Here is a 111,093-nt window from a genome sequence, read left to right on the forward strand (position 1 = left end):
CATAAGGTATCTGCCTTCTGACACCGATGCACAGGCCCACAGGGAGGCCCCACAGCGACACCCGATGTCGCATTCGAATAAGCGCGCCCACCCCACCCTTCCTACCATCGCAGACCTCAGCCCAGTCAGCCCGAGGTGCGCCCATGTCCGACGATCTCTCCGCCGTGACCCGCCCGATTTCGCAGGCCAATGGCCTGCCCAACGCGCATTACACCGATCCCGCCGTCTATGCCGAAGAACGCGAAGCGCTGCTCTTTTCGCAATGGGCGGGCCTCGCCACGGCCTCCGACGTGCCTGCGCCGGGCGACGCGAAACCGATGGACTTCCTCGGCACCCCGCTCCTGCTGCTGCGCGACCGCGACGGGCAGGTGCGCGTCTTTTACAACATCTGCCGCCATCGCGGGATGATCCTCGTCTCCGAACCCCGCCGGATCGAGGGCGCGATCCGTTGCCCCTACCATTCCTGGTGCTATTCCACGCAGGGCAAACTCGTCGCCACCCCCCATGTCGGCGGCCCCGGCATGAACACCCATGAAGGGATCGACCGCACCACCCTCGGATTGATCGAGGTGCCCAGCCATATCTGGCGCGATGTCGTCTTTATCAACATGGACGGCACCGCCGCCCCGTTCGCGGAGGTCCACGCCGATCTCATCGCCCGCTGGTCCGATTTCGACACGCCCCTGCACCACGGCGGCCCCGACAGCACCTTCACCCTGAACGTGAAGACCAACTGGAAGCTCGCCGTCGAGAACTACTGCGAAAGCTACCACCTGCCCTGGGTCCACCCCGGCCTGAACTCCTATTCCCGGCTGGAGGATCACTACAATATCGAGGCGCCCGGCCACTATTCCGGCCAGGGCTCCACCCTCTACCGCCAGATCAGGGGTGAGGACGGCACGACCTTCCCTGACTTCCCCGGCCTGCCCGCGAAATGGGAGACGGCGGCGGAATATGTGGCGGTCTACCCGAACGTCCTGCTCGGCGTGCAGCGCGACCATGCCTTTGCCATCATCCTGGAACCGCAGGGGATCGAGGAGACTGCGGAACACATCCACCTCTACTACGCGACCCCGCAGGTGGACGAGGCCCTGCGCGCCGCCAATGCCGTGCTCTGGAAGCAGGTCTTCGAGGAGGACATCTTTGTCGTCGAGGGCATGCAGAAGGGCCGTCATGCCCCCGGCTTCGACGGCGGCCGCTTTTCTCCGGCGATGGACGGGCCGACCCATTGCTTCCACGCCTGGGCGGCCGACCGCCTGCGCGCCCGTCGACCGCTGGCGGCGGAATGAGCGACCTCAACCACCGCCTCCTCGCGGCCCATGCCACGGGCAACCCCGCCGCGCTCGCCCGCCTCTACCGCGAGGCCGGGGAGGCCACGCAGGATACGGCCCGCGCCTTCTATCTCACCCATGCCTTCGTCTTCGCGCTGGAGGCTGGGCTGCCCGACGCGACCGAGATCGAGGCCGACCTGCAATCCATGGGCCGTGTCTGAACCTCAACTGAACCGCCGCCCCGGCGCATAGGCCGCGATATCCGCATTCGGCGCGCGCCCCTCGGCCAGATCGGCCACGATCCGCCCGGTGATCCCGCCCAGGGTCAGCCCCAGGTGCTGATGCCCGAAAGCATGGATCACGCGCTCCTTCCCCGGCGCCAGACCAATCACAGGCAGCGAATCCGGCATCGTCGGGCGATACCCCAGCCATTCCGATGCAGGCTCCGGCAGATCGCCCAGCATCTCCCGCCCCCGCCGTGCGATGTAGGCCAGCCTCCCCCGGTTCGCAGATTTGTCGAGCGCAGCAATCTCCACCGTCCCCGCCAGCCGCAATCCCGCCGCCATGGGCGTGGCGTAGAACCCGCCCTCGACCCAGCCGACGGGCCGGGTGACGCGCCCGGCCTCCCCCTCGAACATCAGGTGATACCCCCGCTCTGTCCCGAGCGGCAGCCGCTCCGCCCCGCTACCCGCAATCCGGCGCGAAAAGGCACCGGAGGCGATGACGGCCCGCTCCGCCCGGATCTCCCCGTCGGCAAAGACCGTCACGCCGCCGTCCCGTTCCTCGACCCGCTCCGCCCGCGCCCGGACGCTCACGCCCCCAAGGTCGACGAACCGGTCAAACATCCGCAGCACCAGCGCCTGCGGGTCCAGCACATGCCGCGCCCCCGGAAAATGCACCGCCCGTTCGATCGGCAGAACCAGCCCCGGCTCCATCTCCCGCGCCTCTGCGGGCGAGACCTCCCTGACCTCGACCCCAAGCGCCCGCCGCCGGTTCAACGACAGATCGGCCGCCGCCGCCTCGGCCCGAGTCGACCAGACCGTCAGTTGACCGCGCGACACCAGCAGATCCTCCGCCCCGGCCTCTGCCACCAGCGGGTTCAGCCCGGCATCCGCCTGCGTCAGCAGCATCGCCAGATGCCCCGCGATCTCATCCGACCGCCCGGTCCGGCAATTCGCCAGAAACCGCAGCATCCACAGCGGGTTGCGAAGGGCATGCCCCCAGTCCAGCGCCAGCGGGCTGTCGCCGCCAAAGACCAGCCCCGGAAGCCCCCGCAACACCGACGGATCATTCACCGGCAGGCAGGCATAGACGGCAATCGTCCCCGCGTTGCCGTAGGACGTCCCCGCCCCCGGCGCCTGCGGATCGATCAGCACGACCGACAGCCCCCGCATCCGCGCCCAGAGCGCGCAGCTCACCCCGACGACGCCCGCGCCGATCACCGCCAGATCATGATCCATTCCCGGTCCCCTTTTGCCGCCACTCTGCCCACAGGCGCCGCCAAGTACCAGAGCCCCTTCCCCCAAACCGCGCGACATGCGATAGGACCGCATGCTCGACGATCTCGACGATATCCACCCGCTCTTCCACGGTGCCCCCAAAAGCACCGAGTTCAAGAAGCTGCGCAAACGCATCGTGCAGAACGTGCGCGAGGCGGTGGATCAGTATGGGATGATCGAACCGGGCGCGCGGTGGTTGGTCTGCCTGTCGGGCGGCAAGGACAGCTATACCCTGCTGGCCATCCTCTATGAGTTGAAGTGGCGCGGTCTGCTACCCGTCGACCTTCTGGCCTGCAACCTCGATCAGGGGCAGCCGGGCTTTCCCGCGACGGTCCTGCCCGAGTTCCTGACGAAGATGGGCGTGGAACACCGCATCGAATACCAGGACACCTATTCCATCGTGGTCGACAAGGTGCCCGCGGGGCGGACCTACTGCGCCCTCTGTTCCCGCCTGCGGCGCGGCAACCTCTACCGCATCGCCCGCGAAGAGGGCTGTTCCGCCGTGGTTCTGGGCCATCACCGCGATGACATTCTTGAGACCTTTTTCATGAACCTCTTCCACGGCTCGCGCCTCGCCACGATGCCGCCGAAACTGGTGAACGAGGAAGGCGACCTCTTTGTCTACCGCCCCCTCGCCCATGTGGCCGAAGCGGATTGCGAGAAATTCGCCCGCGCGATGCAATATCCGATCATCCCCTGCGATCTCTGCGGCTCGCAGGACGGGCTGCAGCGCCAGCAGGTCAAGGCGATCCTGGATGGCTGGGAAAAGAACGCCCCGGGGCGGCGGCAAAAGATGTTCCGCGCCCTGATGAACATCCGCCCCTCGCACATGCTGGACCCGAAACTCTTTGATTTCGCGGGGCTGATGCGCGCGGCAGAGGCGGAGGAGACCGACGCCTCCGACATTCCGACCCTTCGTTAAGCCGCTGTTGATGAACCGGCGCTAGGGTGCCCCGAGTTGCCATTCGGGGACGCATGATGCACCGCCAGCTAAGCTACCGGATTCAGAACCTGCGCTATCAACTGCGGCGAATTCTGATCGGCCCGCAAAGCCTGGCCTTCCTGCCCGCCCTGGCCCTGGCGGCCTTCTGGCTGGGGGGCGAAGCCTGGCTGCTCGGCGTGGCGCTCGCCCTGCCGGTTCTGATCGGCACCCTGGGGGGGTTCACCGCCCCGCATCAGCCTGTCCGCCCCGTCGACGGGGTCACCGGGCTGCCCGCTCGCGACAGTCTCGAGGCCGCGCTGGATGCGGCTGTCTCGTCTTCCGATGCCGCGCGCCGGGCGTCCGGATGCTTCATGCTGGCCATTGATGATTTCGACGTCATCACCGACAGATACGGACAAAGCGCGGCGGACCACATCCTGAACCGCACCGCCGCACGCCTGCGCGCCTCATTGCGCGATGCGGACATCGCCTGCCGCATCGGCAGCGCCTCCTTCGGGGTCAGCCTCTCGCCCATCACCCATCTCGACATCGAAACCGCCATCCAGATGGCCAGCCGCATCCAGGCCGCGGTGGAGGAACCGATCATCCTCGACAATACCGTGATCTATGTCTCGGCCTCCATCGGGTTTTGCCTTGGCAGCCGCGCCCCCGACCCCTCGGGCGAAGCGCTGATGCAGGCGACCGCAACCGCCCTGGGCGAAGCCGTGCGCAACGCCCCCTCCGCCATCCGCAGCTATTCCGACGAAATGCGCCGGACCGAACGATCGCGCCACATCTTCGCGGATGAGGCCGCAGCTGCCCTGGAAAACGGCCAGATCCGCCCGCATTTTCAGCCCCAGGTCTCCACTGACACCGGCCGCGTGACGGGGTTCGAGGCGCTCGCCCGCTGGACCCATCCCGAACGCGGCGCCATCGCCCCGGCGGATTTCCTGCCAATCCTCGAAAATGCGGGCAAACTGGCCCGTCTGGGCGAGATCATGCTGACCCGCTCCCTCGGCGCCCTGCGGGCCTGGGACGACGCCGGGCTGGATATCCCCTGCGTCGCGGTCAACTTCGCCTCGGACGAGCTGCGCAATCCCAAACTGATCGACAAGGTGAAGTGGGAGCTGGACCGCTATGAGCTGGCCCCCGAACGCCTGGTGATCGAGGTGCTGGAAACCGTGGTCGCCGCCTCGCCGGAGGATGTCGTGACGCGTAACGTCAACGGGCTGGCCCAGCTTGGATGCCAGATCGATCTGGATGATTTCGGCACCGGGCATGCCTCCATCTCCTCCATTCGCCGCTTCGCCGTCCAGCGGATCAAGATCGACCGCAGCTTCGTCATGAAGGTGGACCGCGATCCGGAGCAGCAGCGCATGGTCGCCGCGATCCTGACCATGGCCGAACGACTCGGCCTCGAAACTCTGGCCGAAGGGGTGGAGACACCGGGCGAACACGAAATGTTGTCGCAACTCGGGTGCGATCACGTACAGGGATTCGGCATCGGCCACCCGATGCCCTTCGATGCCACCGAAACCTGGGTTCGCGACCACATGACAACCATGCCCGACCTGCCGAATATCTCCCGCGGAAGCGGCTGAACGCCCCAACGGCGCGCCCGTCGGGATCGCTCCCCGCAGGGCGAAGCCGCCTGTGCGAGGCGCCAGCGCCGACCGCGCGCCTGCCTCCTTCGCCGCTCTGCGTCGCCGCGTTTTCCCGATTCCTCCTTGACCTTTGACGCTGTCCTCTGTTGAACCCCCCTACTCTTCTTTTTCGGACGGAAACGGCGCGCGATGGACGACCAGAACAGAAACCTCATCCTGGCAACGGTGCTCAGCTTCATCGTGATCGTGGTCTGGTTCCTCCTTTTCCCGCCGCCCGAGCAGGATCAGCTCTCCGATCCCAATGCCCAGGCCGCCTCTGAAAGCAGCGAAACCAGCGCCGCCCCCATGGCCCCCACGGCCGAACCCGCGGCAAACAGCGGCAGCGCAACCGCGCCCTCCGCCACCGCCGCGGCGAGCGAACCCCGGGAGGCGCCCCGCCTGGAGATCGAAACCCCCCGCCTGTCCGGGTCGATCAACCTGCGCGGCGGCCGGATCGACGACCTGAAGCTCAAGGACTACCTGACCAGCCTGAACGCAGACGCCACGCGGGTGACCGTGCTGCGTCCCGAAGGCGCGCGGGATCCGTTCTACGCTCTTTACGGCTGGGTCCCCGTCTCGGGCGTCGACGCGGGCGCCGTGCCGACCGACGAAACGGAATGGACCGCCGCCGACAATGCGACCCTGACCGCCGACAGCCCCGTGACCCTGACCTGGGACAACGGCGCGGGCCTGATCTTCACCCGCATTATTTCGGTCGACGAAGACTACATGTTCACCGTTGAACAGGCGGTCCAGAACACCACGGACAGCGCGATTGCCATGCGCCCCTACGCCCTGCTGCGGCGCCACGGCGTGCCTTCGGACCTGAAGAAATTCTTCGTCCTGCACGAAGGCCTAGTCCGCCTCTCCGACGGCGAGTTGGAAGAAGCCAAATACAACAAGATGGAAGACTTCGACCGCGACGACCGCGAAGGCGCCCCCGCCGAGCGGATCGAGGTCGAGCAGAACGGATGGATCGGCTTTACCGACCACTACTGGATGGCCACCACCATCCCCGATGGCAGCTTCCGCTCCACCGCGAAATATTTCCCCTCCGCCAACATCTTCCAGACCGACGCCGTTCTGCCGACCATAGAGGTTGCCGCCGGGGCCACGGCCGGCACGCAAAGCCGCCTCTTCGCCGGGGCCAAGGAATGGGAAACCATCAAGAATTACCAGAACGACGAGGGCGTGACCCGTTTCCTCGACGCCATCGACTGGGGCTGGTTCTTCTTCCTGACCAAGCCGATCTTCGCCGTGCTGCACTGGCTGAATGTGCATATCAACAACATGGGCTGGTCGATCATCGCCCTGACCGTGCTGCTCAAGGCCGTGCTTTTCCCGCTCGCTTACAAATCCTACGCCTCCATGGCCAAGATGCGCGAGCTGCAGCCGGAGATGGAGAAGCTGAAGGAAGCGGCCGGCGACGACCGACAGAAGATGCAGAAAGGCATGATGGAGCTCTACAAGAAGGAAAAGGTGAACCCGGCCTCTGGCTGTCTGCCGATCCTTCTGCAGATCCCGATTTTCTTCAGCCTCTACAAGGTGATCTTCGTCACGCTCGAACTGCGCCACGCCCCCTGGGTCGGCTGGATCCGTGACCTGTCCGCGCCCGATCCCTCGTCGATCCTGAACCTCTTCGGCCTGCTGCCCTATGCCCCGCCCGATCCGGAAAGCCTGGTCGCGATCATCAGCCTCGGCGTGCTGCCGATCCTTCTCGGCGTCTCGATGTGGCTGCAGCAGAAGCTGAACCCGGCCCCCACGGACCCGACGCAGCAGATGATCTTTGCCTGGATGCCCTGGGTCTTCATGTTCATGCTGGGGAACTTCGCCTCCGGCCTGGTCCTCTACTGGATCACCAACAACACCATCACCTTCATCCAGCAGTATGCGATCATGCGCAGCCACGGGTTCAAACCGGATGTCTTCGGGAATATCCGCAGCAGCCTCAGTCGCAAGAAAGCCACTGAAGGGAAAAAGTGATGGCCACCGTTGCCGCCATCTATCGCCACCCGATCAAGGCCATTGGCCGCGAAGAGGTGGACGAGGTCGATCTGATCGCCGGGCAGACTCTGCCCGGCGACCGTCTTTGGGCCGTTGCGCATGAGGCGGCCAAGCTGACCGATGGCGAATGGAATCGCTGCATGAATTTCATCCGCGGCGCTTCATCGCCCAAGCTCATGGCGGTGACGGTTCAAAGCCGGGGGGAGCGTCTGCTGCTCAGCCACCCCGACCGGCCGGATATCGAGATCAACCCGGCGACGGATGGCCCTGCCCTGATCTCCTGGGTCCGCCCTCTGGTTGAGGAAGGCCGCGCCGCGCCCGACCGCCTGGTGCCCTCCCCTGCGGACCGCGGGTTGACCGATACCCCCATCCCCTCGATCTCGCTGGCCAGCATGGCCAGTCACGAGGCCGTCGCCGCCCGCGCGGATCGGCCCTTTGCCGTGCATCGCTGGCGCTGCAACATCTTCCTCGACGGGCTGCGCGCCTGGGAGGAGTTCGACTGGGTCGGTCGCACCCTGCGCCTGGGAGAGGCGGAGGCCCGCGTGGAGGCCCGGCTCGATCGCTGCATGGCCACCACCGTCGACACCGACACCGGCGAACGCAACGTACCCACGCTGGAGATCCTGAAGGACTTCGGCCATCAGGATTTCGCCGTTGCGCTGGTGATCACCAAGGGCGGCCGACTGCGCACCGGCGATATGGTGGAGGTCCTATGACCGCCCCCCTGCCCTTTCCCATCGCGGAGGAGCCGGACCACGAGGCGTCCGAAAAGGGCCGCATCCTCTTTGCCGGATCGACCCAGTTCGTCAAAGGCGTCGTCGCCATGAACGGCCTGCCCCCCGCCGACCGGATGGAAGTCTGTTTCGCGGGCCGCTCAAACGTAGGGAAATCCAGCCTGATCAATGCCCTCACCGGGCAAAACGGCCTGGCCCGCGCCTCAAACACCCCCGGGCGCACGCAGGAAATCAACTATTTCACCCTGGGCGAGAAAGGCTACCTCGTCGACCTGCCCGGCTATGGTTATGCCAATGCGCCGCTGCCGGTGGTCGAGAAATGGCAAAGGCTGCTGAAGCAGTACCTCAGCGGCCGTCAGACCCTGCGCCGTGCCTTTGTCCTGATCGACGCGCGCCACGGGGCCAAGAAGGTGGACGAGGAGATCATGACCCTCCTCGACAAGAGCGCGGTGACCTTTCAGGCCGTGCTGACCAAAGCCGACAAGGTCCGCAAATCCGACCTCGACAAGAGCCTCGACATCACTCGCAAGGTCCTGTCGAAACATCCCGCCGCCTTTCCCGAACTGGTTCTCACCTCGTCCGAAAAGGGCGACGGGATCGCGGCGTTGCGCAGCATCATCGCGGCGATCGACTGATCAGAAGCGCCAGCTTGCGCGTGCTTCGATCGTATTCCCGCTGAGGTCGCTGCCCCCGACGGTGCCGAAATCATTGTAGAGGTACTCGGCACCCAGGGTCACACCGTTGTTCAGCTGATAGTCCATGCCGATACCGGCCACGTAGCCATCTGTATCGCCTGCCCCGGTCTGCGCATGTCCATAACCGCCCACACCGTAGAGCAGCACCGGCCCGGCGTCGTACCCGGCGCGTGCCTTCACACGGGTCACACCGTCCAGAGACGTGCCCCCGATCGTGACGTCATTGCCCAGGTACTGAACCTCGCCACCCAGCACATAGGACCCGAAATCGTAGTCATACCCGGCAAAGGCCCCGAGGTTCGCACCATCGCCGGTCGCGGCACCAAGATCCCAGTTCCCGTAGCCGAGGCTGCCGCCGACATAGCCGCCGGTCCAGTCGCCGGTTGTCATCACAGGTGTGGCAGGTGGTGTGATGACGGGTTCCGCGGGCGCGGCCGTCGGGTTGCCTGCGAGGGCGGCGCTGCTGCCTGCAACGATCAGCGCGGTGCCGAAGAGGGCGGATTTCATGACAGTCATGAGGATTTCTCCTTTGGTCTTCTTGGTTTCGCTGGCGCCGTTCCGACGCTCATCCGCTCAACGCAGGTGACCCGCGACCGGGTTCCTCAATCGTCTGGTTGCTGTTGAAAACGGCGGGAAATCGCCAATTGCAGCCTTGGCAGGCGGCGGCGTGCAGCCTATCAAAGCAGAGACCCCGGGGGCTCTTATGATGAGAAAACAGACAATGAACCGCGACTGGATCGCCACCGCCCGCACCCTTTCCGAAGCGCTGCCCTATCTGCAGCGGTACGAAGGCGCGATCGTCGTCGTCAAATTCGGCGGCCATGCCATGGGCGATGACGAGGCGATGGAGGTCTTTGCGCGTGACATCGTCCTGATGCGCCAGGTCGGGGTGAACCCGGTGATCGTCCACGGCGGCGGCCCGATGATCAACGAGATGCTGGAGCGGCTGAAGATCGAATCGACCTTCGTCAACGGCAAGCGCGTCACTGACGAGGCCACCGTCGAGGTCGTGGAGATGGTCCTCTCCGGCCGCGTGAACAAGCGCATCGTGCAGGCTATCAACGACATGGGCGGCAAGGGCGTGGGCCTCTCTGGCAAGGACGCCAAGCTGATGATCTGCGAACCCGACAACCCCGATCTGGGGCTGGTCGGCACGCCGGTGGAACTGGACACCACAATCCTGCACGCCATGTTCAAGGCCGACATCATTCCGGTCATCGCACCCCTCGGGATGGGCCGCAATGGCGAGACCTACAATATCAATGGCGACACCGCCGCCGGCGCAATCGCGGGGGCGCTCCGGGCGGACCGGCTGCTGCTGTTGACCGATGTCGCCGGGGTCAAGAACGAGGACGGCGAGGTCGTGACCGAACTCAAGGCCGGGCAGATACGCCAGATGACGGCGGACGGCGTGATTGCGGGGGGCATGATCCCCAAGACGCAGACCGCCCTGGACGCCATCGACCGTGGTGTGCGGGCGGTCGTTATCCTGGATGGCCGCGCCCCGAATGCCACCCTGCTGGAACTCTTCACCGAACATGGTGCCGGGTCGCTGATCCGGGCCGACTGACCCTTGCCCGACGGTCATGAGATGGAGCAGGCCGCCAATGCCCGCCTGCTGACCATCACGGCCGGGCTGGACGCCGAAGCATGTGCCGCGCGGGATGACCTGCCCCCGGGCAGCCGCACCCTTCTGTTATTGTCACCGCATGAACCGGCCTTCTGGCCCGCCTTTCAGGCGACGCCCGAATTCCGCGACGGCGATCCCGACCCGATGGATCGCTGGTCCAGGCGCGTCATCACGCAATGGGCGGAGGAGGTAGGCGCCACACCTCTCTTCCCCTTTGGCAGCCCACCCTTTCATCCCTTCATCAAATGGGCCCTGGCCTCGGGGCGGGTCCATTCCTCGCCCATAGGGATGATGGTGCATCCGCACGCGGGGCTCTTTCTCTCCTTCCGCGGCGCCTTGGCCCTGCCGGAGGCGATACCGGCCCCACCCATTTGTGCACGCCCCTGCGACAATTGCCCCGATCAGCCCTGCCGGACCGCCTGCCCTGTCGACGCCTTCGCCACCGGGGCCTATGACGTGCCGCGCTGCAAGGCCTTCCTGGAAACCGATGCGGGTTTCGACTGCATGTCAAAGGGTTGCAAGGCACGTCGCGCTTGCCCGATCGGAAGGAACTATGGCAGGCTGCATGAGCACTCGGCATATCACATGTCGCGGTTTCTGTAGGAAGAGTGTTTCGGAACCATGGTCAAACGTCTCATCTTGCTGCGTCACGCCAAATCGAGCTGGTCCAATCCGGAATTGTCCGACCACGATCGCCCGCTGAACAAGCGCGGCAGGAAATCCGCCAAGGCCATCGGCAAATGGCTGCAGGACATAGGCATCACCCCGGACCTGACCCTCTGCTCCGACGCGGTGCGCGCCAGGGAAACCTGCAAACGCCTGAAACTGGGCGGGGAAATCCAGGTGCGGCCCGATCTCTACATGGCCAGCGCCGACAAAATGCTAGAGGCCATGCAGGAGGCAGAGGGCGCCTGCGTGCTGATGGTGGCGCATAACCCCGGCATCGCGGACTTTGCACAGCGCCTCGTCACCACCCCGCCCCCTCATGGCCGCTTTGCCGATTTCCCGACCGGGGCGACGCTGATCGTCGATATCCCCATGGTCGATTGGAAGGCCGGGCATTTCGGCACCTCCCGGGTGGTGAACTTCATCACTCCGCGCGAATTGATCGGCAAGGACGAGAAGAGCTGATCGAGAAACCGGTCATGCATTCGCATCCGCGTGACAGTTCCGCACGGCGCTGATACCGATCCTTCGTCAACACCGGAGGCCGACATGCCCTACATCTACCTGACCATCGCCATCGTCGGAGAGGTGATCGGCACATCGGCCCTCAAGGCGACCGAGGGCTTCACGCGCCTCTCCCCGTCCATCGTGGCCGTGCTGGGCTACGCGGTGGCCTTCTACTTCCTGTCGCTGACGCTGAAGTTCATCCCGATCGGCACGGCCTATGCGATGTGGTCCGGCTTGGGCATCGTGCTGGTCGCCGCCTCGGGCTGGCTGATCTTCGGTCAGAAGGTCGACCTCTGGGGGGCCATCGGCATGGCGCTGATTATTGCCGGGGTCGTGGTACTGAACTTCCTCTCCAAGACCGCCACACATTGATCGGCAAGGCGCTCTGAATGAAAAACCGGCGGGGACAGGCCCCGCCGGTCTTTTTGCCAAAGGCGCCCGTCCAAGGCACCGTAAGGCGTATCAATGCCCCAGGATCTGGCTCAGGAACAGCTTGGTCCGTTCGCTCTTCGGGTTGTTGAAGAACTCTTCGGGCTCGTTCTGCTCCACGATCTGGCCCTGATCCATGAAGATCACGCGGTTCGCGACCTGACGGGCAAAGCCCATCTCATGCGTGACGCAGAGCATGGTCATCCCCTCTTCGGCCAGCTCGATCATGGTATCGAGCACCTCCTTGATCATCTCGGGGTCGAGCGCGGAGGTCGGTTCGTCAAACAGCATGATCCGCGGCCGCATGCAGAGCGACCGGGCAATCGCCACCCGCTGCTGCTGGCCACCGGACAGCTGGCCGGGGTATTTGTCGGCCTGTTCCGGGATCTTCACCTTCTCCAGGAAATGCATCGCCGTTTCCTCGGCCTCGCGCTTGGGCACCTTGCGGACCCAGATCGGCGCGAGGGTACAGTTCTCGAGGATCGTCAGATGCGGGAAGAGGTTGAAGTGCTGGAAACACATGCCGACCTCCGACCGGATCTTGTCGATGTTCTTGAGATCCGACGTCAGCTCCGTCCCGTCGACGACGATCCGGCCCTGCTGGTGTTCCTCCAGCCGGTTGATGCAGCGGATCATGGTCGATTTGCCCGACCCGGACGGCCCCGCGATAACGATCCGCTCGCCCCGGTTCACCGTCAGGTTGATGTCGCGCAGCACATGGAAGGTTCCGTACCACTTGTTCATGTTGCTGATCTCGATGGCCACCTCGTCGGAGACCTTCAGATCGACAGCGGTGGTCTGTGTCGTTGCTTCATTCATTGCGGCCACTCCTTAGTGGTGGTCGGTTGCGAGCTGGCGCTCCAACCATTGCGAGTATTGTGAGATGCCGTAGCACACGACAAAGAACAGCAGCGCGGCAAAGCCGAACAGCTCCCAGTAGACGCCGCTCCATTCCGTCGAGGCCAGGATCGGACCCCGGATCATGCCGACGAGGTCGAACATCGAGATGACCGAGACCAGCGTCGTATCCTTGAACAGACCCACGGCGACGTTGACGATCCCCGGGATGGAGATCTTCAGCGCCTGCGGCAGAATGATCAGCCGCATCGCCTGCGCATAATCAAGACCCAGACTGTCGGCCGCCTCATACTGCCCGCGCGGCAGCGCGGCGAGGCCACCCCGGATCACCTCGGCGATATAGGCCGAGGCGAACATGGTGATCATGATCACGACCCGCAGGAACAGGTCGGTCGTCGTGCCCGGCGGGAAGAAGTAGGCCAGCATCACCGACGCCACGAACAGCAGCGTGATCAGCGGCACGCCGCGGATGAATTCGATGAAGATCACGCAGATCCACTTGATCAGCGGCATGGAGGACTGCCGACCAAGCGCCAGAACGATGCCAAGGGGCAGCGACAGGGACACACAGGTCACGCCCAGCATGAAGTTCAGCATGAAGCCGCCCAGATCGCGCGAAGGAACCGCCATCAGCAGGGCATTGTCGGACATGCTCTCGGGGATCAGCTTGCCACCGATCACCCAGACGATGAGCGCCACGGCCACACCCCCGAAGAAGCCCATGGCGAAACTGCCGGCCACCAGGCGCTGATAGACCGCAGCCCCCGCGACAAAGCCTGCCAGCGCCACCAGAGGGATCAGGATCGTGCCCCCCCAGATCAGCCAATAGGCCACGAAGGGAAACAGCGCCGTTCCCAGCAACAGCTTGCGCGGAAGCCGGTAGAACAGGATCGGCGCGACGGCAAAGACGAACAGCAGGAACGTCAGATTGGGGCGCCAGTATTCCGTGTAGGGATATTTGAACCCGTAAAGTAGCTGGTGCCAGCGTTCGCTCAGCACCGCGAAACAGGCGCCCGTGGCGCCCTCCAGGGCTTCGCGACACTCCGTCAGGCTGGACGAGGTCCATACGCCGTTCAGCATCCAGGGCAGCGTTTTGGCCAGGATCACGTAGATGACGTAAAGCGCGACCACCGTCAGGATCGTGTTGGGGATTGTCGCGAACAGGTTTTCGCGCATCCACTTGATCGGCCCCACCTCGGACGCTGGCGGCGGCGAGGGGGGGATCTGCGTATCACGCACGAAGGCGACGGATTGAGCATGGGTATCGGACATGGCTCAGCGCTCCTTCAGTTTGATCGAGGCGTTGTAGACGTTCATGAACGCGGCGATCAGCAGGGAAATCGTCAGGTAGAAGAGCATCAGAAGAAGCACGCATTCGATCGCGCGGCCGGTCTGGTTCAGCGTGATGCCGCCCAGGGTCGCCGTGATGTCCGCATAGCCAACAGCGATGGCCAGCGACGAGTTCTTGGTGATGTTCAGATATTGCGAGATCAGCGGCGGGATGATGACCCGCAGCGCCTGCGGCAGAACCACCAGGTTCATCACCCGGCCCGGGCGCAGACCCAGGGCGGAGGCCGCTTCGGACTGGCCCTTGCTGACGGCAAGGATGCCGGCCCGCACGTTTTCCGCGATGAAGGCACCGGTGTAGATCGACAGCGCGAACCACAGCGCGATCAGTGGCGCGCCGATCTGCAGTCCGCCGCGCAAGTTGAACCGGTTGGCCAGCGGATCCGGCCGGTCCAGCCCAATGGGCTGCCCCATCAGGAAATAGGCCAGCACCACCGGCACGAAGAGGATCAATAGCGAGGGCCAGCCCATGGGCAGCAAACGCCCCGTCGAATACAGCACCTTGGTCGCATAGCGGCGATAGGCAAAGACCCCCGCGATCGACAAAAGGAAGACCGCCACGACGACGCCCGAGCCCGGGTTCCAGATCGGAGCCGGCACATAGACGCCGCGGTTGGTGAAGGCGAAAAGCCCCAGCAGCATGTCCTTTTCCGGATCCTCGCCCAGATAGGCGCGGGCCCCCGGCATGACCGCGGTCATGATGGTGAAGATGATGATGATCCAGATGAGAACGGGAATGTTGCGGAAGATCTCGACATAGACGGCCATCAGCTTGCGGATGAGCCAGTTGTTCGAGAGGCGCAGAACCCCGGCGAGCACGCCGAATATGGTGGCGGTGACGCAGGCCAGAAAGGCGACGAGGATGGTATTGAGAATACCGACGATCGCGGCACGCCCGTGCGAGGACTGGTTGGAATAGTCGATAAGCGTCTGGTTGATGTCATACCCGGCCGGATTGCCGAGGAAATCAAAGGCGATGTTCAGCCCCGCGGCGCGCAGGTTCTTGATCAGGTTGTCCGCCAGATACCAGATCGCGAGGGCCAGCAGGATGGCCGTGATCGCCTGTAGCGTCAGCGAACGATACCGCGTGTCGTTCAGCAGCATAGAAAGCCGGAACGACGCCTGAGGAGGGTCGGTCAAGGTGGTCATGAAATTTCCCCGTTCTCCGGCCTGTTCTTCGGTGCGTCTGTTGCGCGGTTGGCCGGTGATTGAGCGCCGGGTTTCTCCCGGTCGCTGGAAGTGAGAAGGGCGCGACCTGCGCCGCGCCCTTCCCTGCTGTCCTTAGCGGAACGGCGGTGCGTAGAGCAGGCCACCGTTGGTCCACTGCGCGTTCAGGCCGCGCGACAGGCCGATTGCGGTCGATTCGCCGATGTTGTCCTCGAAGATCTCACCGTAGTTGCCGACGGCCATGATGATGTTCTTCGCCCATGCGGCGTCGAGGCCCAGCATCTCACCCAGGTTGCCCTCGGTGCCCAGCAGACGGTTGATCTCCGGGTTGTTGCCGGCCGATGCGCCCATCTCTTCGACGTTCTCGGAGGTGATGCCCAGCTCTTCGGCTGCGATCAGGGTGTTCAGCGACCAGCGAACGATATCGCCCCATTCGCTGTCGCCATGGCGAACCAGCGGGCCGAGCGGCTCTTTCGAGACGATCTCGGGCAGGATCACATGCGCCGATGGATCTTCGAAGGTGGCACGGGTTGCCGCCAGACCGGAGGCGTCCGTGGTGTAGGTGTCGCAGGCACCGGCAAGGTACTGCTGCTGCGCCTCGGCGTTGGTTTCGATCGGAACCGGCTCATAGCTGATGTTGTTCTTGCGGAAGAAGTCCGCAAGGTTCAGCTCGGTCGTGGTGCCGGTCTGAATACAGACGGTCGCGCCGTCCAGTTCCTTTGCCGAGGACACGCCCAGCTCTTTCGGGACCATGAAGCCCTGGCCGTCGTAGTAGTTCACGCCGACGAAGGTGAACTTCAGGTCCACATCGCGCGAGAAGGTCCACGTGGTGTTCCGGGCCAGCATGTCGATTTCGCCGGAGGCAAGCGCGGTGAAGCGGGTCTTGCCGGTGGTCGGAACGAATTCGACGGCGCTCGGATCGTTGAAGATCGCCGCGGCAACCGCACGGCAGACCGCAACGTCGAAGCCTTCCCATTCACCGTTGGCGTCCGGCGCTGCGAAACCGGCCAGGCCGGTGGTCACGCCGCAGTTCAGCTTGCCGCGCGCCTTGACATCGTCAAGCGTCGCAGCGGCGGCTGCACCGGCGGCCAGACCGGCAACGGTCAGCGCGCCCAAGAAAACGGATTTTTTCATATTAACCTCTTCCTGTTTGCCCACCCTTGAGTGCGGGCGGTTCATACGGTCCCCCTAAGGTACCGTTTGGATTACTGTTGGGTGTCCTCCCTTCAGCATGGCAGGAGTTTGGGGGGATTCATTCCAAACGGTCAAGCTTTTCATAAAGAAAACCGAACGATCCGCGGCTGACCTAGAGTCATTTGAAGCGGAAATGCGCTTCGCCCCCGGTCCCCCCGTTTTTTGTAGGCAAATCTGCCTATAGCCTGTGGGCCAACCCCCCGCCCCTCACGTCGAGGGATGCAACGCATCGTAGAATCGCTTGGCGTCCAGGAAGGACCGGCGCTTGATCTCCTCCGCCTCGGCGGCCTCGTCATCCACGCCCCATTGCTCCGCCTGCCAGTGCTCGTCAATCCGCGACAGGGCCCAGAGATCCTCGATCGGTTGCACATCGCAAGTCGCGGCAAGGCCGATCACCAGCGATCCCGAGAGGCTCACCAGATCATGGAAGGCCGCCAGTTCAAAGGCATCCATCCCGTGCACCTCGGCCCGCAACCGCGCCAGCGCGGCCTCGGACTGCGGCGCGGGCATGATCCCGGTGCGGGGGTCCAGCCGTACGCCGTAGTGCGCCGCCAGCCAGTCCAGCAGCGGGTCCCAGCCTGCCGCCTGCCGGGCAATCAATTCCGCCGGACTGTCGGCGCGATAGCACAGCAGATCGCTGTCGCCATAGGCGGCCAGCATATCGGCCACCTCGGCGTGCTGCACGGCCACCTTGTCGATCGCCGCATTCGCGCCCCGAGTCACCGGCATCCCGCGCGGATCGACCTTGTCCTCCTGCGCGTCCCATTCCGCCGCGATCATCTCGGCCAGGGCGCGGGTCGGCACGATCAGCGGGGCCTTGGCCGGGGTCCGCACTGGTCGCCCGTCCAGCGTCACGGCATAGCCGCCCGCCTCTTCGGAGACCTCGGTGATCTTCCAGAACCGTTTTGGCGCCCATTCGCTCATGAGTGTCCTCCGGTCGCCGCGTCTATGGCGGCAGGCAGGTCGGCGGCCCGGGCGACAATCCCGCGCGCGCCCGTCAGGACCGAGGGCGCGTGATAGCCCCAGGACACGCCCAGGAACGGCATGCCCGCCGATCCGGCCATCTCCATGTCATATGTCGTGTCCCCGATCATCACCGCCCGATCCACATCAACGCCCGTTTCGGCCAGCGCCGTCATCAGCATCGAGGGATGCGGTTTCGAGGGATGATCATCCGCGACCTGGAGGCTGACAAAGGTCTTCTGCCAGCCGTGGTTGTCGAGCAGCGCCAACAGGCCGCGCCGAGATTTGCCTGTGGCGATGGCCAGCAGGATTTCCTCTTCCAGTGCCAGGGCTTCCACCACCTCGCGAATGCCCGGATAGAGCGGGCTGGAGGCAGCACCACCCGCGACCCGCAGCTGGTGATAGGCGGCCTTGTAGGCCTCGACCATTTGCGTGCGGGTCCGCTCCGCCACCTCCGGCGCCAGCCGCGCCATGGCATGGGGCAGCGAGAGGCCGACAATGCTCAGGATCGCCTCGCGCGGCGGCACGACCAGCCCCGCCTCGCCAAAGGCCGAGGTCATGGAGGCCACGATATCACCCTGGCTGTCGACCAGCGTGCCATCCACGTCAAAGACCACCAGCCGCATCAGCGCAGCGCCTCGAACGGATCATCCGCCGCCAGGTCCTCGGTCCAGCCCAGGGTCTCCCAGCTGTCCGCCATATGGTCGGGCAGCGGGGCGGTCACCGTCACCGGCCGTTTCGTCACCGGATGCAGAAAGGTCATCGACCGCGCATGCAGGTGCAACTTCTTCGAGATCACCCCGCCCAGTTGCGCGCCCCAGCCATCGCCCAGGTTCTCCTGACCCGATCCACCGTATTTGCCATCGCCGATGATCGGATGCCCGATCTCGGCCATATGGGCGCGCAGCTGGTGTGTCCGCCCGGTCAGCGGCTCCATCGCCACCCAGGCGGCCCGGCTCGCCACGCGGTAGAGCGTGGCGTAAAGCGTATGCGCCCGCTTGGCGCCCGGGGTGTGGTCCATCTCACGCGGATGCACCGCGATCATCTTCTCCCCCTCGCCCGACTTGCCGTGCCCCGGCGCCTTGACCAGGCCGAAGCGGATCTCGCCCAGATAGGGGGTCGGCACGCCTGCAACGAGCGCCCAGTAGATCTTGCGCGTCTCGCGATGGCGCAGCGCCGCGGTCAGACCCTGCGCCGCCTCGCGCGTGCGGGCCAGCAGCAGCACCCCGGAGGTATCCTTGTCCAGCCGGTGCACCAGCCGCGGCTTCTGCTCCGACCCGAAGCGCAGCGCCTCCGACAGGCCGTCCACATGGCGCGTCTGCTTGCTGCCGCCCTGCGTCGGCAGGCCCGGCGGCTTGTTGAGCGCGATGATATGGTCGTCCTTCCACAGGACGCAGCTCTGGATCATCCGGCGGTCGGCCTCGGAGATCTCCGTCGCGGGCTTGGGCGGTTTCGCCTCGCCATCGGGGATCGGCGGCACACGCACGACCATGCCCGCAGCCAGTCGATGCGCGCTTTTGACCCGCCCCTTGTCGACCCGCAGATCGCCCTTGCGGCACATCTTCTCGATCCGGCCCTGGGTCACCTGGGGGAACAGACGCCGCAGCCAGCGGTCCAGCCGCTGCCCCTCGTCCTCTGCCGCCACCGTGATCATCTGCACACCGCTCATGTCAGCGACCTCGCCAGTAATAGCCCCGCCACCAGCGCCGCCAGCGACATCACCACCGACACCGCCACATAGCCAACGGCCTGCCCCGTCGCCCCGCGTTCCCAGAGCGTCACCGCATCCAGCGAAAAGGCCGAAAATGTCGTGAACCCGCCCAGTAGCCCGGTCATCAGGAACGGCGCGAACTTGTTGGCCGACAGATGCGCCAGCGTCACCACGAGCACCCCCATGACGAAGGAACCGAGGATATTCACCACCATGGTCGCCCAGGGGAAGCCCGGCCCCATCAGCCGCAGCCCCGCCACCCCGACGAGATACCGGCCCGATGCCCCGAGCGCGCCGCCGATGGCGACCTGGATTAGGTTCTGGATCATGGCGCGGTCATGGCCCCGGATCGGGGCGGAGTCAATGCAGGCGGCGTGGAGGGGGGGCTGGTCTGAGCTTTGTTTGCGGTGCGCTCGTTACGGGAGGCGGCAGCCGGGTGAGACATCGCCCCGTTTGTTCAGCGGAGGTGCAAATCGCGAAGGTCGACGGGGGCGCTGCCCCCGCGCGGCCGCGCCCTCCGGAGTATTTATGGAACGATGAAGGGCGGCTCAGTCGTCCTGCCGCTTGGCGCGGAGCTTGTTGAAATACTCGACCCGTTTCTTCAGGTCCCGCTCGAATCCGCGTTCCACCGGTTGATAGAGGTCGGGGCGTGTCACACCATCGGGGAAGTAGTTCTGCCCCGAAAACCCATCCTCTGCATCATGGTCATAGGCATAGCCCGCGCCGTAGCCCTGATCCTTCATCATGCCCGTCGGCGCGTTCAAGATATGTTTGGGCGGCATGGCGCTGCCGGTTTTGCGGGCCAGGGCCATCGCGCCCTTGTAGGCGACATAGGTGGCGTTGGATTTCGGCGCGAGCGCGATGTAGACGAGCGCCTGCGCCAGCGCCAGCTCCCCCTCCGGAGAGCCGAGCCGTTCATAGGTGTTCCAGCTGTCGAGACAGACCGCCTGCGCCTGCGGATCGGCCAGCCCGATGTCCTCCACCGCCATGCGGGTGATGCGCCGCGCCAGGAAGCGCGGATCCTCGCCCCCCGCCAGCATCCGCCCGAACCAGTAGAGCGCCGCATCCGGGTCCGAACCGCGCACCGATTTGTGCAGGGCGGAGATGAGGTTGTAGTGTTCCTCACCGGATTTGTCGTATTTCGCCGCCCGCCGCATCAGCCGCGCCGACAGGGCGTCGCGATCCAGCGGGGCGGACACCTTCCAGGCGGCGACCTGCTCCACCAGGTTCAGCAGCGCCCGGCCATCGCCATCCGCCATGTCCTTCAGCGCCGCGCGCGCCTCCGGTTGCAGCGGAAGGTCACGGCCGATCTCGGCCTCCGCCCGTTGTAGCAACAGCTCCATGTCGTCGGGGCCGAGTCGCTCCAGTACGAGCACCTGTGCGCGTGACAGCAGCGCGGCGTTCAATTCGAACGAGGGGTTCTCGGTCGTCGCCCCGACCAGCAGGATCGTCCCGTCCTCCATATACGGCAGGAAGCCGTCCTGCTGCGCCTTGTTGAAGCGGTGGATCTCGTCCACGAAAAGCAGGGTCCCCTGCCCCGCGCGGCGACGTTGCCGGGCGGCCTCGAACACTTTCTTCAGCTCAGCCACGCCGGAAAAGATCGCGGAGATCTGGACGAACTCCAGATCCGTCTCATCCGCCAGCAGCCGCGCGATGGTGGTCTTGCCCACGCCCGGCGGCCCCCAGAAGATCAGCGACGACAGAGAGCCGGAGGCCAGCATGACCCCAAGCGGCGCCTCCTCGCCCAGCACCTGCGGCTGGCCGATCACCTCGCCCAGGGTGCGCGGGCGCAGCCGGTCCGCCAGGGGGCGCGGCGCGGTGCTTTCCGCACCCGGTTGATCGAAGAGATCCGCCATCAGAGCCGCAGACGCAGCACCATCTGCCGTCCTTGCCGCAATAGCCCGATCTCCAGCCGCCGCGTCACCGACGACAGCACCTCCGCCAGAGCTTCGCTCCGCACCACCGGCACATCGTTGATCGCCTGAATCACATCCCCCGGCAGCAGTCCCACGCGGGCCCCGACCAGACCGGGATCGACGATCAGCACACCCGTCGCCTCTCCCGGCAGCCCGCGTTCTTCGGCGACCGCAGGGTTGATGGTTTCCAAACGCAAGCCCGGCAGCGCACTGTCGCGCCCCGTGGTGACGGGGTTGCGCGGCGGGGTTTCCGGCGCGCCGATCAGCTGCACCGTGACCTCCCGGTCCTTGCCATTGCGATAGAAGCCAACCCTGGCCTTGGCCCCGAGACCCGCGACCGACATGCGAAAGATCATCTCCGGCGGGGTGTTGACGGCCAGTCCGTCGACCTCGCGGATCACATCGCCCACGTCGATCCCGGCCTGTGCAAAGGGGCTTTCGGGGTGCAGATGCGCGACGATCACGCCGCCCGGCACGTCAAGCCCCAGGGTCTCGGCCATGGCGGCATCGACCTCCTGCCCGGAAATCCCGGCCCAGGGGCGTTCAAATCGGCTCTTGCCCTGCTTGGCCTGGGCCACGAACTGCGCCACCAGCGCGGCGGGGATGGCAAAGCCGATGCCGTTGGACCCGCCCGAGCGCGTCAGGATCGAGGTGTTCACCCCGATCAGATCGCCGTTCGTATCCACCAGCGCGCCGCCGGAATTGCCCGGGTTGATGGGCGCATCGGTCTGGATGAAATAGCCCCGCCCGTTGCCCATGGCCGCGCCCGACCGCGCGAGGCCAGAGACAATGCCGGAGCTGACGGTTTGCCCGACGCCGAAGGGATTGCCGATGGCCAGCACCAATTCGCCCACCTCGACATCATCGCTGTCGCGCAGGTCCAGATGGGCCATATCCCCCGGCGCATCCTCGATCTGCAGGATGGCGAGATCGGAGTCCGCGTCCGACAGCAGCACCCGGGCGGTGAATTCGCGGCGGTCGTTCAGCACGACGCGGATGTCTTCGGCCTGACCCACCACATGGTAGTTCGACACGACGATTCCATCCGCACTGAGCACCACGCCGGAGCCGAGCGAGTTCTGAACCTGCGGGCGGACTTGACCGAAATTCTGAAAGAAATCCCGGAAGAAGGGGTCATTGGCAAAGGGGGACTGCCGCGCGGCGACGACGCGTTTGGCGTAGATATTGACCACCGCAGGCGTCGCCGCCCGGACCACCGGCGCAAAGCTCAGCGCCATTTCAGCGCGGCTGCGCGGCACCAGCCCTTCGGCCCAGGCGGGAACCAGCGGGGCGACGCTCAGCATCGCGGCGAGGCAGAAAGTGGCAAAGCGTTTCATCACGCGAAGATATGCGGAGCGGTCGGGCAAAACGCAAGGACCGCGCAGAAGACTGCTGACACGAAAAAGGCCCCTGCCGGGCGACAGGAGCCTTAAATCTCTGAAAGAAGGGACGAATTACTCTTCGCCGGCTTCTTCTGCCGCGACGCGGGCCTTGTCGCCTGCGCCTTTGGCGTCGACGTCACGGTCGACGAATTCGATGATCGCCATCGGCGCCATATCGCCATAGCGGAAACCGGCTTTCATGATGCGGATGTAGCCGCCGGGACGGTCGGCATAGCGCGGGGCCAGAACGTCGAACAGCTTGGTGACAGAGGCATCCAGCTTGAGGCGGGAGGCCAGGACGCGGCGGGAATGCACGTCGCCTTTTTTCGCCATTGTGACCATCTTTTCGACGATCGGGCGCAGTTCTTTCGCCTTGGGCAGGGTGGTCTTGATCTGCTCATGTTCGATGAGCGAGTCGGCCATGTTCGCGAACAGCGCCTTGCGGTGTTCATGGGTGCGGTTCAGGCGGCGGTAGCCTTTTGCGTGACGCATTTTCTTTCTCCAATCAGGTGCCCTCTACGGGCGGTTTTGCTTTGTCCGGCCGGTGATGCGTGTCACCGGCTCTCCTTGGGGCAGGCGTTTCGCGAGGCGAAGCGCGGAGCCCGTTTTTGCACGTCGGTCATACGTGGGTATCACGTCGGTGCGACGTCGGTATTTTTACCGACGGTGGCAAGATGGGTGGGAACCACCCATCCTACCGGGTTGCGTAGGATGGGTGCTTGGCACCCATCACTTCAGGTACGAGACCCCGGATCAGGTCCGGGGTCGAAGACCAGTCAGAACTGGTCTTCGAACTTCTTGGCGAGGTCCTCGATATTGTCCGGCGGCCAGTCCTCAACATCCATGCCAAGGTGCAGACCCATGCCCGACAGAACCTCTTTGATCTCGTTCAGCGACTTGCGGCCGAAGTTCGGGGTGCGCAGCATCTCGGCTTCGGTCTTCTGGATCAGGTCGCCGATATAGACGATGTTGTCGTTCTTCAGGCAGTTGGCCGAGCGCACGGAAAGTTCCAGCTCGTCCACCTTCTTCAGCAGAAGCGGGTTGAATTCCAGCCCGTCGTCCTCGTCCTGGCGGCCTGCCGATTCCGGTTCGTCGAAGTTGACGAAGATCGACAGCTGGTCCTGCAGGATCCGCGCGGCATAGGCCACGGCGTCATCCGGCGTGATGGAGCCATCCGTCTCGATCTTCATGGTCAGCTTGTCATAATCCAGCACCTGGCCCTCACGGGTCGGCTGCACGTCATAGGACACCTTCTTGATCGGCGAATAGATCGCATCAATCGGGATCAGGCCGATCGGCGCATCCTCGGGCTTGTTCTTGTCCGCGGGGACATAGCCCTTGCCAGTGTTGACCGTCAGTTCCATGAACAGGCTCGCCCCCTCATCGAGGTGGCAGATCACATGATCCTTGTTCAGAACCTCGATGCCCGCGCTTTCGGAGATTTCCGCAGCGGTCACGACACCCGGGCCCTTGGCATTGACCGAAAGGCGCTTCGGCCCTTCGACGTCCATGCGCAGAGAGACGCCCTTGAGGTTCAGAACCACGTCGGTCACATCCTCGCGCACACCGGCGATGGAGGAGAATTCATGCAGAACATTGTCGATCTGAACCGAGGTGATGGCCGCGCCTTGCAGCGACGACATCAGAACGCGGCGCAGCGCGTTGCCAAGCGTCAGGCCGAAGCCCCGCTCCAGCGGTTCAGCGACGACGGTCGCCTGACGCGACGGGTCGAAGCCCGGCTTCACGTCCAGCTGCGTCGGCTTGATTAGTTCTGCCCAGTTTTTGTGGATCATGTACGTCCCTCCATGCTCGTTCCGCCCCCATGTCCCTAAGGACGAAACACCCGAGGTAAAAATGACGACAGGAGGCCGCGAGATACGCGGCCCCCTCAATGCTTGCCTGCGATCAGACGCGGCGACGCTTCGGCGGGCGGCAACCGTTGTGCGCGATCGGGGTCACATCACGGATCGAGGTGATGTTGAAACCGACGGCAGCCAGGGCGCGGAGCGCGGATTCACGACCCGAACCGGGGCCCTGAACTTCGACTTCCAGCGTCTTCACACCGTGTTCCTGGGCCTTCTTGCCCGCGTCTTCGGCAGCCATCTGGGCGGCGTAGGGCGTGGATTTCCGCGACCCCTTGAAGCCCATGGTCCCGGCCGAAGACCAGGAAATGGCGTTGCCCTGAACGTCGGAGATCAGGATCTTGGTGTTGTTGAACGAAGAGTTCACATGCGCAACGCCAGCGGCGATGTTCTTGGAAACCTTCTTCTTAACGCGGCGGGTATCACGTGCCATATCTGCGGTCTCCCCTTACTTCTTCTTGCCGGCAATGGCCTTTGCGGGGCCTTTGCGGGTGCGAGCGTTGGTGTGGGTCCGCTGACCGCGGACGGGGAGGTTGCGGCGATGGCGCAGGCCACGGTAGCAGCCAAGATCCATCAGGCGCTTGATGTTCATCTGCGTTTCACGGCGCAGGTCGCCTTCGACGGTGAAGTTCGCGTCGATATGTTCGCGGATGGCCAGCACTTCGGCATCCGAGAGTTCGTTGACCCGGCGGGTCAGGTCGATGTTGGTCGCCTCGCAGATCGCTTTCGCGGAGGAGGGGCCAATACCGGTGATGTAGGTGAGGGCGATCGGAACCCGCTTTGCAGTCGGGATGTTAACGCCGGCAATACGTGCCAATGGGTATCTTCCTTTTGTTGCGAGCCCGTAGTCCCAGGCCCTTTTTTCACAACACGGCGGCACGTTGCCGACCGCCGGTCATATGCAAACGCGACTCGGGGCCGGAATCGGCCCTGTCGCGAGATAGCGCGTGGTAGAAGTGAATGGGGGTCGGGTCAAGACCCGAAACGTGCTTTTTGCACGAAAACCGCGCGGTCGCGGTTTCGTGCTCATTGACGGCCCGCACCCGCGCGCCGTTTCGGGAATTTACCACAGCCCGGCCACACCGGAAAGGGGTTCGGTCAGGGCGTGACAGTTTTGGGCGCCCCGGTCGCCATGTCCGTCCCCATATAGGGCATCTTTGCCTCTTTCCACTTGCCGAACCCGCCCTGCAGATGCGCGACCGGCGCATAGCCCGCCGCCAGCGCCTTTTCCGCCATCTTTCCGGAGCGCATGGAGGAGCCGCAGTAGAAGACGATGCGCTTGCCCTCCTGGCTGGGCAGCCGGTCCGCGCGGAAGAAGGACATCGGCAGCAGAAGCGCACCTTCGATATGTTCGAACATGTATTCCTGCGGGGTGCGCACGTCGATCAGCGCGATCTCGCCGCGGTCGAGGGCGGCGTTCACCTCCTCCGGGGTCCAGACCTCGATCTCGCCTGCGTCGGTCGTCTGCATTTCCATCTCGGTCTCCTCAAAATGCGTTGGCGGGGATCTTGAAATAGCGTTTGCCGTCGGGCTCCGGTTCCGGCAGGCGGCCGCCGCGCAGGTTGACCTGCAGGGCGTGCAGCATCCGGTCTGGCAGCGGCAGGGTCGCGTCGCGCTCGTCCCGCAGCTTGCGGAACTCCGCCTCCGTCACGTCCCCGCCGATATGCTTGTTGTGGGCGCGATGGTCGGCCACCGTCGCCTCCCACGCCGGATCCTCGCGGTCATCGACGGGCGGGTAGTCGTGGCCGACGAAGAGCCGTGTGGCGTCCGGCAGGGACAGAATCGCTTGCAGCGATGTCCACAGAACCTCTGAACTGCCGCCGGGAAAGTCGGCGCGGGAGGTGCCGCTGTCCACATGCATGAACGTGTCATGCACGAAGGCCGCGTCCCCGATCACATAGGTGATGGAGCCGAGCGTATGGCCGGGCGTCAGCATCACCCTCACCTCCAGCGAGCCGAGGGGGAAGGTCTCGCCATCGGCAAAGAGCCGGTCGAAATCCCGGTCCGGGTCGAAGGTTTCGGGGAGGTTGTAGATCCCGGCCCAGAGGGTCGCGATCTCGCGCACCTTCTCGCCGATGGCGGCCGGTGCGCCGGTCTTCGCCTTCAGCCAGGCGGAGGCCATCAGATGGTCGGCATGGGGATGCGTGTCGAGGATCCAGGCAACCTCCAGCCCCTCGCCCTGCACGAAGTCGAGGATTTCCTGCGCGCTGTCGGTCCCGGTCGCGGCGGAGCGCGGGTCGAAATCCAGCACCACGTCGATCAGCGCGCAGGTCCTGGTCGCTTCGTCGATGGCCACGTATTGCACGCTGCCGGTCGCCTTTTCGTAGAACCCCACGACCCTCGGACTGCCGGGTCCGGTCGACGGGCTGTCACGTCTGAACATGCTCATCGTCTCGCCTCCTTCTCCGGGCAACATATATCTTAACGTGAATGTATCAATGGGGAACCGTGAAGAAACACCCGCGAAAAAGCAAATCCCCGCCGACACAGGCTGTGCGGCGGGGACCTGAAGATTCCACTTATGAGTCAGGATCAAGCGTCGAGCAGCGCCGCGATGGAGTTTTCCACAGCATCCATTTCCGCAAGACCGTCAACTGCCTGCAGCTTGCCCTTCGCGTAATAGTAGCCAAGAAGCGGCGAAGTCTTCTTGTAATATTCCATCAAACGGATCTTGAGGCTTTCCTCGTTGTCATCCGCGCGAACCGGCTGTCCGGCAGCGGCGGCATCCCGGGCGCGGCCGACGATGCGGTCCACCAGGACCTCGTCATTGACCTTCAGCTCGATCGCGCAATCCAGCGTCTTGCCCATCTCCGCCATCAGCGCCTCCAGCGCATCCGCCTGGGCCAGGGTGCGGGGGAATCCGTCGAAGATGAAGCCCCCCTTTTCCTCGCCTTCCAGCTTCTCGCGGATCAGCCCGATGACGATCTCGTCCGTCACCAACTCACCCCGGTCCATCACGCCGGCGACCAGCTTGCCCATCTCGGTGCCGGAGGTCCGGGCCGCCCGCAGCATGTCGCCCGTGGACAGCTGGATCATGTCCCGCTTTTCCACCAGCCGAGCCGCCTGAGTGCCTTTGCCCGCGCCCGGCGGTCCGAGGAGAATAATGTTGGTCATCGGCGCGCTGCCCCTTTCCGCTTGCCACGACGGCTGCCTTTGCCGCGCAGCTGAGATTTCTCGATCAGCCCTTCATACTGGTGCGCCAGGAGGTGCGACTGCGCCTGCTGGATCGTATCCATCGTCACCGAAACGACGATGAGGACCGAGGTGCCGCCAAAATAGAAAGGGATCGCCAGTTGGCTACGCAGAATCTCCGGAAGGAGACAAACTGCCGCAAGGTAACCCGAACCCAGCACGAGAATGCGGTTGGCCACATACTCCAGATATTCCGCCGTTTTCGTCCCCGGACGGATACCCGGAACAAAGCCGTTCTGGTTCTTCAGGTTGTCCGCCACATCGTCCGGCTTGAAGGCCACGTTGAACGTGTAGAAATACGCGAAGAAGACAATCATCCCCGTGAAGAACAGGAGATAAAGCGGCTGGCCAGGCCCGAAATAGGCAAGCACCGTCGACATGATCGGAGAGGTCGAATTCCCCGAGAAGGTCGAGATCGTGACCGGCAGCAGCAGCAGCGAGGAGGCGAAGATCGCCGGGATCACGCCCGCCGGGTTCACCTTGATCGGCAGGTGCGACGAGCCGCCGTCATAGACCTTCATGCCAACCTGGCGGCGCGGGTACTGTATGTGGATCTTGCGCAGCGCGCGTTCCATGAAGACGACGAAGGCAATGGTGGCCACCACCATCACGATCACGCCCACGATCACGGCCGGAGAGATTGCACCCGAGCGACCCGAGGCAAAGAACTGTGCCAGGGCTGCGGGAAGTTCCGCGATGATGCCGACGAAGATGATCAGCGAGATGCCGTTGCCGAGGCCCCGTGCGGTGATCTGTTCGCCCAGCCACATCAGGAACATGGTGCCCCCGATCAGCGTGGTCATGCAGGTCGCGATAAAGAACCAGTGCGGGATATCCGCCTGAACCAGATCCCCGCTCTGCAGGGACACGGCCAGACCATAGGACTGAAGCGTCGCCAGTGCCACCGTGCCGTAGCGCGTGTACTGGTTCATCTTCTTGCGGCCCTGCTCGCCCTCTTTCTTCAGTTGTTCCAGTGCCGGGACCATGGAGCCCAGCAACTGCACGATGATCGAGGCCGAGATATAGGGCATGATGCCCAGGGCGAAGATGCCCATACGGCCAAGCGCGCCGCCGGTGAACATCGACAGGATGCCGCCGATCCCCTGCCCCGCACCTTCCATGAACTCGCGCAGCGCCGCGCCGTCGATGCCCGGTACCGGGATCCACGTGCCCAGGCGGTACACGATCAAAAGCATGATGGTGAATAGAATGCGGTTGCGCAGGTCGGTCGCCTTGCCGAGCGCGGCCCAGCTGGTGTTGGCCGCCATCTGTTCTGCTGCAGATACCATGCGGGTCTCTCTTTCAGACAAACGCCGCCGGACCGGTCTTCCGGCACGGCGGCGCTATTGGAAAACTTGTGGTTATGTAAGCGGCCAATGCGCCGCCCACAACCACTTACTCGGCTGCGGCTGCAGCCGTGACCTTGAGCGAGCCGCCGGCCTTCTCGACAGCCTCGATGGCCGCCTTGGAGGCACCGGTGACCTCGATGGTCGCCTTGGTGGTCAGCTCACCCTTTGCCAGAACGCGAATACCGTCCAGCTTGCGGCGCACGGCACCGGAGGCAACGAGCGCATCCTCGGTGATGTTGCCCGCGTCCAGCTTGCCCGCCTCGATGAACTTGGCGATGATGCCCAGGTTGATGACGGCGAATTCCTTGCGGTTCGGCTTGTTGAAGCCGCGCTTGGGCAGACGCTGGTAGAGCGGCATCTGGCCGCCCTCGTAGCCCTTGATGGCCACACCCGACCGGGATTTCTGACCCTTGATACCACGGCCACCCATCTTGCCCTTGCCAGAGCCGGGGCCGCGACCGACGCGCATCCGCTTTTTGGTTGCGCCGGGATTGTCACGCAGTTCGTGCAGTTTCATATCGCTTCTCCTTGGCCGGAACACCCTCCCGAAGCGATGCGGAGGGGACACGGCATTTCTTGGTTTTCATGATGCGCACCGCAGACTCACGCCCACGGCCACCGGGCGCGTATATGCCCTTCGCCCCCCGGTTTCAAGCGCGCAATTCCCCCGCCGCAGCGCCCCGGGATCGCCTCCGGCGCGAACGTGAATTGATTTGCGGGCTGACCCATGGTCAACTTGGCCATGAGCCCGCTGAAATCCACCTGTCTGGCCGCCCTTCTGGCCTGCACCGCCCCGGCCCTGCATGCGACCGGCGACTGTGCCTCCGATGCCATGCTGGTCTTCGACGGCTCCGGCTCCATGGTCGAGTTCGGCTTTGATTTTCAGCAGGTCACCCGCATCGCCGAAGCCCGGCAGGCCATCGCCCGCGCCATGCCCCAGGTCGCCCCCTATCGCCGCGTCGGGCTGCTGATCTACGGCCCCAATACGGGCGACAGCTGCTCGGGCATCGACATCCGCTTCGGACCCCGGCCCGATGCCGCCCAGCCCATCATCGACGCGGTGGAGGCGCTCTCGCCCGGCGGGCTGACGCCCCTTGCCAATTCCGTGCGCTCCGCCGCAGAAGTTCTGGATCATCGCAACCGGCCCGGCGTGGTCGTTGTGGTGACCGATGGCAATGAAACCTGCGGCGGGCGGCCCTGCGAAACGGCGGCGGTGCTGGCGGGGGAAGCGCGGGACCTGACCATTCATGTCATCGGCTTTCGCGCCGTGGTGGATTTCTGGACCTGGAACAATCCCGAACAGGAGGCCGACCTGCGCGACGACACTGTCGCCCGCTGCCTCGCCGACATGTCCGGCGGCCTCTACGTTAAGGCCGACACGGTCGAGGAACTGGTCGAAGCCCTGAATGCGACGCTCGGCTGCCCGATCTACGGTCGGTTGTACGAGCCTGGGATCGGACTGCCGGGTTAAGTCCCCGACCGGCCGCCCTGACCCGCCGCCCTTTCCCGCTGGACATCCCTAAGCAGCGCCTGCAGAGCCGGATCGTCGACCTTCATCGCCTCAAACTGCGCCAGCATGTTTTCCAGGTATTCCAGGCTGGTGCCCAGAAACCCCTCGCCACGGGAGATATAGGTGACCTGCTGCTCATGGCTCAGCGCGGTGTCGATCATATCGGCTGCCGGATCCGCCACGAAGCAGAGCGCGCGGACCTGCCCCACGGCCGTCTCGGCCTGCGCGAAGTCGGGATAATAGGCATGGGCGATCATCTCCCGCCGCCAAAGCCGCTCCGTCTCCTGCTCCACCAGTTCTTCCGGGATCCGAAAGACCAGGCCGTCGCAGGTGCCGCCGGGGGCCAGCCCCGCCATCAGCCCCGGCGCCTCCGCCGATCCCCGGGCCCCGCGTCGATCGACCAGACACATGGAGCGGGAATAGCCGACGATCCGCGCATGGCGCACCTCGTCGAAGAGGATCGCCGGATCCCACATGAGCGAGCCATAGGCGAAGATCCAGACCGGCCCCTGATGCCCCTCGAGGAAGGTCCGCCGGTTGGCCTCCCGATCCTCATCCGTGCGCCGCCACGGCATCGGCACGCCGCGCTCGGCCATGCGGGCATCCACCTCGTCCAGGTTCAGATCCCGGAAGAAGCTCTGCTCCGGGTCGCGGATCAGGTCCTTCAGCTCTGGATGGTGGATAAAGGCCGTTTCGGGGATGGTCATCGCTTGTCCTTTTGCGGCCTCAGCCTCGCCCCGATGTCGGAGAAGGACAAGCCCCTGACGAAAAGGAAACACCCCGGCCGTTTCCGACCGGGGTGCTCAAATGCTTGCGAAGTACGGGTCTGCCCCGCCGACCCTCAGGCCTTTTCTTCGACGATCTCGACCAGATGCGGGATCTTGTTGATCATGCCGCGGACGGAGGGGGTATCCTCCAGCTCGCGGGTCTTGTGCATCTTGTTCAGGCCCAGACCGATCAGCGTCTTGCGCTGGATTTCGGGGCGGCGGATCGGGGAACCGATCTGTTTCACAACGATAGTAGCCATGGATCAGGCCTCCTCGGCGACGTGGGAGCTGTCCGCCGGCGCGTCGTCGCGCTTGGGCAGGATGTCAGCCACTTTCTTGCCACGACGCTGAGCCACCTGACGGGGCGAGGACTCTTTCTGGAGACCGTTCAGCGTTGCGCGGATCATGTTGTAGGGGTTCTGCGAGCCGATCGACTTGGCGACGACGTCCTGGATGCCCAGCATTTCGAACACGGCACGCATCGGACCACCGGCGATGATACCGGTACCGGTCGGGGCTGTGCGCATCACGACGCGGCCAGCGCCATGACGGCCTTCCATGTCGTGGTGCAGAGTGCGGCCTTCGCGCAGCGGAACGCGGATCATCTGGCGCTTCGCCTGCTCGGTGGCCTTGCGAATGGCCTCGGGGACCTCTTTCGCCTTGCCTTTGCCGAAACCGACGCGGCCCTTCTGGTCGCCCACGACGACGAGGGCTGCGAAGCCGAAGCGCTTACCACCCTTGACGGTCTTGGACACACGGTTGATCGCGACAAGGCGATCTGCAAATTCCGGGGCTTCGTCGCGGTCGCGGCGGTCCCGGCGGTTATCTTCACGAGCCATGGGCTCTCCTTTGTTCATCGTGGGCCCAAGAGGCCCGGGTTAGCCAATCCAGGTGAGGTCTTTGCGGAACGCTCCCGGATCATCGGGGCCAGTGGCCCTCAAGGGTAAGGTGCGTGCAAGCACGCACCCTACGGTGTCGTGGTAGGGTGCGTGCTTGCACGCACCACTAGCCTCAGATCTTCAGACCACCTTCGCGGGCAGCGTCGGCCAGAGCCTTGACGCGGCCGTGGAAGAGGAAGCCGCCGCGGTCGAAGTAAGCTTCGCTCACACCGGCCTTCTTGGCGCGCTCGGCAATCGCCGTGCCGACCTTGGTGGCCGCCTCGACGTTGTTCTTGCCGACAACACCCAGGTCTTTCTCCAGCGAGGAGGCGGAAGCCAGGGTGACGCCGTTGACGTCGTCGATCAGCTGAACAGAGATGTTCTTGTTCGAGCGGTGAACCGAAAGGCGAACGCGACCAGCGTTGACCTTGCGGAGTTTGCTCCGGACGCGCATGCGGCGCTTCTGGAACAGTTGTCTTTTGCTAAGAGCCATGTCCGTGCGTCCTTACTTCTTCTTGCCTTCCTTGCGGAAGATGTACTCGTCCTTGTACTTGATGCCCTTGCCTTTGTACGGCTCGGGACGGCGCCAGTCGCGGATGTTCGCCGCAACCTGACCCACAAGCTGGGGATCGGACCCTTCCACAATGATTTCGGTCTGCTTCGGGCAGGTGATGGTGACACCGGCCGGAATGTCGAAATCGACGTCGTGCGAATAGCCAAGGTTCAGCTTCAGGACGTTGCCCTGGATCGCGGCACGGTAGCCCACGCCGTTGATCTCGAGCTCTTTCTTGAAGCCGTCGGTGACGCCGGCAACCATGTTCGCGACGCGGGTGCGGGACATGCCCCACTGCTGGCGCGCGCGCTTGGACGAGCCACGCGGGGTCACCGTGATGGCGTTGTCTTCCTGCACGATGGTCACATCGTCGGTGGCGGTGAAGCTGTGGGTCCCTTTCGGGCCTTTCACTTCCACGGTCTGGCCCGAGATCGTCGCGGTGACGCCAGAGGGCAGCTCGACCGGTTTTTTACCAATACGAGACATTGATGGACCTCCTTAGAAGACGGTGCAGAGCACTTCGCCGCCAACATTCTGGCTGCGCGCTGCTGCATCCGACATCACGCCCTTGGACGTGGAGACAATCGACACACCCAGGCCCTGACGGACCTGCGGGACGTCCTTGACGCTCATGTAGACGCGACGGCCGGGCGTGGAGACCCGCTTGAGTTCGCGAATGACAGGGGCGCCTTCGTAGTATTTCAGGCTGATTTCCAGGGTCGGGTGACCGTTGGAATCGGTGCCTTTTTCATAGCCGCGGATGTAGCCTTCGTCCGCCAGCACATCCAGCACCCAGGCCCGCAGCTTGGACGCCGGGGTGGAGACGGTGGATTTGCCGCGCAGCTGGCTGTTGCGGATACGGGTGAGCATATCGCCGATAGGATCGTTCATATCTACCCCTCCCTTACCAGCTGGATTTCACGAGGCCGGGAACCTGGCCGTTGGAGCCAAGCTCGCGCAGCATGATCCGGGAGACCTTCAACTTACGGTAGTAAGCGTGCGGACGGCCGGTCAGCTGGCAGCGGTTGTGAAGACGGGTCGGGGACGAGTTGCGGGGCAGCTCGGCCAGCTTCAGGGTGGCGCGGAAACGCTCTTCCATCGGCTTCGACTGGTCGTTGATGATTTCTTTCAGCGCTTCGCGCTTCGCGGCATATTTCGCAACCAGCCGCTCGCGCTTTTTCTCGCGCTCGATCATGGATTTTTTAGCCATAACTCTCTCTCCCGCGTCAGCTGTTGAAGGGCATGTTGAAGTGCTTCAACAGCGCCTTTGCTTCCGCGTCGGTTTTCGCGGTGGTGGTGATGATGATGTCCATGCCCCAGACCTCGTCGACCTTGTCGAAGTTGATCTCGGGGAACACGATGTGTTCCTTCAGGCCCATGGCATAGTTCCCACGACCATCGAACGATTTGCCCGACACGCCGCGGAAGTCGCGGATACGGGGCATGGCGATGGTGATCAGGCGATCGAGGAATTCGTACATCCGGTCGGCGCGCAGGGTGACTTTGGCACCAAGCGGCATTTCCTCGCGGACGCGGAAACCGGCGATCGACTTCTTCGCGTTCGTGGTGACGGCTTTCTGGCCAGCGATCGCGGTCAGGTCTTCCTGTGCGCTCTTGGCTTTCTTGCTATCTTTCACGGCCTCGGACCCGCAGCCGATGTTCAGGACGATCTTGTCCAGGCGCGGGATCATCATGTCGTTGGTGTAGCCGAACTCTTCCTTCATGGCGGCACGGATGCTGTCACGATAGGCGGCCTTCAGACGCGGGGTGTAGTTTGCGGTATCAAGCATCGATCACGTCCCCCGTGGTCTTGGCGAAGCGCACTTTCTTGTCGCCGTCCATCTTGAATCCCACACGGGTCGGTTTGCCGTTGGCATCGACCAGAGCGAGGTTGGACAGCTGGATCGGAAGCGCCTTGGGCAGACGGCCACCCTGGGACGTCTGGGTCTGGCGGGTGTGGCGGATGGCGACGTTGATGCCGTCGACGATGGCCTTGCCTTCCTGGGGCAGAACCTGGGTGATTTCACCCGTCTTGCCCTTGTCCTTGCCGGCGATCACGATGACCTTGTCACCTTTGCGGAGTTTCGCAGCCATTACAGCACCTCCGGAGCAAGCGAGATGATCTTCATGAAGTTCTTGGCACGCAGTTCGCGCACGACCGGCCCGAAGATACGGGTGCCGACCGGCTCACCTGCGTTGTTCAGGATGACGGCGGCGTTGCGGTCGAAGCGGATGGAGGTGCCGTCTTCACGGCGAACTTCCTTGGCGGTGCGAACGACGACGGCCTTGCGGACGTCACCCTTTTTCACACGGCCGCGCGGAATGGCTTCTTTCACCGAAACAACGATGATGTCGCCAACCGACGCGTATCGACGGTGCGAACCGCCGAGGACCTTGATGCACTGAACCCGGCGAGCACCGGAGTTGTCAGCGACATCCAGATTGGTCTGCATCTGGATCATTTGGTTTCTCCCGACCTTTGGGGAGGGCTGCAGCGCCCTTGTCCCCCAGGGTTTCGATTAAGCTGAAAAGCCCCGCTTACGCGGTGATGACTTCCCAACGTTTGGTCTTCGATTTCGGCGCGCATTCCTGAATGCGGACCTCATCACCTTTCTTGAAGGTGTTGTTCTCATCGTGAGCCCGGTACTTCTTGGACTTACGGATGGTCTTTTTCAGAACCGGGTGTGTGAAGCGGCGTTCCACCGACACGGTGACGGTCTGGGCGTTGGCGTCAGAAGTCACGACACCTGCAAGGATACGTTTGGGCATCTGGATCTTCCCTTATTCGGCAGCCGAAGCGGCTTTTTCGTTCAGCACGGTCAGGACGCGGGCGGCCTCGCGGCGCGCGGTGCGCATACGTGCAGGGTTTTCCAGTTGGCCGGTGGCCTGCTGAAAGCGCAGGTTGAACTGCTCTTTCTTCAGCTCGGTCAGCTGCTCGCGCAGCTGGTCGGGCGTCTTTTCACGAAGGTCATTCGCGCTCATGTTTTCTTTCCTTTCAACATCACCGGAGGGCCCCTTGCCGCGCATGCGGCGGGTCACCCTGATTCCGGTGGAGTCATGATGAGGGGGCCATGTACGCCCGATAGCCTTGTGTGGCAAGCCCTTTCGGCAAAAAACTGTGCGGCGCTCCGGCGGCGTCAGGTCTGCGTGCAGCAGGCGGCTTCGTAGACGTGGTATTCGATGGCGTCCGCGAACCGGATGCCGACCCCGAAGATCTTGGCTTTGGCCAGCCACTCATACCCCGCGCCGCGCACTTCGAGGGAGGGTGTGACGCGGAAATGGTGGCCGCTCTGCGACAGGCGCGCGTCGGGCGGGAGAAGATCGCGCATCCCGTCCTCCATCGGCAGGATGCCTTCGTAGGCCATCAGCACGTCCACCCCGTCATCCGTGCGCAGCTGCACGCGGACATCCATGGTGACCTGTCCGTCCTTGATGCTGGCCCAGTCGCCGACCACCGGCAGAACCTGGCCGGACAGCCGGTCCCCGGTGAAGTGGCCGCCGTTCACGCGATAGATCATGCGCACTTCGCCGTTGTCGCCGCGAAGCTGCTGCGCCGGCCCCATGTCCAGGCGTATGAACATGAGGAGCCGGGGCGTCTCTTTTGTCATTCTAGTCCCACTTGTAGTTGAAGCTGACCGAGATCCTGTCGTCCTCGGACATGTTCATCGGCACCTCGTGCCGCAGCCAGCTTTCCCAAAGCAGCACCTCGCCCGGTTCCGGCGCGACGTAGATAAAGGGCCGAAGCTCTTCCCGTGCGCCCTTGATCCGGGTCGGGGCCGCCATCATCATCTGCAGCCGCGGGTCCTCCAGTTTCAAGGCTGACGCGCCGTCGGGCATCGCAACGTAAGTTGTGCCGGAGATCACCGAATGCGGGTGGATATGGCTGGAATGCGTGCCGCCCTCGGGCAGGATGTTGATCCACAGGTCTTCCAGCACCAGCCCCTTGTCGCCCAGATCGAACTGGCAATGTTCGGCAAAGGCCGCAACATGCTGATCCAGCGCCTTGACGACATCGGCAAAGATCGGGAAGCGCCAGGGCAGATCGGTCAGCGAGGCATAGGAGGTGTAGCCGGGATAGCCCTGCTCCTCGCACCAGGCCTGCCCCGCCTCGTCATCCTCGGCGATGGAATAGCAGGACACCTCCAGTTCGTCGTTGGAAATGGCCGGGCCGTAGTCAGACAGACGGGCACGGTAGAGCTGGGTGGCAAAGAGGGAACGTATCTCGGTCATGCGGCCCTCTTATCGCGCTTGCGGGGATTGCAACAGAGAGGTTTTTCACCGCCGGCGGAAATCATCCGCATGGATCAGCAGGTTACGGGGCATTGCGCGAACCTGTTGCGTTTCGGCGCGTTTGCGCGAACAATCGCGCCACAAACGAACATATTCGCAACAGGAGGAGCAAATGCGAAACATGACCGGGAGGGGGCTGCTTGCCGTGGCCATCGCCGTCGGCACAACAGCGGCCGTGGCGGAAAACAGGATCGACGGACAACGGCCCTATGCGCCGGAACTGTCGGCCTATGGGGAAATGGACATCGGCGTGCGCACGCTGGAACTGGTCAATGAGGATCAGATGAACGTCCTGGCCGTCGACCCCACGGCGGAGAAGCCGGAGACGCTGCCAACCTATGATCGCGAGCTGACGGTCGAGGTCTGGTATCCCGCCGCCGCCGGGGCGGACGGCGCCACCGAAATCTCGACCTACCTGCGCGACGGCAAGACCGAGATCGAGATCGCGGGCAAGGCACGCCGCGATGCCGCACCGGCCGAGGGGACCTATCCGCTGGTCCTGATTTCCCACGGCTGGCCGGGCAACCGGTTCCTGATGTCACACCTGGGCGAAAACCTGGCCTCCAAGGGCTATGTCGTCGCCGCGATAGACCACAACGAATCCACCTACCGGACCTTCCAGGTCTCCGACAGCTATTTCGCCACCTTCGGCTCGACACTCATCAACCGGTCCTATGACCAGCTCTTCGTGCTCGATCAGATCGCGGGGATGGCCGAGGAGGACGGGTCGTTCCTCAACGGTCTGGTCGACGCCTCGAACGCCGGTCTCATCGGGTATTCCATGGGCGGCTACGGCGCGCTGATCACCGCAGGCGGCGGCGTCAGCGAGGACGCGATCAAACTGCCCTTCGGCGCGGCGCATGGCCTGCTGGCCGTGCACAGGGCGGGCAGCGACACGCATGAGGCCCTGCCCGATCCCCGGATCAAGACCATCGTCGCCTTCGGCCCCTGGGGGCGGAACTGGAACATGTGGGATGCCGAGGGGCTCTCGGGTGTCCGTGTCCCTGCCCTCTTCATCGCGGGGTCGATGGACGAGGTATCCGGCTATGAAAACGGCGTGCGCAAGATTTGGGAGGAGACCACCGGCGTCGATCGGGCGCTGCTGACCTTTGATAGCGCGGGCCACAACGCCGGCGCGCCCATGCCCGTCCCCGCCGAGGCGCTGGAACCCGGTGTCAGCGGCAGCGACCATTATCTGGACGCGGTCTGGGATACCACGCGGATGAACAACATCTCGCAGCACTTCATCACCGCCTGGCTCGACACGCAGCTGAAGGCGGATGGCGAGAAGGAGGCCTATCTCGACCTCGTGCCGGTGGCGAACGAAGGCGTCTGGGCCGCCAATGACGACGGCAGCTTCAAGCCCGAGCACAGCTACTGGAAAGGGTTCGCCAAGGGGTGGGGCCGCGGTCTGCGCCTGGAATGGCTGGAGGCGGGCGAGTAACCCCGCCGCCACCCTCCGAGAACGAGAAAGCCCCCGCCGATCACTCGGCGGGGGCCTTTTCATGTCGCAAGCGCGCGGCTTACCAGTCTTCGCGAACCACGACGCGGGTCTTGACCGGAAGCTTCATCGCGGCCAGGCGCAGGGCCTCGCGAGCGACGTCCTCTGCCACGCCGTCCAGTTCGAACATGACCCGGCCAGGCTTCACTTTGCAGACCCAACGGTCCACGGAGCCTTTACCCTTACCCATCCGAACTTCGATCGGCTTGGCGGTGACGGGCACGTCGGGGAAGATCCGGATCCAGACCCGGCCCTGACGCTTCATGTGACGCGTCATGGCCCGGCGGGCGGCTTCGATCTGGCGGGCGCTGACGCGCTCGGGTTCGGTGGCCTTGAGGCCGTAGGTTCCGAAGTTCAGATCAGAGCCACCCTTGGCTTCGCCTTTGATGCGGCCCTTGAACTGCTTGCGGAATTTCGTGCGTTTCGGTTGAAGCATCTTCCTGTCTCCTTACCGGTCGCGGTCGCGGCGTCCGCCGCCGGCACCACGGGGTGCGGGACCATCCTGGAGCTCCTGGGCCTTGCGGTCGCGGGCCTGCGGATCGTGCTCCATGATCTCGCCTTTGAAGATCCACACCTTGATCCCGATGATCCCGTAGGGGGTCATCGCTTCGGACAGGGCGTAGTCGATGTCGGCACGCAGCGTGTGCAGCGGAACGCGACCCTCGCGGTACCATTCGGTACGCGCGATTTCCGCGCCGCCCAGACGGCCAGCCACGTTCACCCGGATACCCAGGGCGCCCATGCGCATGGCGTTCTGCACGGCCCGCTTCATCGCGCGGCGGAAGGAAACCCGGCGCTCCAGCTGCTGGGCGATGGACTCGCCGACCAGCTGTGCGTCCAGTTCCGGCTTCCGGACCTCGACGATGTTCAGGTGCAGTTCGCTGTCGGTCATCTTCGCCAGCTTCTGACGCAGGACTTCGATGTCCGCGCCTTTCTTGCCGATGATGACGCCCGGACGCGCGGTGTGAATGGTCACACGGCACTTCTTGTGCGGACGTTCGATGATGACGCGGGCCACACCGGCCTGCTTGCACTCTTCGTTGATGAACTCACGGATCCGGACGTCTTCGAGAAGAAGATCGCCGTAATCCTTGGTGTCGGCGTACCAGCGGCTGTCCCAGGTGCGGTTGACCTGCAGGCGCATGCCGATCGGATTGACTTTCTGACCCATTAGGCTTGCTCCTCGATCTGGCGGACCTTGATGGTCAGCTCCGAAAACGGCTTCATGATCCGGCCATAGCGGCCACGAGCCCGGGGACGCCCGCGCTTCATGATCAGGTTCTTGCCCACATAGGCCTCTGCGACGACAAGCTCATCGACGTCCAGGTTGTGGTTGTTTTCGGCGTTGGCGATCGCGGACTGAAGGCATTTCTTCACATCCTCTGCAATCCGCTTCTTGGAGAAGGTCAGGTCCGTGAGGGCCTTGTCCACCTTCTTGCCGCGGATCAGCTGAGCGACCAGGTTGAGTTTCTGCGGGGACGTACGGAGCATGCGGACTTTCGCCATTGCTTCGTTGTCGGCCACGCGGCGGGGGTTCTTTTCCTTGCCCATGACTTACTTCCGCTTCGCTTTCTTGTCGGCAGCATGCCCGTAGTAGGTACGGGTCGGCGAATATTCACCGAACTTCTGGCCGATCATGTCCTCGGTCACGTTCACCGGAACGTGCTTCTGGCCGTTGTAGACGCCGAACGTCAGGCCCACGAACTGGGGCAGGATCGTCGAGCGGCGGGACCAGATCTTGATGACTTCGTTCTTGCCCGACTCGCGTACCTTCTCGGCCTTTTTCAGGACGTAGGCATCGACGAACGGACCCTTCCAAACAGAGCGCGACATGGATTACCGCCCCTTCTTCTTGGCGTGACGCGACCGGATGATCAGTCGGCTGGACGCCTTGTTGCGGTTACGGGTCTTGGCACCTTTGGTCGGCTTGCCCCACGGGGTCACCGGGTGACGACCACCGGAGGTCCGGCCTTCACCACCACCGTGCGGGTGGTCGATCGGGTTCATCACGACGCCGCGGACAGACGGGCGAATGCCCTTGTGCCGCATGCGACCGGCCTTGCCGTAGTTCTGGTTGCTGTTGTCGGGGTTCGACACGGCACCGACGGTGGCCAGGCACTCCTGACGAACCATGCGCAGTTCACCCGAGCTGAGGCGGATCTGGGCATAGCCACCGTCACGGCCGACGAACTGGGCGTAGGTGCCCGCGGCGCGTGCGATTTGACCACCCTTGCCGGGCTTCAGTTCGATGTTGTGAACGATGGTACCGATCGGCATGCCGGAGAAGGGCATCGTGTTGCCCGGCTTGATATCGGCCTTCTGGGAGGCGAGGACGCTGTCACCGACGGCCAGACGCTGCGGTGCGAGGATATAGGCCTGTTCGCCGTCCTCATACTTGATCAGCGCGATGAAGGCGGTCCGGTTCGGGTCATACTCGATCCGTTCGACGGTGGCCGCCACATCGAATTTGTTACGTTTGAAATCGACGATCCGATAAAGGCGTTTCGCCCCGCCGCCCTTGCGGCGCATCGTAATCCGTCCGGTGTTGTTCCGGCCGCCGTTCTTCGTCAGACCCTGGGTCAGGGCCTTGACGGGGCGTCCTTTGTACAGCTCCGAACGGTCGATCAGCACCAGCCCGCGCTGGCCCGGCGTCGTCGGCTTATACGACTTGAGTGCCATGCTTTCTGTCTTCCGTTTAGCAGTGCCAGGCGTTTGCGCCCGGCTATGTTTGAGGCCCCCATGTACGTGACGGCCAGTGGTATAGGGCCCCGAAGGTCCCCGGTTCAGGTCGCGCGGGGCACATCAGGAAATGCACCACCACGCAAAACACAGAGCCACGGACGAATCCGGGGCTTTGCGGATGCGCCCGTTTAGAGCCCCTTCCCGCCATGGTCAACCCCGATCGCCCCGCAATCTGGCTTTCTTGCAAGGCACAGGGCGCGTGTCCTGGCCATCCCCCGCTGCGGACCGCGGCCACCCCCGCGCCGGGATCGAATGCAACATTCCGCATCTACTTGCACCGCAGCACGCACGCCGGACTTGACCCAAGGAGAACTTCATTGAACAGATGGTCAAAAAAAGTTCAAAAATGGGTAGCGCAACATGGAAAACCTTCTTTTCGCAGGTGTGGGGCTCGGCGCCCTCATCTCCTTCATCTGGCTCTGTGTCCTGTTTCCCGCCTCGCTGGCGGAAGAGCGGAACAGAAACCAGTTCGGTTGGGCTCTGGTCGCGATCTGCGGAACGCCGTTGCTGGCGGTGATCCTGCTTCTCTCCCTGGGGGAGAAGAAAGAGACGCTCGTGGCGAAGAAAGCCGTCCGAGCCTGAGGCCATCCACGTCAACATCCGTCTAACGAAAAGCCCCCCGCATTGCTGCGGGGGGCTTTCTCAATCTCTTGGGGTGGGGTGTGATCCCACTACGCTCAAAGGCCGGTCGTCACGTCGATCGTGTTGCCCTCTTCGAGGGTCACATAGGCCTTCTTGACGGTGTTGCGCTTGCCGAGGATGCCCCGGAACCGCTTGACCTTGCCCTTGGTGATGGTCGTGTTCACGGCCTTCACCTTCACACCAAAGAGCGCCTCGATGGCTTCCTTGATCTGCGGCTTGTTCGCATCCGGGGCCACTTCGAAGACAACCGCGTTGGCCTCGGAGGCCATGGTTGCTTTCTCGGTGATGACCGGCTTGCGGATCACGTCGTAATGTTCTGCCTTCGCGCTCATTTCAACCGAGCCTCCAGTGCTTCGACACCCGCCTTGGTGAGCACCAGGGTGTCACGCTTGAGGATGTCATAAACGTTGGCACCGATCGACGGCAGCACGTCCAGCCCCTCGATGTTCGAGGCGGCCTTGGCGAAGCCTTCGTTGACGGAACCGTCGATGACCAGCGCCCGCTTCCAGCCCAGGTTCTTGACCTGTTTGGCCAGGGTCGTGGTCTTGCCATCCGCCTCGGCGGTGTCGATGATGACCAGCGCGCCTTCCTTGGCCTTGGCCGAAAGCGCATGCATCAGACCCAGTTTGCGGAACTTCTTGGGCAGGTCGTGCGCATGGCTGCGCGGCACCGGGCCCTTGTAGATACCGCCCTTGCGGAAGATCGGCGCCTTGCGGGAGCCGTGGCGTGCGCCGCCGGTGCCCTTCTGGCGATAGATCTTCTTGGTCGAATAGCTGACCTCGGACCGGGTGAGAACCTTGTGGGTGCCCTGCTGCGCCTTGTTGCGCTGCCAGCGGACCACGCGGTGCAGGATGTCTGCACGCGGTTCCAGGCCGAAGATCTCGTCGCCGAGATCGACGGAACCGGCCTTGGAGCCGTCCAGTTTGATCACGTCGAGTTTCATTCGTCGCCTTCCTTCTTCTCAGCGGCGTCGCCCTGATCTTCGGCCTTGTCGGCCTCGATATCGGCTTCGGCCTCTTTCAGCGCTTCGGCTTCCTGGGCAGCCTGCTCTTCGGCCAGACGCTTGGCTTCTGCTTCGGCCTCTGCGGCGGCTGCGGCTGCAGCTTCCTCAGCGGCTTTCGCAGCTTCTTCAGCGGCGGATTTCAGAGCGGCGGGCAGGATCGCGTTCTCGGGGAACGGCTTCTTCACGGCGTCTTTCACCGTGACCCAGCCACCCTTGGTGCCGGGAACCGCGCCCTTGACCATGATCAGGCCACGCTCGCTGTCGGTCTTGACGACCTGCAGGTTCTGCGTGGTGACACGGACAGCGCCCATGTGACCGGCCATTTTCTTGCCCTTGAACACCTTGCCCGGGTCCTGACACTGACCGGTCGACCCATGCGACCGGTGAGAGATCGAGACACCGTGCGTCGCGCGCAGGCCGCCGAAGTTGTGCCGTTTCATGGCACCGGCGAAACCCTTACCGATCGAGGTGCCGCAGACATCCACGAACTGACCTTCGAAGTAGTGATCGGCAGTGATTTCCTCACCCACGGCGATCAGGTTCTCGGGGTCAACGCGGAATTCCGCAACCTTGCGCTTCGGTTCCACCTTCGCCGTGGCGAAGTGACCGCGCATGGCCTTGGAGGTCCGCTTGGCCTTGGCCGTGCCCGCGCCCAGCTGGACGGCGGTATAGCCATGGTCGTCAGCGGTACGCTGCGCAACAACCTGAAGCTTGTCGAGCTGAAGGACGGTCACAGGAATCTGCTTGCCGTCTTCCATGAACAGGCGGGTCATGCCCACCTTCTTGGCGATGATACCGGAACGGAGCATCTCGGATCCCTCCCTTACACCTTGATCTCGACATCCACGCCGGCGGCGAGGTCGAGCTTCATCAGCGCGTCCACCGTCTGCGGGGTCGGATCCACGATGTCGAGCAGACGCTTGTGCGTCCGGATCTCGAACTGATCGCGGGATTTCTTGTCAACGTGAGGGCCACGGAGAACCGTGAACTTCTCGATCTTGTTGGGCAGCGGGATCGGGCCACGGACCTGGGCGCCGGTGCGCTTTGCCGTGTTGACGATTTCCTGCGTGGACGAGTCCAGAACGCGGTAATCGAATGCCTTCAGCCGGATGCGAATGGTTTGACCAGTCATGTCACTTCAGCCTGTCTTGGCGTTGGAGTTGAGAGGAAGAAGCAGGACCACCCTGCCCCTTCGTCGAACCCGTTTCGAGCGGAAGATCGAAACGCCCCGGACATGATCCGGGGCCTTTCCGGTCTTTCGACCCTATGTCGTGCCCCGGAGATGATCCGGGGCCCCTGTGTCTGCGGTGTGCTCTCGCGGTTTGCAGGGAAACCGCTGTCGCACGGCCGACGGACCTTCGGTTCGCGGCTTAGTCGACGATCTTCGACACAACACCCGAACCGACGGTACGGCCGCCTTCACGGATGGCGAAACGCAGGCCGTCTTCCATCGCGATCGGGGCGATCAGCTCGACCGCGAACTTCAGGTTGTCGCCCGGCATCACCATCTCGGTGCCCTCGGGCAGCGTCACGGTGCCGGTCACGTCCGTCGTCCGGAAGTAGAACTGCGGACGGTAGTTCGCGAAGAACGGCGTGTGACGGCCACCTTCGTCCTTGGTCAGGATGTAGACCTCGGCTTCGAACTTGGTGTGCGGCTTCACCGAACCCGGCTTGCACAGAACCTGACCACGCTCGACGCCGTCACGGTCGATGCCGCGCAGCAGGGCGCCGATGTTGTCGCCGGCCTCGCCGCGGTCCAGCAGCTTGCGGAACATTTCCACGCCGGTGCAGGTCGTCTTGGTGGTGTCCTTGATGCCGACGATTTCAAGCTCGTCGCCGACGTTCACGACACCGCGCTCGACACGGCCAGTCACAACCGTACCACGGCCGGAGATCGAGAAGACGTCCTCGATCGGCATCAGGAACGGCTGGTCGATCGCGCGCTCGGGCTGCGGGATGTACTCGTCCACGGCCGCCATCAGTTCGCGGATCTTGTTCTCGCCGATGTCCGGGTTTTCACCGTTCATCGCCGCCAGCGCGGAGCCCGCGATGATCGGAATGTCGTCGCCCGGGAAGTCGTATTCGGACAGCAGCTCGCGGACTTCCATTTCCACCAGCTCCAGCAGCTCTTCGTCGTCGACCTGGTCGACCTTGTTCAGGAAGACGACCATGGCCGGGATGCCGACCTGACGGCCGAGCAGGATGTGCTCGCGCGTCTGCGGCATCGGGCCGTCGGCGGCGTTCACCACCAGGATCGCCCCGTCCATCTGGGCGGCACCGGTGATCATGTTCTTGACGTAGTCGGCGTGGCCGGGGCAGTCGACGTGGGCGTAGTGACGCGCGTCGGTTTCATACTCGACGTGGGCCGTCGAGATGGTGATCCCGCGGGCTTTCTCTTCCGGCGCGCCGTCGATCTGGTCGTAGGCCTTGAAGTCACCGAAATACTTGGTGATCGCCGCCGTCAGCGTCGTCTTGCCGTGGTCAACGTGACCAATGGTGCCGATGTTGCAGTGCGGTTTGCCGCGCTCAAACTTTTCCTTGCCCATGGTAGGCTCCCTTTTCTTTTTCGGATGGCGGGGAAGCCCCGCCCTACAGTGATGGGTAGGGCGGGGTTCCCCCCGCCACCCGGGTTATGCGTATTTCGACTGGATCTCGTCCGAGATGTTCTGCGGAACCGGATCGTAATGATCGAACTGCATCGTGAACTGCGCACGGCCCGAGGACATGGAGCGCAGGGTGTTGATGTAGCCGAACATGTTGGCCAGCGGCACGAAAGCGTCGATCGCGATGGCGTTGCCGCGCGGCTCCTGACCCGACACCTGCCCGCGACGGGAGGTGAGGTCGCCGATGATACCGCCGGTGTATTCTTCCGGGGTAACGACTTCGACCTTCATCATCGGTTCCAGCAGCTTGGCGCCCGCTTTGCGCATGCCTTCACGCATGCACATCCGTGCCGCGATTTCGAAGGCCAGAACGGAGGAGTCCACGTCGTGGAACTTGCCGTCGACCAGCGCGACCTTGAAGTCGATCACCGGGAAGCCGGCCAGCGGACCGCTGTCCATGACAGAGCGGATGCCCTTTTCGACACCGGGGATATATTCCTTCGGCACGGCACCACCGACGATGCGGGATTCGAAGGAGTAGCCTTCGCCCGGCTCTGTCGGGGAGATGATCAGCTTCACTTCGCCGAACTGACCCGAACCACCCGACTGTTTCTTGTGGGTGTAGGTATGCTCGACCTCGTGGGAGATCGTCTCGCGATAGGCCACCTGCGGCGCACCGATGTTCGCCTCGACCTTGAACTCACGCTTCAGGCGGTCGACGAGGATGTCGAGGTGAAGTTCGCCCATGCCCTTCATGATGGTCTGACCGGACTCGAGGTCGGTCTCCACACGGAAGGAGGGGTCTTCGGCGGCCAGACGGGCCAGACCCTGGGACATCTTCTCCTGGTCGCCCTTGGTCTTGGGCTCGACCGCGATCTCGATCACCGGATCGGGGAAGGTCATGGTTTCCAGAACGACGGGCTCTTTCGCGTCGCAGAGCGTGTCACCGGTGGTGGTCTCTTTCAGACCGGCCAGCGCGATGATGTCGCCTGCGAAAGCCTCTTCGATCTCTTCGCGGTTGTTGGAGTGCATCATCATCATACGACCGATGCGCTCTTTCTTGCCCTTGGTGGAGTTCAGGACCGAGTCACCCTTGTTCATCTTGCCGGAGTAGATTCGGGTAAAGGTCAGCGAACCGACAAAGGGGTCGTTCATGATTTTGAACGCCAGACCGGCGAACGGCATGTTGTCGTCCGCGCGACGCGCGATGTTCCGCTCTTCGGACTCGTCGTCCGGCGAGAAGCCCATGTAGTCGACAACGTCCAGCGGCGAGGGCAGGAAATCGACAACGGCGTTCAGCAGCGGCTGGACACCCTTGTTCTTGAACGCGGAGCCACAGAGAACCGGCACGAATTTCAGCGCCAGCGTCCCCTTGCGGATCAGCTTGCGCAGCGTCGGGATGTCGGGCTCGTTGCCTTCCAGGTATTCCATCATCGCGTCGTCGTCCATTTCGACGGCGTTCTCGATGAGCTTGCCACGCCACTCTTCGGCGGTGTCCTTCAGGCTGTCGCGGATCGGCTGACGGGTCCAGGACGCGCCCAGATCCTCACCCTTCCAGGTCCACTCTTCCATGGTGATCAGGTCGACGATGCCTTCCAGCTCGTTCTCGGCACCGATCGGAATCTGCACCGGGGCGGCAATCGCACCGGTCCGGTCCTCGATCATGCGAACGCAGTTGAAGAAGTCCGCGCCGATCTTGTCCATCTTGTTGACGAAGACGATCCGCGGAACCTTGTAGCGGTCGGCCTGACGCCAGACGGTTTCGGTCTGCGGCTCGACACCGGCGTTGGCGTCCAGCACCGCAACGGCACCGTCGAGCACGGCCAGCGAACGCTCGACTTCAATGGTGAAGTCGACGTGGCCGGGGGTGTCGATGATGTTCATGCGATACTTGGTATCGTAGGTGCCTTCGGCGGTCGGATCTTCCTGCCACTGCCAGAAGGTCGTGGTGGCAGCGGAGGTGATCGTGATGCCGCGCTCCTGCTCCTGCTCCATCCAGTCCATGGTGGCCGCACCATCGTGCACCTCACCGATGTTGTGGGATTTGCCGGTGTAGAAAAGGATCCGTTCCGAGCAGGTGGTCTTGCCGGCGTCAATATGCGCCATGATACCGAAGTTCCGGTACCGCTCGAGGGGATAATCGCGTGCCATGTTATGCAGCCTTTGGAGCAGAAGTGAAAAGGAGGATTACCAGCGGTAGTGGCTGAATGCCTTGTTCGCATCGGCCATCTTGTGCGTGTCTTCACGCTTCTTGACGGCGGATCCGCGCGAGTTCACGGCATCCAGAAGCTCACCTGCCAGGCGCTCTTCCATGGTGTTTTCGTTGCGCGACCGCGACGCGGTGATCAGCCAGCGGATCGCCAGGGCCTCACGACGCTCGGGGCGCACTTCGACCGGCACCTGATAGGTGGCACCACCAACCCGGCGGGAGCGAACCTCGACCGACGGTTTGATGTTGTCGAGCGCTTCGTGGAACAGCTCCACCGGGGCGCGCTTGACCTTGGCTTCGATGCGGTCGAGGGCGTTGTAGACGATACGCTCGGCAACAGCTTTCTTGCCGTCGATCATCAGGTTGTTCATGAACTTCGTCAGAACCCGATCGCCATATTTGGCGTCGGGCAGGACTTCGCGTTTTTCGGCGGCGTGACGGCGGGACATCTGGTAATCCTCTTACTTCGGACGCTTCGCGCCGTACTTCGAACGGCGTTGCTTACGATCTTTGACACCCTGGGTATCCAGGACACCACGCAGGATGTGGTAACGAACGCCGGGAAGGTCTTTCACACGGCCGCCACGGATCAGGACTACGGAGTGCTCCTGAAGGTTGTGGCTTTCACCCGGAATGTAGCTGATGACTTCGTAGCCATTGGTCAGACGCACCTTGGCCACCTTCCGCATGGCCGAGTTCGGCTTCTTCGGAGTCGTCGTATAGACCCGGGTACAGACGCCGCGTTTCTGCGGGCACTGTTCCAGGTGCTGGGATTTGGAGCGTTTAACTTTGGGCTGCCGGGGTTTCCGGATCAGCTGTTGGATCGTTGGCATCGGGCGTCGTTCCCCATCTCTCACATATGTGCGCACCTTGCGGGTGCTGTTTCTCTCTTCACGCTGCGCGCGTCCACGCAACGCATAAAAAACCGCATGCGTCCCCTCGTTCGCGGGGGAACGACGCGGCGGGTTTTTCAGAGGATCGGGGCGTTGCAACCCGGATCTTGACCACTTCGAATCTGATAGCCGGCGGGGAACCCCCGGGCCGATTGGCGCGCGTATACGCAGAGTCGCCCCCCTTGTCAACACGAGCCACCCCGGCGCTTGCCGCCCCGGAACGCCCCTGCAATACTCTGCCCAAAGCCGGGTCACAAGGCCGCATCGCCCCGATCTTCGGGCCATGCATCAGGGGGTCACTTGCAGGTAATCGGTCTCTGTCGCTTCTCCTACCCCGCCATCGGCGGCTTCCAGGTCGACCATGACACGCCCGAAGCGCGGGCGGCCTTCCTTTATGCCCCCGACCGGATGGAGGACCGCTTCCGCGTCTTCGAAAGCTTCACCCTGCCCTCGCTGCGCGCCCAGACCGACCCGGAGTTCACCTTCCTGATCGTAATCGGCGAAGACCTGCCCCCTGCCTACCGCGCCCGGCTGGAGGCCGTCACCGACGACCTGCCGCAGGTGGAGATCCAGGCCCACCCCCCAGGGCCGCACCGCGACGTGATGAAGAGGGCGATCAACTCCCTCCGCGACATCCGGGCGCCCGCCCTGCAATTCCGGCTGGACGATGACGACGCCCTGGGCTGCGATTTCATCGCCCGGGCGAAGGAGGAGGCCAGGGCCCGCGCCGGAATGCTGACCGGCAACCGCCATATCGCCCTGGATTTCCACAACGGCTATGTCGCCGCGCCCGGTCCTGACGGCCTGCACGCAAAGATCAGCACCGTGCCCCTGACCACCGCCGCCCTGGCCGTCGCCTTCGAGCCGCAGGTCCGGCTGACGGTGATGAATTTCAACCACACCCGCCTGCCCCGCTTCATGACGGTGGATCAGATCGACAGCCCGCCGATGTATGTCCGGGGCTACAGCCGGTGGAACGACAGCCGCACCGGGCAGAGCCCGCTGCCCGATGATCTGAGGCCGCTCTCCCCGCAGGAGGAGGCGCTCTTCCGTGACCGTTTCGGCATCGACTGCGCGGCCGTGCGCCAGAGGTTCAGCAACACGCCCTAGCCCCTGGGCAACGGCCCCGTTGCTTCGATCGCCGACCGCTGTCGCAGGCGCATCTCGCGGTAGAAGGAATAGAGGCCCGATCCCACGACGATGGCCGCACCCAGAAGGGTCAGATCGGTCGGCCAGTCGCCGAAGACCACGAAGCCCAGCATCAGACCCCAGAGCAGTGCGGTATAACGGAAGGGCGAGACGAAACTGACCTCCCCGACCCGCATCGCCTGCACCGACGCCAGATAGGCCCCCAGCACCATCAGCGCCGCCCCCCCGATCAACCCGCCGGACCGGCCGTCCAGCGGCGCCCAGCCCTCGATCAGGCTGAGCCCGCCGAAGACCACGAAGATCATCCCCGATGTCACCGCCGTAACCAGCAGCGTCGGCGCCTCCTTCGACAGTTTGCGCGTGGCGATGTCCCGCACGGTCAGGCAGCAGACCGCGATCAGGGTGTAGATCGCATAGATGTTGAACCCGTCAGGCCCCGGCCGCACGATAAGCAGCACCCCCGTGAACCCGACCAGGGCCGCGATGATCCGTCGCCAGCCGATCGGTTCGCCCAGCACCAGTGCCGCCGCCAGCATCACCATCAAGGGCGCCGATTGCAGCACTGCCGTGACATTGGCCAGCGGCATGTTGAACAACGCGTTGAGGAAGAAATAGGCCGTCGCCACCTCGGCCACGCCCCGCAGCAGCGACAGCTTCAGGTCGCGTCCGTGCAACCCGCGCCGCAACGCCCCGGATCGCCAGGCCAGCGCTAGGAAAACAAGCGTCACCGCCCCATTGCGCAGGGTGAGGATCTGGTAGAGCGGCACCTCGCCGGCCAGCAGTTTCATGAAGGTATCGTTCAGCGTGAACAGCGCCATCGACAGCGCCATGATCAGCGCGCCCTTCATATTGTCGGTCAGCATGGCTCCCCCCGCGAAACATCCGCCCCAAAGCCATGACATGCGCCCCGACCAAAAGGAAGTGCACAGCCTCCCTTGCGGAACTAAAGGGCACGGCCCCGAAAGCAATCAGGCCCCCGGATCGCTCCGGGGGCCTGACAGATCAGTCATGATCCGTGGATCAATCGCGGCTTTCCGGCGTTTCGACAAAGGTGTCGAACTCGTCGCCCCCGACCACATCGTCGGAGACCGGGGCGGCCAAGGCGGCGGCCTGTTCGGCCTCCTCGCGGCGCGCTTCCAGCACGATGTTGTCGCGGTCGGTCGCGATGCGGCGCACGCGCTGCGTGGCCCCGCCCGTGCCCGCCGGGATCAGACGACCCACGATGACGTTTTCCTTCAGGCCGACCAGCTTGTCGCGCTTGCCCTGCACCGATGCCTCGGTGAGGACCCGCGTGGTCTCCTGGAAGGAGGCCGCCGAGATGAAGGACCGCGTCTGCAGCGAGGCCTTGGTGATGCCGAGAAGGATCGGCTGACCCTCCGCCGGACGACCACCACGGGCGATGGCCTTTTCATTGGCCTCGTCGAACTCGATCTTGTCGACGGTTTCGCCCTTGAGCAGCACCGTATCGCCCGAGTCCGAGATCTCCCACTTCTGCAGCATCTGGCGAACGATCACCTCGATGTGCTTGTCGTTGATCTTCACACCCTGCAACCGGTAGACGTCCTGCACCTCGTTGATCATGTAGTCGGCGAGAGCCTCGACCCCCATGATCGCGAGGATGTCGTGCGGCGCCGGGTTGCCGTCCATGATGTAGTCACCCTTCTGCACGAAGTCGCCTTCCTGCACCGGGATGTGCTTGCCCTTGGGCACCATGTATTCGACGGCTTCCATCGACTCGTCGGCCGGCTGGATCGTGATGCGGCGCTTGTTCTTGTAGTCGCGGCCGAAGCGGACATAGCCATCGATCTCTGCGATGATGGCGTGATCCTTCGGACGACGCGCCTCGAACAGTTCCGCAACACGCGGCAGACCACCGGTGATGTCCTTGGTCTTGGCGCCTTCACGCGGGATCCGCGCGACGACGTCACCGGCCTGGATGTTGGCCCCGTCCTCGACGGACAGGATGGCATCCACGGACATCGGGTAGGTCACCGGGTTACCGGCTTCGTTGCGCACCGGCTCCCCATCTTCACCCACGATCAGCAGTTCGGGCTTCAGCTCGTTGCCTTTCGGCGAGCCGCGCCAGTCCGACACGATCCGCTGCGTCATGCCGGTCGCCTCGTCGGTGTCCTCGCGCACGGCGATACCGGTGACGAGGTCCACATAGCGCACCTGACCCGCCTTCTCGGCGATGATCGGCAGCGTGTAGGGGTCCCATTCGAAGAGCTTCGTGCCACGGGTGATCTTTTCGCCTTCCTTGACGAAGATCTTGGTGCCGTAGCCCAGCTTGTGGCTGGCCCGTTCGTCGCCGTTCTCGTCCATGATCCGCAGCTTCATGTTGCGGCCCATGACGAGCATTTCGCCCGCAGCGTTTTCCAGCAGGTTCGGGTATTCGAAGGCTACCGTGCCATCGACCGACGCCTCGAGGAAGGACTGCTGGCCACCCTGCGCAACACCGCCGATGTGGAAGGTCCGCATGGTCAGCTGCGTCCCCGGTTCACCGATCGACTGTGCCGCGATGATGCCCACGGCTTCGCCCTGGTTGACCATCGTACCGCGCGCCAGGTCGCGACCATAGCACATGGCGCAGACGCCATCTTCGGCCTCACAGGTCAGCGGCGAGCGGATGCGCATCGATTGGACGTTGGCCTCCTCGATCGAGTCCGCGATGCGTTCGTCGATCAGCGTGCCTTCGCTCACCAGCACCTCATCCGTGCCCGGCACCAGCACATCCTCGGCCGCGACACGGCCCAGAACACGCTCGCCGATGGTCGCAACCACCTCACCGTCATTGACGGCGGCTTCGGCGGTCACGGCACGGTCGGTGCCGCAGTCCACTTCGCGCACGATGCAGTCCTGAGCCACGTCGACGAGACGACGCGTCAGGTAACCGGAGTTTGCCGTCTTCAGGGCGGTATCCGACAGACCCTTACGAGCCCCGTGGGTGGAGTTGAAGTACTCCAGCACGGTCAGACCTTCCTTGAAGTTCGAGATGATCGGCGTTTCGATGATGTCGCCGTTCGGCTTTGCCATCAGGCCGCGCATCCCGCCCAGCTGTTTCATCTGGGTGACAGAGCCACGCGCACCGGAGTGGGCCATCATGTAGACCGAGTTCGGTTCCTGTTCGGCGCCTTCGATGGTCTCCACGGCGGAGATCGTCGACATCATGGCCTCGGTGACCTTGTCGTTACACTTCGACCAGGCGTCCACGACCTTGTTGTACTTTTCACCCTGGGTGATCAGGCCGTCCATGTACTGCTGTTCGAAGTCCGCCACCTGTTCGCGGGTTTCCTCGACCAGGGACCACTTGTTGTCGGGGATGACCATGTCGTCCTTGCCGAAGGAAATCCCGGCCTTGAAGGCTTCGCGGAAGCCCATGGTCATGATCTGGTCACAGAAGATGACCGACTCCTTTTGACCGCAATAGCGGTAGACGGTGTCGATGACCTGCTGCACTTCGCGTTTCCGCAGCAGACGGTTGACCAGGCTGAACGGCGCCTTGGCATTCATCGGCAGAAGCGCACCCAGGCGCACACGGCCCGGCGTGGTTTCGAACCGCATCATCACCTCGTTGCCTTCCTCGTCGATCTGGGGAAGACGCGCGGTGATCTTGGCGTGCAGGTGCACGGCGCCGGTATCCAGCGCGTACTGGACTTCCTCGATGGAGGAGAAGGTCATGCCTTCGCCCTTCATCCCGGCGCGTTCGATGGTCGTGTAGTAGAGACCAAGGATCATGTCCTGCGACGGCACAATGATCGGCGCGCCGTTGGCGGGCGACAGAACGTTGTTCGTCGACATCATCAGCACACGCGCTTCCAGCTGGGCTTCCAGCGAGAGCGGCACGTGAACGGCCATCTGGTCGCCGTCGAAGTCGGCGTTGAAGGCCGAACAGACCAGCGGGTGAAGCTGGATCGCCTTGCCTTCGATCAGCGTGGGTTCGAACGCCTGGATGCCCAGACGGTGCAGCGTAGGCGCGCGGTTCAACAGGACCGGGTGCTCGCGGATGACCTCGTCGAGGATGTCCCAGACCTCGGGACGCTCTTTTTCCACCAGCTTCTTCGCCTGCTTCACGGTGCTGGAAAGACCCTTGGCCTCCAGACGCGAGTAGATGAAGGGCTTGAACAGCTCGAGCGCCATCTTCTTGGGCAGGCCGCACTGGTGCAGCTTGAGCTCCGGACCGGTCACGATGACCGAACGGCCGGAGAAGTCGACGCGTTTCCCCAGAAGGTTCTGGCGGAAGCGGCCGTGCTTGCCCTTGAGCATGTCCGACAGCGACTTCAGCGGGCGCTTGTTCTGGCCCGTGATGACGCGGCCGCGACGGCCGTTGTCAAAGAGCGCATCGACGGATTCCTGCAGCATCCGCTTTTCGTTGCGGACGATGATGTCGGGCGCGCGCAGTTCGATCAGGCGCTTCAGACGGTTGTTCCGGTTGATCACGCGGCGATACAGGTCATTGAGGTCGGAGGTCGCAAAGCGGCCGCCGTCCAGCGGAACCAGCGGACGCAGTTCCGGCGGGATCACGGGGATCACGGTCAGGATCATCCATTCCGGACGGTTGCCGGATTCGATGAAGGATTCCACGACCTTGAGGCGCTTGATGATCTTCTTGGGCTTCAGTTCGCCGGTGGCTTCGGCCAGTTCCGCGCGCAGGTGCTCGGCCTCGGACTCGAGGTCGATCTTGGCCAGCATTTCGCGGATGGCTTCGGCGCCGATGTTCGCCTGGAACGCGTCGCCGCCATAGGCGTCCTGCGCATCCATGAACTCTTCTTCCGTCAGCATCTGACCTTCGGTGAGGTCGGTCAGACCCGGGTCGATCACGACGTAGTTTTCGAAATAGAGCACACGCTCCAGATCACGCAGGGTCATGTCCAGCAGAAGGCCGATCCGCGACGGAAGGGACTTCAGGAACCAGATATGCGCGACGGGTGCCGCCAGTTCGATGTGGCCCATACGCTCACGGCGGACCTTCTGCAGGGTGACTTCCACGCCGCATTTCTCGCAGACAACGCCGCGATACTTCATCCGCTTGTACTTGCCGCAGAGGCATTCGTAGTCCTTGATCGGCCCGAAGATACGGGCGCAGAACAGACCGTCACGCTCGGGCTTGTAGGTCCGGTAGTTGATGGTCTCGGGCTTCTTGATCTCGCCATAGGACCACGAGAGGATCCGCTCCGGCGATGCCAGCGACACCTTGATTTCGTCAAAGACCTTCTGGGGGGCCAGAGGGTTGAACGGGTTGTTGGTCAGTTCCTGGTTCATTTGATTTCCTCAGTTGAGGGGCGTGGAGGGGGGAAGATGGGTGGAAACCACCCATCCTACGTAGGATGGGTGCTAGGCACCCATCACTCCTCACCCTCCGCGTCCAGGAGTTCCATGTTCAGGCCGAGGCCGCGGACCTCTTTCACGAGAACGTTGAAGCTCTCGGGAACGCCCGCTTCGAAGTTGTCCTCGCCCTTGACGATCGATTCGTAGACCTTCGTCCGGCCGGCCACGTCATCCGACTTCACCGTCAGCATCTCCTGCAGGGTGTAGGCGGCGCCATAGGCTTCCAGGGCCCAGACTTCCATCTCACCGAAGCGCTGACCACCGAACTGCGCCTTACCACCAAGCGGCTGCTGAGTGACGAGCGAGTACGGCCCCGTGGACCGGGCGTGGATCTTGTCGTCGACAAGGTGGTGCAGCTTGAGCAGGTACTTCACACCCACGGTGACCTTGCGGGAGAACTGCTCGCCCGTGCGGCCATCGTAGAGCACCGACTGACCCGAGGTATCGAACCCGGCCCGTGCCAGCGCGTCGTTGACGTCATGCTCTTTTGCACCGTCGAAGACCGGCGTCGCGATCGGAACGCCGCGGGTCACATTGCCCGCCGCTTCGACCATCAGGTCCTCGTCCATGTTGGCGAAGCCTTCTTCATAGACGTCGTCGCCATAGACGATCTTCAGCGCGTCCTTGACCGGGGTCAGGTCGCCCGAGCGACGGTATTCACCCAGAGCGTCATCGACCTGGATACCCAGACCACGTGCGGCCCAGCCCATGTGCGTCTCCAGGATCTGACCGACGTTCATACGCGACGGCACGCCGAGCGGGTTGAGGCAGAAATCGACCGGGGTCCCGTCTTCGAGGAACGGCATGTCCTCCATCGGCACCACGCGCGAAATCACGCCCTTGTTCCCGTGACGGCCGGCCATCTTGTCGCCCGGCTGAAGCTTGCGCTTCACGGCGATGAAGACCTTGACCATCTTCATCACGCCCGGGGGCAGATCGTCACCGCGGCGCACCTTCTCGACCTTGTCCTCGAAGCGGGCGTCGAGGGCACGTTTCTGCGCCTCGTACTGCTCGTTCAGGGCCTCGACGATCTGGGCGTCCTGGTCTTCGGCCAGGGCCAGCTGCCACCAATGGGAACGCGGCAGAGTCGACAGCAGGTCCTCGGTGATCTCCGAGTTCGCCTTGACGCCTTTCGGCCCTTTGACAGCCACCTTGCCAAGGATCAGATCCTTCAGACGGGCGTAGATGTTGCGATCCAGGATCGCCAGCTCGTCGTCGCGGTCACGACCCAGACGCTGGATTTCCTCACGCTCGATCTGCAGCGCGCGTTCGTCTTTTTCCACACCGTGGCGGTTGAAGACGCGCACCTCGACGACGGTCCCGTAATCGCCCGGCTTCACGCGGAGCGAGGTGTCACGGACGTCCGATGCCTTTTCCCCGAAGATGGCGCGCAGAAGTTTTTCTTCCGGCGTCATCGGGCTTTCGCCCTTCGGAGTGATCTTGCCGACAAGGATATCGCCCGGCTCGACGTCGGCGCCGATGTAGACGATGCCCGCCTCGTCGAGGTTGCGCAGGGCTTCCTCGCCGACGTTCGGGATGTCGCGGGTGATCTCTTCCGGCCCGAGCTTCGTGTCACGCGCGGCAACTTCGAATTCCTCGATGTGGATCGAGGTGAAGACGTCGTCACGGGCGATCCGCTCGGAGATCAGGATGGAGTCCTCGTAGTTGTAGCCGTTCCACGGCATGAAGGCGACGACGACGTTCTTGCCGAGCGCCAGTTCCCCCATGTCGGTGGACGGACCATCTGCGATGACCTCGCCCTTCTCGACCATGTCGCCCACCTTCACCAGAGGCTTCTGGTTGATGGTGGTGTTCTGGTTCGAACGCTGGAACTTGCGCAGACGGTAGATGTCCACGCCAGCGTCGCCCAGTTCGAGGTCCTCGGTCGCCCGGATCACGATACGCTGTGCATCGACCTGGTCGATGATACCGGCGCGCGTGGCCTGGATGGCCGCGCCCGAGTCGATGGCGACCTTGCCCTCGATCCCGGTGCCGACCAACGGCGCCTCGGCCCGCAGAAGCGGAACCGCCTGACGCTGCATGTTCGAGCCCATCAGGGCGCGGTTGGCGTCGTCGTTTTCGAGGAACGGGATCAGCGAAGCGGCGACAGAGACCAACTGCTTCGGCGACACGTCGATCAGGTCCACGTTTTCACGCGGGGCCAGGGTGTATTCCCCCTGCTGACGGGTGTTCACCAACTCGTTCTCGAACTTGCCGTCTTCGTCCAGATGCGCGTTGGCCTGGGCCACCGTATGCCGCATCTCTTCGGTCGCGGACATGTATTTGACCTCGTCGGTCACCTGTCCGTTTTCCACCCGGCGGTACGGGGTTTCGATGAAGCCGTACTTGTTCACCCGGGCGAAAGTAGCCAGCGAGTTGATCAGACCAATGTTCGGCCCTTCCGGCGTTTCAATCGGGCACATCCGGCCGTAGTGCGTGGCGTGAACGTCGCGCACCTCAAAGCCAGCGCGCTCACGCGTCAGACCGCCCGGCCCAAGCGCCGAGAGGCGACGCTTGTGCGTCACTTCGGACAGCGGGTTGGTCTGGTCCATGAACTGCGACAGCTGCGAGGAGCCGAAGAATTCGCGGACAGCCGCGGCCGCCGGTTTCGCGTTGATCAGATCCTGCGGCATGACCGTGTCGATCTCGACCGAGGACATGCGTTCCTTGATCGCGCGCTCCATCCGCAGCAGGCCAACGCGGTACTGGTTTTCCATCAGTTCGCCAACGGAACGGACACGACGGTTGCCGAGGTGGTCAATGTCGTCGATGTCGCCACGGCCGTCACGCAGATCGACCAGCGCCTTGATACAGGCGACGATATCTTCCTTGCGCAGCGTCCGGTGCGTATCCGGCGCATCAAGAGCGAGACGCATGTTCATTTTCACGCGGCCCACGGCAGACAGGTCGTACCGTTCGCTGTCGAAGAACAGCTGATCGAAGAGCGCCGAAGCGGCCTCCACGGTCGGCGGTTCACCCGGGCGCATGACGCGGTAGATATCCATGAGCGCGGTGTCGCGGTTCATGTTCTTGTCCGCCGCCATGGTGTTGCGGATGTACGGGCCGACGCTGACGTTGTCGATATCGAGAACCGGGATATCGGTGATCCCCGCATCCAGCAGATCCTGCAGGGAGCCACCGGTGATCTCGCCGTCCTTGTCGTAGTCCAGCGTCAGTTCATCACCCGCCTCGACATAGATCGCGCCGGTTTCCTCGTTGATGATGTCCTTCGCGACAAACTTGCCGACGATCCGGTCGAAGGGGACCAGCAGGTTCTGGACCTTGCCCTCGTCGATCAGTTTCTTGACGGCGCGCGGGGTCACTTTCTTGCCCGCTTCGGCGATCACTTCGCCGGTATCCGCATCGATCAGGTCATAGGTCGGACGGGTGCCGCGCACGCGGTCGGGGAAGAACTTGGTGACCCAGCCCTGGCCCTTGCGCAGCGTGTAGTCGACCGTGGTGTAATAGGCATCCATGATGCCTTCCTGGTCGAGACCAAGCGCATAGAGCAGCGTCGTCACCGGCAGTTTCCGGCGGCGGTCGATACGGGCGAAGACGATGTCCTTGGCGTCAAATTCGAAGTCCAGCCAGGAGCCGCGGTACGGGATGATGCGGCAGGCGAAAAGCAGCTTGCCCGAAGAATGCGTCTTGCCCTTGTCGTGGTCGAAGAAAACGCCCGGGCTGCGGTGCATCTGGGACACGATCACACGCTCGGTGCCGTTCACGATGAACGTCCCGTTCGGGGTCATCAGGGGCATGTCGCCCATGAAGACGTCCTGTTCCTTGATGTCCTTGACGGACTTTGCGCCGGTATCCTCGTCGATATCGAACACGATCAGGCGCAGGGTGACCTTCAGCGGGGCCGCATAGGTCATGTCACGCTGCTGACATTCTTCGACATCGTACTTCGGCTTCTCCAGTTCGTACTTCACGAACTCGAGGATCGAGGTCTCGTTGAAATCCTTGATCGGAAAGACCGACTGGAAGACACCCATGATGCCTTCGCCATCGGCGGGATCGGGCTGGTCGCCGGATTTCAGAAAAAGATCGTAGGACGCTTTTTGAACCTCGATGAGGTTCGGCATTTCGAGGACTTCGCGGATTTTACCGTAATATTTCCGAAGACGTTTCTGACCGAGGAAGGTCTGAGCCATGACGTAAGTCACCTTTCGTTTCACACCAGAACACATGCACCGTCGGGCCCCGGCACTGCGCCCTTATCGAAACAGGGGGTCCGGATCCATGCCTGGCCACCTCCCGTATGGTGGCCTCCCGATCCGGCGAACCTCCCTTAGGCAGGTCCCGGACGTGATCCGGGGCCTCTCTGAGACAGGTTCGGCTGGACCCGGATTTTGCCGGGACCAGCCTTGTGTCGCGTGATCCGGCCCCGGACAGGATCCGGGGCCTCACCGTGTCGGCAGGAGATCCCGAGTCAGGCCCGGGATGATCCCGCCAACAGCGCGATCACTTGAGTTCGACCTCGGCGCCGGCTGCTTCCAGCTTCGCCTTGATCTCTTCGGCTTCCGCCTTCGGTGCGCCTTCCTTGACGGCTTTGCCACCGGCTTCGACCAGTTCCTTGGCTTCTTTCAGGCCAAGACCGGTGATGCCGCGGACTTCCTTGATCACGTTGATCTTGGAAGCGCCTGCGGATTTGAGGATGACGTCAAACTCGTCTTTTTCCTCTTCCGCTGCGCCGCCGGCGTCGCCGCCTGCGGGGCCGGCAACCATGACAGCGCCGCCAGCTGCGGGCTCGATGCCGTATTCGTCTTTCAGGATGGTTTTCAGTTCTTGTGCTTCGAGAAGCGTCAGACCAACGATCTCTTCTGCCAGTTTCTTCAGATCAGCCATTGTACTGTTTCCGTATCTAAGTGTGTTCTAACGTTGAGGCATTCAACCCCACGCCAAATCTCGGGTTGCTTACGCCGCCTTGTCCTCGATCGTGGACAGGATGGAGGCGATGTTCGAAGCAGGTGCGCCAATTGCGCCAGCGATGTTCGAAGCAGGTGCGCCGATGCAGCCCACGATGGAAGCGATAAGCTCATCACGGGACGGCATTTTCGACACGGCTTCAACGCCGGCACGGTCGAGAGCGTTCTCACCCATTGCGCCGCCGAGGATCTCAAACTTCTTGTTATCCTTGGCGAAGTCCTCGGCCACCTTGGCTGCTGCCACGGGGTCCTCGGAGAAGGTCAGAACGGTCATGCCCGTCAGGAGCGAGCCGATGCTTTCGCAGGGCTTTCCATCCAGGGCGATCTTGGCGAGCCTGTTCTTGGCGACGCGGACGCTTGCATCGGCTTCACGAGCCTTTGCGCGCAGTGTCTGCATCTCAGCAACCGTGAGACCGGTGTAGTGGGCAACCACAACAACGCCAGAGCTTTCGAAGATCTGGCCGAGTTCCTCGACCACTTTCTCTTTCTGGGCTCTATCCACAGTTTCACTCCAAGTAGTGGAGGGTCAGACCCTCCGGCTCAGTTCAGCCGGGACATAAAGCCCCGACTATTCGGGTCCTTACGGGTCCGTCCAATCTCGCCCCGGGTGCTCCTGCGAGCCTCCGAAGAAATCTGGTCTACCCGTCTCAGGCAGGAATTATGGTAGGGAAGACCCCGACCACCCGCCGTCTCGGACGAATCATCACGGCGGCTGCGCAGTCGCAACCGCCGAGACAAGAGCCGCTGTTAATCCGTTTCCGATGGAATGTGAAGGGGGGTCGCGGGATTTTTCGACCGATCGGCGGGATGCCGTCATTCCCCCCTAGCTCAGTTGTTCCGCCACAAGCTGATCAAAGTCCAGCCTCAGATCGAACCGCGCGCGACACTCCGCCAGAATGTCGAGGCGAGCCTGGTCAAAAACGAAGAACATATCGTACAGCCTGCGCAGGCCCGGGTCCGGATCAGGGCCGTCCAGAACTTCGACCAGCATGTCGCGGATCGGCCCCCGGAAACCGCGCGCCGACAGACGCCAGGGCAGCTTGTCGCGCCAGATCTCGTAACCCTGATCCACGAAATGCATCAGATAGGCCCCCTCGCCCACCCCGAGCGTGAGATCGGTAAGCGCCTCGCCGTCAGCCGTCTGCACCCAGTGCTGCCGGACCACCACGTCGCGCAGCCCGGCGCGCGTGACCGACTTGCCAAGTGTATGGCCCATCAGCCCCTGGCGCGGCTTCATCACCGGGGCGAGGTCGCCGTAGACCTTGCGCTGCATCCACGGACGCATCAGGCAGCGAAAGTGCATCCCGTCACTGTCGGGCGTGTTCAGATGCTCTACCGGTTCCACCCGGATGGCCCGAATATCCCGGCCCTGCCCCCCGACCTCCTCGGCAAGCGTCCGACCGTCGAGGTGGAGCAATTCGTCACTGTCCACATTCAGGAACCAGCCGTCGGCGATGGTCGCATAGACATAGCCCATGGCCCTGTTCTGACGCTTGGTGAACCGCGCCTCCGGGCTGATTCCCAGCCTTTCCCAGAACTCCGGCGTGCAGCGGATGCATTCGATCCTCTCGACATTGCCAAGCAGGTCGATCGCCGGGTCCTCGGGATCGTCGAAACACATCACCACCCGGTCGGCATCCTGGGCCAGATACCACGCCACGAAACGCATCACCGTCTCCACCGGCTCTCGCAGGATCGTCCCGACCGTCAGGCGGGATCGTGGCAACAGGCGAAGCGCGGGCTGTGACATGTTCGGCTGTCTGCTCTTGCGGAACGGCGTTCGGGACCTCCTTCATCGCTATTGGCAAATCCCAGCCACGGCAAGCGCCGCGCCGGATCCAGCAGACACGGGTGCCCCCGCAAAACGCAAAGGGGCGCGCCAAAGGCACGCCCCTGTCTAGGTCGCTGATCGGTCGGATCAGTTGCCGGTTGCGTTCTCGACGGAGATCGAGACACCCGGGCCCATGGTCGAAGAGATCGAAACCTTCTTCATGTAGGTGCCCTTCGCGCCGGTCGGCTTCGCCTTGGAGACGGCGTCGACAAAGGCGCGGATGTTTTCGACCAGCTTGGCTTCGTCGAACGACGCCTTGCCGACACCTGCGTGCACGACACCGGCCTTCTCGGCCTTGAACTGGACCTCACCGCCCTTGGCGGCCTTGACGGCGTCGGCGACATCCATGGTCACGGTGCCGACCTTGGGGTTCGGCATCAGGTTCCGCGGGCCGAGGATCTTACCCAGACGGCCGACGATCGGCATCATGTCCGGGGTTGCGATGCAGCGATCGAACTCGATGGTGCCGCCCTGGATGGTTTCCATCAGGTCTTCGGCGCCGACGATATCCGCACCGGCGGCCTGGGCTTCTTCAGCCTTCGGGCCACGGGCGAACACGGCCACGCGGACGTCCTTGCCGGTGCCGTTCGGCAGGCCGACAACACCACGGACCATCTGGTCCGCGTGACGCGGGTCGACGCCCAGGTTCATTGCGATCTCGATGGTCTCATCGAACTTGGCGGAGGCGCTGGATTTGACCAGGGCGACGGCCTCCTCAACAGAGAGCTCTTCCTTGCCGACGAAAGCTTCGCGGGCTGCGACAGTGCGCTTACCAATCTTTCCCATTACTTCACCTCGATGCCCATGGAGCGGGCGGAGCCCAGGATGATCTGCATGGCGCCGTCGATGTCGTTGGCGTTCAGATCCTTCATCTTCGCTTCGGCGATCTCTTTCACCTGGGCGACAGTGATGTGACCGGCAACCGATTTACCGGGCTCTTTCGAACCGGATTTCAGCTTGGCCGCCTTCTTGATGTAGTAGGACGCGGGCGGCGTCTTGATTTCCATCGTGAAGGATTTGTCCTGGTAGTAGGAAATCACGGTCGGGCACGGCGCGCCGGGCTCCATCTCCTGCGTCTTGGCGTTGAACGCCTTGCAGAATTCCATGATGTTGATGCCGCGCTGACCGAGCGCGGGACCGACGGGCGGGGACGGGTTTGCCTGCCCGGCGGGCACTTGCAGCTTGAGCTGCCCAATCAGTTTCTTGGCCATTGGCCTTCTCCTTTCCAACGCCCCCGAAACGCGTTCCCGGGGCTATGTGTTGTGTGGTCCGGTCCGGACAACGCGTTGCCCTCGCCTCCCACTAGTATCCGTCGCCCAGACTCAGCGCCTGTACGACAGGGCGGCCGGATACACCGCCCGTCCCGACATTGCAAGTCATCCCTGCCTGACTGGCATGTTCATTGCATCACCGGTTCAATCGGGTCCGATCCGGCGTCACCGTAAAAGCCCGGATCCGCCATCTGAGCGCCACATTAACCATTATTAACAGCGGCAACAGGCAGGCAATGGAACCGATCAGATCCGCTATGAGACAAATCGACGATGTTTTCCCCCGGCATCTGCTGGCTGCCGCCCCGGCCCCCGAGCGGTGCCACGAGTCCGCGGACTATATGGATCACCTGCTGGACGAACGCCCCGACCTGCTGAGCGCCGCCCTGCCCTACGCCAACCACGATGAACTTGCAGAGCTGGTGATGACCCGGCTCTGGTCCCGCACCCGGGTCACCGACCTGCAGGGGCTGGCGGATATTGCCGAACATGAGGAGTGCGATTTCTGGATCGCCCTGGCCATCCTGTTGCGCGTCTTCCCCGATCCGCAGTCCGACCACGCGCTGGTGGCCCTGGCGGAATTCCTGATCGACCGGATCAATTCCGGGATCCTGCGGCTGCGCTATTCCGATACGCCGATCATCTCGCCCCGTGGAGTCGAACTATACGCCAAACTCGCCGAGGGACGGCCCGAGCTGGCGCTGTCGACGCAGGTGATGCACCAGGCGATGACCCATGCCCAGTGGCTGGAGCGCGGCCAGGCCACCGCTCCGCGCTATGCCATGTTCAATGGGACGCCGATCTGGGCGGCCAACCGCGATATCGACTGACCGGACCAGGCGGAGGCGTTGCAGGCTTCGCAGGACCGTCCCCCTGACAAGCAGAACCGAACGACAGCCGTTTCACGCAATAAGAAAGGGCTGTCTCAGCGACAGCCCTGCCCCTCCGGGTGCGTCAACAGTCCGGCCCATGAGGCCGGACCGGACCTCAGCCCTGCTTGGTAACCTGGGTGTATTCCAGCTCGACCGGAGTTTCGCGGCCGAAGATCGACACCGACACCTTCAGGCGCTGGTTGTCGTCGTCCACTTCTTCGATCATGCCGGTGAAGTCCTCGAACGGGCCGTCGTTGACCTTCACCTTCTCGCCGACCTCGAAGTGGATCAGCGTGCGCGGCGCTTCCTCGCCCTCGGCAACACGGCCCAGGATCGCGGCGACCTCTGCATCGCGCATCGGCATCGGACGGCCCTGCGGACCCAGGAAGCCGGTGACGCGGTTGATCGAATTGATCAGGTGATAGCCCTTGTCCGACATCTCCATCCGCACCAGCACATAGCCTGGCATGAAGCGCCGTTCCGTGGTCACCTTTTTGCCGCGGCGAATTTCAATCACTTCTTCGGTCGGAACCAGAACTTCCTCGATCTCTTCCTCGAGGCCCTGTTCGGCAACCAGGGTTCGGATCTGCTCGGCGATTTTCTTTTCGAAATTCGACAGAACACTGACCGAGTACCACCGCTTCGCCATTTCGCTTCGATCCTTCTTGCCCCGGTCCGCGCCGGTTTCGTAAACTATGTCAGACCTCTAACGGTCCGTTCCCCCAAAACAAAGCGGCGCGCGTCTCGAATCGTCGCGCGCCATGTCAGGGGAATAGGCCGTGACCTACCCATTTCGCCCCGCCATGGCAAGGGCTTGGCACGTCGTCAGGCCGGGTCGGTCAGCCGAACAGGCTGAGAAGCCCCTGAAGCCCGCTGCGGATCAGCAGATCGACCAGGGCAAAGAAAACCGAAGTCAGCGCCGCCATGATGAAGACCATGACGGTGGTCAGCATCACTTCCCGCCGGGTCGGCCAGGTGATCTTGGAGATCTCGGAACGCGTCTGGTTGATGAACTGGATCGGGTTTGCCATTGGGTCTTCCGTCTGAGGGGCGATGCTGCCGTGGCCGGTCATGTAACGGCTGAAGCCCGTGAATTCAAGGCGAACCTGGCGCGGACTTCTGCTGTCGCGACGGAGGGCGCTGCCCTCCGGACCTCCCGGAGTATTTCCGGCAAGATGAAGCAGCGGATCAGCGCGGTTTTCGGATGTCAGGAAAGCGGCTGGCAGGGGCAGAGGGACTCGAACCCACGACCCTCGGTTTTGGAGACCGATGCTCTACCAACTGAGCTATACCCCTAGGCCGTGCCGTGGGATAGGGCAGCAGGCGGGTAAGATCAAGCGGGATTTCCGCGCCGCGTCGGAATTCGGCGTCACAGCCAGCGCGCGCGCCGCAGGATCCACAGTTGCAGCAGCACCACGACAGCCAGACCCCCGCAAACATACCAGAAGGCATGCGGGTTCTCTGCCCCCGGCATCCCGCCCACATTGATCCCCAGTAGCCCCGTCAGGAACCCGAGCGGCAGGAAGATCGCCGACAGGATCGACAGGATGTACATATGCCGGTTCAGCCGGTCCGAGAGCTGACCGGAAAGCTCCTCCCGCAGCACGGCGAGGCTGTCGCGCATCTCGTCCAGGTTCTCGACCAGTCGTGTCAGCTTGTCCCGGGCCTCCCGCAGGTGGCGGCGGTCCTGCGCGCGGGTGAAGGGAATGTCCTCCCCCTCCAGCCTCAGCAAGGCCTCGCGCTGCGGGGCGGCGTGGCGGCGCAATTCGATCACCTGCAGACGCATGGCCACGATCCGGTGCCGCAGTTCCTGATCCGGCTGCCCGATCACCTGCGCCTCCAGCGCATCCGTCTCGGTGTCGAGATCGGCAATCAGCGGCTCCATCCGTGCATTCAGCCGTTCCGCCAGCAGCGCCAGAAACGCCCCGGCCCCATGCGGCCCCTGCCCGTCGGATATTGCCTCCGCGATATCCTCCAGCGCCCGGACCCGTTGCCGCGACAGGGTGACGATCCTCTCGGCCTCGGCCCAGATCCGGATGGCGACCATGTCCTCCGGGTCCTTGCCATCGTTGAAATTCAGCCCCCGCAGCACCGCCAGCACCCCGGCCCCCACGCGGGACGCCCGCGCCCGGGTCGCAGGCGCGGTCAACGCCTGCGGCACGGTATCGTCGAGATAGGGCATCTGCTCTGCAATCCATCCCGGGGTCGCCGGATGATCGGCCTGCAGATGCACCCAACCCACGGTCGTATCGCGCAGGACCCGCGCGATATCCGTGCCATCCAGCTTCTGCCCGGCGTCCGGACCGGTGAGGGCATAGGCAAAGAGAACCGGGCTCGTTCGGTCGGTCATCACATCTCGTCCATTGATCTCGCGCCAGACTAGGCCCGGCCCCCGGCAATTGCACGACCTGAGTTGGGCGGAGCGGCCTCGGCTGCCGACAGGGGCCGACGGAGGCAGAGACAGGGCCGATGCAACCCCGCCCGCCACCGCGTCTCACAGCTGGTCCATCCTGGCCCTGAGCGCGGCCTCGTCTCCGCTGGCCAGCAGCGGCACCAGATCGCGCACCTCCTCCGGCGGGCGGTCCCACCAGGCCAGATGGTCCAGCAAGTCACAGACCTCGTCGGAAAACCGCCGCCGGATCACCCGTGCCGGGTTTCCGGCCACGAGGCTCCAGTCCGGGACATCGCGAGTGACGACGGACCCCGCCCCGACAATAACGCCATTGCCGATCGTCGCCCCCGGCAGGATCATCGCATTGTGCCCGATCCAGACATCATGCCCGATCCGCGTGTCCTTTCCCTTCGCGAATTCCTCCGCAAAGAGCGGCATCAGATCGTGATCGAAAACCGCGAAGGGATAGCTGGTGAACCACTCCAGCGGATGATTGGCCGAAGAGGTGATGAACCGCGTACCATGGGCAAACTGGCCATAGCGCCCGATATGCAGATGCTCCGGCCCGCCGGGATGCAGGTAGGGGGCGATCCTGGCGGCGTAGTCCGTGACCGGGTCGAAATCGTTGTAATAGGTGAAGGCGCCCACATGGATATTGGGATGGTCGATCACCGAGGCCAGCCAGACCGTGTTGGGGTAAATCTGCCCGTCGGGCAGTGTGATGGGATGCGTTCTTGACGCATCGAGAAAAGGCGGCGTGCTGTTGCGCGGCATACTGAACTCCTGTCGAAAAAGATCGAGATTGGGAAATTCAGTTACTGGTCCACGGCGCCCTCCATCGGTTGGTGAGAGGCCTATCCCGCACCGGGGGGCAGGGTCAAGTCAAAGGAAACGCCGCCCCCGAAGGGACGGCGTTGCGAATTTGAAGCGACATCACGCCCCGGAGATGATCCGGGGCTCCTGTGTCTCGGGCGGTCCCGGGGCAAGCCCGGGACATGGCCCTGCGTCGCGTGCCCCAGGTCAGGCCCGGGGCCCTGTGTCTGCGGTGCGCTCTCGCGGTTTGCTCACAAATCGCTGTTGCACGACCGACGAACCTTCGGTTCGCGGCTTAGTCGACGATCTTCGACACAACACCCGAACCGACGGTACGGCCGCCTTCACGGATGGCGAAACGCAGGCCGTCTTCCATCGCGATCGGGGCGATCAGCTCGACCGCGAACTTCAGGTTGTCGCCCGGCATCACCATCTCGGTGCCCTCGGGCAGCGTCACGGTGCCGGTCACGTCCGTCGTCCGGAAGTAGAACTGCGGACGGTAGTTCGCGAAGAACGGCGTGTGACGGCCACCTTCGTCCTTGGTCAGGATGTAGACCTCGGCTTCGAACTTGGTGTGCGGCTTCACCGAACCCGGCTTGCACAGAACCTGACCACGCTCGACGCCGTCACGGTCGATGCCGCGCAGCAGGGCGCCGATGTTGTCGCCGGCCTCGCCGCGGTCCAGCAGCTTGCGGAACATTTCCACGCCGGTGCAGGTCGTCTTGGTGGTGTCCTTGATGCCGACGATTTCAAGCTCGTCGCCGACGTTCACGACACCGCGCTCGACACGGCCAGTCACAACCGTACCACGGCCGGAGATCGAGAAGACGTCCTCGATCGGCATCAGGAACGGCTGGTCGATCGCGCGCTCGGGCTGCGGGATGTACTCGTCCACGGCCGCCATCAGTTCGCGGATCTTGTTCTCGCCGATGTCCGGGTTTTCACCGTTCATCGCCGCCAGCGCGGAGCCCGCGATGATCGGAATGTCGTCGCCCGGGAAGTCGTATTCGGACAGCAGCTCGCGGACTTCCATTTCCACCAGCTCCAGCAGCTCTTCGTCGTCGACCTGGTCGACCTTGTTCAGGAAGACGACCATGGCCGGGATGCCGACCTGACGGCCGAGCAGGATGTGCTCGCGCGTCTGCGGCATCGGGCCGTCGGCGGCGTTCACCACCAGGATCGCCCCGTCCATCTGGGCGGCACCGGTGATCATGTTCTTGACGTAGTCGGCGTGGCCGGGGCAGTCGACGTGGGCGTAGTGACGCGCGTCGGTTTCATACTCGACGTGGGCCGTCGAGATGGTGATCCCGCGGGCTTTCTCTTCCGGCGCGCCGTCGATCTGGTCGTAGGCCTTGAAGTCACCGAAATACTTGGTGATCGCCGCCGTCAGCGTCGTCTTGCCGTGGTCAACGTGACCAATGGTGCCGATGTTGCAGTGCGGTTTGCCGCGCTCAAACTTTTCCTTTGCCATCTTCCTCAGGCGCCTCGTGGTTTGGGGGGCCGCCAAAGCCCGGTTTTACTCCGGCGGCGATGTAAGGGGTTCGGAACGGATAATCAAGCCGGGAACGGCAGCTTAGCCCTCCGCGGCGACGGTATCCGGCTTCACCGCGGCCTCTGACGCGGCGGCGGCTGGGGTTTCTTCGCCCAGGCCGGGGAACCAGTCCGGGTTCTGCAGCATCCAGTTCTGGATGAGTTTCGCGGCATTGCGCGACAGATTTTCCATCTGCTCCTCCTTGGTCTGGGTCAGACCGGAGCCGACAAGCGTGTCCGCAGAGAGGGATTCGAAGACCGTGAACTGCTTGGCCTCTTTGTTGAGTTTCCGGCCCAATTGGTCATCCCAGAGCGTGACCCGGATGATCAGGACGCTTTTGGGCGAAACCACCAACGGGATACCGCCCGGGGCGATCGAGAACCCCTCGACGGAGATACCGATGTGATACAGCCGATCCCCCTCGTAGCGTCCGAACCGCTCGTCCACTGCCTTGGTCAGCGAGGCCACCCATTCCTCCTCGGTGGCGCCGCGCGACAGGGCCGCCTGCTTCATCTTGGAGGCGACGACGACATTGTGACCCAACTGGAAATTCCCCAGATCGGCCGGGGCCTCGTTCAGATCGGCAGAGCTGGTACAGGCGGCGGCAAGCGCCAAGAGCAGCAGGGCAGCGAAGCGGCGGATCATGCGGTGTGTCCTCCAGGAAAATCCGTTGATCCCGGATAGACGAAGCCCGCCCCGCTTGCAAACCCTTCGCACGGTTGCCGCCCCGCCGTGCCCGCCCTATCCTTGAACGATCCCGACCGCAGGACCTGTCCCATGGCGCTTCCCATTCCCGCTGACAGCGAGCCCGTGAAAGCCCCGCTTGTCACGCAGCCTCTGGGGTTTTTCGGCAGTCTCCGGGCGGCGCGCACCAACCTGCTGGGCATCCTGCCGGAGCTCGCGGTGCGTCAGCCCATGGTGTCGGGCAAGACCGGTGTCCGCTGGCACATGGTGATGGACCCGAAGGCACTGCGCCGTATCCTGCTTGAAAAGGTCGAGGATTACCCCAAATCCGTCGTCACCAAGAACCTGCTGCGTCCTGCCATCGGTGACAGCCTCTTCGTGGCCGAGGGCCAGCACTGGCGCTGGCAGCGCCGCGCCGCCGCCCCGGCCTTTTCGCCGCGCAACATCGCCAACCTCGCCCCAGTCATGACCGCCGCCGCCGAGGCCGCGGCAGAGCGGATCGCCCAGGCTGGCCCCCGCGCCGTGGATGTCTATGCCGAGATGGTGCGCACCACCTTCGACGTCATTTCCGACACCACCCTGTCCGGAGAGAAACGCTTTGATCGAAAGGCCATGCACCGCGCCATCGACAATTACATCGACATCGCCGGGCGAGTTTCGGTCTTTGACCTGATGGGATTGCCAGGATGGGTCCCCCGCCCCGGGCGGATTGTTTCCGGCAATGCGGTGGCGCGGATGAAGCAGGTGGCGGACGACGCCATCCGGGACCGGCGAGAGACCCAGGCCCATACCCCGCCCGATCTGCTGGATCTGCTGATCGCCGGAGAGGACCCCGAAACGCAGCGTCGCATGCGCACGCCGGAGATCCGGGACAACCTGCTGACCTTCATCGTCGCGGGTCACGAAACCACGGCCCTGACCCTTGGCTGGGCGCTCTACCTCTGCGCCTTCGCCCCCGACATCCAAAGCGACGTGGCGGAAGAGGCCAAGGCCGTGCTGGGCACCCGCGCCGCCACCGCCGCCGACATCCCCAACCTGCCCCGGACGCGCGAAATCGTCGACGAAGCCCTGCGCCTCTATCCGCCCGCCGGGCTTCTGTCGCGCACGGCGCTGGCCGAGGATGAACTGGGCGGCCGCCAGATCCGGCCCGGCGATACGGTCATGGTTCCGATCTATGCGCTGCACCGGAACCGCCTGCTGTGGGACAGGCCGGATGCCTTTGACCCCGCCCGGTTCCGCGAGGGCGTGCCCGTCGACCGCTATGCCTACCTGCCCTTTGGCGACGGCCCCCGGATATGTATCGGCGCGGGGTTCGCCCTGCAGGAGGCGGTGATCATCCTCGCCACGCTTCTGGCGCGCTTCCGGTTCAGGCCGGTTGCCGGGCGCACCCCGAAGCCCGTGATGATCATCACACTGCGTCCGGAAGGCGGTGTCTGGCTGACGGCAGAGCCAATCTGACGCCCATCGGCGCTCGCTGGATTAACCAATAATTAACCAAACTCACCGATTGCTGAAAGTTGGCGACCATTCGGTTACCATGTCCGGGATGATCCGACGAAAGCCACACTCCGATGACGGTTCCGCTGCCCCCTGACGGCACCTTTGAAACCGACGCTGCGACCAAGGCGCTGGAACTGCGCATGGCTGCCCTGCGCGACGCCGCCCTGGCGGCGACCTCCGCCTGCGCGGGGCTCATCCTGCTGACCACGGCGGAGAACGGGCCGGGGCACCCGCTGATCGCACTGTCCGCCGACGGGCCGGTCGACCGCGCGCTGCGCGACTTCTGTTTCGCAAAGGACGAAACCGGGACCGACCAGACTGGCGCCCCCCCCTGCAAGACGGGACAGATCACGGTGGAGGGCGTCGACTATCACCTCATGGCCCTGCCATTGGCCGGGCCGACGGCAGCGGCCCGCGGATGGTTCGCCCTTGCCATTGAAGCGCCGAGCAACGGCCTGCAGCAGATCATCGAGACCTGCAGCCACTTCGCCCGGGTCGCTGAATTGACCTGGGACACACACGACGGGATGGAGAACCTGGCCTACGAGGTCGTCACCCTGTCCAGCCGCGCCGCCCGGCTGCAACGCATCGCCGAGATCGACCCGCTGACACAGCTCGAAAACTCCGCCTCCTTCGAGGACAAGGTCCGCAGGCATCTGGAGGACACCCCCTCCGAAATGGCCTTCGTCGTGCTCGACATCGACCACTTCAAGCTGATCAATGACCTCTACGGTCACCAGTTCGGCGACATCTACCTCAAAACAATTGCCCGTTCCCTGCGCACCGCCTTTCCCGAAGGCAGCATCATCGGTCGCCTGGGCGGCGACGAGTTTGGCGTACTGACCCCGGTGCCTGCGGCCAGCCGCCCCTATCTCGAGGGGCTGCTGACCCGCTGCCGGTCCTCCATACAGCGTGCGACCGCGCTTCAAGGCAAACCGGACCTCGGCAAGGTCAGCATCGGGGCCAGCCAGTTCCCCGATCACGGCACCGATTACGCGGTACTCTATGAACACGCCGATGCGGCCCTCTATGCCGCCAAGGCGTCCGGTCGCAGCGTCAGCGCGGTGTTCGAGCCGCACCACCATGCCCGCTACAACGGCACGGAATTTGGCAACCGATTTCACGCCGCCGTCGAACGCGGCGACATCCGCCCGTATTTCCAGCCGCAGGTCGATGTCACGGATGGCAAATGCCTGGGATTCGAAATCCTCGCGCGCTGGCGGCGCAAATCCGGCCATCTGCTGGAGCCGGGTGATTTCGCCGCAATCTTTCGCGACCACGCCCTGGCCGAGAAAATGACGCGCACGGTCATGCACAGCGCCTTTCGCATCTACGCCCGCACCATCGCCCCGACCGGGCTGCCCCTGCGTCTGGCGCTCAACGTCACTTTCTTCGACCTGATGAACCCCGAGTTTGCCTTCGAGGTGCAGCAGGCCGTCGCCGACACCGGTTTCGACTGGTCTTTGCTGACCATCGAGGTAACGGAACAGACCATGCTGGGCGAGCCCAATGGCCAGGTGTTCCGATCGCTTAACGAGTTGCGCCGACGTGGGGCCCGGGTTGCGCTGGACGACTTCGGCACCGGCTATGGCGGATTGCGTCACCTGGCCGCCTGGCCGATAGATGCGATCAAGATCGACAAGTATTTCGTCGACGGCCTGACCAGCGGCCCGCGTGACCGCGCGGTGTTCGAGGCGCTCACCGGCATGTGTCACAGACTGGGATACAGCGTCGTGGCCGAGGGGATCGAGACATCGCAGCAGATCGCGGCCTTGCGCAAACATGGCTGTCGCTTCGCCCAAGGCTATTATTTCGACCGCCCCCTCGCCGAGGACGAACTGGGATCGTTCCGGCCCCGCTATGACCTGCCCTGACCGCGCGATGCCTCGCCCGCCAGCGCCTGCGAGAGGGCGCCCAGATTGACCGGTTTATAGAGCACGGGTCCCGGCAAGCCCTGACTTTTGGCCGACATGCCGCGATCGTAAGTCACGAAGACCACGCCAAGCTGCGGGTCGGCGGCGCGCGCCTGTTGCGCCAGGTCCGCCCCGGACAGGGGCCCCGCGAAACGGATCGCCGAAACCAGCACGTCGAACGGCCCACGCTGTGCCAGGACAGTGAGGGCCGCAGGGGCGGAATCGGCCCGCTCCACGTGGGCGTTCAGGGTGGTCAGGGCCGTGTAGAGCATATCCTTGAAAGCCGGATCGTCCTCTGCCAGCAGAACCCGCAGGCCGGTCAGATCTCGAACCTCGGGGCGCGCGGCCTCGGGATCCTCCGCCTCCTTCTCGTCCAGCGGCAGCACCACCGTCACCTGCAACCCCTCACCCGGCGTCGAAGCCAGTTCCAGCCGCCCGGAGGCGCGCATCGCGAAGGCGTCGATCAGGGCCAGCCCGAACCCAGTGCCGCCCTTGTCGGCGCGGGTGGTGAAGAACGGCTCCGTCACGCGGTCCAGCAGTTCCGGCTTCAGCCCCGGCCCGGTATCGCGGACAACCAGATGCACCTCGCTGCCCTTTGGTCGCAGGCTGACGTCGATCGTGCCCTCCTCCGCCCCGCTGTCCTGAATGGCGTTGCGCGCGTTCAGAACCAGGTTCAACACCGCCATTTCCAACTCCATCGGATCGCAGCACACCGGCAAGGGGCCCTCCGACAGGGTCCGCGTCAACTTGATCCCCCAGGGCAGGCCACGCGCGGCAAGATCGCAGGCCATGGCAACGGCCCCGGCCGCGTCGATGACCCGTTCCTCCCCGTCCGGGGTCACCGACAGGCGCTGCAACCGATCGGCCAGGTCCCCGCCGCGCCGACAGGCGGTGAGGATGGCCTGATACTGTTCCGGTGCGGCCTCCGGCGCCACCAGCTCTGCCGTGCCGGCGGCAAGCTTGATGATGCCGAAGATATTCGTGACCTCATGCGCAACCCCGCCCGCCAGATGCCCGACGGCGTTCAGCCTGTCTGTCATGGCCATGGCATCGCGCTGATGCCAGGCCAGGGTCACATCGCTGACCACCAGGACGCTATACCTGCGTGCCGCGCGGCCCCCGTCCACATCGAAGGCCGCGAACTGCAGGATCATCTCCTCGCCCGCTGTCGCCAGCGCCGCGATCTGCACCGTCCTGTCGGCAAGGGCCCGTCGCACCGGATGGCCCGGTCCGCGCATCGTTCGGTCGTTGGCCAGGTCATGGAACTGATCGGCGGCCAGCCAGTCCTCGACACTCTGATCCCCGATCAACTCCCGCAAGGCACGATTGACCAGAAGGGGCACATCATCGTCCCGTAGAACCACGACCCCGGCATCCAGACCCGACAGGACCCCCTCCATCATCGCCATGGCCTGCCTGTCCCGCTCCAGGACCATGTCCTGATACACAGCCACGCTCAGCACGAAACTGGCCGACAGGGCCGTCAGGGTCACGGCGAGCACGGCCAGGCGCACCTTCGGTCCGATCAGCCCCAATTCCGCGCCTATGTCCCCGGCCAGTGTGAGCACGATCGGCCCGAGCAGCGCATATGGCAGGAACCAGCGCGCCACCCGGCCGCCCGGTGTCGTCGCAAAGACGATCCCAACACCGCGCAGTGACGGATGACCGCAGATGACACCAAGGGCCAGGAGACAGGCCGCCAGCGACGTCGGAATGGAGAGCCCCTGCAACAGCCGGTAACGCTCGACCTCCTGCACGTCGAAAAGGAAGGACGCCAGGCCGCCCAACCCGATCAGCAGCGCCGCGACACTGCCGGTCGCAGCCCCGATCCGCGCGCCGCGCGTATCCCGGGCGCCCACTGCAATCGACAGGCCAAGCAGCGATATCAGCAGGACCGTCGTCTGCGACATCCGGTCGAACGCAGTCGGCCCGGGCGATGCCACGCCAACATAGATCCAAGCCGCCACCGGAGCCGCCAGAGCAAGCCCCAGCCCGACCCAGGGCACCGGTGCCCGGCCAACGCTGACGACCTGAGCCACACCAAGCGCCAGGAAGCAGAGCGCGGTGACCGGCACCATAGCGGGCAAGCCCCGGCCCGCCCGGGCGAACAGCTCCATCCCGCCGCCCCAGCCAAGAGCCAGATTGGACAGGGACATCACGACAACGCCACAGGCCAGCCCCCAAGACCAGACCAGGGCGCGCCTCATGGCGCGGTCATCATGTTTCGGCGGGGTCAATGCTTTCATATTGCACCCGATCACCCTTCACCCATTGTAACGTAGGGTCACCCGATAGTCGAATTCATGAAACGATATGTCTGATCGTATCATTTAATTCCGCCAGCGAAGACGTTTTTCTCATCACGGCCTTCGCTTTGCGCAAACCTTCGCGAAACAGCGGTGTGTCGTACAGATCTGCATGCCCTGAAATCACCACGATCGGGAGCTTCGGGTAAATGGTTGAAATCTCATGGACGAGCGTCACCGCGCCGCGCCCCGGCATGACGACATCCAGGAAAACGATGTCGAAGGGCTGACGCGCGAGATGGTCCAAAGCGCCTTGCCCTGTTGACGCTTCTGTGATCTCGTGGCCCAGAAGGACCAACCCGTTCCGGAACGCCGCCCTGTACTCTGCATCGTCATCCGCGATCAGGATTTGCACCATGAACCGCCCCCGTTTTTCTGGTCAGAATCGTTTTGCATGGGTAATGACAATATCATGATCACATTCCAATAATAATCGGCATCGGCACATGAATACCGAAGAAACAGGCAGTGGCGACATAATTCCGCTTATCGCCCTCGGCGCATCGGCAGGCGGGTTGGAACCCTTGGAAGAATTCTTCGACGCGGCGCCAGCCGACGCCGGTTGGTGTTTTGTCGTGATCCAGCATCTGTCGCCGGATTACCGGTCGATGATGAAGTCCATTCTCGAACGCAAATCGCACTTGCGAATTCAGCATGTTGCCGATGGCCTGCAGATCGAGCGGAACACGATCTACCTGAACAAACCCAGTGAATTCGTGCGCCTGGACGGCGACACTTTCCGCACCCGCGCCTATGACGATCCGGACGCGCTGCCGCATCTGCCGATCGACTATTTCGTGAACTCGATCCGTGGGCGGACACCCGCGCAGACCGTGGCGATCATCCTCTCCGGGTCCGGCTCCGACGGGGCGCGGGGATGCGCCGCCGTCCACGGCGAAGGGGCGGCGGTCTTTGTCCAGACCCCGGCCGAGGCCGACTTCGCCTCGATGCCGCAGGCCGCGCTCAAGACCGGGGCCGTGGATCGGATCCTTTCGGCCAAAGACATGCCGAAGGCCATCGCGGATTTCCTCAACCACGGTAAATCGGACCCGCCGGACAGAGCGTTCGACGCCACGAAGATGTCCGAGGAAATCCAGAGCCTACTAAAGCAGCACACCAACCTGGATTTCAGCGCCTACAAGCCCGACCTCGTGCAGCGCCGCATTTCCCGGCGGCAGGAGTTGCACGGCTTCCGTAACGTCGAGGAATACCGCCAGTTGCTTCTGGCCAACCCGGCAGCACTGGACGAGTTGTACGAAGACCTGCTGATCGGCGTCACACAGTTCTACCGCAACCCGGAAGCCATCGAGACACTGCGCACCTCAGTCCTCGATCGTCTGGTCCGGGAAAAGGACGATGACGTCCCGATCCGGGTCTGGGTCCCCGCCTGCGCCAGCGGCGAGGAAGCCTATACAATCGCCATCGAGCTCAGCGAGGCGATCCGCGCCGCCGGATCAGATCGCCGCTTTCGCATCATCGCCACCGATGTCCACCGCCGCTCCATCGACCGGGCGTCGACCGGGCTATATGACGAACAGTCCCTCTCCGGCATGGACCCGGACCTGCGCGCCCGGTACTTCCTCAAGCATCGGGACCAATACGTCGTCGAACCCACCCTGCGGCAAAAGCTGATCTTCTCGGTCCATGATGCGCTGGCCGACCCGCCCTTCATGCATCTGGACCTCATCTCCTGCCGCAACCTGCTGATCTACCTCAACAGTGAGCCCCGGACGCGCATGATCTCCATGTTCATGTTCGGGCTGCGCAAGGACGGGTTCCTGTTGCTGGGCCCGTCGGAAACCCTGGGGGCCTATGGCGATGAGTTCGCCACGGTGAATGCGCGGTGGCGGATATTCCAGAAGACCTCGCAGCGCCAAGGGGTAGAGCGGATGATGTTGACGGATCGTCACCGCACCATGCCCCGGCACGACACTCCCCCGCCGGCCGTCACCGCCCCGGCCCGGTTCAACCCATATGCCGCGACGGATCACACCGAACCGCGCAATCGCGACCTGTTGATCCGCAGCTACAACGCCCTGCTGAAACGCTATGCGCCCTCCTCGATCCTGATCTCCGCCGATGGACGCGTGCTGAACTGGTTCGGGGCCGCCAGCGCCTTCATCGACACGCTCAACAACCTCGCGGAATGGACAATCGAAGACATCGTCCACCCCTCGCTGCATTTCGCGATCAACGTCGGGATGGAGAAGCTGCGCCGCAACGCGATGGAGGGCTACACCCGTAAGGTGAAGGTGGAGTTTGGCGCGAACCAGACCAAATGGTGCAATCTGACGATCGAGCCGCTGGAGCAACAGGAAAATCCGCGCTTCCTGCTGATCAGCATCAAGCTGGACGAGCAGGTGCCCCCGACCCTCGCCAATGACAACGACGTGCCGCCCGCGGGTGCGGGCGACGATGCCGTCATCCTGTCACAGCGCATAACGGAGCTGGAGCGCGACCTTCGCCTGACCGAGGAAACCCTGCAGCAGGTCACCGAACGGCTGGAGGCCAGTGGCGAAGAGCTTCAGGCTTCCAACGAGGAACTGCAGGCCTCGAATGAAGAGTTGCAGGCCTCCAACGAAGAACTTCAGAGCTCCAACGAGGAATTGCATGCCGTCAACGAGGAACTGGTGACGGTCAGCGCCGAACACGAACTGAAGATCGAGGAACTGTCTGACCTCAACACGAACATGGATCTTGTCCTGAACCTGCTGCGGGTCGGCGTGATCTTTCTGGATCGCAAGGGGCGCATCCGGCGGTTCAGCGAATTGATCGGTCAGCGCTTCCAGATGCAGTCACATGACATCAACCGCACGCTGGACGTGGTCGGCCCCCGTTTCGACTTTGCCGATATCAAGCGAATGACGGACGAGAGCCTCACTTCAGGAGAGCCGCGCGAGGCCACCGGCACGCATGACGGCATGACATTGACCATCGAAAGTCATCCCGTTCCGGTGCTGGAAGACGGCGCCTCTCAGGGCGGTGTCGTGCTGATCATCCGCGGTTTCACCTGACCCGCCCCGCAGGGGCCGTGGTCAGGTAAACTTGTTGTCCCGCGGGAACCCGCGCGGGGCCATCCGGCCAGCGCTGGCGCGTTTGGCAATCCACTCTGCCAGATCCGCCTCGTGCCGCCGTCGACCGGCCGGGTCGAGCCAGGAAAGCCCCTCCGCCAGGGTCAGCGTCGTGACATCCGACAGGCCGCCATCCTTGTACTTCTGCAACCGGACGCCCTTGCCCCGCGCCATTTCCGGCAGTTCATCCATGCCGAAAACCAGCAGCTTGCGGTTTTCGCCGACCACCGCGACGGCATCGCCCTCGACTCGCTTGCAGACCAGCGCCGTGACGTCATCGCGGACGTTCAGCACCTGCTTGCCGCTGCGCGTCTGCGCCACAACCTCATCCTCCGCCACAACAAAACCGTCCCCGGCCGACGAGGCCACGATCAGCTTGCTGCCCGGACGGTGGATCAGGATATCAACAATGTCCGCCTCGTTCGGCAGGTCGACCATCAGGCGCAGCGGTTCGCCCATCCCGCGCCCCCCGGGCAGGTTGGCCGCCGACACGGTGTAGAACCGCCCGTTGGTGCCAAAGACAAGCAGCCGGTCGGTCGTTTCCGCGTGGAAGGCAAAACGCCCCTCGTCGCCGTCCTTGAACTTGAACGCCTGGCCCAGATCGACATGGCCCTTCATGCCACGCACCCAGCCCATCCTGGAACAGACAACGGTGATCGGCTCCCGCTCGATCATCGCTTCCAGCGGGACCTCCTCGACCTCCGTCGCCTCCTCGATCAGGGTGCGTCGGGCGCCGCCTTCGGATTTGGCGCCAAAGGTCTTGCGAACCTCGCGGATCTGCTCGGCGATGCTCGACCATTGCAGATCTTCGCTCTCCAGCAGGTCCTCCAGCCCGGCGCGTTCCTCCATCAGCGCGTCGCGCTCGCGGATCAGCTCCAGTTCCTCCAGCCGACGCAAGCTGCGCAGCCGCATGTTGAGGATCGCCTCGGCCTGCACCTCGGACAGCTCGCCCTCGGCATCCAGCCCGATCGGAGAGATATAGGAGGCCTCGTCCGCCGCCCGGCCCCGCTTGACCGACCAGTCCTCGGCCATGAGCGCCGCCTTGGGATCGTCGTCGTAGCGGATAATGTCGATCACGCGGTCGAGGTTGAGGAAGGCGATGATGAAGCCTTCCAGCACTTCCAACCGATGGTCGATCTTCTCCATCCGGTGCGTCGACCGGCGCAACAGCACCTCGCGCCGGTGGTCGAGGAAGGCGCGCAGCACCTCCTTCAACGAACAGACCTTGGGCGTGACCCCGTCGATCAGCACATTCATGTTCAGGCTGAACCGGACCTCAAGATCCGAGTTGCGGAACAGCATGTTCATCAGAACATCCGGATCGACCGCGCGCGACCTGGGTTCCAGCACCATGCGGATGTCGTCGGCGCTCTCGTCCCGGATATCGGCGAGGATCGGGATCTTCTTGGTCTGGATCAGATCGGCGATCCGCTCGATCAGCTTGGATTTCTGCACCTGATACGGGATCTCGGTGACCACGACCTGCCACTGGCCCCGGCCCAGGTCCTCGACCTCCCATTTCGCGCGCAGGCGGAACGACCCGCGCCCGGTGCGATAGGCCTCCGCAACGTTCTCGCGCGGTTCGACCATGATGCCGCCCGTCGGAAAATCAGGCCCCGGCACGTAGTTCAACAGCGTCTCGTCCCGCGCATCCGGCGTCTTGATCAGATGCAGCGCGGCGTTGCACAGCTCGTCAATATTATGCGGCGGGATGTTGGTCGCCATCCCCACGGCAATTCCCGACGCGCCGTTCGCCAGCAAGTTCGGGATCGCGGAGGGCAGCACGACCGGTTCGGTCAGCGTGCCGTCGTAGTTGTCGCGGAAGTCGACGGCGTTCTCGGCCAGACCCTCCATCATCGCCTCGGCGATGGCGGTCAGCCGGGCCTCGGTATAGCGGCTGGCGGCAGGGTTGTCGCCGTCGATGTTGCCAAAGTTTCCCTGCCCGTCGACCAACGGGTAGCGGACGTTGAAATCCTGCGCCAGACGGGCCATCGCGTCATAGATCGCCTGGTCTCCGTGCGGGTGGAAGTTGCCCATCACATCGCCGGAGATCTTCGACGATTTGCGGAACCGGCTGCCCGCGCCGAGCCGCAACTCGCGCATGGCGTAGAGTATGCGACGGTGTACAGGTTTCAGCCCATCCCGTGCATCCGGCAGGGCCCGATGCATGATCGTGGAAAGCGCATAGGTCAGGTACCGGTCACCGATCGCCCGCGACAAGGGCTCGGTCGTTTCGGCACCATCCATGTTGGGGTCATCGATCAGATCGCTCATAGATGATGTGTACCGTGATGGCCTGTCACCGTAAAGGCGACAGATACGATATACCGGTATTCCTTACTCACCCGGGAAAGCGAATCGAGGTATGATGCAACCAATTGGTTACATTCAGAGTTAACCCGATAGACATAGTTACGGATCGGACCATGCGCACATTCATTTTTCTGACGTTTGCTTTTCTGGCATGGGCTTTTTACGAGATGAGCGGCGGTTCGGATTTCACGCCCACGGCCCGAGTCACCGATACGCCGACCCAAGCTGAACCCGCGAAAACCCCTGCGAAACCGTCGGTTCAAACCGCCGCGGTCCGCGCGGCCCCGCGCCCGGATCCCGCCGCAACGGAAACGGTGGCGGAGGTGACCCGCGCCGCCTATACCCAGCCCAGATACGACCTGCGCGCGCCGGAAAAGGAAGAACTGGCCGCAGTCGACCCTGCGGTTCTGACCAGCTTCGCCAACGTCCTGAAAAAGGATGAACCCGTCGAAGCCGTCGCAACCGAGACGGAGGGGAGCAGCTATGTCGCGGCCTCCACCCCGACCGATCTGCGCGAGGTCACGGGCAATTCCGTCAACATGCGCGAGGGTCCCGGCACCCGCTTCTCCGTGGTCGATCAACTGCAGCGCGGCGACGCGGTCGAGGTGCTGGATGAGCCCGGCAACGGCTGGCTGAAACTGCGTGTCGCAGAAAGCGGGCAGGTCGGCTGGATGGCAGATTTCCTTGTCAGCTCCGCCGAATAAGGTCTTAAACGAGGCGTGACTGCCCGCTCGATTCTCATCACCGGCTGTTCTTCCGGCATCGGCCTCCACGCCGCGCGGCACCTGCATGGGCAGGGCTGGCGCGTCTTTGCCACCTGCCGCAAGCCCGAGGACGTGGCGCGCCTGCGCGAGGAAGGGCTGGAAAGCCTGCACCTCGACTATACCGACAGCGCCAGCCTGAACGCCGCCTTCGACGACGTCCTGACGGCCACTGGCGGCACCCTCGACGCACTGTTCAACAATGGCGCCATCGCCCTGCCCGGCGCGAGTGAGGACATCCCGCGCGAGGGCCTCTCCCTCATCTTCGAAACCAATCTCTTCGGCCCGCACGAACTGACCCGCCGCGCCATCGCGGTGATGCGCAAACAGGGGCACGGGCGGATCATCAACTGTTCGTCCGTCCTGGGGTTCGTCGCCGCGCCCTGGCGCTCCAGCTACATCGCGTCGAAATTCGCGCTGGAGGGGCTGACCGATACGCTGCGGATCGAGATGCGCGACACGCCGATCCACGTCGTCATGCTGGAACCCGGCCCGATCCAATCCGATTTTCGCAAGAACAGCGCCCGCTATTTCGAGCAATTCGTCGATTGGCAGGCCTCCGCCCGGGCGGAGCAATACCGGACCTCGCTGCTCACGCGGCTCTACGATGCCAAGGGCCGCGACCGGTTCGAACTCACGCCCGAGGCGACGACGGCGGCCCTGGTCGAGGCATTGAACGCCCCCCGCCCCCGCGCCCGCTATCGGATCACTACCCCGACCAAGGCAATGGAGGTGGCCCGGCGGCTGCTGCCCACGCGCGTGCTGGACTGGATCCTCGCCAAGGCGTGAGCCCTGCGCGCAAATGGCCGCTTCGCTTTTGACGCCGCCGCCGCTAGGGTCCGGGGACTGTAGAGGGGCTGGTGTTGAAGTCGCCACCGCGGTCTGCTTTGTCCCGCAAAGCGACGGGCCGCCGGACGTCGGTCGATACCGACGCGCACCGCCCTAGATCAGTCGCAGCAACGCCGGAGGCCCGCATGTTGAACGACCCACTCTTTATCCTCGTGGCGCTGGCCGTTGCCGGTGTGGCCGGCATCCTGCTGTTCGGCATCGGCGGCTTCGCTGTCGGCGCTGGTGGCAAACGCGCCAACAAGATCATGCGCTTGCGGATCATCGCGCAGTTTGTTGCCGTGCTCCTGATCCTGCTGTTCGTCTTCATTCGCGGAGGAAACTGACATGGTCGTCCTGTCCAAGATCTACACCCGCTCCGGCGATGCCGGGGACACCGCCCTGGGCGATGGCACCCGCGTGCCCAAACCTTCGCTGCGGGTGACGGCCTATGGCACCGCGGACGAGGCGAACGCAACCATCGGCCTCGCCCGGCTGCATGCCGAGGGCGAGATGGACGCGGCCCTGTCGCGCATCCAGAACGACCTCTTCGACCTTGGCGCCGATCTGTGTCGCCCCAATATGGCCGCCGACGCCGAGGCCGAATATCCCCCTCTGCGTATGGTCGCCTCCCAGGTCGATCGGCTTGAGGCCGAGATTGACGCGATGAACGCCGCGCTGACCCCGCTGCGTAGCTTCATCCTGCCCGGCGGCTCCGCCCTGGCCGCGCATCTGCACCTTTGCCGGACGGTATCGCGCCGCGCCGAACGCTGCGCTGTCGCCCTGATGGCGGAGGAAGACTGCAACCCCGTGGCGGTCAAATACCTCAACCGCCTGTCCGACTGGTTCTTTGTCGCCAGCCGCGTCGCCAACGACAATGGCGCGGCGGATGTCCTCTGGGTGCCGGGCGCGAACCGCTAGGCCCGTGCCCCGCCGCGTCGCTGTCGGGCGGCGGATTTTTCCGCATACATGCGCGCATCGGCCAGGTGGAGCAGGTCTTCCAGCCCGACGTGATCGTCGGGGTAGATCGCCGTCCCCAGGGCCGGGGTCACCGACAGGATCTGTGCAGGGTGTCCACCGCCGCGGGACACCGGAATGCGCCGGGTCATCGCCTTGCGCAGCCGGGCCACCACCTTCGACAACTCCTCCGCCGGGCAATCGGGCAGGAACACCGCGAACTCGTCCCCCCCGAGCCGCCCGGCAATATCACCGGCACGGATCGTCGCCTGAAGGGCCTGGCCGATATCCTGCAACAGGTCGTCTCCGGCAGAATGGCCAAGCGAGTCATTGACCATCTTGAAGCCGTTGAGATCCGCGTAAACCAGCACCCCGCACTCGTGGACAGGCAGTGCCGCCGACACCCGGTCCCGAAACCCCTGCGCGTTATGCAGCCCGGTCAGCCGGTCCGACATGGACATCATGCGCCAGTGGCTGGCTTCGGCCTTGTGGCGTTGTTCGGCGGCACGGGCGCGGTCCCGTTCGATCCGCGACCGCATCAGCCCTTCCTGCGCCGCAACGAATTTGGCCACGACGGCCTGGCGCCCCTCTTCGCGTATCAGGACATAGGTCCCCACCCCCTCGGGCGCGAGGATGCGTTGACAGGACACGCCGGTGCGCCGACCGGAGGGAAGCAGCAGCGAATGATAGGCAGGTTGATCCGTGCCCAGGGCGTCCTTCAGGACCGGCTCCGGCACTGTCGGCAACGCAGTGTCGGGGGTGCCATCCACAGTTCCCCCCTCTGCACGGTATCGCTCGTTGCCGAATACGATCTGGCCTCGCGCATCGCATAGCAAGGCGATCCCGGGCAAAAGGGCGAGCACGGACGCCACGCCCCGCACGAACTCGGGCAGATCAGCCGTAGAATTCCTTGCCATCCCCTGCGCCATCCCATTCCAGATCGACTGTCACGCGGCATCTGTGATCCCCCCGCGCCAGGGCCTCCTCCACATTGACGCGCGCATATCCGGTGGCATCCGCAGCCACCCGGCCAAAGACATTGGTTGTCATCATGCATAGCGATGGCCGACCGGAGGCCTGCCGGGCAAAGGGACATTTGCTGTTGGTGAAGGTGATGCGGGAGCCTTCGACACTCTCGATCACGAAATCACCGCCGATGTTAGCCTTGAACGCCTTCAGATGCTCCGCCACGCGCGCAGGGTCCGTGGTGCCCGCGCCGGGAATCCGCGCGGTTTCGGATTGCCCCATGCGGCGTCCGACAATCCCGATGAAGGCCTCCGCATCTTCGATGCCGACCACGTTTTCAATGGTTTCGGCCAAGGAGCCGACCAAGGTGTTCAGGAATTCCTCCCTTCCCGGGGCATCGCCGGGCGGCCCCGGGGCAACGCCATCCGCAACGGATCTATCCGACATGACTCATCCCTCCTGGCTGATGAAACCCGCACCAATCGGCACGGCGTCTGTCACCGCCAAGGGTCGCAGCAATTCGCCAACCAAACGTTAATGATAGACGTGGTGCTTCAAATTGTCAGAGCATTGTGGGAAAGACCTGGTCCGGCGGGCGGTGGCCATCGGCGAAGGTCTTGATATTGATGATGACCTTCTCGCCCATCTCGGCCCGCCCCTCGCGGGTGGCCGACCCCATGTGCGGCAGAAGCACCACGTTTGACAGGGACCGCAGCTCCGTCGCCGCGCTGCCGTCGTGGTCGTAGACGTCCAGCCCCGCCCCGGCCAAGTCCCCGGCCTTGAGCATCCGCGCCAGCGCGCTTTCGTCGATCACCTCACCCCGGGAGGTGTTCACGATCACCGCATCCGGTTTCATCAGCTTGAGCCGCCGGGCATTGAGCAGATGATAGGTCGACGGGGTATGCGGACAGTTGATCGACAGCACATCCATCCGCGCCACCATCTGGTCCAGACTTTCCCAATAGGTCGCGCCCAGCTCCTGCTCCGTCTCCTCGCGCAACCGGCGACGGTTGTGATAATGCACCTGCATGCCAAAGGCCGTGGCACGACGCGCCACCGCCTGACCGATCCGGCCCATGCCAAGGATTCCCAGACGTCGCCCGGCGATCCGGCCGCCCAGCAGGCTATTCGGGCTCCAGCCTTCGAACCGTTCACCCTGCATCATTGCCAGACCTTCGGGAATGCGCCGCGTCACCGCCAGAATGAGCGCCATGGTCATGTCTGCCGTATCGTCCGTCACCACCCCCGGCGTATTGGAGACAAGGATTCCACGTTGGCGGCAGGTCGCCACGTCGATATGGTCCACCCCGGCCCCGTAATTGGCAATCAGCCGCAGGTTCGGTCCGGCCTGAGCCAGCAACCCGGTGTCGATCCGGTCGCGCAAATTCGGCACCAGAACATCGGCCGTGCGAATGGCCTCGGTCAGTTCGCCCCGCGTCATCGGCCGGTCTTCGGGGCCGAGCGTCACGTCGAAAAGTTCTGCCATTCTCGCTTCGACCCGTTCGGGCAGGCGTCGCGTAACGACAACACTCAGACGTCGAGTTGACATTCAGGGCCTCCTCCGGCTTCCCATGGCTGCATGTTACGGGCAAAGTGACTTAAAGATACGGGCGGCACAAGAACCGCCGGACAGTTTGGGGCATATTTGGGCAGGGCCATGCAGCAGAAATGGTTGAGCGCGCTGGCGCTTTCTCTCGTGATAGCGATCGCACCCGCCATGGCGGCCGAAGATGCCGCCCCCGCCGAGCCCGGCCCCGCGCAGACCGAACCTCAGGCCGACGCCCAGGTCACACCGGTTGCCGAAACCATCCAGGATCAACCGGAGGAACCGCAGTTCGGCCCCGTCACACGGCTGCCCCTGCCCCGGTATGTCTCGATGAAGGCGACCAAGGGCTACGTCCGCCGCGGACCCAGCATGACGCACCGGATCGACTGGGTCTTCATGCGTCGCAACATGCCGCTGCAGATCACGGCCGAATTCGGCCATTGGCGCCGCGTCGTCGATCACGAAGGGGTCGGCGGCTGGATCCACCATTCCCTTCTGTCCGGCGTCCGCTCCGCCCTGGTTCAGAAGGACATGCTGGACATCCACCTGCGCCCGAACGGCAAGAGCCCGGTCGCGGCACAGCTGGAACTGGGCGTGGTGGCCCGGCTGCACCAGTGTACCGCCGACTGGTGCCGCGTCTCCGTCGCGGGCTACAAGGGCTGGGCCCCGAAATCCGCGCTCTGGGGGGTCGAAGCGGACGAGGTCAGGGACTGATCCCCTCAGCGAAGACACCGAACGCCGGCCCGTCTGTCAGGCACGACGCGTGTCAGTCGCAAATTGACGTCTTCCAGAACAAACTGAGCACGTGCAATTGACCCGGACCGCGCCTATGATCGTGGAATAGTTGATCAATTCGGCGTCGCCATGTTCCGCATTCTCCTCCTGCTCTGCCTGTTCCTCACCACGCCCGTCCTTGCCCAAAGTACCGATCAGCCGACCGGCACCATCTCTGTCGCGGACAGCGCGCAGCAGGATGCCGCGATCGCGACACGCATCCGGAACATTCTATGGGAGCTGGAGGGCTATGAGGATGTGACAGTCACCGTCTCCTCCGGCATCGTGACGCTGCGCGGCACGACGATCGACGCAACATTGGCCGCCAACCTGAACGATCTGGCCAGCCGGGTCGAAGGTGTGGTCGCCATCCGCAACCAGGTCACGGAAACCACCGATGTCGCCCGTCGCCTGAACCCCGCGCTGGAACGCTTCGAAAAGCGGATGTCCGACTTCATCGCCTGGCTGCCCCTCCTTGCCATCGCCTTTGCCGCATTCTGTATCGTTGTCCTTCTCGGCCTTCTGGTTACGCGTCTGCGGCATCCCTGGGACAGGCTGGCCCCGAACGCCTTCATCGCCGACATCCTGCGCCAGATCGTTCGCCTCGCCTTCGTCGTGGCGGGGATTGTCGTGGCGCTCGATATCCTGGGGGCGACGGCCCTGCTCTCCACCATTCTGGGCGCGGCTGGGATCATCGGCCTCGCCATCGGTTTCGCCGTCAAGGACACGGTGGAAAACTTCATCGCCTCGGTCATGCTCTCGATCCGCCAGCCCTTCCGCCCCAATGACGCGGTCGAGATCAACGGCGACGAGGGCAAGGTCATCCGCCTGACCTCCCGCGCCACGATCCTGCTCAGCTACGACGGCAATCACATCCGCATCCCCAACTCCACGGTCTTCAAAAGCCGCATCGTCAACTATTCGATGAACGCCGAACGCCGGTTCCTCTTCGATATCGGCATCGACCCCGGCGGCGACATGGCCCTGGCCGTCAAGGTCGCGCAGGACACGCTGGCCGCCCTGCCCTTCACCCTCGCGTCGCCCGCGCCGGACGCCTGGATCGACCATATCGGCGACAGCACGGTCACCCTGCGCCTGATCGGCTGGATCGACCAGCGCGCCACCTCGCTCGTCTCGGCCCGGGGGGAGGCGATCCGCCTCTCCATCAAGGCCCTGGCAGAGGCCGGGATCGACATGCCCGAACCCACCTACCGCCTGATCGGCCAACCTGCCGCCGAACCCTCCGCCCCCGACAAAGAGCCCAGGCAGCCTGTCACGCCCGTCAAACCCGCCCCCGTCCCTGCGGAAGAAGTCCTCAACACCGAGGCCACCGCCGAACAGGAGCTGGAAGCCATCGTCAACGAGGAGCGCCGCGACCGCGTGGCCGAAGACCTGCTGACCCGCGACGCCCCGACGGAATAGCCCGCCCCCGACGCCACGACAGCCGTCGGCGTTTTTTCCCGCGAAAGGGCTTGAACCCCATTCTCGTCCAGAGTAATCAGCGCGTCACGTTGGGGTGTAGCCAAGCGGTAAGGCAGCGGTTTTTGGTACCGTGTACCGTAGGTTCGAATCCTACCACCCCAGCCACTTTCTTCCGCGAGTTACCATACAGGCACCCGGAGCACCCGTCGGCTCAGGAATGCCCCCCGTTTGATGCCTCCAAACACCCCCGTCATTCGTCGAATTCTCCCACAGATGACGGGGATTATCAAAACTTTCCGAATAGAGCTGTCGAGTCTTTGCGGGTGGTCCGCCCCAGGTCCGCAGCGCATATTTCACATGATGAATGTACCGCCACGAGGACGATCCATGAGCACCAAGTACTTCGCGCCGCGTGGGGGACACCCGGGCCAGGACCAGCTTCTCACGGATCGCGCGATCTTTACCGAAGCCTATGCCGTGATCCCCAAGGGGACGATGCGGGATATCGTCACCAGCTACCTGCCCTTCTGGGATCAGACGCGGCTCTGGGTGATCGCCCGCCCGCTCAGCGGATTTGCCGAGACGTTTTCGCAATACATCATGGAGGTTCAACCCGGCGGCGGCTCGGACCGGGCGGAGCCGGACCCGGACGCCGAAGCCGTGCTCTTTGTCACCGGCGGCACCGCCAGCCTGAGCGTTAATGATCAGACCCATGAGCTGACCCCGGGCGGATATGCCTATCTGCCGCCTTCCTCCGGCTGGACGCTGCACAACCGCGGGGGCGAGCTTCTGACCTTCCACTGGATCCGCAAGGCCTATGAGCCGGTCGAGGGGCTGGACACCCCGGATGTGCTGGTCCTGAACGAGAACGATATCACCCCCACCCCCATGCCCGGCACGGAGGGACGTTGGGCCACGACCCGTTTCGTCGACCCCGCGGATCTGCGGCACGACATGCATGTGACCATCGTCACGTTCGAACCCGGCGGCGTGATCCCCTTCCTTGAAACCCATGTGATGGAACACGGGCTTTATGTGCTGGAGGGCAAGGCCGTCTACAACCTCAACAACGACTGGGTCGAGGTCGAGGCGGGCGATTACATGTGGTTGCGCGCCTTCTGTCCACAGGCCTGCTACGCGGGCGGGCCGGGCCGGTTCCGCTATCTCCTCTACAAGGACGTGAACCGGCACATGGCTCTGCCGCGTAGGGCCTAACGCCCGCCCCTCTGCCCTGAACAGGAAATCAGGTGAAAAGCGGCCCCGTCCCCAGGGCCGCTTTCTGTCACCGTCCATGGCGTACAAGCGCCGAAGTCCCCTCAGACGGGGTCGCCCTTGCCGAGCGAACCACGACCGTGCCCGGACATGCCGCCGGAGACCTCTTCCGTCGACTCGTTCGACAGCTCCTCCGGCAGGACAAGGTTCAGGACGATCGCGATGATCGCCGCCGGCAGGATACCAGAGGTCGCCAGGACCTTCAGCGTGCCCGGCAGATACTGCAACGCGCCCGGCTCCAGCTGCAGACCCAGACCAAGCGACAGGGCAATGGCAAAGATCACCATGTTGCGCCGGTTCCAGGTCACGTCCGACAGCATGGAGATACCCGCCGCGACCACCATGCCGAACATGACGATCACGCCACCGCCCAGCACTTCGATCGGGATCGAGGAAATCACCGCGCCGATCTTGGGCACGAGACCGCAGAGGATCAGAAAGAGCGCCCCGATCGTCACCACGGTCCGGCTCATTACGCCAGTCATGGCGATCAGGCCGACGTTCTGGCTGAAGGAGGTGTTGGGCAGCGCGCCGAACAAGCCGGAAATCGCCGTCCCGATCCCGTCGGCAAAGGTGGCGCCCTGAATTTCCTTGTCGGTCGCCTCGCGCCCCGCGCCGCCCTTGGTGATCCCGGAGACATCGCCCACGGTCTCGACCGCCGAAACGAAGGACATCGCGCAGAAGCCGATCACCGCCGCGACAGAGAATTCCAGCCCGAAATGCAGCGGGTTGGGCAGGGCAAAGGGCGCCGCGCGGCCCACATTGCCCAGGTTCACCTGACCCAGCATGAAGGCGATGACATAGCCCGCCAGCAGCCCGATCAGCACTGCCGAGACCGACAGCATGCCCCGGGCAAAGAACTTCAGCCCAAGCGTGACCACGATGACGGAGCCCGCCATGAACCAGTTGAGGCCGGATCCGTATTCCTCCGTCCCGATGGCGGGGACACCGCCCGCCGCATACTGAATGCCCACCTTGACCAGCGCCAGACCGATCATCGTCACGACCAGCCCGGTGACCAGCGGCGGCAGGGCGAACCGAAGCTTGCCGATGAAGAGGCCCAGAAACGCATGGAACAGCCCGCCGACCAGAATACCGCCCATGAGCACGGCAATCGCCTCGACGCCCTTGCCCGCCACCAGCGGGATCATGATCGGGATGAAGGCAAAGCTCGTGCCCTGAACGATCGGCAGACGCGCGCCGACCGGCCCGATGCCGATGGACTGAAACAGTGTCGCGATCCCGGCAAAGAACATCGACATCTGGATCATGTAGATCATCTGGGGGAAGTCGGCGCTGTTCGAGCCAAAGCCGAACCCCGCCGCACCGCAGACGATGATCGCCGGGGTCACGTTGGATACGAACATCGCCAGCACGTGCTGGATGCCAAGCGGCACCGCCTTGTGAAGCGGCGGGGTATAGTTGGGATCGCGGAGCTGTTCCGGCGTTCCGATGGATGCATCTGTCATGGTCACTGTCCCTCCATCATGATGCGTTGACCGGCGCCTTCACCGGCGAAATCAAGTCCCTCTTTCCACGAGATATGGCGTATCGAACCAATGCTCTTCGAGGTTCGGGCCAGCGGTAACCCGGTCGACTACCATGAAGAGACCGGGATCGGACAGCGGACACAGCACGCCGTGCCAGACATTGCGCCCGATGTTCACGCCCTGCCCCGCCCCGGCGATAAAGGCCTGCGGTGTCCCGGGCGCCCCGTCCCGATCCTCGGCCAGAACGACCAGATACTCGCCCTCCTGCAACGGCAGGAAGGCCTGGCTGCCCAGTGGATGACGCTCCATCATCTCCAGCCTGTAGGGCAGCGCGAAAGAGGCGGACTGGAAAACGCTGATCCCGGCGTCCCCGTCGATGTCGAGCGTGGCGCGGTCATGAAACCGCCCGCAATGCCCCTGGTTGATCAGCTTGTCCGGCGCCCCGCGCGCCTCGATCAGCTGCGCCAGGCCCGTAATGGCCTCCGCCGTGATGGCGCGTGCCGTCACGGCCGTTCTCATGTCGCGAACTTCTCTCGCAGCCGCAGCTCCGCGATCCGCTCGACCTGGCGACAGGCCTCGGCGAACTCGCTCTCCCGGTCGCTGTCCAGGCGACGGTGGAAGGCCTCCAGAATGCTGGCCTTGGTGTTGTCCTTCACGGCGATGATGAAAGGAAAGCCGAACTTGGACGTGTAGCTGTCATTTAATTGGGTAAAGGTCGCCCGTTCCTCATCGGTCAGCAGATCCAGACCCGCGCCCGCCTGCTCAGCCGTGCTCTCCGCCGTCAGTCGCCCCGCCGCCGCCAGCTTCCCCGCCAGATCCGGATGCGCGGTCAGAACGCCCAGGCGCTGGTCCTCGCTGGCTGAACGGAAGATGCGCGCCAGCGCGTTGTGCACCCCGGCCGCCGTATCGTGCGTCGGCCCCAGTTCCAGCTCATAGGCCGCTTCGGCAATCCAGGGGCTGTGTTCGAAAATGCCACCGAACTCCGCAACGAACTGCGCCTTGTCCATCTCCGACGGGGTCAGGCCCCTGACCCGGGGATGAACCCTGGCCCAATGGTCGGCGATCTGCTCGCGCGTCGCGAACCAGACGCCCTCATGCGCCATGAAATGCTCCATCGCGCGCTTGAACGCCATGGCGCGGCCCGGACGCCCGACAAGCCGGCAGTGCAACCCGATGGAGAGCATTTTGGGCGCGCCCGCCTCTCCCTCAGCATAGAGCATGTCGAAACTGTCCTTGAGATAGCTTTCGAACTGGTCGCCACTGGTGAACCCTGCCTGGATCGCAAAGCGCATGTCGTTGCAATCCATCGTATAAGGCACGATCAGCTGATCCTTGCCCCCCGCCGTCACCCAATAGGGCAGATCATCGGCATAGCTGTCGGCGATATAGGCCAGATCGCCCTCTTCAGCGGCCAGATCGACCGTGTTCATGGAACAGCGGCCGGTGTACCAGCCGCGCGGTGGCTGGCCGACGACCTCCGTATGCAGGCGCAGCGCCTCGCGGATCTGGGCCCGCTCCTCCTCCGCGCTCATGTCCTTGTGTTCGACCCATTTCAGCCCGTGGCTGGCAATCTCCCAGCCCGCCTTTTTCATCGCGGCCAGCTGCTCCGGCGCGCGGGCCAGCGCCGTGGCGACCCCGTAGACCGTAATCGGCACATCGCGCAACATCTCATGCACCCGCCAAAACCCGGCGCGGCTGCCGTATTCGTAGATCGTTTCCATGTTCCAGTGGCGCTGCCCCGGCCAGGGCGCGGCCCCGGTGATCTCGGACAGGAAGGCCTCCGAGGCGGCGTCCCCATGCAGGATGTTGTTTTCGCCGCCCTCTTCGTAGTTGAGAACGATCTGAACCGCGATCTTTGCACCGTTCGGCCACTGCGCCGACGGCGGCCGATCACCATAGCCTGTCATATCCCTGGGGTAGCGAGTCACGGGGTCTTCCTTCTGCTGGAGCCATGCTTAAACCAGAAAATCAAATATGTTTTTCAAAAAAAACCGATAGGAGCCTTTTGGCAGACCGGCTTTGTCTCCATCATCGCAATCAGCCTAGATATTGCTCAAGCACCAAGGAGACGCCCACCATGACCGGTTATCTCACGACGCATGTCCTGGACACCGCCCGGGGGTGCCCCGCCGAGGGGATCGAGATTCAGCTCTACAGGATCGACGGCGAGGCCCGCACGCATATGACGACCCTCCACACCAACAGCGACGGGCGTACGGACGAGCATATCCTGCCCGCGTCGGATTTTGCGACGGGCACCTACGAACTGATCTTCAACTGCGGCCCCTATCTGGAGCGTACGTCCGCCGACGCCGACGCGCCCCGGTTTCTCGACAGCATACCGATCCGCTTCGGCATGTCGGAACAGGCGCATTACCATGTGCCCCTGCTGCTGTCGCCCTACGGCTATTCGACCTATCGCGGCAGCTAGGCGTCCACCCCGCCACCCGTGGCCCGGATCGTTGCGGCGATCCGGTCGATCATGAACTCCATGAACAGCCGGGTCTTGGGGTCCTGCCTGCGGCGATGCGTGAACAGACAGGCCATCTGGATCGGCTGCGGCGGGGTCTTTGCGGCCACCGGGACCAGCGCGCCGGTGCGCAGATGCTCCGCGATCTCGAACACCGGTTTCATCACCACCCCATGCCCGGCCAGCGCCCAGTCGGTCAGCACATCCCCGTCATCGGACTCGTAGCGCCCCGACACGCGGAACCGCTTTGGCCCCTCGTCTGTTTGCAGCATCCAGCGAAATTCCGTCGCACCGGGAAACCGCAGGCTCAGGCATTCATGCCCCTTCGAGACCAGATCATCACCACTTTCCGGCAAGCCCCGCCGCGCGACATAGTCGGGCGAGGCGCAGAGCACCCGGTCGACATCGGCGATTTTGCGGATCCGCAGGTTGCTGTCCTCGGGCTGGCCCAGGAAAAAGGCCAGATCCAGCCCCTCCGTCGTCAGGTCCACCTTCCGGTCCGTCAGGCGCAGACGCACGTTGACCTCCGGGTATTGCTTCAGAAAATCAGGCACCTGCGGCGCGATCAGACGCCGACCTACGCCGAGCGGCGCCGCCACGTACAACGACCCTTTCAGGTTCTCGGTGATATTGACAATCTGCGCCTCGGCGCTTTCCACCGCCTCCAGGATCTCCGTCGCCCCCCGGTAAAAGGACTGCCCCTGCTCCGTCGGCGTCAGGCTGCGCGTCGTGCGCTGGAACAGCCGCACCCCAAGGTGTTCCTCCAGCTGCGAAATGCGCGAGGAGGTCACCGCCGGTGAAATACGCAGGTCGCGGCCCGCCGCCGACATGCTGCCCAATTCGTAGACACGGACAAAGGTGCGAATGTTGTCGAGGTAGGACATTATTCTGTTTTTTTTGATGCTGCTTGATCTTTCCCGGGAATACCAGAGTAATTGAACCTCGCCTAGAGTGGGGCCATCAACGCTTTTCGGAGGACGCCATGTATGATCTCGCCATCCTGTGGGACTGGATCGCCTTTTCGGTCCGGTGGCTGCATGTGATCACCGCGATGGCCTGGATCGGGGCCTCCTTCTATTTCATCGCGCTCGATCTGATGCTGAAGCCGAACGACGCCCTGCCGGAAGGCGCCCATGGCGAGGAATGGGAGGTCCACGGCGGCGGCTTCTACCACACCGTCAAATATATGGTCGCCCCCGCGCGAATGCCGGAGCATCTGACCTGGCACAAATGGCAAAGCTATTCGACCTGGCTGTCCGGCGCGGCGCTGATGATGATCGTCTACTGGGTGGGCGGCGAGCTTTACCTGCTCGACCCCGCCAAGGCGAACCTGTCGCTCTGGCAGGGGGTGCTGATCTCTGGCGGGTCGCTGACCATTGGCTGGGTGCTGTATGATCAGATGTGCAAATCCCGCCTCAGCGAACAGCCGACCCTGCTGATGCTGCTTCTCTTCGTGATCCTCGTCATCATGTCCTGGGGCTACAACCAGATCTTCACCGGCCGCGCCGCGCTGCTGCACCTTGGCGCCTTCACCGCGACAATCATGACGGCCAACGTCTTTTTCCAGATCATGCCGAACCAGCGCATCGTGGTCGAAGACCTCAAGGCCGGGCGCGCGCCGGATGCGAAATACGGCAAGATCGCCAAGGTCCGCTCGACCCACAACAACTACCTGACGCTGCCGGTCGTCTTCCTGATGCTGTCGAACCACTACCCGCTGGCCTTCGGCACCGAATACGCCTGGATCATCGCCAGCCTGATCTTCCTCACAGGGGTGACGATCCGCCATTACTTCAACACCATGCACCGCACCGGCGCGGGCCCGAACTGGACCTGGGTGGTGACCGTGCTGCTGATGATCGCGATTGCCTGGCTCTCCACCTTCTCCGGCACCGAGAGCGTGGAGGAGGCCGAGGCGCGGGCACTGACCCCGCATGAACAGGCCTATGTCGCCGCCGAGGGGTTCGAGGAGGCCTATTACGCCGTCGTCGGAAATTGCGCGATGTGCCACGCGCGCGAGCCGTCCTGGGACGGGCTGCACTGGGCGCCCAAGGGCGTAGTCCTGGAAACCGAGGCCGATGTGGCCCGCCACGCCGATCAGATCTATCTCCAGGCCGGACGGAGCCATGCCATGCCGCCGCCGAACGCAATCCAGATGGACCAGGAGGCGCGGCAGCTTATCGTCGCCTGGTACGATGCCGCGCGGAAGTGAGGCGCGGGTCAGGTCTGGTATTGCCCCCGCCCGCTGTCACCGTCGGGCTTGACCCGAGGGTCTCCCACCAATCCTACCACTCATTGCCGAGAGGCGTCGCCACGCCCCGCACCCCATGCTATGACCCTGCGCAGCCCTGCGACCGATCCATCCCGGACACCGCCGCAGGCCAAGGCGCTGAACGACAGGACCCATGGCGAAAGACCCCACATCGAAGCATGCAGCCCTCGTGCCCGACGGCGCCTTCAGCTACCCGATCGAGAAGGTCGGGCCGACGCGCTGGTTCGGCTTTCTCCTCCTGCACGACTTCACGCTGCTCGCCTTCAGCTCCGCCCTCGATCCGCTGAGGATCGCCAACCAGCTGGCGCAAAAGCCGCTCTATGGCTGGCACGTCCTCTCCGAAACCGGACAGCCCGTCACCTCCTCCTCCGGCCTCGACATAAGCGTTCACGATAGACTGGACCCGCTGGACCCCGCACTGCATCTCTTCGTCTGTTCCGGCAACAACGGTGTCCGGGCCGCCTCCGACCCGGTCCTGGGCACAATCCGGCGCCATGCCCGCTTTGGCGGCAAGGTCGGCGGCATCTGCACCGGGGCCAGCACCCTGGCCCGCGCCGGCCTGCTGGAGGGCAAGCGGTTTACCCTGCACTGGGAAAACCAGCCCGGTTTCATCGAAGCCTTTCCCAAGCTCGCCCCGACCCGGTCACGGGTGGAAAGGGACGGCGATCTGCTGACCTGCAGCGGCGGTTCCGCAGCGACCGAGATGATGCTGAAGATCATCGAGGAGGACTATGGCGAGGATTTTGCCATCGCCGTGGCCGACATGTGCCTGAACACCCCCGCAGGCACGAAGGATCGCTCGCAAAGGTCCTCCATCGCCATGGCCATCGATTCCCGCAACCCCAAGCTTCTGCATGTCCTTCGCGCGATGCACGCCAATATCGAGGACCCCCTGACGCTGGAGGAAATGGCCGATAACGCAGGCGTCTCCCGCCGTCACATGGAACGGATGTTCACGACGGTTCTGGGTGAAACCCCGGCGGCCACCTACCGCAATATCAAGCTCGACAAGGCCCGTGCGCTCTTGGCCGAAACCGACATGACGATCCTCGAGGTCGCGATGGCCACGGGGTTCAATTCCACAACGGTCCTGACCCGCCACTACAAGGCCCGCTTCGGCGAAACGCCCCACGGCAGAACGCGCCGGAAGTAGCTGCGCCCAGAGGGGCGACGGTCCCTTGCGAAACGCCGACGGGCATCCAATCCGGCAGCACCGATCCGGATCGACAAAAACGATACGCCAGAAGTAACGAAGCCGGTGCTTGGTGGGGACCTTAGCACCGGCTTCAACCTAAAGAATTGCTATAAGCGCCACTCACAAACGCCGAAAAAATTTATTTTTCAATAAGTCGCACCACGCATACACGGAAGGGGATGATGGCAGGCGCGGGTACTCGCCGATCAGACTGGCATAGATGCAGGCCCCACGAAATGCGCATGATTGCCTGGGCAATTTTGCCTACGACCCCGCCCGGCCGACATCCCCGGCAACAGTTGCGCGACACCCGGCTTTGTGAAATTCAGGACAGGTGCGCGACAGTGTCCCGCCGTGGAACAGGGGTAAGAGGCCATGAGAATCTCTCTCGGGGGCATGCTCGCCATCGGGCTGGCCGGGTTGCAGTTCATCGCCGTCCTGGCGGTTGTCTTTTCCTCCTACGTGACGTCGGAACGCGCCCTCCTCGATCACGCACGCGACCTGCTGCGCGACATCGGCACCAATGCCGTGGAACACTCCCGCGGATTTCTCAGTCCGGCCCGCGGCGCGGCCGAACTTTCCGCCCGCCTTGCCCAGGACAGGGTGATCACCAGCGACGTGCCGGAGCTGCTGGAACGGCTGCTGTTCCAGCAATTGCAGATCACCCCGCAGTTCGCTGGCGTCTATCACGGCACCGAAGCCGGGGAATTCGTCTATGTCATGCGCAGCGAAACCACCGGCCCCTTCCGGACCAAGATCATCCGGACCGCCGAAGGCGAGCGCAGCATCGAACTGATCTGGCGCGACAACGACTTCAACGTGATCGAACGCCGGATGGACCCGGACGACCCCTATGATCCGCGCACCCGCCCCTGGTACATCCGCGCCCGCGACGATCTGGGGACGATCTGGACCGATCCCTATATCTTCTTCTCCTCGCAGCGCCCCGGCATTACCCTCGCCTCACCTGTGATGAATGACGAGGCCAGTGTGCGCGGCATCGTCGGCGTGGATATCGAGATCGGCGATATCTCCGATTTCCTCGGTCGGCTGCGCATCGGCGAATCCGGCCGCGTTCTGATCATCCACCGCAACGGCGATGTGATCGCCCACCCCGACAAGACCCTGCTCAAGACCAAGGATGCCGACGGCAGCCTGCGCTTCGTCGATATCCAGAACTTCGACGATCCGATCGCCCGCGCCGCCTTTGGCCATCTGATGGACAACGGCACGATCTCGGTCGAGGAGGAGAAGCTGTCGCAATTCATCTATGGCGGCGAAACCTATGTCTCCGTCATCATGCCGCCGATCGACGAAAACCTGCCCTGGATCACCGCGGCCTATGCGCCGGAAAGCGACTTTACCCAGGTCATCAAGACCAACCGCCAGACCAACATCTGGATTGCCGTGGTGGTGGCCTTGATCACCGGCCTCTGCGGGCTGGGTCTGGCGAACTACATCCACAAACCCGTGCGGGCCTTTGCCGTCCGTTCCGCCCTGATTTCCCAGGGCGAACTAGACCCGGCCGACCCCCTGCCCAAGACCTACCGGGAATTGGAGAAGGCCAACCAGACGCTGATGCAGCAGATCGCGGCGCGGCGGGCGACGGAAATCGAATATGGCCAGACCTTCGAACTTTCCTCGCGCGGGATGGCGCAGATCGACGCGGCGACCGGCCACCTCATCCGCGTGAACGAAACCTTTTCCGAGATCACCGGCTATTCGCCCGAGGCCCTCAGCCAGATGGCCTTTTCCGATCTCGCCTATCCCGGCGACCCGCCTTTCCTGCTGTTCGACGCGGGCCAAGGCAATATCCCGCATGAGATCAACCACGAACTGCGCTGCCTGCGCCCGGATGGTGAGGTCATCTGGGTCGCGGTCAACGCCATCATGGTCTTCAACCACGACGGCAAGCCTCTGCACTACGTGCTGACCATGGACGATGTCACCCAGGCCAAGCAGACCGAGGATCAGATCTCCGAACTCAGCCGCGAACTCTCCAACCTGTCGCGCGACAAGACCATGGGCCAGGTCGCGGCGGGCCTTGCGCATGAGCTGAACCAGCCCCTCACCGCCATTGCCCAGAACGCCGACAGCGCCCTCTTTGCCGTCGATCAACTGGCCGGACCAGACAGCGAACTGCACGCGACGCTGGAAGAGATCGCCCAGCAATCCATGCGCGCCGGAGAGATCATCAAGGCCCTGCGCGCCTTCATTCGCCGCGACGAGGGCACCCGCAGCGACTTTGATCTCTCCGACCTGGTCGAACAGACCGAACGCCTGGTCATCGCGGAGGCCCGCGCCGCGCGGGTCACCATCACCACCGATCTCGACAACCTGCCGCTGGTCCACGCCAACCGCCTGCAGATCGCCCAGGTGCTGGTAAACCTGATCCGCAACGCGATCGAAGCCCTGGGCGAGAGCAACCATGCCGAACGCATCGTCCACATCTCTGCGCACAAGACGGGCAGACAGGTGATCGTCGTGGTCTCCGACACCGGGCCGGGGGTCGCCCCGTCGGTCAATCTCTTCGCCGATTTCGAATCGACGAAACCTGCAGGCATGGGCCTTGGCCTGTCGATCTGCCAGTCGATCATGCAGGCCAACGGCGGACGCCTTTGGCATGAAAGCCGTGACCCCACGGGCGCAAATTTCTATTTCACCGTTGATATTGCCAATGCATGATCTCTCCGGCATGACGCAACATGGCATCACATCGCGGCAACATCCGGGCGCGCCGCCGCCCGCGATTGCCCAGAACAGGACAACCGGCTAACCGACCCGCATGACCGACCAACCGCCCCTTGTATTCATCGTCGACGACGATCAGGACATCAGGACCTCGCTGACGCGGGCCCTGGGACAAAGAGGGTTCGAGGTCGAGGCCTACGAGTCCGCCGCGGATTTTCTGGATGCCTATAACGGAGATCGGGCCGCCTGCCTCGTGCTGGACTACGGCATGCCCGACATGAACGGGCTGGAGCTTCAGGCCGATCTGAACGGGCGCAACTGGCCTCTGGCGGTCGTCTTTGTCACCGGCCACGGCGGCGTGCCGGAATCGGTTCAGGCGATGAAGGGCGGCGCGGTGGATTTCCTGGAAAAACCCTTCCGCCAGCCGCATCTGGTCGAACGGATCGAGGCCGGGCTGGAGATCGCCAGATCCCGCCTCGTCACCAATGCCAGTCAGGAGGCGATCCGCACTCGCTTCTCCCGCCTGACCGACAGGGAACGCGAGATCGTGGAGCATGTGCTGGCCAATCCCGCCGAAGTCTCCAGCAAGGAAATCGGCGGCGCCCTGGGGATCAGTCCGCGCACCGTCGATCACCACCGCGCCCGGATCCTGGAAAAGATCGAGGTCCGCTCGCTGGTGGAACTGGTTCGGATCGCGACGACCCTGCGGGATGACGACCCCGGCCGCGGCTGATCCGCTGCCCTCCTACCGGCTCACGACGATCTGTCGTCCTGGTCCAACGCCTCCAGCGCGGCCTCGATCTCGTCCAGCAGCACCTGGATACGCTCCCGCCCGATCAGCCCCTCGATCCGGTCATAGACCGCCGCGCTCTTCGGCGTCATGACCCGGATATAGGCCTCCCCCTCCGGGGTCAGACGGATCAGGGTGCGGCGGGCATCGCCCGGGCTGCGCCCCATGGCGATATGCCCGCGTCCGTCCAGCGTCTTGAGGATCCGCGACAGCGACGGCGCCAGGATCGAGGCGCGTTCGGCCAGTTCGGTGGCGTCGATCTCCGCCACTTCCATCAGCACGCGCAGCACGCGCCACTGCTGCTCGGTCACGCCATGCTCCGACATGATCGGCCGGAACTCCGCCATCACCCGCTCGCGCAGACGCAGCAGCGCCATGGGCAGCGTACGCCGCGTGGCCGATAGCTCGAACCCGTCCCGGTCTGTCTGATCCGTCATGCGTCATCCTCCCGACAAGGTTAACTTGTTCATCACCCCGCCGTTGACAAGCCGCAATTTATTTAACATGTTCACTATTAGGAGGAGAATCATGCCACATCTCTCTATGGAGTATTCCGGCGGGCTGGATTCCCGCGCCGACCTGCCGACCGTGGCCCGGGCCGCGCACCGGGTGATGCTGGACATCGACATTTTCCCCGACGCTGGCATTCGGGTGCGCCTGCACCGCGCCGATATCGCGATCGTTGCAGACGGGCTGGAGGAGAACGACTTTCTCGCCATGACGCTCTCTGTCGGGGCGGGCCGCACGACCGAGGCGCTGCGCGACGCCGGAGACCGGATTTTCAAGGCCGTGCAGGCCGAACTGACCGGCCCGCTCTCCACCCCCCATTTCGCCCTGTCGCTCGAAATCCGCACGGTCGATCCGGAGTTGAGCTGGAAGGACACCCCCATTCACCGCCGCCTTTCGGGGCAAAAGACGGAGTAGGACATGAGCATTCTGGACACCAACATCGCCAAGGCCGACGGCTATCTCGCCCGCTTCCGCGAGGGCGGCGTGATGAACCACATCGACGGCCTGTCGACCCCGGCCCTCTCTGGCCGGACGCTGGCGACCCTCTCGCCCGTGGACGGCACCACGCTGGCCGATGTTGCCAACAGCGGGGCCGAGGATATCGACCGCGCCACCGCGGCCGCCAAGGCCGCCTTCCCCGCCTGGTCCCGCACGCCGGGGGCGGAGCGCCGCAAAATCCTCATCAAGGTGGCCGAGGCGATCGAGGCCCGGGCCGAGGAAATCGCCTTCACCGAGTGCATGGACACTGGCCAGGCCATCCGCTTCATGTCCAAGGCCGCGATCCGGGGCGCCGCCAACTTCCGCTATTACGCCGATCAGGCCCCCTATGCCGAGGATGGCGAGGTCACCCGCACCCCCACACAGATGAACACCACCTCGCGCCGCCCGATCGGGCCGGTCGGTGTCATCACCCCGTGGAACACGCCCTTCATGCTCTCCACCTGGAAGATTGCCCCGGCCCTCGCCGCAGGCTGCACCGTCGTTCACAAACCGGCGGAGTTCAGCCCGATGACCGCCAAGCTGCTGGTCGAGATCGCCGAGGAGGCCGGCCTGCCGCCGGGCGTGCTGAACGTGGTCAACGGGTTGGGCGAAACGGCCGGGAAACGCCTGACCGAACACCCGGATATCAAGGCCATAGCCTTTGTGGGGGAAAGCCGCACCGGGTCCATGATCATGGCCCAGGGCGCGCCGTCGTTGAAACGGGTGCATTTCGAACTGGGCGGCAAGAACCCGGTGATCGTCTTCGACGACGCAGATCTGGAACGCGCCGTGGATGCCGCCACATTCATGATCTACTCGCTGAACGGCGAACGCTGTACCTCCTCCTCCCGCCTGCTGGTGCAGGACAGCATCTATGAGGAGTTCACCGCGCAGGTCGCCGAGGTCGCCAAGCGCATCAAGGTCGGTCATCCGCTTGATCCCAACACGATCGTCGGCCCGCTGATCCACCCGGTGCATGAGGAAAAGGTCCTGTCCTATTTCGACACGGCCCGCGACGAAGGCGCCACCATCGCCGCAGGCGGGACCAAGCTGGGCGAGGCCGGCTGCTACGTCGCGCCCACGCTCTTCACCAATGCCACCAACGACATGGCCATCGCGCAGGAGGAAATCTTCGGCCCCGTCCTCACCGCGATCCCCTTCAAGGACGAGGCGGAGGCGCTGAGCCTTGCCAATGATGTGGACTATGGTCTCTCCGCCTACCTCTGGACCTCCGACCTGGATCGCGCGATCCGCATGACCGATGCGCTGGAGGCGGGTATGATGTGGGTGAATTCGGAAAACATCCGCCACCTGCCCACGCCCTTCGGCGGAGTCAAATCCAGCGGCATCGGCCGTGACGGCGGCGACTGGTCCTTTGACTTCTACATGGAAACCGTGAACGTCAGCTTCCCCCGCGCGCATCACAAGGTCCCCAAACTGGGCGGCTGAGCCCACCTGACGACATACCAAATGGGAGGAAAATCATGCCGATCCCCGATCCGAACCTGACCCCGCCTTTCAACATCCTGCGCCTGAGCCATGTCGAGTTCGGCGTCACCGACCTGGCCGCCAGCCGCAAGTTCTATGTCGACATCCTGGGCCTTCAGGTCACCGATGCGGACGATGAGACTGTCTACCTCCGCGCGATGGAGGAACGCGGCCACCATTGCCTGATCCTCAAGAAGAAACCCGAACCGGGGATCGACTACCTCTCCTACAAGCTCTGGTCGGAGGAGGACCTGGACAAGGCCGCCGCCTGGTTCTCCGCCCAGGGCCATCCGGTGGACTGGGTCGACCGCCCCTATCAAGGCCGCACCCTGCGCACCCAGGACCCTTTCGGCGCGCCGATGGAGTTCTATTTCAAGATGGACCGGCTCTCCCCGATCCACCAGAAATACGAGCTTTACAAGGGGGTCAAACCCCTGCGGATCGACCATTTCAACTGCTTTGTCCCGAACGTGGACGAGGCCGTCGCCTGGTACAATTCCATCGGCTTCCGCGTCACCGAATACACCGAGGATGAGGCTTCCGGCCATCTCTGGGCCGCCTGGATGCACCGCAAGGGCGGCGTGCATGACATCGCCTTCACCAACGGCCTCGGCCCCCGACTGCACCACACCGCCTTCTGGGTGCCGACCCCGCTCAACATCATCGACCTGCTCGATCTGATGGCGACGACCGGGTATGTCGGCAATATCGAGCGCGGCCCCGGGCGGCACGGGATTTCCAACGCCTTCTTCCTCTATATCCTTGACCCGGACGGCCACAGGATCGAAATCTATTGCTCCGATTATCAGACGGTTGACCCCGATCTGGAGCCGATCAAATGGGATCTGAAAGACCCGCAGCGCCAGACCCTCTGGGGCGCACCCGCCCCGAAATCCTGGTTCGAACACGGGTCGACCTTCACCGGCGTGGACGTCCGCGAGGCCGATCTGAAAGCAACGCCAATCATCGCGCCGTAGGCGCAAAGGGACAGACCAAGGCATGACACCCGAAGACTTCGAAAGCTGGTCGCGTCGCGCTGCCGACTGGGGCGCGGAATACCGGCGGACCCTGGGCGACCGCCCCGTGCGCGCCCAGACCGACGCCGGAGAGATCTACCGCGCCATCCCGACCGCCCCGCCGCAGACCGGCGAGGATATGGAGGCGATCTTCGAGGACTTCGAAAAGATCATCCTGCCCGGCATGACCCATTGGCAGCATCCCCGCTTCTTCGCCTATTTTCCGGCCAATGCCGCCCCCGTCTCGGTCGTGGCCGAATACCTGGTCACTGCCATGGCTGCGCAATGCATGCTCTGGCAGACCTCCCCCGCCGCGACGGAACTGGAAACCCGGATGATGGAGTGGCTGCGCGACGCGGTCGGCCTGCCCGGCGGTTTCTCCGGCGTGATCCAGGACAGCGCCTCTTCGGCCACACTCGCCGCCATGCTGGTGATGCGGGAACGCGCGCTGGACTGGCAGGGCAACACCCGGGGTCTGGCGGGCGGACCGGTGCCGCGTGTCTATTCCTCCGATCAGGTCCATACCTCCATCGACCGGGCCGCCTGGGTGTCCGGCATCGGGCAGGATAACCTGATCAAGATCCCCGCCGATGCCACGGGCAGCATGCCGCCCGAGGCGCTGGACGCCGCCATTCGCGCCGACATTGACGCCGGTTACAAACCCGCCGGTCTGGTGATCTGCGTCGGCGGAACCTCCACCGGGGCGATCGACGACGTGCCCGCGCTGATCGAAGTGGCGCGCAAACATGATCTTTATGTCCATGTCGACGCCGCCTGGGCCGGGGCCGCGATGATCTGTCCCGAGTTTCGCCCGCTCTGGGCCGGGGTGGAGGATGCGGACAGCATCACCTTTAACCCGCACAAATGGATGGGCGCCTCCTTCGATTGCTCCGCCCATCTGGTCAAGGAGCCGGAACTGCTGGTCCGCACCCTCGCCTATCAGCCCGAATACCTGAAGACCCACGGGCAGAACGGGATCATCAACTATTCCGAATGGACCGTCCCGCTCGGCCGCCGCTTCCGGGCGTTGAAGCTCTGGTTCCTGCTGCGGTTCTACGGGCTGGAGGGGCTACAGGCGATCATCCGCGATCACGTCCGCTGGTCCAACGGTCTCTGCGAGCGTCTGCGCAACACGCCGGGCGTGGAGATCGTGACGGAGCCCTCGCTCTCCCTCTTCTCCTTCCGCCGCGACGGGGCCACGGATGACGAAACCCAGGCGGCGATCAACAAGATCAATGACGAGGGGCGGATCTACCTGACCCAGACCCGCGTCCGCGACCGGATCGCGATCCGGTTCCAGGCGGGCAGCTTCACCCTGACCGAACCGGACATCGACATCGCTTATGACGTCATCTGCGACGGCCTCGGCCTCACGGAAAGGACAGCCAAATGACCTCCCTGCCCCCCCGCCTGATCGCCTTTCACACCAAGGGCGCCGACCGTTACGGCGTGATCTCGGACGCCGGGATCGTCGATCTGACCGAGGACTTCCGCGCCTCCTACAAGGGCTTGAAAGAGGTCATCGAGGCCGGAGCCATTCCCAAACTGCTGGAGGCCGCCGAAGGCCGCACCCCGGATTTCACTGAAGAGGAGGTGACCTTCCTCATCCCCGTGGCCAACCCGGAGAAACTGATCTGCGTCGGCGTCAACTTCCCGGACCGCAACGCCGAATACAAGGATGGTAGCAAGGAGGCCGGCCGCCCCTCGCTCTTCATCCGCTTCCCGCGCAGCTTCACCGGCCATGGCCAAAACCTTGTTCGCCCCCCGGAATCCGAGCAGTTGGATTACGAGGGCGAGGTCACCATCGTCATCGGCAAACCGGGTCGCCGCATCCCGCGTGAGGAAGCCTATGACCACATCGCCGCGCTCACCCTGTGCAACGAGGGCACGATCCGCGACTGGGTGCGCCATGCGAAATTCAACGTGACCCAAGGCAAGAACTGGGACAACACCGGCGCCATCGGCCCCTGGCTCGTCCCCTTCAACGATGCCGCGCAACTGGATGACATCGCGCTGGAAACCCGCGTCAACGGCGAGGTCCGGCAGCAGGACCGCACCGGCCGGATGATGTACGACTTCCGCTATATCGTGAGCTACGTTTCGACCTTCACCACCCTCGTTCCCGGCGATGTCATCGTCTGCGGCACACCGACCGGCGCCGGCGCGCGGTTCGACCCGCCGATCTGGCTGAAACCCGGCGACGTAATCGAGGTGGAGGCCGAGGGCATCGGCATCCTGCGCAACGGCGTGGAGGACGAGGCATGACCCCCGAAGAGATCGCCCAGGCCGCCCGCGACCTGCTGACCGCAGAGGCGGAGAAATCCCAGATCGGCCTGCTGTCGCTCCGCCATCCCGGCATGACGATGGACGACGCCTATACCATCCAGTCCGCCCAGATCGAACAGAAGCTGGCCGGGGGGCGCAAGATCATCGGCTGGAAGATCGGCCTGACCTCCAAGGTCATGCAGGCCGCGCTGAAGATCGACACGCCCGACAGCGGTGTCCTGTATGACGACATGCTGTTCGACAGCGGCGCGGCGGTGCCTGCGGGACGTTTCATCCAGCCAAGGGTCGAGGCCGAGATCGCCTTTGTCATGAAAGCCCCGCTGGAGGGCGAGGTCACCCGCGACGATGTGCTGGCCGCGACCGATTACGTCGCCCCCTCGTTGGAAATCCTCGACACCCGCATCCTGCGCGCCGATCCCGCCAGCGGCACGCCCCGCATCATCACCGACACGATCAGCGACAATGCCGCCAACGCCGGGATCGTCCTGGGCGCGCAGCGCAATGATCCCTCCCAGGTCGACCTGCGCTGGACAGGGGCCATCGTGCGCAAGAATGGCGAGGTTGAACTGACCGGTCTGGGCGCGGCGGTGCTGGATGATCCGGTGATGGGCCTGGTCTGGCTCGCCCGCCGGATGCACCAGTACGGTCAGCGGATCGAGGCCGGGCAGGTCGTGCTCTCCGGCTCCTTCATCGCACCGCTGGAATGCCCGCCGGGCACCGAGGTCGACGCCGATTTCGGCCCCTTCGGCAGCGTCAGTATCGCTTTCGCCTGACCGCCCGCAGGCGGCAGGGCCCTGCCCCGGCCACCATTGGCTCGGCCCCGCATCCGCCTGACAATCCTCAGGAACGTTGCGGCAGTTACCCGCCGTCAAACCTTGCCCCTAGGTAAAGTCTCACATAAGTAGCAAGCGAGCCGCCGGACACACGCCGCTGGCACCACCATCCCCTGTAGGGGTGGAACGCAATAATCTGAGGAACTCTCGCTCTTGCTCGACCAGATCGCGCTGCGCACCGAACTCGCCGATCACTACGATCTCTCCCCCTCCACCGACATCGCGAACGCCACCGCAGACATCTATGCCCGGATGGACCGGGTGGTCACCCCGCCGGACTGGGCGATCTTCGCCCCCTATGTCGCGGCCATCAACAAGCTGAAGAAGGAGCGCAACGCCGTCATCCTGGCGCACAACTACATGACGCCGGAAATCTACCACGGCATCGCCGATGTGGTGGGCGACAGCCTGCAACTGGCGATCGAGGCGACGCGCGTCGAGGCCGATGTGATCGTGCAATGCGGCGTGCATTTCATGGCCGAGACGTCGAAGATCCTGAACCCGTCCAAGACGGTTCTGATCCCGGATATGGAGGCCGGCTGTTCTCTGGCCGAAAGCATCACCGCCGAAGGCATCGCAGAGATGCGCGCCAAATACCCCGGCGCCCCGGTCGTGACCTATGTGAACACCACCGCCGAGGTGAAGGCGGCGTCGGACATATGCTGCACCTCCTCCAACGCGGCAAAGATCGTCGCGGCGCAGGAGAGCGACACGGTCATCATGACGCCCGACAAATACCTGGCCCAGAACATCGCGCGACAAGTGCCCGAGAAACGGATCGTGTGGTGGGACGGGTCCTGCATCGTGCATGAACGCTTCACCGCCCAGGACCTGCGCGATTTCCGCAGCTACAACCCCGAAACCCGCATCATCGCCCACCCCGAATGCCCGCCTGACGTGGTGGACGAGGCCGACTTCTCCGGCTCCACCAGCGGGATCATCTCCTACGTGGAGCGTGAGAAACCCGCCAAGGCGATGCTGGTCACCGAATGCTCCATGGCCTCCAACATCTCCGGCGCGCTGCCGGAGGTCGATTTCGTAGGTCCATGCAACATGTGCCCCTACATGAAGAAAATCACGCTGGAGAAGATCCTCTGGTCGCTTCACACCATGGAAGGCGCGGTGGAGGTCGACCCGGCCGTGGCCGAAGGCGCGCGGCGGGCGGTTCAGCGGATGATCGACCTCTCGCAGCGGCTCGCCGGATAAGCGGATGCAGAGCATCGACACGGGCCGTGTCCTTATCGTCGGCGCCGGGCTGGCGGCTCATTACGCGGCGCTGAAACTGGCGCCGCGCCCCGTCCTGATGATCTCGCCCGAACCGCTTGGCGAGGGGGCAAGCTCCGCCTGGGCACAGGGCGGCGTGGCCGCCGCGATGGACCCGCGCGACAGCGCCGCCGCCCATGCCCGCGACACGGTGCGCGCGGGCGCCGGCACCGTCGACCCGACCGTGGCAGAGGAGGTCACGGCAGAGGCCCGCGCCCATATCCTCGACCTCACCGGGTTAGGCACCCCCTTCGACCGCACCGCGCAGGGCGAATACGTCCTGTCGCGAGAGGCCGCGCATTCCTTCGCCCGCGTCGTGCGCGTGCGCGGCGACCAGGCCGGGGCGGAAATCATGCGCGCCCTCACCGCACAGGTGCGCGAGGCCGATCACATCCAGGTGCTCGAAGGGGTCATGGCCACCGGCCTGCACCTCGAGGAGGGCCGCGTTGCCGGCGTCACCGTGGCCCGCTGCGACACCGGGTTGAGCGCGGACTGCCTGATCCGTGGCGCCGCCTGCCTGCTGGCCGGGGGTGGCTCCGGCGGGCTCTACGCCCTGACCACCAATCCACCACGCATCCGGGGTCAGGTGATCGGCATGGCGGCCCGCGCCGGGGCGGTCATCGCGGATGCGGAATTCGTCCAGTTCCACCCGACCGCCATCGACTGCGGCCTCGACCCCGCCCCCCTGGCGACCGAGGCCCTGCGCGGCGAGGGCGCGACCCTGATCAACGCGCGGGGCGACCGCTTCATGCTGTCCGAGCATCCGGATGCGGAGCTGGCCTCGCGCGATGTCGTCGCCCGCGCCGTCTATGCCCAGACCCAGGCCGGGCTGCGCCCCGCCCTCGACACCCGCACGGCCATCGGCGCGCGCATTCTGACCGATTTCCCCGCCGTCGCCGCCGCCTGTCAGGAGGCCGGGCTGGACCCGCTGCGCGATCCGATCCCCGTTGCCGCCGCCGCGCATTACCACATGGGCGGGATCGCCGCCGATACGGAGGGGCTGACCTCCCTCCCCGGGCTCTGGGCCTGTGGCGAGGTCGCCTCGACCGGGCTGCACGGGGCCAACCGCCTCGCCTCCAACGGGCTGCTGGAGGCGCTGGTCTATGCCCGCCGCTGCGCCTTGGCCATCGAGGCGACGCTTGGCCCCGCCACCGCCCCACAGCCCGCCATCACCCTGCCCGATCTGCCCCCGGCCACGCCCCCCGATCCGGCGCTTGTCGCCCGCCTGCGCCGCAGCATGACTGACGGTGCCGGTGTGATCCGAAACGCCGACGGTCTGCGCCGCACCCTGGCCCAGATCGAGGAAATCGAGGCCGCACAACCCGGCAACACCCCGCTCCTGAACATGACCGCCACCGCCCGGCTGATCGTCACCGCCGCCCTGCGGCGCGAGGAAAGCCGGGGGGCGCATTTCCGGTCCGATTTCCCTCAAACCGGCACTGACGCGCAACGCTCCTTCCTGACCCTGACAGAGGCGATGACCCATCCCCTCGCCCGCCATCCGGAGACGACATGACCCACCCCCCCCTGCCGGACCTGATCTTGGAACCGCTGATCCGCGCCGCCCTGATGGAAGACCTGGGCACTTACGGCGACATCACCACCCGCACGGTCATCCCCGCGGGCACGACCTATGCCGCCTGTCTGCGCGCCCGCGAGGCCGGGGTGGTCTCCGGCCTGCAGATCGCCGCCATCGCCTTTCGCCTGGTCGATCCGGCCCTGACCGTCACCGCCCATGCGGCGGATGGCGATCGGATCGAACCGGGCGTCACGCTGATGGAGATCACCGGCAGCGCCGCCTCGATTCTGTCGGCTGAACGGGTCGCGCTGAACTTTGCCGGGCGGCTGTCGGGCATCGCCACGCTGACCGCCGCCTTCGTCGCCGAAACCAAGGGAACCGATACCCGCATCACCTGCACCCGCAAAACCACGCCGGGCCTGCGCCTGGTCGAGAAACAGGCGGTGTTGCACGGCGGCGGATTCAACCACCGCTCTTCCCTGTCTGACGCGATCCTGATCAAGGACAACCACATCGCCGCCGCCGGGGGCATCCGGCCCGTCCTGCGCGCGGTCAAGGCGCAGGCGTCGCATATGATCCGGACGGAGATCGAGGTCGACCGGATCGACCAGCTGGAAGAGGTGCTGGAGGAGGGCGGCGCGGATGTTGTCCTGCTGGACAACATGGACACGCCGACTCTGCGCGAAGCCGTGGCCCTGACCAACGGCCGCCTGATCCTGGAGGCTTCCGGCAACATGACACTGGAGCGTATCGCGGAGGTCTCGGCGACCGGCGTGGATTACATTTCCTCCGGCGCGCTGACCCATTCGGCCCGGACGCTGGACCTCGGCCTGGACTTTTGACGAGCACCAATATTTCCGAAACGAAATACCAAACGCAATAAAATTACGCTGCACTTGCATAACGCCCGGCCAACCTGTATCGCTCCCCCTACGTCACCGGGAAGGACCGAGATGAGCCAGCAAGCCCCCCAGAAAAACCTCAGCGCCGCCGACATTCGCGCCCGCAAGGGCACCGCGCCGCTGGTCTGCCTCACCGCCTATACGACCCCTGTCGCTCAGCTGGCCGACCCGCATTGCGACCTTGTTCTTGTGGGCGACAGCGTCGGCATGGTGCTGCATGGCCTGCCCTCCACCCTCGACGTGACGATGGAGATGATGATCCTGCATGGCCGCGCCGCCACCCGTGGCGCCAGTCGCGCGCTGGTCGTCGTCGACATGCCCTTTGCAAGCTACGAGGAAAGCCCGGCCCAGGCCTTCCGCAATGCAGCACGGCTGATGGCGGAAACCGGCGCGGGCGCGGTCAAGCTGGAGGGCGGACGGCATATGGCCGAAACAATTCGCTTCCTCACCGACCGGGGCATCCCGGTCATGGCGCATATCGGCCTGACCCCCCAGGCGGTCAATGCCATCGGCGGTTACAAGGTGCAGGGTCGCGGGGCCGATGCCGACCGCATCCGCGCCGATGCCCGCGCTGTGGAGGAGGCCGGGGCCTTTGCCGTCGTGCTGGAAAAGGTCCCCGCCGCCCTGGCAGACACGATCACGGCGGAGGTGGACATCCCGACCGTCGGCATCGGGGCATCGGCAGGCTGCGACGGCCAGATCCTGGTGATCGACGACATGCTGGGCCTGTTCGACGCCTTCAAACCGAAGTTCGTCAAACGCTACGCTCATCTCGCCACCGACGCCGACCGGGCCATCGCCACCTACGCCAAGGAGGTCCGCGCTCGCACCTTCCCCGCCCCCGAACATATCTTTGCCGACGAAGGAGCCGCCAAATGAAGATCATCCGCCGCAAGGCCGATCTGCGCGAGCTGACCGAAACCTGGCGCCGCGC

115 protein-coding genes and 2 tRNA genes (1 of these 117 only partly in view) are annotated in these 111,093 nt (G+C 64.0%); 43 read left to right on the forward strand and 74 right to left on the reverse strand.

Going from position 1 to position 111,093, the window contains the following annotated elements; translation table 11 throughout:
* The first annotated feature begins 143 nt into the window (after positions 1–143).
* Positions 144–1,289, forward strand: coding sequence for an aromatic ring-hydroxylating dioxygenase subunit alpha (locus tag ACFC2Y_RS09100; protein ID WP_375174805.1), 1,146 nt, complete (start codon positions 144–146; stop codon positions 1,287–1,289).
* Positions 1,286–1,492, forward strand: a complete 207-nt coding sequence (locus ACFC2Y_RS09105) for a hypothetical protein (protein WP_375174804.1) — start codon at positions 1,286–1,288, stop codon at positions 1,490–1,492. Before ACFC2Y_RS09100 ends, ACFC2Y_RS09105 begins: the two co-directional genes overlap by 4 nt.
* A gap of 3 nt (positions 1,493–1,495) precedes the next feature.
* On the opposite strand, the gene ACFC2Y_RS09110 is transcribed toward ACFC2Y_RS09105, so the two are convergent.
* On the reverse strand, positions 1,496–2,731 hold the full coding sequence (locus tag ACFC2Y_RS09110) for an NAD(P)/FAD-dependent oxidoreductase (protein ID WP_375174803.1): 1,236 nt from the start codon (positions 2,729–2,731) through the stop codon (positions 1,496–1,498).
* A gap of 91 nt (positions 2,732–2,822) precedes the next feature.
* Between ACFC2Y_RS09110 and ttcA the strand changes: the two genes are divergently transcribed.
* The 5 genes from ttcA to yihA all read left to right on the forward strand — a co-directional run bounded on the left by ttcA (position 2,823) and on the right by yihA (position 8,708).
* Complete coding sequence (gene ttcA / locus ACFC2Y_RS09115; protein WP_375174802.1) at positions 2,823–3,692, forward strand: tRNA 2-thiocytidine(32) synthetase TtcA; 870 nt, start codon at positions 2,823–2,825, stop codon at positions 3,690–3,692.
* Between the two features lie 56 nt (positions 3,693–3,748).
* The gene (locus tag ACFC2Y_RS09120; protein WP_375174801.1) at positions 3,749–5,293 is read left to right on the forward strand and encodes a putative bifunctional diguanylate cyclase/phosphodiesterase; all 1,545 of its coding nucleotides are present in this window, start codon (positions 3,749–3,751) and stop codon (positions 5,291–5,293) included.
* A 192-nt stretch (positions 5,294–5,485) separates the two neighbouring features.
* Positions 5,486–7,318 (forward strand): membrane protein insertase YidC, encoded by a 1,833-nt coding sequence (gene yidC, locus ACFC2Y_RS09125; RefSeq protein ID WP_375174800.1) that lies wholly within the window; start codon positions 5,486–5,488, stop codon positions 7,316–7,318.
* Positions 7,318–8,055 carry an MOSC domain-containing protein gene (locus tag ACFC2Y_RS09130; RefSeq protein ID WP_375174799.1) on the forward strand — a complete coding sequence of 246 codons (738 nt, stop codon included), beginning with the start codon at positions 7,318–7,320 and terminating at the stop codon, positions 8,053–8,055. The genes yidC and ACFC2Y_RS09130 overlap by 1 nt, the downstream gene beginning before the upstream one ends.
* The gene (gene yihA / locus ACFC2Y_RS09135) at positions 8,052–8,708 is read left to right on the forward strand and encodes a ribosome biogenesis GTP-binding protein YihA/YsxC (protein ID WP_375174798.1); all 657 of its coding nucleotides are present in this window, start codon (positions 8,052–8,054) and stop codon (positions 8,706–8,708) included. The genes ACFC2Y_RS09130 and yihA overlap by 4 nt, the downstream gene beginning before the upstream one ends.
* Here the strand turns inward: yihA and ACFC2Y_RS09140 are convergent, their stop codons facing one another.
* On the reverse strand, positions 8,709–9,284 hold the full coding sequence (locus ACFC2Y_RS09140) for an outer membrane protein (RefSeq protein ID WP_375174797.1): 576 nt from the start codon (positions 9,282–9,284) through the stop codon (positions 8,709–8,711).
* Between the two features lie 190 nt (positions 9,285–9,474).
* On the opposite strand from ACFC2Y_RS09140, the gene argB reads away from it, so the two are divergent.
* The 4 genes from argB to ACFC2Y_RS09160 all read left to right on the forward strand — a co-directional run bounded on the left by argB (position 9,475) and on the right by ACFC2Y_RS09160 (position 11,943).
* A complete protein-coding gene (argB, locus tag ACFC2Y_RS09145) occupies positions 9,475–10,338 on the forward strand; it encodes an acetylglutamate kinase (RefSeq protein WP_375174796.1) in 864 nt (287 codons plus the stop codon).
* Positions 10,339–10,341: 3 nt separating this feature from the next.
* Positions 10,342–11,001: a ferredoxin gene (locus ACFC2Y_RS09150; RefSeq protein WP_375174795.1), complete on the forward strand. Its 660-nt coding sequence runs from the start codon at positions 10,342–10,344 to the stop codon at positions 10,999–11,001.
* A gap of 18 nt (positions 11,002–11,019) precedes the next feature.
* Entirely contained in the window at positions 11,020–11,529 is a 510-nt protein-coding gene (locus tag ACFC2Y_RS09155; protein ID WP_375174794.1) for a histidine phosphatase family protein, read from the forward strand.
* Between the two features lie 84 nt (positions 11,530–11,613).
* The gene (locus ACFC2Y_RS09160) at positions 11,614–11,943 is read left to right on the forward strand and encodes a DMT family transporter (RefSeq protein WP_375174793.1); all 330 of its coding nucleotides are present in this window, start codon (positions 11,614–11,616) and stop codon (positions 11,941–11,943) included.
* 90 nt (positions 11,944–12,033) lie between these two features.
* On the opposite strand, the gene ACFC2Y_RS09165 is transcribed toward ACFC2Y_RS09160, so the two are convergent.
* From ACFC2Y_RS09165 to rplO, 19 genes are all read right to left on the reverse strand, one after another.
* Positions 12,034–12,819, reverse strand: a complete 786-nt coding sequence (locus tag ACFC2Y_RS09165) for an amino acid ABC transporter ATP-binding protein (protein WP_375174792.1) — start codon at positions 12,817–12,819, stop codon at positions 12,034–12,036.
* Between the two features lie 12 nt (positions 12,820–12,831).
* Positions 12,832–14,130: an amino acid ABC transporter permease gene (locus ACFC2Y_RS09170; protein ID WP_375174791.1), complete on the reverse strand. Its 1,299-nt coding sequence runs from the start codon at positions 14,128–14,130 to the stop codon at positions 12,832–12,834.
* A gap of 3 nt (positions 14,131–14,133) precedes the next feature.
* Positions 14,134–15,354: an amino acid ABC transporter permease gene (locus ACFC2Y_RS09175; RefSeq protein WP_375174790.1), complete on the reverse strand. Its 1,221-nt coding sequence runs from the start codon at positions 15,352–15,354 to the stop codon at positions 14,134–14,136.
* A gap of 132 nt (positions 15,355–15,486) precedes the next feature.
* Complete coding sequence (locus tag ACFC2Y_RS09180) at positions 15,487–16,506, reverse strand: amino acid ABC transporter substrate-binding protein (RefSeq protein WP_375174789.1); 1,020 nt, start codon at positions 16,504–16,506, stop codon at positions 15,487–15,489.
* Positions 16,507–16,773: 267 nt separating this feature from the next.
* Complete coding sequence (locus ACFC2Y_RS09185; RefSeq protein ID WP_375174788.1) at positions 16,774–17,490, reverse strand: ATP12 family chaperone protein; 717 nt, start codon at positions 17,488–17,490, stop codon at positions 16,774–16,776.
* Complete coding sequence (locus ACFC2Y_RS09190; protein WP_375174787.1) at positions 17,487–18,155, reverse strand: HAD-IA family hydrolase; 669 nt, start codon at positions 18,153–18,155, stop codon at positions 17,487–17,489. The genes ACFC2Y_RS09185 and ACFC2Y_RS09190 overlap by 4 nt, the downstream gene beginning before the upstream one ends.
* On the reverse strand, positions 18,155–19,198 hold the full coding sequence (locus tag ACFC2Y_RS09195; protein WP_375174786.1) for an RluA family pseudouridine synthase: 1,044 nt from the start codon (positions 19,196–19,198) through the stop codon (positions 18,155–18,157). The genes ACFC2Y_RS09190 and ACFC2Y_RS09195 overlap by 1 nt, the downstream gene beginning before the upstream one ends.
* On the reverse strand, positions 19,195–19,569 hold the full coding sequence (crcB, locus tag ACFC2Y_RS09200) for a fluoride efflux transporter CrcB (protein WP_375174785.1): 375 nt from the start codon (positions 19,567–19,569) through the stop codon (positions 19,195–19,197). Before crcB ends, ACFC2Y_RS09195 begins: the two co-directional genes overlap by 4 nt.
* 219 nt (positions 19,570–19,788) lie before the next feature.
* Complete coding sequence (locus tag ACFC2Y_RS09205; protein ID WP_375174784.1) at positions 19,789–21,096, reverse strand: replication-associated recombination protein A; 1,308 nt, start codon at positions 21,094–21,096, stop codon at positions 19,789–19,791.
* Positions 21,096–22,493 (reverse strand): trypsin-like peptidase domain-containing protein, encoded by a 1,398-nt coding sequence (locus ACFC2Y_RS09210; protein ID WP_375174783.1) that lies wholly within the window; start codon positions 22,491–22,493, stop codon positions 21,096–21,098. Before ACFC2Y_RS09210 ends, ACFC2Y_RS09205 begins: the two co-directional genes overlap by 1 nt.
* 117 nt (positions 22,494–22,610) lie before the next feature.
* Positions 22,611–23,030, reverse strand: coding sequence for a 50S ribosomal protein L17 (gene rplQ, locus ACFC2Y_RS09215; protein ID WP_375174782.1), 420 nt, complete (start codon positions 23,028–23,030; stop codon positions 22,611–22,613).
* Positions 23,031–23,314: 284 nt separating this feature from the next.
* Entirely contained in the window at positions 23,315–24,331 is a 1,017-nt protein-coding gene (locus ACFC2Y_RS09220; protein WP_375174781.1) for a DNA-directed RNA polymerase subunit alpha, read from the reverse strand.
* Between the two features lie 112 nt (positions 24,332–24,443).
* Entirely contained in the window at positions 24,444–24,833 is a 390-nt protein-coding gene (gene rpsK / locus ACFC2Y_RS09225) for a 30S ribosomal protein S11 (RefSeq protein ID WP_375174780.1), read from the reverse strand.
* Between the two features lie 15 nt (positions 24,834–24,848).
* Positions 24,849–25,217: a 30S ribosomal protein S13 gene (gene rpsM, locus ACFC2Y_RS09230; RefSeq protein WP_375174779.1), complete on the reverse strand. Its 369-nt coding sequence runs from the start codon at positions 25,215–25,217 to the stop codon at positions 24,849–24,851.
* Between the two features lie 281 nt (positions 25,218–25,498).
* Positions 25,499–25,876, reverse strand: a complete 378-nt coding sequence (locus ACFC2Y_RS09235) for a rhodanese-like domain-containing protein (protein ID WP_375174778.1) — start codon at positions 25,874–25,876, stop codon at positions 25,499–25,501.
* Positions 25,877–25,886: 10 nt separating this feature from the next.
* On the reverse strand, positions 25,887–26,789 hold the full coding sequence (locus ACFC2Y_RS09240) for an MBL fold metallo-hydrolase (protein WP_375174777.1): 903 nt from the start codon (positions 26,787–26,789) through the stop codon (positions 25,887–25,889).
* Positions 26,790–26,932: 143 nt separating this feature from the next.
* Entirely contained in the window at positions 26,933–27,514 is a 582-nt protein-coding gene (locus ACFC2Y_RS09245) for an adenylate kinase (RefSeq protein WP_375174776.1), read from the reverse strand.
* The gene (gene secY, locus ACFC2Y_RS09250; protein ID WP_375174775.1) at positions 27,511–28,881 is read right to left on the reverse strand and encodes a preprotein translocase subunit SecY; all 1,371 of its coding nucleotides are present in this window, start codon (positions 28,879–28,881) and stop codon (positions 27,511–27,513) included. Before secY ends, ACFC2Y_RS09245 begins: the two co-directional genes overlap by 4 nt.
* Positions 28,882–28,987: 106 nt before the next feature.
* Positions 28,988–29,458 carry a 50S ribosomal protein L15 gene (gene rplO, locus ACFC2Y_RS09255; protein ID WP_375174774.1) on the reverse strand — a complete coding sequence of 157 codons (471 nt, stop codon included), beginning with the start codon at positions 29,456–29,458 and terminating at the stop codon, positions 28,988–28,990.
* A gap of 210 nt (positions 29,459–29,668) precedes the next feature.
* On the opposite strand from rplO, the gene ACFC2Y_RS09260 reads away from it, so the two are divergent.
* Positions 29,669–30,412 (forward strand): VWA domain-containing protein, encoded by a 744-nt coding sequence (locus tag ACFC2Y_RS09260; RefSeq protein WP_375186433.1) that lies wholly within the window; start codon positions 29,669–29,671, stop codon positions 30,410–30,412.
* On the opposite strand, the gene ACFC2Y_RS09265 is transcribed toward ACFC2Y_RS09260, so the two are convergent.
* The 14 genes from ACFC2Y_RS09265 to ACFC2Y_RS09330 all read right to left on the reverse strand — a co-directional run bounded on the left by ACFC2Y_RS09265 (position 30,409) and on the right by ACFC2Y_RS09330 (position 36,879).
* Complete coding sequence (locus ACFC2Y_RS09265; RefSeq protein WP_375174772.1) at positions 30,409–31,158, reverse strand: gamma-glutamylcyclotransferase; 750 nt, start codon at positions 31,156–31,158, stop codon at positions 30,409–30,411. The genes ACFC2Y_RS09260 and ACFC2Y_RS09265 overlap by 4 nt on opposite strands.
* Positions 31,159–31,292: 134 nt before the next feature.
* On the reverse strand, positions 31,293–31,478 hold the full coding sequence (gene rpmD, locus ACFC2Y_RS09270; protein WP_009805798.1) for a 50S ribosomal protein L30: 186 nt from the start codon (positions 31,476–31,478) through the stop codon (positions 31,293–31,295).
* Between the two features lie 3 nt (positions 31,479–31,481).
* Positions 31,482–32,057 (reverse strand): 30S ribosomal protein S5, encoded by a 576-nt coding sequence (gene rpsE, locus ACFC2Y_RS09275; RefSeq protein ID WP_136636916.1) that lies wholly within the window; start codon positions 32,055–32,057, stop codon positions 31,482–31,484.
* A gap of 172 nt (positions 32,058–32,229) precedes the next feature.
* Positions 32,230–32,589 (reverse strand): 50S ribosomal protein L18, encoded by a 360-nt coding sequence (gene rplR, locus ACFC2Y_RS09280; RefSeq protein WP_375174771.1) that lies wholly within the window; start codon positions 32,587–32,589, stop codon positions 32,230–32,232.
* A gap of 12 nt (positions 32,590–32,601) precedes the next feature.
* Entirely contained in the window at positions 32,602–33,135 is a 534-nt protein-coding gene (rplF, locus tag ACFC2Y_RS09285; RefSeq protein WP_375174770.1) for a 50S ribosomal protein L6, read from the reverse strand.
* Positions 33,136–33,147: 12 nt separating this feature from the next.
* Positions 33,148–33,540 (reverse strand): 30S ribosomal protein S8, encoded by a 393-nt coding sequence (gene rpsH, locus ACFC2Y_RS09290; RefSeq protein ID WP_375174769.1) that lies wholly within the window; start codon positions 33,538–33,540, stop codon positions 33,148–33,150.
* 13 nt (positions 33,541–33,553) lie between these two features.
* A complete protein-coding gene (gene rpsN, locus ACFC2Y_RS09295) occupies positions 33,554–33,859 on the reverse strand; it encodes a 30S ribosomal protein S14 (protein ID WP_375174768.1) in 306 nt (101 codons plus the stop codon).
* Between the two features lie 16 nt (positions 33,860–33,875).
* Entirely contained in the window at positions 33,876–34,439 is a 564-nt protein-coding gene (gene rplE / locus ACFC2Y_RS09300) for a 50S ribosomal protein L5 (protein ID WP_375174767.1), read from the reverse strand.
* On the reverse strand, positions 34,432–34,743 hold the full coding sequence (gene rplX, locus ACFC2Y_RS09305) for a 50S ribosomal protein L24 (RefSeq protein WP_375174766.1): 312 nt from the start codon (positions 34,741–34,743) through the stop codon (positions 34,432–34,434). Before rplX ends, rplE begins: the two co-directional genes overlap by 8 nt.
* A complete protein-coding gene (rplN, locus tag ACFC2Y_RS09310) occupies positions 34,743–35,111 on the reverse strand; it encodes a 50S ribosomal protein L14 (protein WP_009805806.1) in 369 nt (122 codons plus the stop codon). The genes rplX and rplN overlap by 1 nt, the downstream gene beginning before the upstream one ends.
* Positions 35,112–35,187: 76 nt before the next feature.
* Complete coding sequence (rpsQ, locus tag ACFC2Y_RS09315) at positions 35,188–35,418, reverse strand: 30S ribosomal protein S17 (RefSeq protein WP_188475782.1); 231 nt, start codon at positions 35,416–35,418, stop codon at positions 35,188–35,190.
* A 12-nt stretch (positions 35,419–35,430) separates the two neighbouring features.
* Positions 35,431–35,631, reverse strand: a complete 201-nt coding sequence (gene rpmC, locus ACFC2Y_RS09320; RefSeq protein ID WP_375174765.1) for a 50S ribosomal protein L29 — start codon at positions 35,629–35,631, stop codon at positions 35,431–35,433.
* A gap of 155 nt (positions 35,632–35,786) precedes the next feature.
* Complete coding sequence (locus tag ACFC2Y_RS09325) at positions 35,787–36,257, reverse strand: DUF3237 domain-containing protein (RefSeq protein WP_375186434.1); 471 nt, start codon at positions 36,255–36,257, stop codon at positions 35,787–35,789.
* 1 nt (position 36,258) lies between these two features.
* Complete coding sequence (locus ACFC2Y_RS09330) at positions 36,259–36,879, reverse strand: 2OG-Fe(II) oxygenase family protein (protein ID WP_375174763.1); 621 nt, start codon at positions 36,877–36,879, stop codon at positions 36,259–36,261.
* A gap of 181 nt (positions 36,880–37,060) precedes the next feature.
* Between ACFC2Y_RS09330 and ACFC2Y_RS09335 the strand changes: the two genes are divergently transcribed.
* Positions 37,061–38,383: an alpha/beta hydrolase family protein gene (locus tag ACFC2Y_RS09335; protein WP_375174986.1), complete on the forward strand. Its 1,323-nt coding sequence runs from the start codon at positions 37,061–37,063 to the stop codon at positions 38,381–38,383.
* 79 nt (positions 38,384–38,462) lie between these two features.
* Here ACFC2Y_RS09335 and rplP read toward each other — a convergent pair whose 3' ends face one another.
* From rplP to rplB, 5 genes are read right to left on the reverse strand one after another with little or no spacing between them, the layout of a single operon-like run.
* Positions 38,463–38,876 (reverse strand): 50S ribosomal protein L16, encoded by a 414-nt coding sequence (gene rplP / locus ACFC2Y_RS09340; protein ID WP_375174762.1) that lies wholly within the window; start codon positions 38,874–38,876, stop codon positions 38,463–38,465.
* A 12-nt stretch (positions 38,877–38,888) separates the two neighbouring features.
* Positions 38,889–39,611, reverse strand: coding sequence for a 30S ribosomal protein S3 (rpsC, locus tag ACFC2Y_RS09345; protein ID WP_375174761.1), 723 nt, complete (start codon positions 39,609–39,611; stop codon positions 38,889–38,891).
* The gene (gene rplV, locus ACFC2Y_RS09350; protein ID WP_375174760.1) at positions 39,611–39,991 is read right to left on the reverse strand and encodes a 50S ribosomal protein L22; all 381 of its coding nucleotides are present in this window, start codon (positions 39,989–39,991) and stop codon (positions 39,611–39,613) included. The genes rpsC and rplV overlap by 1 nt, the downstream gene beginning before the upstream one ends.
* A gap of 3 nt (positions 39,992–39,994) precedes the next feature.
* Positions 39,995–40,273: a 30S ribosomal protein S19 gene (rpsS, locus tag ACFC2Y_RS09355; protein ID WP_136636898.1), complete on the reverse strand. Its 279-nt coding sequence runs from the start codon at positions 40,271–40,273 to the stop codon at positions 39,995–39,997.
* A 3-nt stretch (positions 40,274–40,276) separates the two neighbouring features.
* Positions 40,277–41,119, reverse strand: a complete 843-nt coding sequence (gene rplB, locus ACFC2Y_RS09360; RefSeq protein WP_375174759.1) for a 50S ribosomal protein L2 — start codon at positions 41,117–41,119, stop codon at positions 40,277–40,279.
* A 423-nt stretch (positions 41,120–41,542) separates the two neighbouring features.
* On the opposite strand from rplB, the gene ACFC2Y_RS09365 reads away from it, so the two are divergent.
* A complete protein-coding gene (locus ACFC2Y_RS09365) occupies positions 41,543–41,764 on the forward strand; it encodes a hypothetical protein (RefSeq protein ID WP_375174758.1) in 222 nt (73 codons plus the stop codon).
* 95 nt (positions 41,765–41,859) lie between these two features.
* Here ACFC2Y_RS09365 and ACFC2Y_RS09370 read toward each other — a convergent pair whose 3' ends face one another.
* From ACFC2Y_RS09370 to rpsL, 8 genes are all read right to left on the reverse strand, one after another.
* Positions 41,860–42,156: a 50S ribosomal protein L23 gene (locus ACFC2Y_RS09370; RefSeq protein ID WP_375174757.1), complete on the reverse strand. Its 297-nt coding sequence runs from the start codon at positions 42,154–42,156 to the stop codon at positions 41,860–41,862.
* A complete protein-coding gene (gene rplD, locus ACFC2Y_RS09375; RefSeq protein ID WP_375174756.1) occupies positions 42,153–42,767 on the reverse strand; it encodes a 50S ribosomal protein L4 in 615 nt (204 codons plus the stop codon). Before rplD ends, ACFC2Y_RS09370 begins: the two co-directional genes overlap by 4 nt.
* Positions 42,764–43,636: a 50S ribosomal protein L3 gene (rplC, locus tag ACFC2Y_RS09380; protein ID WP_375174755.1), complete on the reverse strand. Its 873-nt coding sequence runs from the start codon at positions 43,634–43,636 to the stop codon at positions 42,764–42,766. The genes rplD and rplC overlap by 4 nt, the downstream gene beginning before the upstream one ends.
* 14 nt (positions 43,637–43,650) lie before the next feature.
* Positions 43,651–43,959 carry a 30S ribosomal protein S10 gene (gene rpsJ, locus ACFC2Y_RS09385; RefSeq protein ID WP_375174754.1) on the reverse strand — a complete coding sequence of 103 codons (309 nt, stop codon included), beginning with the start codon at positions 43,957–43,959 and terminating at the stop codon, positions 43,651–43,653.
* Between the two features lie 238 nt (positions 43,960–44,197).
* A complete protein-coding gene (gene tuf, locus ACFC2Y_RS09390; RefSeq protein WP_375174753.1) occupies positions 44,198–45,373 on the reverse strand; it encodes an elongation factor Tu in 1,176 nt (391 codons plus the stop codon).
* Between the two features lie 84 nt (positions 45,374–45,457).
* Positions 45,458–47,581, reverse strand: a complete 2,124-nt coding sequence (gene fusA / locus ACFC2Y_RS09395) for an elongation factor G (protein WP_375174752.1) — start codon at positions 47,579–47,581, stop codon at positions 45,458–45,460.
* Between the two features lie 36 nt (positions 47,582–47,617).
* The gene (gene rpsG, locus ACFC2Y_RS09400) at positions 47,618–48,088 is read right to left on the reverse strand and encodes a 30S ribosomal protein S7 (protein WP_375174751.1); all 471 of its coding nucleotides are present in this window, start codon (positions 48,086–48,088) and stop codon (positions 47,618–47,620) included.
* 12 nt (positions 48,089–48,100) lie between these two features.
* On the reverse strand, positions 48,101–48,472 hold the full coding sequence (gene rpsL, locus ACFC2Y_RS09405; RefSeq protein WP_005862801.1) for a 30S ribosomal protein S12: 372 nt from the start codon (positions 48,470–48,472) through the stop codon (positions 48,101–48,103).
* A 360-nt stretch (positions 48,473–48,832) separates the two neighbouring features.
* On the opposite strand from rpsL, the gene ACFC2Y_RS09410 reads away from it, so the two are divergent.
* On the forward strand, positions 48,833–49,642 hold the full coding sequence (locus tag ACFC2Y_RS09410; protein WP_375174750.1) for a glycosyltransferase: 810 nt from the start codon (positions 48,833–48,835) through the stop codon (positions 49,640–49,642).
* On the opposite strand, the gene ACFC2Y_RS09415 is transcribed toward ACFC2Y_RS09410, so the two are convergent.
* The 8 genes from ACFC2Y_RS09415 to rplK form a co-directional block, all read right to left on the reverse strand.
* Complete coding sequence (locus ACFC2Y_RS09415) at positions 49,639–50,544, reverse strand: DMT family transporter (protein ID WP_375174749.1); 906 nt, start codon at positions 50,542–50,544, stop codon at positions 49,639–49,641. The two genes, ACFC2Y_RS09410 and ACFC2Y_RS09415, sit on opposite strands and share 4 nt — an antisense overlap.
* 157 nt (positions 50,545–50,701) lie before the next feature.
* Complete coding sequence (rpoC, locus tag ACFC2Y_RS09420) at positions 50,702–54,940, reverse strand: DNA-directed RNA polymerase subunit beta' (RefSeq protein WP_375174748.1); 4,239 nt, start codon at positions 54,938–54,940, stop codon at positions 50,702–50,704.
* A gap of 83 nt (positions 54,941–55,023) precedes the next feature.
* On the reverse strand, positions 55,024–59,160 hold the full coding sequence (gene rpoB / locus ACFC2Y_RS09425) for a DNA-directed RNA polymerase subunit beta (RefSeq protein WP_375174747.1): 4,137 nt from the start codon (positions 59,158–59,160) through the stop codon (positions 55,024–55,026).
* A gap of 310 nt (positions 59,161–59,470) precedes the next feature.
* The gene (rplL, locus tag ACFC2Y_RS09430) at positions 59,471–59,854 is read right to left on the reverse strand and encodes a 50S ribosomal protein L7/L12 (RefSeq protein WP_375174746.1); all 384 of its coding nucleotides are present in this window, start codon (positions 59,852–59,854) and stop codon (positions 59,471–59,473) included.
* A 69-nt stretch (positions 59,855–59,923) separates the two neighbouring features.
* Entirely contained in the window at positions 59,924–60,436 is a 513-nt protein-coding gene (rplJ, locus tag ACFC2Y_RS09435) for a 50S ribosomal protein L10 (RefSeq protein WP_375174745.1), read from the reverse strand.
* Between the two features lie 321 nt (positions 60,437–60,757).
* Positions 60,758–61,684: a glycosyltransferase family 2 protein gene (locus ACFC2Y_RS09440; protein ID WP_375186138.1), complete on the reverse strand. Its 927-nt coding sequence runs from the start codon at positions 61,682–61,684 to the stop codon at positions 60,758–60,760.
* A gap of 168 nt (positions 61,685–61,852) precedes the next feature.
* Complete coding sequence (gene rplA / locus ACFC2Y_RS09445) at positions 61,853–62,551, reverse strand: 50S ribosomal protein L1 (RefSeq protein ID WP_375174743.1); 699 nt, start codon at positions 62,549–62,551, stop codon at positions 61,853–61,855.
* Complete coding sequence (gene rplK / locus ACFC2Y_RS09450; RefSeq protein ID WP_375174742.1) at positions 62,551–62,976, reverse strand: 50S ribosomal protein L11; 426 nt, start codon at positions 62,974–62,976, stop codon at positions 62,551–62,553. Before rplK ends, rplA begins: the two co-directional genes overlap by 1 nt.
* A 317-nt stretch (positions 62,977–63,293) precedes the next feature.
* Here rplK and ACFC2Y_RS09455 point away from each other — a divergent pair, with 317 nt between their 5' ends.
* Positions 63,294–63,866 carry a hypothetical protein gene (locus ACFC2Y_RS09455; protein WP_375174741.1) on the forward strand — a complete coding sequence of 191 codons (573 nt, stop codon included), beginning with the start codon at positions 63,294–63,296 and terminating at the stop codon, positions 63,864–63,866.
* Between the two features lie 157 nt (positions 63,867–64,023).
* On the opposite strand, the gene nusG is transcribed toward ACFC2Y_RS09455, so the two are convergent.
* The 7 genes from nusG to ACFC2Y_RS09490 form a co-directional block, all read right to left on the reverse strand.
* Positions 64,024–64,557 (reverse strand): transcription termination/antitermination protein NusG, encoded by a 534-nt coding sequence (gene nusG / locus ACFC2Y_RS09460; protein WP_375174740.1) that lies wholly within the window; start codon positions 64,555–64,557, stop codon positions 64,024–64,026.
* Positions 64,558–64,747: 190 nt separating this feature from the next.
* A complete protein-coding gene (gene secE / locus ACFC2Y_RS09465; RefSeq protein WP_375174739.1) occupies positions 64,748–64,939 on the reverse strand; it encodes a preprotein translocase subunit SecE in 192 nt (63 codons plus the stop codon).
* A gap of 189 nt (positions 64,940–65,128) precedes the next feature.
* Positions 65,129–65,204: transfer RNA gene (locus tag ACFC2Y_RS09470), tRNA-Trp, on the reverse strand.
* 73 nt (positions 65,205–65,277) lie between these two features.
* Positions 65,278–66,258, reverse strand: coding sequence for a zinc transporter ZntB (locus tag ACFC2Y_RS09475; protein WP_375174738.1), 981 nt, complete (start codon positions 66,256–66,258; stop codon positions 65,278–65,280).
* A gap of 144 nt (positions 66,259–66,402) precedes the next feature.
* Entirely contained in the window at positions 66,403–67,074 is a 672-nt protein-coding gene (locus ACFC2Y_RS09480; RefSeq protein ID WP_375174737.1) for a CatB-related O-acetyltransferase, read from the reverse strand.
* A 334-nt stretch (positions 67,075–67,408) separates the two neighbouring features.
* Entirely contained in the window at positions 67,409–68,584 is a 1,176-nt protein-coding gene (gene tuf / locus ACFC2Y_RS09485; protein WP_375174736.1) for an elongation factor Tu, read from the reverse strand.
* Positions 68,585–68,686: 102 nt separating this feature from the next.
* The gene (locus ACFC2Y_RS09490; RefSeq protein WP_375174735.1) at positions 68,687–69,289 is read right to left on the reverse strand and encodes a hypothetical protein; all 603 of its coding nucleotides are present in this window, start codon (positions 69,287–69,289) and stop codon (positions 68,687–68,689) included.
* 132 nt (positions 69,290–69,421) lie between these two features.
* Here ACFC2Y_RS09490 and ACFC2Y_RS09495 point away from each other — a divergent pair, with 132 nt between their 5' ends.
* Together ACFC2Y_RS09495 and ACFC2Y_RS09500 are read left to right on the forward strand one after the other, a co-directional pair.
* Complete coding sequence (locus ACFC2Y_RS09495; RefSeq protein WP_375174734.1) at positions 69,422–70,786, forward strand: cytochrome P450; 1,365 nt, start codon at positions 69,422–69,424, stop codon at positions 70,784–70,786.
* A gap of 113 nt (positions 70,787–70,899) precedes the next feature.
* Positions 70,900–72,702, forward strand: a complete 1,803-nt coding sequence (locus ACFC2Y_RS09500; RefSeq protein ID WP_375174733.1) for a putative bifunctional diguanylate cyclase/phosphodiesterase — start codon at positions 70,900–70,902, stop codon at positions 72,700–72,702.
* On the opposite strand, the gene ACFC2Y_RS09505 is transcribed toward ACFC2Y_RS09500, so the two are convergent.
* Together ACFC2Y_RS09505 and ACFC2Y_RS09510 are read right to left on the reverse strand one after the other, a co-directional pair.
* Positions 72,687–74,948: an ATP-binding protein gene (locus ACFC2Y_RS09505; protein ID WP_375174732.1), complete on the reverse strand. Its 2,262-nt coding sequence runs from the start codon at positions 74,946–74,948 to the stop codon at positions 72,687–72,689. The two genes, ACFC2Y_RS09500 and ACFC2Y_RS09505, sit on opposite strands and share 16 nt — an antisense overlap.
* A 94-nt stretch (positions 74,949–75,042) precedes the next feature.
* Positions 75,043–75,405 (reverse strand): response regulator, encoded by a 363-nt coding sequence (locus ACFC2Y_RS09510; protein ID WP_375174731.1) that lies wholly within the window; start codon positions 75,403–75,405, stop codon positions 75,043–75,045.
* Between the two features lie 88 nt (positions 75,406–75,493).
* On the opposite strand from ACFC2Y_RS09510, the gene ACFC2Y_RS09515 reads away from it, so the two are divergent.
* Positions 75,494–78,061 carry a CheR family methyltransferase gene (locus ACFC2Y_RS09515; protein ID WP_375174730.1) on the forward strand — a complete coding sequence of 856 codons (2,568 nt, stop codon included), beginning with the start codon at positions 75,494–75,496 and terminating at the stop codon, positions 78,059–78,061.
* A gap of 21 nt (positions 78,062–78,082) precedes the next feature.
* On the opposite strand, the gene ACFC2Y_RS09520 is transcribed toward ACFC2Y_RS09515, so the two are convergent.
* Positions 78,083–80,392, reverse strand: a complete 2,310-nt coding sequence (locus ACFC2Y_RS09520) for a DNA topoisomerase IV subunit A (RefSeq protein ID WP_375174729.1) — start codon at positions 80,390–80,392, stop codon at positions 78,083–78,085.
* 152 nt (positions 80,393–80,544) lie between these two features.
* Here ACFC2Y_RS09520 and ACFC2Y_RS09525 point away from each other — a divergent pair, with 152 nt between their 5' ends.
* The 4 genes from ACFC2Y_RS09525 (at position 80,545) to ACFC2Y_RS09540 (ending at position 82,938) form a co-directional block, all read left to right on the forward strand.
* Positions 80,545–81,135 (forward strand): SH3 domain-containing protein, encoded by a 591-nt coding sequence (locus tag ACFC2Y_RS09525; protein ID WP_375174728.1) that lies wholly within the window; start codon positions 80,545–80,547, stop codon positions 81,133–81,135.
* 15 nt (positions 81,136–81,150) lie between these two features.
* The gene (locus tag ACFC2Y_RS09530) at positions 81,151–81,981 is read left to right on the forward strand and encodes an SDR family NAD(P)-dependent oxidoreductase (protein WP_375174727.1); all 831 of its coding nucleotides are present in this window, start codon (positions 81,151–81,153) and stop codon (positions 81,979–81,981) included.
* A gap of 185 nt (positions 81,982–82,166) precedes the next feature.
* Complete coding sequence (locus ACFC2Y_RS09535) at positions 82,167–82,364, forward strand: twin transmembrane helix small protein (RefSeq protein ID WP_375174726.1); 198 nt, start codon at positions 82,167–82,169, stop codon at positions 82,362–82,364.
* Between the two features lies 1 nt (position 82,365).
* Positions 82,366–82,938, forward strand: a complete 573-nt coding sequence (locus tag ACFC2Y_RS09540; RefSeq protein WP_375174725.1) for a cob(I)yrinic acid a,c-diamide adenosyltransferase — start codon at positions 82,366–82,368, stop codon at positions 82,936–82,938.
* Here ACFC2Y_RS09540 and ACFC2Y_RS09545 read toward each other — a convergent pair.
* The 3 genes from ACFC2Y_RS09545 to ACFC2Y_RS09555 all read right to left on the reverse strand — a co-directional run bounded on the left by ACFC2Y_RS09545 (position 82,935) and on the right by ACFC2Y_RS09555 (position 85,489).
* Positions 82,935–83,744 (reverse strand): GGDEF domain-containing protein, encoded by an 810-nt coding sequence (locus ACFC2Y_RS09545; RefSeq protein ID WP_375174724.1) that lies wholly within the window; start codon positions 83,742–83,744, stop codon positions 82,935–82,937. The two genes, ACFC2Y_RS09540 and ACFC2Y_RS09545, sit on opposite strands and share 4 nt — an antisense overlap.
* Positions 83,745–83,868: 124 nt before the next feature.
* Positions 83,869–84,387: a methanogen output domain 1-containing protein gene (locus tag ACFC2Y_RS09550; RefSeq protein WP_375174723.1), complete on the reverse strand. Its 519-nt coding sequence runs from the start codon at positions 84,385–84,387 to the stop codon at positions 83,869–83,871.
* Between the two features lie 115 nt (positions 84,388–84,502).
* The gene (locus ACFC2Y_RS09555) at positions 84,503–85,489 is read right to left on the reverse strand and encodes a 2-hydroxyacid dehydrogenase (protein WP_375174722.1); all 987 of its coding nucleotides are present in this window, start codon (positions 85,487–85,489) and stop codon (positions 84,503–84,505) included.
* 108 nt (positions 85,490–85,597) lie between these two features.
* Between ACFC2Y_RS09555 and ACFC2Y_RS09560 the strand changes: the two genes are divergently transcribed.
* The 4 genes from ACFC2Y_RS09560 to ACFC2Y_RS09575 all read left to right on the forward strand — a co-directional run bounded on the left by ACFC2Y_RS09560 (position 85,598) and on the right by ACFC2Y_RS09575 (position 88,897).
* Positions 85,598–86,200 (forward strand): SH3 domain-containing protein, encoded by a 603-nt coding sequence (locus tag ACFC2Y_RS09560; RefSeq protein WP_375174721.1) that lies wholly within the window; start codon positions 85,598–85,600, stop codon positions 86,198–86,200.
* Between the two features lie 150 nt (positions 86,201–86,350).
* Entirely contained in the window at positions 86,351–87,682 is a 1,332-nt protein-coding gene (locus ACFC2Y_RS09565) for a mechanosensitive ion channel domain-containing protein (protein ID WP_375174720.1), read from the forward strand.
* A gap of 90 nt (positions 87,683–87,772) precedes the next feature.
* Positions 87,773–87,847: transfer RNA gene (locus tag ACFC2Y_RS09570), tRNA-Gln, on the forward strand.
* 222 nt (positions 87,848–88,069) lie between these two features.
* Complete coding sequence (locus ACFC2Y_RS09575) at positions 88,070–88,897, forward strand: bifunctional allantoicase/(S)-ureidoglycine aminohydrolase (RefSeq protein WP_375174719.1); 828 nt, start codon at positions 88,070–88,072, stop codon at positions 88,895–88,897.
* Positions 88,898–88,998: 101 nt separating this feature from the next.
* Here ACFC2Y_RS09575 and ACFC2Y_RS09580 read toward each other — a convergent pair whose 3' ends face one another.
* Genes ACFC2Y_RS09580 through puuE form a run of 3 tightly spaced genes read right to left on the reverse strand, consistent with a single transcriptional unit; the run spans position 88,999 to position 92,372 of the window.
* Positions 88,999–90,423, reverse strand: a complete 1,425-nt coding sequence (locus ACFC2Y_RS09580) for a uracil-xanthine permease family protein (RefSeq protein WP_375174718.1) — start codon at positions 90,421–90,423, stop codon at positions 88,999–89,001.
* Between the two features lie 51 nt (positions 90,424–90,474).
* Positions 90,475–90,963: an ureidoglycolate lyase gene (locus ACFC2Y_RS09585; protein WP_375174717.1), complete on the reverse strand. Its 489-nt coding sequence runs from the start codon at positions 90,961–90,963 to the stop codon at positions 90,475–90,477.
* Positions 90,960–92,372 carry an allantoinase PuuE gene (puuE, locus tag ACFC2Y_RS09590; RefSeq protein ID WP_375174716.1) on the reverse strand — a complete coding sequence of 471 codons (1,413 nt, stop codon included), beginning with the start codon at positions 92,370–92,372 and terminating at the stop codon, positions 90,960–90,962. The genes ACFC2Y_RS09585 and puuE overlap by 4 nt, the downstream gene beginning before the upstream one ends.
* A 149-nt stretch (positions 92,373–92,521) precedes the next feature.
* Here puuE and uraH point away from each other — a divergent pair, with 149 nt between their 5' ends.
* Complete coding sequence (gene uraH, locus ACFC2Y_RS09595; RefSeq protein ID WP_375174715.1) at positions 92,522–92,875, forward strand: hydroxyisourate hydrolase; 354 nt, start codon at positions 92,522–92,524, stop codon at positions 92,873–92,875.
* On the opposite strand, the gene ACFC2Y_RS09600 is transcribed toward uraH, so the two are convergent.
* Complete coding sequence (locus ACFC2Y_RS09600) at positions 92,872–93,798, reverse strand: LysR family transcriptional regulator (RefSeq protein WP_375174714.1); 927 nt, start codon at positions 93,796–93,798, stop codon at positions 92,872–92,874. The two genes, uraH and ACFC2Y_RS09600, sit on opposite strands and share 4 nt — an antisense overlap.
* Before the next feature lie 98 nt (positions 93,799–93,896).
* On the opposite strand from ACFC2Y_RS09600, the gene ACFC2Y_RS09605 reads away from it, so the two are divergent.
* From ACFC2Y_RS09605 to ACFC2Y_RS09620, 4 genes are all read left to right on the forward strand, one after another.
* Positions 93,897–95,126, forward strand: coding sequence for a urate hydroxylase PuuD (locus tag ACFC2Y_RS09605; protein WP_375174713.1), 1,230 nt, complete (start codon positions 93,897–93,899; stop codon positions 95,124–95,126).
* A 193-nt stretch (positions 95,127–95,319) separates the two neighbouring features.
* Complete coding sequence (locus tag ACFC2Y_RS09610; RefSeq protein WP_375174712.1) at positions 95,320–96,339, forward strand: GlxA family transcriptional regulator; 1,020 nt, start codon at positions 95,320–95,322, stop codon at positions 96,337–96,339.
* A gap of 417 nt (positions 96,340–96,756) precedes the next feature.
* A complete protein-coding gene (locus tag ACFC2Y_RS09615) occupies positions 96,757–99,066 on the forward strand; it encodes a cache domain-containing protein (protein WP_375174711.1) in 2,310 nt (769 codons plus the stop codon).
* A 100-nt stretch (positions 99,067–99,166) separates the two neighbouring features.
* On the forward strand, positions 99,167–99,805 hold the full coding sequence (locus ACFC2Y_RS09620) for a response regulator transcription factor (RefSeq protein WP_375174710.1): 639 nt from the start codon (positions 99,167–99,169) through the stop codon (positions 99,803–99,805).
* A 20-nt stretch (positions 99,806–99,825) separates the two neighbouring features.
* Here the strand turns inward: ACFC2Y_RS09620 and hpaR are convergent, their stop codons facing one another.
* Positions 99,826–100,299 carry a homoprotocatechuate degradation operon regulator HpaR gene (gene hpaR / locus ACFC2Y_RS09625; protein ID WP_375174709.1) on the reverse strand — a complete coding sequence of 158 codons (474 nt, stop codon included), beginning with the start codon at positions 100,297–100,299 and terminating at the stop codon, positions 99,826–99,828.
* Positions 100,300–100,390: 91 nt separating this feature from the next.
* Here hpaR and ACFC2Y_RS09630 point away from each other — a divergent pair, with 91 nt between their 5' ends.
* The 11 genes from ACFC2Y_RS09630 to panC form a co-directional block, all read left to right on the forward strand.
* On the forward strand, positions 100,391–100,786 hold the full coding sequence (locus ACFC2Y_RS09630) for a 5-carboxymethyl-2-hydroxymuconate isomerase (protein WP_375174708.1): 396 nt from the start codon (positions 100,391–100,393) through the stop codon (positions 100,784–100,786).
* A gap of 3 nt (positions 100,787–100,789) precedes the next feature.
* Positions 100,790–102,301: a 5-carboxymethyl-2-hydroxymuconate semialdehyde dehydrogenase gene (gene hpaE, locus ACFC2Y_RS09635; protein ID WP_375174707.1), complete on the forward strand. Its 1,512-nt coding sequence runs from the start codon at positions 100,790–100,792 to the stop codon at positions 102,299–102,301.
* Positions 102,302–102,336: 35 nt separating this feature from the next.
* Positions 102,337–103,317 carry a 3,4-dihydroxyphenylacetate 2,3-dioxygenase gene (gene hpaD, locus ACFC2Y_RS09640; RefSeq protein WP_375174706.1) on the forward strand — a complete coding sequence of 327 codons (981 nt, stop codon included), beginning with the start codon at positions 102,337–102,339 and terminating at the stop codon, positions 103,315–103,317.
* A 22-nt stretch (positions 103,318–103,339) separates the two neighbouring features.
* Entirely contained in the window at positions 103,340–104,749 is a 1,410-nt protein-coding gene (locus tag ACFC2Y_RS09645; RefSeq protein WP_375174705.1) for a pyridoxal phosphate-dependent decarboxylase family protein, read from the forward strand.
* Entirely contained in the window at positions 104,746–105,621 is an 876-nt protein-coding gene (locus ACFC2Y_RS09650) for a fumarylacetoacetate hydrolase family protein (protein WP_375174704.1), read from the forward strand. Before ACFC2Y_RS09645 ends, ACFC2Y_RS09650 begins: the two co-directional genes overlap by 4 nt.
* The gene (gene hpaH, locus ACFC2Y_RS09655; protein ID WP_375174703.1) at positions 105,618–106,415 is read left to right on the forward strand and encodes a 2-oxo-hept-4-ene-1,7-dioate hydratase; all 798 of its coding nucleotides are present in this window, start codon (positions 105,618–105,620) and stop codon (positions 106,413–106,415) included. Before ACFC2Y_RS09650 ends, hpaH begins: the two co-directional genes overlap by 4 nt.
* Before the next feature lie 213 nt (positions 106,416–106,628).
* On the forward strand, positions 106,629–107,681 hold the full coding sequence (gene nadA, locus ACFC2Y_RS09660) for a quinolinate synthase NadA (RefSeq protein ID WP_375174702.1): 1,053 nt from the start codon (positions 106,629–106,631) through the stop codon (positions 107,679–107,681).
* Positions 107,682–107,685: 4 nt separating this feature from the next.
* Complete coding sequence (locus ACFC2Y_RS09665) at positions 107,686–109,254, forward strand: L-aspartate oxidase (protein WP_375174701.1); 1,569 nt, start codon at positions 107,686–107,688, stop codon at positions 109,252–109,254.
* Complete coding sequence (gene nadC, locus ACFC2Y_RS09670; RefSeq protein WP_375174700.1) at positions 109,251–110,099, forward strand: carboxylating nicotinate-nucleotide diphosphorylase; 849 nt, start codon at positions 109,251–109,253, stop codon at positions 110,097–110,099. Before ACFC2Y_RS09665 ends, nadC begins: the two co-directional genes overlap by 4 nt.
* A gap of 111 nt (positions 110,100–110,210) precedes the next feature.
* Positions 110,211–111,038 carry a 3-methyl-2-oxobutanoate hydroxymethyltransferase gene (panB, locus tag ACFC2Y_RS09675; RefSeq protein ID WP_375174699.1) on the forward strand — a complete coding sequence of 276 codons (828 nt, stop codon included), beginning with the start codon at positions 110,211–110,213 and terminating at the stop codon, positions 111,036–111,038.
* Positions 111,035–111,093: the beginning of a pantoate--beta-alanine ligase gene (panC, locus tag ACFC2Y_RS09680; protein WP_375174698.1), read on the forward strand. It continues 823 nt past the right edge of the window; 59 of the gene's 882 nt are visible here — the first part of the coding sequence; it begins with the start codon at positions 111,035–111,037; its stop codon lies off the right edge, out of view. Before panB ends, panC begins: the two co-directional genes overlap by 4 nt.

Origin of the sequence: Pseudooceanicola sp. (assembly GCF_041987405.1) — a bacterium.
GTDB lineage: Bacteria > Pseudomonadota > Alphaproteobacteria > Rhodobacterales > Rhodobacteraceae > Pseudooceanicola.

Coding starts and splice junctions, on each gene's coding strand:
- ACFC2Y_RS09100 (WP_375174805.1), top strand. CDS start 144: ATGTCCGACGATCTCTCCGCCGTGACCCGCCCGATTTCGCAGGCCAAT.
- ACFC2Y_RS09105 (WP_375174804.1), top strand. CDS start 1,286: ATGAGCGACCTCAACCACCGCCTCCTCGCGGCCCATGCCACGGGCAAC.
- ACFC2Y_RS09110 (WP_375174803.1), bottom strand. CDS start 2,731: ATGGATCATGATCTGGCGGTGATCGGCGCGGGCGTCGTCGGGGTGAGC.
- ttcA (WP_375174802.1), top strand. CDS start 2,823: ATGCTCGACGATCTCGACGATATCCACCCGCTCTTCCACGGTGCCCCC.
- ACFC2Y_RS09120 (WP_375174801.1), top strand. CDS start 3,749: ATGCACCGCCAGCTAAGCTACCGGATTCAGAACCTGCGCTATCAACTG.
- yidC (WP_375174800.1), top strand. CDS start 5,486: ATGGACGACCAGAACAGAAACCTCATCCTGGCAACGGTGCTCAGCTTC.
- ACFC2Y_RS09130 (WP_375174799.1), top strand. CDS start 7,318: ATGGCCACCGTTGCCGCCATCTATCGCCACCCGATCAAGGCCATTGGC.
- yihA (WP_375174798.1), top strand. CDS start 8,052: ATGACCGCCCCCCTGCCCTTTCCCATCGCGGAGGAGCCGGACCACGAG.
- ACFC2Y_RS09140 (WP_375174797.1), bottom strand. CDS start 9,284: ATGACTGTCATGAAATCCGCCCTCTTCGGCACCGCGCTGATCGTTGCA.
- argB (WP_375174796.1), top strand. CDS start 9,475: ATGAGAAAACAGACAATGAACCGCGACTGGATCGCCACCGCCCGCACC.
- ACFC2Y_RS09155 (WP_375174794.1), top strand. CDS start 11,020: ATGGTCAAACGTCTCATCTTGCTGCGTCACGCCAAATCGAGCTGGTCC.
- ACFC2Y_RS09160 (WP_375174793.1), top strand. CDS start 11,614: ATGCCCTACATCTACCTGACCATCGCCATCGTCGGAGAGGTGATCGGC.
- ACFC2Y_RS09165 (WP_375174792.1), bottom strand. CDS start 12,819: ATGAATGAAGCAACGACACAGACCACCGCTGTCGATCTGAAGGTCTCC.
- ACFC2Y_RS09170 (WP_375174791.1), bottom strand. CDS start 14,130: ATGTCCGATACCCATGCTCAATCCGTCGCCTTCGTGCGTGATACGCAG.
- ACFC2Y_RS09175 (WP_375174790.1), bottom strand. CDS start 15,354: ATGACCACCTTGACCGACCCTCCTCAGGCGTCGTTCCGGCTTTCTATG.
- ACFC2Y_RS09180 (WP_375174789.1), bottom strand. CDS start 16,506: ATGAAAAAATCCGTTTTCTTGGGCGCGCTGACCGTTGCCGGTCTGGCC.
- ACFC2Y_RS09185 (WP_375174788.1), bottom strand. CDS start 17,490: ATGAGCGAATGGGCGCCAAAACGGTTCTGGAAGATCACCGAGGTCTCC.
- ACFC2Y_RS09190 (WP_375174787.1), bottom strand. CDS start 18,155: ATGCGGCTGGTGGTCTTTGACGTGGATGGCACGCTGGTCGACAGCCAG.
- ACFC2Y_RS09195 (WP_375174786.1), bottom strand. CDS start 19,198: ATGAGCGGTGTGCAGATGATCACGGTGGCGGCAGAGGACGAGGGGCAG.
- crcB (WP_375174785.1), bottom strand. CDS start 19,569: ATGATCCAGAACCTAATCCAGGTCGCCATCGGCGGCGCGCTCGGGGCA.
- ACFC2Y_RS09205 (WP_375174784.1), bottom strand. CDS start 21,096: ATGGCGGATCTCTTCGATCAACCGGGTGCGGAAAGCACCGCGCCGCGC.
- ACFC2Y_RS09210 (WP_375174783.1), bottom strand. CDS start 22,493: ATGAAACGCTTTGCCACTTTCTGCCTCGCCGCGATGCTGAGCGTCGCC.
- rplQ (WP_375174782.1), bottom strand. CDS start 23,030: ATGCGTCACGCAAAAGGCTACCGCCGCCTGAACCGCACCCATGAACAC.
- ACFC2Y_RS09220 (WP_375174781.1), bottom strand. CDS start 24,331: ATGATCCACAAAAACTGGGCAGAACTAATCAAGCCGACGCAGCTGGAC.
- rpsK (WP_375174780.1), bottom strand. CDS start 24,833: ATGGCACGTGATACCCGCCGCGTTAAGAAGAAGGTTTCCAAGAACATC.
- ACFC2Y_RS09235 (WP_375174778.1), bottom strand. CDS start 25,876: ATGGAAATGCAGACGACCGACGCAGGCGAGATCGAGGTCTGGACCCCG.
- ACFC2Y_RS09240 (WP_375174777.1), bottom strand. CDS start 26,789: ATGAGCATGTTCAGACGTGACAGCCCGTCGACCGGACCCGGCAGTCCG.
- ACFC2Y_RS09245 (WP_375174776.1), bottom strand. CDS start 27,514: ATGACCAACATTATTCTCCTCGGACCGCCGGGCGCGGGCAAAGGCACT.
- secY (WP_375174775.1), bottom strand. CDS start 28,881: ATGGTATCTGCAGCAGAACAGATGGCGGCCAACACCAGCTGGGCCGCG.
- rplO (WP_375174774.1), bottom strand. CDS start 29,458: ATGAAACTGCACGAACTGCGTGACAATCCCGGCGCAACCAAAAAGCGG.
- ACFC2Y_RS09260 (WP_375186433.1), top strand. CDS start 29,669: ATGGTCAACTTGGCCATGAGCCCGCTGAAATCCACCTGTCTGGCCGCC.
- ACFC2Y_RS09265 (WP_375174772.1), bottom strand. CDS start 31,158: ATGACCATCCCCGAAACGGCCTTTATCCACCATCCAGAGCTGAAGGAC.
- rpmD (WP_009805798.1), bottom strand. CDS start 31,478: ATGGCTACTATCGTTGTGAAACAGATCGGTTCCCCGATCCGCCGCCCC.
- rpsE (WP_136636916.1), bottom strand. CDS start 32,057: ATGGCTCGTGAAGATAACCGCCGGGACCGCCGCGACCGCGACGAAGCC.
- rplR (WP_375174771.1), bottom strand. CDS start 32,589: ATGGCTCTTAGCAAAAGACAACTGTTCCAGAAGCGCCGCATGCGCGTC.
- rplF (WP_375174770.1), bottom strand. CDS start 33,135: ATGTCTCGTATTGGTAAAAAACCGGTCGAGCTGCCCTCTGGCGTCACC.
- rpsH (WP_375174769.1), bottom strand. CDS start 33,540: ATGAACGATCCTATCGGCGATATGCTCACCCGTATCCGCAACAGCCAG.
- rpsN (WP_375174768.1), bottom strand. CDS start 33,859: ATGGCTAAAAAATCCATGATCGAGCGCGAGAAAAAGCGCGAGCGGCTG.
- rplE (WP_375174767.1), bottom strand. CDS start 34,439: ATGCTTGATACCGCAAACTACACCCCGCGTCTGAAGGCCGCCTATCGT.
- rplX (WP_375174766.1), bottom strand. CDS start 34,743: ATGGCTGCGAAACTCCGCAAAGGTGACAAGGTCATCGTGATCGCCGGC.
- rplN (WP_009805806.1), bottom strand. CDS start 35,111: ATGATCCAGATGCAGACCAATCTGGATGTCGCTGACAACTCCGGTGCT.
- rpsQ (WP_188475782.1), bottom strand. CDS start 35,418: ATGCCCAAACGTATCCTTGCAGGTGTCGTGACTTCTGACGCCAACGCC.
- rpmC (WP_375174765.1), bottom strand. CDS start 35,631: ATGAGCGCGAATGACCTTCGTGAAAAGACGCCCGACCAGCTGCGCGAG.
- ACFC2Y_RS09325 (WP_375186434.1), bottom strand. CDS start 36,257: ATGACAAAAGAGACGCCCCGGCTCCTCATGTTCATACGCCTGGACATG.
- ACFC2Y_RS09330 (WP_375174763.1), bottom strand. CDS start 36,879: ATGACCGAGATACGTTCCCTCTTTGCCACCCAGCTCTACCGTGCCCGT.
- ACFC2Y_RS09335 (WP_375174986.1), top strand. CDS start 37,061: ATGACCGGGAGGGGGCTGCTTGCCGTGGCCATCGCCGTCGGCACAACA.
- rplP (WP_375174762.1), bottom strand. CDS start 38,876: ATGCTTCAACCGAAACGCACGAAATTCCGCAAGCAGTTCAAGGGCCGC.
- rpsC (WP_375174761.1), bottom strand. CDS start 39,611: ATGGGTCAGAAAGTCAATCCGATCGGCATGCGCCTGCAGGTCAACCGC.
- rplV (WP_375174760.1), bottom strand. CDS start 39,991: ATGGGCAAGGAAAAGAACCCCCGCCGCGTGGCCGACAACGAAGCAATG.
- rpsS (WP_136636898.1), bottom strand. CDS start 40,273: ATGTCGCGCTCTGTTTGGAAGGGTCCGTTCGTCGATGCCTACGTCCTG.
- rplB (WP_375174759.1), bottom strand. CDS start 41,119: ATGGCACTCAAGTCGTATAAGCCGACGACGCCGGGCCAGCGCGGGCTG.
- ACFC2Y_RS09365 (WP_375174758.1), top strand. CDS start 41,543: ATGGAAAACCTTCTTTTCGCAGGTGTGGGGCTCGGCGCCCTCATCTCC.
- ACFC2Y_RS09370 (WP_375174757.1), bottom strand. CDS start 42,156: ATGAGCGCGAAGGCAGAACATTACGACGTGATCCGCAAGCCGGTCATC.
- rplD (WP_375174756.1), bottom strand. CDS start 42,767: ATGAAACTCGACGTGATCAAACTGGACGGCTCCAAGGCCGGTTCCGTC.
- rplC (WP_375174755.1), bottom strand. CDS start 43,636: ATGCTCCGTTCCGGTATCATCGCCAAGAAGGTGGGCATGACCCGCCTG.
- rpsJ (WP_375174754.1), bottom strand. CDS start 43,959: ATGACTGGTCAAACCATTCGCATCCGGCTGAAGGCATTCGATTACCGC.
- tuf (WP_375174753.1), bottom strand. CDS start 45,373: ATGGGCAAGGAAAAGTTTGAGCGCGGCAAACCGCACTGCAACATCGGC.
- fusA (WP_375174752.1), bottom strand. CDS start 47,581: ATGGCACGCGATTATCCCCTCGAGCGGTACCGGAACTTCGGTATCATG.
- rpsG (WP_375174751.1), bottom strand. CDS start 48,088: ATGTCCCGCCGTCACGCCGCCGAAAAACGCGAAGTCCTGCCCGACGCC.
- rpsL (WP_005862801.1), bottom strand. CDS start 48,472: ATGCCAACGATCCAACAGCTGATCCGGAAACCCCGGCAGCCCAAAGTT.
- ACFC2Y_RS09415 (WP_375174749.1), bottom strand. CDS start 50,544: ATGCTGACCGACAATATGAAGGGCGCGCTGATCATGGCGCTGTCGATG.
- rpoC (WP_375174748.1), bottom strand. CDS start 54,940: ATGAACCAGGAACTGACCAACAACCCGTTCAACCCTCTGGCCCCCCAG.
- rpoB (WP_375174747.1), bottom strand. CDS start 59,160: ATGGCTCAGACCTTCCTCGGTCAGAAACGTCTTCGGAAATATTACGGT.
- rplL (WP_375174746.1), bottom strand. CDS start 59,854: ATGGCTGATCTGAAGAAACTGGCAGAAGAGATCGTTGGTCTGACGCTT.
- ACFC2Y_RS09440 (WP_375186138.1), bottom strand. CDS start 61,684: ATGTCACAGCCCGCGCTTCGCCTGTTGCCACGATCCCGCCTGACGGTC.
- rplA (WP_375174743.1), bottom strand. CDS start 62,551: ATGGGAAAGATTGGTAAGCGCACTGTCGCAGCCCGCGAAGCTTTCGTC.
- rplK (WP_375174742.1), bottom strand. CDS start 62,976: ATGGCCAAGAAACTGATTGGGCAGCTCAAGCTGCAAGTGCCCGCCGGG.
- ACFC2Y_RS09455 (WP_375174741.1), top strand. CDS start 63,294: ATGAGACAAATCGACGATGTTTTCCCCCGGCATCTGCTGGCTGCCGCC.
- nusG (WP_375174740.1), bottom strand. CDS start 64,557: ATGGCGAAGCGGTGGTACTCGGTCAGTGTTCTGTCGAATTTCGAAAAG.
- secE (WP_375174739.1), bottom strand. CDS start 64,939: ATGGCAAACCCGATCCAGTTCATCAACCAGACGCGTTCCGAGATCTCC.
- ACFC2Y_RS09475 (WP_375174738.1), bottom strand. CDS start 66,258: ATGACCGACCGAACGAGCCCGGTTCTCTTTGCCTATGCCCTCACCGGT.
- ACFC2Y_RS09480 (WP_375174737.1), bottom strand. CDS start 67,074: ATGCCGCGCAACAGCACGCCGCCTTTTCTCGATGCGTCAAGAACGCAT.
- tuf (WP_375174736.1), bottom strand. CDS start 68,584: ATGGCAAAGGAAAAGTTTGAGCGCGGCAAACCGCACTGCAACATCGGC.
- ACFC2Y_RS09490 (WP_375174735.1), bottom strand. CDS start 69,289: ATGATCCGCCGCTTCGCTGCCCTGCTGCTCTTGGCGCTTGCCGCCGCC.
- ACFC2Y_RS09495 (WP_375174734.1), top strand. CDS start 69,422: ATGGCGCTTCCCATTCCCGCTGACAGCGAGCCCGTGAAAGCCCCGCTT.
- ACFC2Y_RS09500 (WP_375174733.1), top strand. CDS start 70,900: ATGACGGTTCCGCTGCCCCCTGACGGCACCTTTGAAACCGACGCTGCG.
- ACFC2Y_RS09505 (WP_375174732.1), bottom strand. CDS start 74,948: ATGAGGCGCGCCCTGGTCTGGTCTTGGGGGCTGGCCTGTGGCGTTGTC.
- ACFC2Y_RS09510 (WP_375174731.1), bottom strand. CDS start 75,405: ATGGTGCAAATCCTGATCGCGGATGACGATGCAGAGTACAGGGCGGCG.
- ACFC2Y_RS09515 (WP_375174730.1), top strand. CDS start 75,494: ATGAATACCGAAGAAACAGGCAGTGGCGACATAATTCCGCTTATCGCC.
- ACFC2Y_RS09520 (WP_375174729.1), bottom strand. CDS start 80,392: ATGAGCGATCTGATCGATGACCCCAACATGGATGGTGCCGAAACGACC.
- ACFC2Y_RS09525 (WP_375174728.1), top strand. CDS start 80,545: ATGCGCACATTCATTTTTCTGACGTTTGCTTTTCTGGCATGGGCTTTT.
- ACFC2Y_RS09535 (WP_375174726.1), top strand. CDS start 82,167: ATGTTGAACGACCCACTCTTTATCCTCGTGGCGCTGGCCGTTGCCGGT.
- ACFC2Y_RS09540 (WP_375174725.1), top strand. CDS start 82,366: ATGGTCGTCCTGTCCAAGATCTACACCCGCTCCGGCGATGCCGGGGAC.
- ACFC2Y_RS09550 (WP_375174723.1), bottom strand. CDS start 84,387: ATGTCGGATAGATCCGTTGCGGATGGCGTTGCCCCGGGGCCGCCCGGC.
- ACFC2Y_RS09555 (WP_375174722.1), bottom strand. CDS start 85,489: ATGTCAACTCGACGTCTGAGTGTTGTCGTTACGCGACGCCTGCCCGAA.
- ACFC2Y_RS09560 (WP_375174721.1), top strand. CDS start 85,598: ATGCAGCAGAAATGGTTGAGCGCGCTGGCGCTTTCTCTCGTGATAGCG.
- ACFC2Y_RS09565 (WP_375174720.1), top strand. CDS start 86,351: ATGTTCCGCATTCTCCTCCTGCTCTGCCTGTTCCTCACCACGCCCGTC.
- ACFC2Y_RS09575 (WP_375174719.1), top strand. CDS start 88,070: ATGAGCACCAAGTACTTCGCGCCGCGTGGGGGACACCCGGGCCAGGAC.
- ACFC2Y_RS09580 (WP_375174718.1), bottom strand. CDS start 90,423: ATGACAGATGCATCCATCGGAACGCCGGAACAGCTCCGCGATCCCAAC.
- ACFC2Y_RS09585 (WP_375174717.1), bottom strand. CDS start 90,963: ATGAGAACGGCCGTGACGGCACGCGCCATCACGGCGGAGGCCATTACG.
- uraH (WP_375174715.1), top strand. CDS start 92,522: ATGACCGGTTATCTCACGACGCATGTCCTGGACACCGCCCGGGGGTGC.
- ACFC2Y_RS09600 (WP_375174714.1), bottom strand. CDS start 93,798: ATGTCCTACCTCGACAACATTCGCACCTTTGTCCGTGTCTACGAATTG.
- ACFC2Y_RS09605 (WP_375174713.1), top strand. CDS start 93,897: ATGTATGATCTCGCCATCCTGTGGGACTGGATCGCCTTTTCGGTCCGG.
- ACFC2Y_RS09610 (WP_375174712.1), top strand. CDS start 95,320: ATGGCGAAAGACCCCACATCGAAGCATGCAGCCCTCGTGCCCGACGGC.
- ACFC2Y_RS09615 (WP_375174711.1), top strand. CDS start 96,757: ATGAGAATCTCTCTCGGGGGCATGCTCGCCATCGGGCTGGCCGGGTTG.
- ACFC2Y_RS09620 (WP_375174710.1), top strand. CDS start 99,167: ATGACCGACCAACCGCCCCTTGTATTCATCGTCGACGACGATCAGGAC.
- hpaR (WP_375174709.1), bottom strand. CDS start 100,299: ATGACGGATCAGACAGACCGGGACGGGTTCGAGCTATCGGCCACGCGG.
- ACFC2Y_RS09630 (WP_375174708.1), top strand. CDS start 100,391: ATGCCACATCTCTCTATGGAGTATTCCGGCGGGCTGGATTCCCGCGCC.
- hpaE (WP_375174707.1), top strand. CDS start 100,790: ATGAGCATTCTGGACACCAACATCGCCAAGGCCGACGGCTATCTCGCC.
- hpaD (WP_375174706.1), top strand. CDS start 102,337: ATGCCGATCCCCGATCCGAACCTGACCCCGCCTTTCAACATCCTGCGC.
- ACFC2Y_RS09645 (WP_375174705.1), top strand. CDS start 103,340: ATGACACCCGAAGACTTCGAAAGCTGGTCGCGTCGCGCTGCCGACTGG.
- ACFC2Y_RS09650 (WP_375174704.1), top strand. CDS start 104,746: ATGACCTCCCTGCCCCCCCGCCTGATCGCCTTTCACACCAAGGGCGCC.
- hpaH (WP_375174703.1), top strand. CDS start 105,618: ATGACCCCCGAAGAGATCGCCCAGGCCGCCCGCGACCTGCTGACCGCA.
- ACFC2Y_RS09665 (WP_375174701.1), top strand. CDS start 107,686: ATGCAGAGCATCGACACGGGCCGTGTCCTTATCGTCGGCGCCGGGCTG.
- nadC (WP_375174700.1), top strand. CDS start 109,251: ATGACCCACCCCCCCCTGCCGGACCTGATCTTGGAACCGCTGATCCGC.
- panB (WP_375174699.1), top strand. CDS start 110,211: ATGAGCCAGCAAGCCCCCCAGAAAAACCTCAGCGCCGCCGACATTCGC.